We start from the raw sequence: 111,828 nt of genomic DNA on the forward strand, positions 1-111,828 counted from the left end.
GCCTGACCGACAACCGCAACCGTGCGGCCGCCGAAGTGCGTTCCACCCTGACCAAGGGCAACGGCTCCCTGGCCACCTCCGGCTCCGTGTCCTTCAACTTTGAGCGCAAGGGCCAGATCGTGGTTCCGTCCGAAGGCGTGGACTTCGACAAGCTGTTCGAGACCGCAGCCGAGGCTGGCGCCGAGGACGTCACCGATGACGATGAGGTCTACACCGTCATCACCGGCCCGTCCGATCTGTTCACCGTGCGCAAGGCTCTGCAGGACGCCGGTTTCGACTACGATTCCGCCGACCAGGTCATGCAGCCAAAGAACGAGGTCGAGCTGAGCCTCGAGGATGCACGCAAGGTGTCCAAGCTCATCGACAACCTCGACGACCTCGACGATGTGCAGAACATCTACTCCAACTGGACCGCCTCCGACGAGGTGATGGCCCAGCTCGACGAGGAGTAATCCTCGTGATTATCCTTGGCGTCGACCCCGGGCTTACACGCTGCGGGGTCGGCGTGATCGAAGCCGGCGAGCACCGCCGGCTTTCGTTTATTCACGTGGACGTGGTGCGGTCCTCGCCGGACATCACCCAGGATCTGCGTCTTTTGGCCATCTATAACGGCCTGTCCGAGAAGATGGATCGCTTTGCACCCGATGCCGTGTCCATCGAACGTGTGTTCGCCCAGTCGAATCGCAACACTGTGCTCGGCACCGCACAGGCCGCCGGTCTTGCCATGCTCGCAGCCGCGCAACGCAATATTCCCGTGGCGCTGCATACCCCGACCGAAGCAAAGCTGGCCATCACCGGCAATGGCCAAGCTCAGAAGATACAGGTCGAACGCATGGTGACGCGCATTCTCAATCTGACCAAGATGCCTACGCCCGCCGATGCCGCCGACGCCCTAGCCTTGGCTATCTGCCACGCACTGCGCCCAGCTGGAGCTCTGCAGGGCGGCGAGCGCGAGCAGCATCTGACCGCCGCGCAACGCCAATGGGCCGAGGCCGCGCAGAACTCCGCGCGCCGCCGCATGAACCACGACCGAGGCATGTAGTATACTTTCGAACAGTTGTTCGAATCCTTAAAGGAGCGTCTGTATGATCGGCATGCTGACCGGGCGGGTCGAATCGGTTGAAGCCGACACCGCATTGATCGATGTTGGGGGAGTGGGATACGAGGTACGTATGTCCGCCACCGACCTCAGCCGTCTGCACACCGGAACGGAGGCGCGCGTCTACACGTATATGAATCTTTCTCAGGATGCCGTCACGTTACATGGCTTCCTTGATCAGGCCTCCAAGAAAACGTTCCTGCAGCTCATCAAAGTATCCGGCATCGGACCAAAGGTCGCGCAGTCGCTGCTCTCCACACTGACGGCTGGCCAGCTTGCCCGGGCCATCGCCGACAACGATGCCGCCGCGCTGGCCAAGGCACCGGGATTGGGCAAAAAGGGTGCCCAGAAAATCATCCTCGAACTCAAGGGCTCCATTGACCTGAGCCAGATCGAGGGAGCTTCACCGTCAGGCGCCAAGGTTCAGGCGCAGGTGGACACCAGCATGGAGCAGGTCATTGAAGGTCTGATTTCGCTGGGCTGGCGTCAGCAGGACGCCCAGCAGGCCGTGGCTGAAGCCTGCGAGGACAACGACATACCGACACCGCTTGACACCGACGATGTGCCGCGCGTGCTGCGCCTAGCACTCGCACTGATGGATAGGGGCCGCTGATGAGCAAGGACATGAACTACGGCACATCCAACACTGGAGCCAATGAAGAATCATTGCGCATGGTGTCTTCACAACCGATAGGCAACGAGCCGGTCAGTGATGAAGAGCTCCGCCCGCATGTGCTTGAGGGGTTCATCGGGCAGCCCCGGCTCAAGGCCCAGCTCCAGCTGTTTCTCGACGCAGCCCGCAAACGTGACGTGCCGCCGGATCACATACTGCTTGCCGGCCCTCCAGGCCTCGGTAAGACCACATTGGCCATGATTGTGGCCAATGAACTTGAAGTCCCGATTCGCGTGACCTCCGGCCCTGCTGTGCAGCACGCCGGCGACCTGGCTTCGATCTTGAGTTCGCTGGATACCGGCGAAGTGCTGTTCATCGATGAGATCCACCGTCTGCCGCGCGCAGCCGAAGAGCTGCTGTATATCGCGATGGAGGATTTTCGCGTGGATGTGATGGTGGGCAAAGGACCGGGCGCCAGCTCGATTCCACTGACTCTGCCTCGCTTCACCGTCATTGGCGCCACCACCCGCGAAGGTATGTTGCCCAGCCCGTTGCGTGCGCGCTTCGGCTTCACCGCACATCTTGACTTCTATCCGCATGAGGAGTTGGAGAAGCTTATCGAACGCTCGGCAAGCGTGCTGGGGGTCAACCTTGATGAGGGTTCCGCCCATGAACTCGCATTGCGTTCCCGCGGCACGCCGCGTATCGCCAACCGTCTGCTGCGCCGCGTGAGGGATTGGGCCATTGTGCATGACCTTATCGTCGTGCACCCAGCTGATGTCAAAGAGGCCTTGGCGCTGTACCAGATTGATTCCGAAGGCCTTGACCGGCTGGATATCGCCGTGCTGAACGCCATTGTTCGCAATTTCAACGGTGGTCCCGTCGGCTTGAACAACCTCGCGGCCATGGTGGGCGAGGAATCGGAAACCGTGGAAACCGTCTGTGAGCCGTATCTGGTGCGCGAGGGATTCATGGTGCGCACGCCTAAAGGCCGCGTGGCCACCGAGAAGGCATGGCAGCATCTGGGCATTACGCCCAAGGATGATGTCAGCAAGCTCTTCTAGACTTTTCGTGTTTGCACACCTGACGGTTCATAGCCATAACCGTTCGTTTTGAAGGAGTTTGCCCATGGATGGTTCGTCATCTTCCTACATCATGCTTGTCGTCATGATCGTCGTCTTCGGCGGCATGATGTGGTGGCAGTCCAAGAAATCCAAGCAGGCCCAGCAGGAGAAGCAGGATTTTCGTCGTAACCTGCAGCCCGGTACTGAAGTCATCACCATCGGACAGGTGATTGGCAAGGTCGTCGAAGTCGATGAACAGTACGAGGAGATCGTCATCGACTCCGAAGGCTCCAGGCTTCGCTTCGGTTTCAATGCCATCGCCCGCGAGTATGTGCGTCCTGCCTACGTGTCTGACGACGAGGTTGACGAGAACGGCAACCCACTGACCGACGAGGACGCCGAGACCCCCGCGAATGACGATGCCAGCCAGGTTCCGATTGAGGCTTCCATCGAGTCCTCTGAGGCCACGGATGCTGAGACGGACGGCGGCAACGAGACCGAGACGAAGTAAACTGTTCGATTCGGTACCCCATAAGTACGAGAAATACGAGGCGAGCACGCATGGCACAGTCTGATATCACCATCGATGCATTGGACAAGGTAGGCAAGGAGGACGCCGAATATCTGGTGTCTCTAGTGCGTTCCGTGCCGGGCTTTCCCAAGGAAGGCATCATTTTCCGTGATTTCATGCCGGTGCTCGCCGACGCCAAAGGGCTGAGGATTCTGCTCAATGCGCTTGAGCAGGCCCTGCCGGTTCCACCCAGCGAGTTCGATTCCATCGCAGGCCTCGAATCCCGCGGATTCCTGTTTGGCCCGGCCATGGCCGCTCATCTGGGCAAAGGATTCATCGCCGTGCGTAAAGCAGGCAAGCTGCCGCCCGAAACCATTGGCGAATCCTACGACCTCGAATATGGCACGGCAAGCGTTGAAATCGAGACCATTGCCGTTTCCAAGGGCGAACGCGTATTGATTGTGGATGATCTCATCGCCACTGGTGGCACGGCCAAAGCGGCTACCGACCTTATCGAAAAGGCCGGCGGTACTGTTGTGGGCTTCAGTTTCGTGATGCGTTTGGAGGGTCTTGACGGCCTGAGCAAGCTTGGTTCGACACCAAGTAGCTCGTTGATCTCCATGCCGGCCTAAGAATTCGCATAGTTAGTTTTTCGGGATTCGGCATGGATGCATTCGCGCATCAGGCCGATTCATTATCTAGTCAGGGAAGGATCCATGGATCTTTACGAATACCAGGCACGTCAGCTGCTTGAGGAGCAGGACATCCCCACCCCGGGTGCCATCTTTGCTCAGAACTCCCATGAAGTCGCCGAGGCTGCGGATAAGATCGGCTACCCGTGTGTTATCAAGGCGCAGGTAAAAATCGGTCACCGAGGCCAGGCCGGCGGCGTCAAGATCGCGCATAACCGCGATGAGGCCATCCTGGAATCCGAATCCATCCTGCCGATGACCATCCACGGCCATAAAGTATCCGGCGTGCTGGTGGCCGAAGCCAAGAACATCCTGCACGAATACTATGTGTCCATCTCCGTGGATCGCACCTCCCGAGACTTCGACGTGCTGGCGACCGCCAACGGCGGCACCGAAGTCGAGGAAATCGCCAAAGAACATCCCGAGGCGGTCAAGCGTCTGCACATCGATGCGCTCGACGACTTCGATCTCGAGGCTGCGACCAAGATGGCAGCGAGCATTGGTTTCTACCATGCTGATGTCGATCAGGCGGCGCAGATCCTGCTCAAGATGTGGCAGTGCTTCAAAGACAACGACGCGACACTGGTAGAAATCAATCCGCTCGCAAAAATCGGTGACCCGGATGACGAATCCACCAAGCAGCTGAGCGCGCTCGATGCCAAGATTTCCTTGGATGACAACGCGGCATTCCGCCACGACGGTTGGGCCCGTTTCGTTGATCCGATCGTTCCCGACCCGTTCGAGCAGCGCGCCCGTGAGCATGGGCTGCATTACGTGCATCTGCACGGCGAAGTCGGCGTAATCGGCAACGGTGCTGGCCTGGTCATGAGCTCCCTGGATGCCGTATCCGGCGCGGGCGAAGAGCAGAGGAGCGGCATCAAGCCTGCCAACTTCCTGGACATCGGCGGCGGCGCATCCGCGACTGTGATGGCCGAAAGCTTGGAAATCGTGCTGTCCGACCCGCAGGTCGAGTCCGTGTTCATCAACGTGTACGGCGGCATCACCTCCTGCGTGGAAGTGGCCAACGGCATTCTCGAAGCGGTCGCCAAGCTCGGCGGCTCCAAGCCCATCGTCGTCCGATTCGACGGCAATGCCGCAGCCGAAGGCCTGCACATTCTGGCCGAAGCCAATAATCCGAATATTCACGTGTCCGAGACCATGGAGGGTGCGGCGCAGAAGGCCGCTGAACTCGCCGCTGAGTCGACCCAGTCCAAGGAGATTCGCTGATGCTGTTCGTTGAAGATAGTACCCCCGTTATCGTTCAGGGTATGACCGGTCATCAGGGCATGACCCACACCGCACGTATGCTCAAGGCCGGCACCAACATCGTCGGCGGTGTGAATCCGCGCAAGGCAGGCACGTCCGTCACGTTCCCGGCCGCCAAGAACGGCACCGACGTGGATGTGCCTGTGTTCGCCACCTGCGACGAGGCCCGTGAAGCCACTGGCGCCAAAGCCAGCGTGGTGTTCGTGCCGCCGAAGTTCGCCAAGTCCGCCGTCGTCGAAGCGATCGAGGCCGGCATCGAGCTTATCGTGATCATCACCGAAGGCATTCCGGTAGCGGATTCCGCCTACTTTGTTGAGCTCGCCCTGCGCAAGGGCGTGCGTATTATCGGCCCGAACTGCCCCGGTCTGATCACGCTCGGCAATCCGGGCGTCAATCTGGGCATTATTCCTGATGACATCGTTGGCCGCGGCCCGCTCGGACTGGTTTCCAAGTCCGGCACCCTGACCTACCAGCTGATGGGCGAACTGTCCGATATCGGCTTCACCGCATGCCTCGGAGCCGGTGGCGATCCCATCGTCGGCACTACACTGCTCGAAGCGCTGCAGGCTTTCGAAGCCGACCCTGACACCAAGGCCGTAATGATGATCGGCGAAATCGGCGGTTTTGCCGAACAGGATGCCGCTGCTTGGGCCAAGGAACATATGACCAAGCCGGTTGTGGCCTACATCGCCGGTTTCACCGCCCCCGAAGGCAAGCAGATGGGCCATGCCGGCGCCATCGTCTCCGGCGGCAAGGGCACCGCTCAGGACAAGAAGAACGCGCTCGAAGCGGCCGGCATTCCCGTGGGTAAGACCCCGGGCCAGGCTGCCCAGATTATGCGTGACGTACTTGCCAAGGCTTCCATCAACTGATCGGCCACAACCCATCGTGATGAAAGACAGGATTCGCCAATGGGTACGAGGTGCGGCAGCCGCCCTCGTATCCATGACCATCTATGCCATCGCCTTGGGCTGTTACATCGCACTGATGTTGCTCGTCATCTCCATGGAGGAGGGGGGCGACAATCTTACCGCTGGCACCACTAACCTGACGCAGGCCATCGTGCTGCTCAGCGAGGGATCGGGGTTCAGCGCCGACTCCTTCACGCTCACCATCACACCGTTGCTGCTCACCGTGCTGCTCATATGGCTTATTGCCACTTGCATAGCACGATTCAAAGCATTCGCTGTGCATTCCTATGTTGTGGGATTGGTGGTATGGCTGGCCATCAATGCGGTATTCGCTTCATCGGTGCAGGTAAGTCTGAGTCTGGTCGACGAGCAATGGATGATATTGCTCAAGAGCGCCGCGACATTCACTGTGGCGTATCTTGGAGCCGCTCTGCCACAGTCCAGTAGGGTCAAAGCGGCAATCGCATGGATGCGCGAGCAGGTTTCCGAGCAAGTGGTCAGATGCCTGAAATCAGGCGTTATTCTGGCATTCGCCATACTCGCTATCAACCTGCTCATCGGTCTGATTACCGTCATCACATGGACCGTACGCAATCATGCCGCAGTGGTATCCGTATTCGAATTGTCCGGCATGGAAAACGGATCGCGCATCCTCACCACGCTTGCCATGCTGATTTGGCTGCCGAATCTCATGCTATGGGCGATCTCTTGGTTGTTCGGAGCAGGATTCTCCATTGGCGAACTCGCCAACTTCACACTCTGGATGGGGCAGTCCAACGGTCTGCCCGCAGTACCGGCCTTCGGCATACTCCCTGAGCCCATTGCCGATAATCTATGGCGCACAGTAATGCTGGAAATTCCGCTGGGCATCGCCTGTATTGCCGGCCTATTGATGATTATCCTGCCGCAGGGATTCGCCTGCCGTCCACTGAATATACGAGATGCTTCCAAGCGCGGCTCCGTATTGGCATCCCTCATTTATGCCGCTGGCTCGTTCTGCTTGAGCGCCATGCTTACCTCACTGATCGCAACGCTGCTGTTCGCCATTTCCAACGGATCATTGGGCCAGCATAGGCTCGCCCATGTCGGTGTGGATGTCATGGCCTCCACGCGTGCCGTAGGCCATCCTATGGCATGGGGACTTGCCGTGGCCTGGCTCATCGCAGTAGTTGGCACAACGCTTGTTTTTTCGATAGGCTGGATAATCGAGAGAGTCAAGGCTTCTCGCACCACGTCCCATCGAACCGTCGATCCCCGTCAGACACAGTCTGATGTCAACGTGCAACAATCACAAGAATCCAAGGAGGAACAGGATGACAAACACGAACCGGCCGATACGTCGAGCACTGGTTTCCGTCTTTCATAAGGAAGGCATCGAAGTTCTCGCCGACGCGTTCGTGAAGGCAGGCACCGAGGTTGTGTCCACCGGTTCGACCGCCAAGAAGCTGGCCGAACTGGGAGTTCATGTCACTGAAGTGTCTGATGTCACTGGATTCCCCGAATGCCTCGATGGCCGCGTCAAGACGCTGCACCCATACATTCACGCCGGCATTCTGGCCGATATGACCAACCCTGAGCATGCCAAGCAGCTCGAGGAGTTCGGCATCAAGCCGTTCGATCTGGTGGTTGTCAACCTGTATCCGTTCGCCGATACCGTGCGCTCCGGAGCCAATGAGGCCGACACCATCGAGAAGATCGACATTGGTGGCCCGTCCATGGTGCGAGGCGCCGCCAAGAATCACGCCACCGTGGCCATCGTCACCGATCCGGCCGACTATGCGCTGGTCGCTGCCCGTGTGGCCGATGGCACCGGTTTCTCCCTGGATGAGCGCAAGTGGCTTGCAGCCAAGGCCTTCGCCCACACCGCCGCCTATGACGCCACCATCAATGAGTGGACCGCCAAGCACTGGCCGAAGCCGGCTTCCCTGGACGCCGTCGAAGTGGACAAGGACGATCAGGGCACCGAGGTCGATTCAGCCAAGTTCCCGACCCAGTTCACCCGCACGTGGGATCGTGCGCACACCCTGCGCTACGGCGAGAACTCCCACCAGCAGGCCGCTCTGTACGTGGACCCGCTCAACCAGACCGGTTTCGCCCACGCCGAGCAGCTTGGCGGCAAGCCGATGAGCTACAACAATTATGTGGATGCCGACGCCGCATGGCGTACCGTGTGGGATATGGCTCCCTCCATCGCCGTGGCTGTGGTCAAGCACAACAACCCGTGTGGTCTGGCCATCGGTGCCACTGCTGCCGAAGCCCACAAGAAGGCCCACGCCTGCGACCCGATGAGCGCCTACGGCGGCGTGATCGCCTGCAACTCCACGGTCACCCTTGAAATGGCCGAGAGCGTGCGCCCGATCTTCACCGAAGTCATCGTCGCCCCCGACTATGAGCCGGCTGCTCTTGAACTACTGCAGACCAAGAAGAAGAACCTGCGCATCCTCAAGGTGGCCGAGCCGCCGAAGGGCCACGAGGCCATCCGTCAGATTGACGGCGGTCTGCTCGTGCAGGACACCGATTTAATCAACGCCGTTGGCGATGATCCGGATGCGTGGAAGCTTGTGGCCGGTGAAGCCGCCGATGATGCCACGCTCAAGGATCTTGTGTTCGCATGGCGTGCGATTCGCTGCGTGAAGTCCAACGCCATTCTGCTGGCCCACGATCAGGCCACGGTCGGCATCGGCATGGGCCAGGTCAACCGTGTGGATTCCTGCCATCTGGCCGTCGACCGCGCCAACACACTGGCTGATGGCGCCGATCGCGCCACCGGTGCGGTTGCCGCTTCCGACGCGTTCTTCCCGTTCGCCGATGGCGCTCAGGTGCTTATCGATGCGGGTGTCAAGGCCATCGTGCAGCCCGGCGGTTCCATCCGCGATGAGGAGGTCATCGAAGCGGCCGAGCAGGCCGGCGTGACCATGTACCTCACCGGTACCCGCCATTTCTTCCACTGATCGGTACTTCTGGCTCCCGCTGGCGGGAGCTGTCTCGTGAAACGAGACTGGGGGTAGTCCACCGTGAACCATCCCCAGTCAGCTCCCGCTGGCAGCTCCCGTTAGCGGGAGCCATAGTATTAAGAGAACCAACACATATAAGAAAGCCACCGCAATGCGCAATCATCCATATGTTTCCGAAGATCACGAGGGTAAGCCCTGGTTTGAGTGGATTGTGCTTGGCGTCGTCGTTGTCGCCACGGTGGTTGCCGCTTTCGGATACACAATGGCCGCCACAGTAATCGTTGCTGTGACGGCCATCATTACCGGGCTCATTCGCTTGACATTGCGAGAGAAGAGCCCCTGGAAAGTACGCTCAGTCGCGTTCGATTCCTTCATCGGCATTGCTCTCGGCATCGGCCTGCTGATCACGTACTTCAGCTTCTACGGCCTGCTCGGCAACGCCATCTTCGGCTGAGTCCTCTGCAGCCTGCTCATCGGCAGCTTCGAGATCAGCCATGTCGCCCTCGTCAGTCGGCTCAGCCTTGGGCTTGGCGGTGGTGGCCATCTGCACGATGATCATCACCAAAGCCACAACCGCAGCAGCCAGCACCGGAGCGATCCAGAACACCCACAGCTGCTGCAGCGGGTTCTGCGTCAGACCCTCATTCACGGCGGCCACGGCGATACCGGTGGAACGGGCCGGATTCAGACCGGCGCCGGTCACCGGGTAGCTGATGGCCACGGCAATGGCGTAGGCAATGCCCATCGTGGCTGTATAACGATCGGAGCCTTCACCGTTCTTGCCCATGGTGGACATGGCGGCAGCCACCACAATCAGCGAGGCAACGACTTCGACGACAATCGCCAAGGTGATGGAGAACGTGATGCCATACTGGGTGAGCAGCGAGTAAGACACGGAGCCCTTCTCGAATCCGTTGACAGCGGGGGAGAGCCAGACGGTCGAAGTCACCTGCTCGGAAGTCGGCAGCAGCTTGACCACGGCAAAGCCTGCGGCGATGGCGCCGATGACCTGGGCAATCACATACAGGATGCCGTCAACCAGCTTGGTCTTGGAAGCCAGTACGGCGGCCACAGTCACGGCCGGGTTGAACTGTCCGCCGGAAATGCGGGAGAAGATGGCGGTGACTACCGCGTAGGCCAGGCCAGTGGCCACAGCCATGAATACCACGTTGACGCCGTACACGGCGGAGCCCCAGGTGGAGAACGCATAAATAGCAAAGCACAGCAGGAAACTTCCGGCCAGTTCAGCGCACACGCGCAGGCCCAGCGGCTGTTGCTTGGTTTCTTCCATGATTCAATATCCTTTTCATCGATATACGAAAGGCGGCGAACCGCACAAACGTTTGCAAGTCTAGCAGTAGTCCGCCGCTGCGGTATGATATATAGGTTGGAATTGGCTGAGAAAATCGGCCAGCCAATCAAATATCACCATCAGAATTGACAGTAACGTTCAAACTGTCCGGCCACGTTGGGAGAACGATGCCAAACGCATATTCCCGCGCCAGAAGCGCGTATGATGATTCCAATGCCATTCGACTGCAGAAGCTGCTTGCTCAAGCGGGCTTCGGTTCCCGCCGCAAGTGCGAGGATATGATCACCGAAGGTCGTGTTGAGGTCGATGGCGAACTTGTTACCGAACTCGGCACCCGCGTCGACCCGCATAAGCAGCAGGTTCGCGTGGATGGTTCCCGAGTCCGGGTCAACCCAAATCACGTTACCTTGGCTCTGAACAAGCCCCGTAAGGTGCTTTCCGCCATGGATGACCCGAAAGGTCGCTACACGCTGCGTGACATTGTGGGCGACAAGTATGAACGCATTTTCCACATGGGCCGTCTGGATTACGATTCCGAAGGCCTTATTCTCATGACAAATGACGGCGAATTGTCGCAGCACGTCATGCACCCCAAGTACGAGGTGGAAAAGACTTATATCGCCACGCTGGAAGGCCGCATCTCCGGCACGGTGTGCCGCAGGCTCGTGACCACCGGTGTACAGCTCGATGATGGATGGATTAAGCTCGACCACTGCGCGATCATTGATTCCTCCCGTGACTTCACCATGGTCAAAGTGGTGCTGCATTCCGGCAAGAACCGTATCGTGCGTCGTATCTTCGGTTCCATCGGCTTCCCGGTCAAGCGTCTGGTACGCACCCAAATCGGCCCGATCAAGCTTGGTGAGTTAAAGCCCGGCTCATACCGCGTGTTGTCTCAGGCCGAGGTTCGTTCGCTGTCCAAGGAGGTCGGACTGTGATTCGCGTTGCCATCGACGGCCCCGCCGGCGTGGGCAAATCATCCACGTCCAAGGCGCTGGCCAAGTACTTCAACTATGCATACCTGGATACGGGCGCAATGTACCGCGCCTGCGCGTGGTGGTGCCTGAAAAGCGGCATCGACCTCGATGCCGAGACCGTGGATGAGCGTGTCATCACCGAAACGGTGGGGGAGTTCTTCACCGGAGACCATTTCGATATTTCCGTGGATCCTGACGATCCCCGCGTGTACGCCGATGGCGAGGACATCTCCGAGGCGATTCGTTCCACTGAGGTGTCCACGCACGTGTCCAAAGTGTCGAACGTCATTCCGGTCAGGAACGTGCTCATTGCGGCGCAGCGCGCGTACATCGCACGCGAGGCGTCGCTCGATTCCTTCTCTGGTGGACTGGGTGTTGTGGCCGAGGGCCGTGACATCACCACCGTGGTGGCTCCTGATGCCGAAGTGCGTATTCTACTGACCGCCCGTGAGGAGGTCCGTCAGGCTCGCCGCACCGGTCAGGCCGTCAAGGGCGTGGGAGCCGAGGATGTTGCCGCACGAGATAAAGCCGATGCCAAGGTCACCAGCTTCCTGAGCGCCGCCGACGGTGTGACCACCATCGACAACTCGGACATGGACTTCGAACACACACTGGATGTGATGATCAAGCTGATCGAAGATGCCATCGAGAATCAGGAATATGAGCGCTATGCCGCCAATCTTGAAGGCTACGATCTCGATGAAGGCGACGAGGAGCTGATTTCCGGCCGTGGCTTTGAAGACGGAGCCCGCAAGTCCGGCCCCAAGCCGGTCGGCGTGCTGGCTATTGTCGGCCGCCCGAACGTGGGCAAGTCCTCTCTGGTCAATCGCATTCTTGGCCGCCGTGCAGCCGTGGTGGAGGACACCCCCGGCGTGACTCGTGACCGTGTGAGCTATGACGCGGAATGGGCCGGAACCGATTTCAAGCTCGTGGATACTGGCGGCTGGGAAGCCGATGTCGAAGGCATCGAATCGGCCATCGCCTCACAGGCTCAGGTCGCCGTGACTTTGGCCGATGCCGTGGTGTTCGTGGTCGATGGCCAGGTCGGTATGACCACCACCGACGAGCGTATCGTCAAGATGCTGCGCGCCTCGGGCAAGCCGGTCGTGCTGGCCGTCAACAAAATCGACGACAACGCCAGCGAATACCTTGCCGCTGAGTTCTGGAAGCTCGGTCTCGGCGAACCGTACTCCATTTCTGCCATGCACGGCAGGGGAGTGGGCGACCTGTTGGACGTGGCCCTTGGCAAGCTGAAGGAAGCGGAGAAGGCTTCCGGTTATCTCACGCCGTCCGGTCTGCGCCGCGTGGCTCTAGTGGGCCGCCCAAATGTGGGCAAGTCCTCCCTGCTGAACCAACTGGCTCATTCGGAACGTGCCGTGGTCAACGATTTGGCCGGCACCACGCGTGACCCGGTCGATGAGATCGTCGACATCGACGGTGAAGACTGGCTGTTTATCGACACCGCTGGTATCAAGCGTCGCCAGCACAAGCTCACCGGCGCGGAATACTATTCGTCCCTGCGCACGCAGGCCGCCATCGAGCGTTCCGAACTGGCATTGATTCTGTTCGACGCCTCGCAACCCATCTCCGATCAGGATTTGAAGGTCATGTCCACCGCCGTGGACGCTGGCCGTGCCATCGTGCTCGTGTTCAACAAGTGGGATGCGATGGATGAGTTCGACAAACAGCGTCTGGAACGTTTGTGGAACACCGAATTCGACCGCGTGATGTGGGCCGAGCGTGTGAACTTGTCCGCCAAGACCGGTTGGCACACCAACCGTCTGGCTCGCGCGATGAACACTGCTTTGGAATCCTGGGATCAGCGTATTCCCACCGGCAAGCTCAACGCGTTCCTCGGCAGGATTCAAGCCGCCCACCCGCACCCGCTGCGTGGCGGCAAGCAGCCGCGCATCCTGTTCGCCACGCAGGCGTCCACGCGCCCGCCGCGCTTCGTGATCTTTGCCACCGGCTTCCTTGAGCACGGTTACCGCCGTTACATCGAGCGTCAGCTGCGCGAGGAGTTCGGCTTTGAAGGCACTCCGATTCAGATCTCGGTGAATATTCGAGAGAAGAAGCGCAAGTAGTGGTTATCCCTTGCGGTGTTGTCTCCGTTAACCCATGGGCGCAGCACCGCAGGACACGCAAGACGTACGATGATTTGCCAAATCGTATCCATGTGGTAAATTATCTACTCGGTGCTTTTGCACCATCGGGCCGTAGCGCAGTTTGGTAGCGCACTTGACTGGGGGTCAAGGGGTCGCGGGTTCAAATCCCGCCGGCCCGACTTTCTAAGTCCGGAATCTTAATGATTCCGGACTTTTCCTTTTCTCTGACAAGGAGTACGCGATGTTGGCAAATTTCACCGAGGACAAGGATCTGGGCCAAATCAGGGTCATTGCCAGTGATATGGACTGCACGTTGTTGGCTGACGACGGCTCCATGCCACCCCACATGGATGCTCTCATCCGCAAGCTCGATGCGGCAGGCATTACGTTCTGTGCGGCAAGCGGCCGTCCGAACTACACATTGGCCGAGATGTTCCCGGAAATCCAGAACCAGATGGCGCTGATGTCGGACAATGGCGCGGCCATCTACTGCCGCGGCAAGCTCATCTATGAGAGCCTCATTCCCGTTGAACAGTACCAGGACATGATTCGTTACACGCTGGCCGACGGACGCGGATGCCCAACCGTCTGCGGCATCGAAGCCTGCTATATCCGCTCATGCGACGAGCGATACGACAACTATTTCCGCACGTTCTACAAAAAAATCGTCTACATGGACGACCTCACCGAACTTGACCGCGATGTAAACAAATACACGGTATTCTTCCCTGATAACAATTCCGAAGAGGTCTACCGCGAGACCTATCGCGATGCGTGGTCAGACCGTTACACGGTAACGAACGCCGGCAAAATGTGGATCGACATGATGAATCCCGGTGTGGATAAGGGCTCGGCGCTTGCTCGCCTGTGCGAATACCTAGGCGTGGATATCGCGGATTCCTGCGCGCTCGGCGATACCTACAACGATATTCAGATGCTTGAGGCGGCCGGTCACGGCTGCGTAGTGGCCAATGCCGAAGAGCACATGCACGCGCATGCCGACTGGCTGGCACCGAGCAACAACGATAGGGGCGTCGTCACCGTGATTGATACCATTCTGCAAGCCCAGAAAGCCGCCTAATTCATGGATTATTCACTGGTGAACACGCACCTTGTGTACTGTCCTGAGCCATACGGGGTTACACTTGTTCCTTGGAATATGACGAAAGGGACCTGAATTGACCGAACTGAACAATGAAGCCCAGCTCAGCGTAAACGATGATGCCACCGCCGAGAACACCGCGGAAGCCCACATCGAAGAGGTTTTCTCACATTCCGCCGCCAAGATGCGCGAGAAAGGCATGAGCGAAACCGCCATCAATCAATTCCATCATCTCTATAGCGTATGGCAGCACGAAGAGGCATCAAACTGGATCCGAGAGGACGATGTGGAGCCGCTTGAGCAGGTTCCCAGCTTCCGCGATGTTTACGAGACCATCAATCACGACAAGGCCGTGGACGCGTTTGCAAAAACCGCGTTCCTCAAGCTTAACGGCGGTCTCGGCACCTCCATGGGTCTGGAATGCGCCAAGTCCCTGCTGCCTGTGCGCCGCCACAAGGCCAGGCAAATGCGCTTCATCGACATCATCATCGGTCAGGTGCTGACCGCCCGTACCCGTCTGAACGTCGAGCTGCCGCTGACCTTCATGAACTCCTTCCGCACTTCGGCTGACACCGTGAAGGTGCTCAAGCACAACCGCAAGTTCACGCAGCACGAAATCCCGATGGAAATCATCCAGCATCAGGAGCCAAAGCTGGTCGCCGCCACCGGCGAGCCCGTCAGCTTCCCGGAAAACCCGGATTTGGAATGGTGCCCGCCGGGTCACGGTGACCTATTCTCCACCATCTGGGAATCCGGTCTGCTCGATGTGCTCGAAGAGCATGGCTTTAAGTACCTGTTCATCTCCAATTCCGATAATCTCGGTGCTCGCCCCTCCCGCACACTGGCCCAGCATTTCGAGAACACCGGCGCACCGTTCATGGCGGAGGTCGCCACCCGCACCAAGGCCGACCGCAAGGGCGGCCACATCGTGCGGGACAAGTCCACCGGTCGACTGATGCTGCGCGAGATGAGCCAGGTGCATCCTGACGATAAGGCAGCGGCTCAGGACATCAAGAAGCACCCGTACTTCAATACGAACTCCATCTGGATTCGCATTGACGCACTCAAGGCCAAGCTCGCTGAATACAATGGAGTGCTGCCGTTGCCGGTGATTCGCAACAAGAAGACCGTTAATCCCACCAACCCGGATACCGAGCAGGTCATTCAGCTCGAAACCGCGATGGGCGCGGCCATCGCCCTGTTCAATGGTGCCATCTGCGTGCAGGTGGATCGTATGCGCTTTCTTCCGGTGAAGACCACCAACGATCTGTTCATCATGCGTTCCGATCGCTTCCATCTGACGGACAACTACGAAATGGAAGACGGCAACTACGTCTTCCCGAATGTGGAACTTGATCCGCGCTATTACAAGAACATCCATGACTTCGACGAACGCTTCCCATACGCCGTGCCATCATTGGCCGCAGCCAACTCGGTAACCATCCAAGGCGACTGGACGTTCGGCCGTGATGTGACCATGTTCGCTGATGCCAAACTCGACGATCAGGGCGAGCCGCGCTACGTGCCGAATGGCGCATACGTAGGCCCGCAAGGCATTGAACCGGACGATTGGGTCTGATTTCAGCAAGCATCTTGGAAGAAAAACGACGTTATTTTCGTGAAATGGTGTGCAGTCGCGGAAAAAGCCTCTAAGATGGAGGGAGTATGAGACAAACTCATGCACACTTATAACGAAACAGTAACTACACGTGAGGACTAATGGCAGAGGGCACAAGCGGACGTCGTCGTTTTTCCGACAAATGGGGCAAGCACGAGCTGGATGTACTGGCCGTACTCTCATCCGCATTCCCGCAATGGCTTACTTCCCGCCAAATCGCACAGCGAGTCAAGGCTTACGCCGATTCCTATGGGGAGCTGGCCGATCAGGCAGCTAAGGCGGCATTCGCCAAGCAATTCCAACGCGATCGCGCCAAGCTCGCCGCCATGGGCATTGCCATCGAATCGCGCCAGCCTGAATATTCCTCCAAGTCCGAAGGTCAGGATTTCGCCTCGTACCGCCTGCAATTGGGCGATGAACCTCGCATCCGTCTGATGTTCGAAGCCGAAGATATGCCGGTATTGGCCGCCGCCAACTATCTGGCCCGTTCCATGTCTATCTCCTCCGAGCCCGATCAGGCTCAGGTTGCGGCACGTACTTCACGCACCACACCTCGCGTGCCTCAGACCCCGATTCCGGGTCTTGGTCTCGATTCCATCGCCCCAGGCCTCGGCACCCAGCATATTCCGGACACCTTGGTCAAGGTCATTGATTCGCGTCGATTCGCTGCGACCATCGATGTGGACGGCGAACACCTGAACGTGGCATACACCGATTCCGATGATCTGGCCATGTTCGTACTCGAACACCCAGGTGCCACCATCGTCAGCCCGCAGGAAGCCGTGGATGCCTATCATCGTCGTCTGCACGCAGCCAGTCAGTTCACGCTTGCCGACGAGTCCGCAAGCCCGGTCAGCGCTTCGGTGGTCTCTCCCGCAATCAGCCGTGACATCAGCGAACCGGGTGACCCCGAATCCATCAAGGCCCAGAACAAGAAAAACGGTTCCGCATTCCAGACCGGCAGCGAGGTCGACCGTCGACTGCGTCTGATGCTGTTCCTGTCCGCCCATCTTGGCGAAGAGTTCTCCATGGGGGAGCTGGCCGAACGCTTTATCGGCAAGCCGAAGAACGACGATGAACTCAAGAAGTTCGTCAACATCATTCATAAGGACATCAACACACTGACCACGGTGTCCGATGATGGGGAGATGGCCGGCAGCCAGTTCTTCGACATCGACTGGCCACTGTTGGATGCCGAAGGCATCGTGTCCGCCACCAACTCGCTGGGTCTTGAGCGTCTTGCCGGTATCTCACCGCAGTACCTGAGCATGCTCACCGCATCGGTGAGCTATCTGGCACATTCCCCGCTGCTGCCTGACAAGCAGCGCGCCCAGGCCGAAGACCTTTACGAGCGTCTGCGTCAGCATGTGAGCCCCGGCCAGACCCCGTGGCTGAGCCTTACCGGTTATGAGCTTGAACCGCGCAGTTTCTCCGTGGTCAAGCGCGCTATCAACACCGACTCGCTGCTGGATATGGAATACACCGACGGCACCGGACGCACCCGCCGCAAGCTGGTGGCTCCCTCCAAGATTTTCATCGACGAGGGTGTCTATTACGCGGCTGTCTACACCGATGTCGGTTCCGCGGCGCCCAAGGACAAGAAGGCCTACGTCTCCAAAGACAAGACCATCGACAAGGCCAACGGCAAACCCCGCACCTGGCAGGTGCTGCGTCTAGCACGCATCGAAAAGGCCGAACTGGTCAAGCCGACCAAGAAAATTGACGTACCGAACATGCCGGTCAGCGAGCTGCGCAAGTGGAGCTTTGACAACGGCACCGAAGCGGTGTTCATCACCGATCAGCGTGAGTTGCCGTTCATCAAGACCCTTTCCGGTGCCACTGTGGAGCAGTGCGGTGCGGGGGAGAAGGTGCATCTGACTGTGTCCTCCGATTCCTGGTTCGTGGCATTCTGTATCGCCCATGCGCGCCACATCACCGCAGTCGCCCCCGAAACGCTGCGCACGATGATTATCGCCCGTGCCGAGCGAGAGCTCAGCATCAGCGAAAACAAGTAAGGAGCAGACGTCATGCCTTGGTGGATATGGCCGATTCTGGTTCTGTTCATGTTGGCCATGATTGCGGCCGGACTAGTATATGCGGGACTACATGGATTCCATGCCGTGCAGGATATCGCGGAGATTGGCGGTAGACTTGGCGAGCGCGTCTCCAAAATGGGGGAGCCCGGCGATTCCACAGAGGAGAGCGAACCGCCGCTGTTCACGCAGCCGCTGAATGTGGCGCAGGAACGCTATGTCGACGCCCATGCAGAAGTGATACAGCGCAAGAACGTCACTCGCGAACGCCATATCGCGGCTTGGAACAGGTGGAAGCAGTTCAACAAGTAGACGACTAGTCGGAAAGCATCATGGCACGTCACCCTCACCATCAGGAAGGCGATTCTTCCCGAACGCTTAGTCCTGCCCAGCGATACGCATCATTCCAGAAAGCCAATAAACACAGAGCATCGGTCGCGGCTCGTTTTGCCGCTACACTGCCGTTCGATCTTGACGATTTCCAGACCGAAGCCAACGACGCATTGGAGGCCGGCAGCAATGTGCTGGTCGCCGCACCGACCGGCGCAGGCAAAACCGTGGTAGCCGATTTTGCCATCTATCTGGCTCAGGAACGCAACGTCAAAGCGTTTTATACCACTCCTATCAAGGCTCTCAGCAATCAGAAATACCATGATCTGGTAGACGTATACGGCCCGGATAAGGTAGGCCTGCTCACCGGTGACACCTCGATCAATTCCGAGGCGGACATCGTGGTGATGACCACCGAAGTACTGCGCAATATGCTCTACGAGCATTCCACCACGCTCACCGCACTGCGGTATGTGATTCTGGACGAGGTGCATTACCTTGCCGACCGCTTCCGCGGTCCGGTTTGGGAAGAGGTCATCATTCACCTGCCCAAGACGGTGAAAATCGTGGGATTGTCTGCCACGGTGTCCAATGTGGAGGATTTCTCCAACTGGATCGCATCCGTGCGCGGCGAGACCAAGCTGGTCATCAGCGAGCATCGCCCGGTGCCGCTTGAACAGCACGTCATTGTGCAGGCGGATGAACAAACCGAGCCGGAGGTGCTGGATCTGTATCGCAGGGACGGCAACGGCAACAAGACCACGAAGCTCAACGCCGAGTTGATCAACCGACTCGACCAACTGGACCGCAAGGCGGCACGCCGCCGTGGTGAGGAACGGCCCGACAAGCGCAGGGGATTCAAAGGCAAGGGCGGAAAGGGGCACAAGGATCGCGTACCACGCCCGGAGCGACACACGCCTCGCCGTTGGGCCGTGGTCGACGAGCTGAACTTTCTGGGCATGCTACCCGGCATCTACTTCATCTTCTCGCGCAACGGCTGTGATCAGGCGGTCGAGCAGTGCATCAATGCCGGACTGGAACTGACCACCGATGAGGAAGTGACCAGGATTCGCCGCATCGTGGACGAGATGATGGAAGGTCAGCTCACCCAAGAGGATCTGAAGGCGTTGCAGTTCTCCAAGTTCCGATTCGCTTTGGAAGAAGGATTCGCCTCACATCATGCCGGCATGATCGCCCTGTTCCGCCAAATTGTCGAGCGCCTGTTTGAAGAGGGCCTCGTCAAAATGGTGTTCGCCACGGAAACGCTGGCGCTGGGCATCAATATGCCGGCACGCTGCGTGGTGGTTGAGAAGCTGGAGAAGTTCGACGGCACCGGTCACGTGGGTTTGACTCCCGGCGAGTTCACACAGCTGACCGGACGTGCCGGCCGACGCGGCATCGACACCATCGGCCATGCCATCGTGGTCGACCATCATGGATTCGTGCCCGCCACGGCCGCGGCATTGTCTTCCAAGCGTGTGTATCCGTTGCATTCCAGCTTCCGTCCGACGTTCAATATGGCGGTGAATCTGCTTAATTCCAGCGACTATGGGACCGCACGAATCACCTTGGATCAGTCTTTTGCCCAATGGGAAGCCAATGAATCCGCCTGGCAGCTGGAATCGCAGATCAACACGCTCACCAATGCATTGACCGGATACGAACAGGCGTTCGCCTGCAATCATGGCGATTTCAAGCAGTTCATGACGTTGCGTATGGAGCTCAGCGACATCGAGAAGGATGGCCGCCGCAAACTCAAGCACGAGGTGTTCCTGACCGATCAGGACAGATCTCGCGCTTTCCAGGACCTCGACAAGCGCATCCAGAAGCTGCGCAAGGCCGAGCACGCGCATCCATGCCGCAATTGCCCCGACCTCCAGCAGCACCTCAAATGGGGGCACCGCTGGGCCCGTGAGACCCGGGAACTCAATCGGGTGAAGTATCGTTATGACTCGCGTACCGGCTCTGTGGCACGTCAGTTCGACCGTATCTGCGACATCCTTACCCAGCTCGGCTATCTGGAGCGGCATGATGACGGCAACGGCCGTATCGACGTGACCCTGACCGAAAAAGGCCTGCTGTTGCGCCGTATTTACAGCGAGCATGATCTGGAACTCTGCGAGGCGCTGCTTGCCGGCACTTTCGACAAGCTCGATGCCAACGGGCTGGCCGCGGTACTTTCCTCGCTGGTGTACGAGGCCAGGCGTGGCTCGGACGGCGAACCACGGCATTATCCGGGCGGCATTTCCGGCCCTATCGCCATCGCATCGTCCAAACTGCAAGGCATCTGCGCGGATATCAACATCCTGTGCGAGGATCACAGCCTGGAAGAAATGCACCAGCCGGACTTCGGCATCGTCGACATCATGTACGAATGGGCCGACGGCGGTTCGCTGGGTGCATGCCTGTACGGCACGGACATGACCGGCGGCGACTTTGTGCGCACCGCCAAACGACTGGCCGACGTACTGCAGCAAATCGCCGTGGCGCAGCCATTGCCGTTCGATGGGGGAGAACGGTTGGCGGATATCGCCCATGAAGCGGCTGATCGTGTGAACCGCGGAGTCGTGGCCTATTCCGGCGTCGATTAACCTTTGCTTGGCCGGCTACACCGGTCAGTCACTAGCGAACAGCGGAATAGAAGCCAAGTCCGAACTGTTGCGTAAATTAGTACGGTCGAAGATTTTTCAAGGAGGATGCCAATATGGCAGAACGTAGCCTCAGGGGCATGAGCATCGGCGCGAAATCGCTGGAGTCCGATGACAACGTGGATTTCGCCGCGCGAAACGATGTGGCGTATGTGTGCCCTAAGGGTCACCGCACTATTCTGCCGTTTGCGGAAGGTGCCGAGATTCCTGACGAGTGGGAATGCCGCTGCGGTTCCGTGGCCCATCGCGAAGGCGATGACGACCGTGAGGCCGATGAGATCACCAAGCCGACCCGTACGCACTGGGACATGCTGCTGGAGCGTCGTAGCGAGGAGGAGCTCGCCACGCTGCTCGAGAAGCGTCTGCAGATGCACCGCGACGGTTGGATTCCCGATTACGAGTGAGCCAACAACACGTGAACTTGATGCCCAGTCAAACCGACTGGGCATAATCATTGCTGAAGCAATCTTGCGAACATGAACACCATAGTGAAACAGGGGAGTGGACCTCATATGGCACAGCATCCGAGGAACGTGGTCCTGCTGGACCTCGACGGCACGCTTACCAAGTCCGACGGCGGCATCATCGCATCCGTCATCAAGACGTTCGAGGAATTGGGTCGCCCGGTTCCCGACGATGCCGAGCTGCATCGTTTCATTGGTCCGGCCATCATCGAATCGCTGCGACGCAACCATGTGCCGGAGGAGGAGCTTGACCGGGCGGTCATCATCTACCGCAGCTACTATGCGGATCGCGCCGTGTTCGATGATCCGAACGAGCCCGGCAACAAAGTTCCCGGCCGCTTGGTGAACGTCGTGTTTCCCGGTATCCGCGAACAGCTGCTCAAGCTGCGTGCCGACGGCTATTATCTGGCGTTGGCCAGCTGCAAGCCCGAGTACCAATGCGTTCCGATCTGTGAGCATTTCCATCTGACCGAATTGCTGGATGGCATTTATGGCGCTTCCAAGGACAACTCTCGCTTGGATAAGGATCAGGTCATCCGTTATTGCTTTGACAAAATCGGTTTTGATGCTTCGGCAGGGGATAAGGCCGTGATGATCGGCGATCGCTACACCGACATCGATGGCGCACACGCCTGCGGGCTGGACACCATCGGCTGCCGTTGGGGTTACGCCCCGGCCGGCGAGATGGAAGAACACGGCGTTTACGAGATCATCGAGAAGCCCGAGCAGATCGAAGAAGCCGTAAACCGTTATTTTCAAACGCACTGAAACACAACGGCGAGGACTTCTTCATGATGGGATGCGATGAAGCCTGCGCCGCGGCCTTCGACATGGTTTTCATCGGTTTGCCGTTGCTGTCGCTGTATGAGATTCCCATGCTGATATGGTTCATTTGGCGAGCATTCCACTGGAAACGAAATGACAAGGATTGGCTGAAAGGCACGGCGATTCTTGCAATTGCGGTGGTCGCTCCGGTGCTCCTTTGGCTGTCGGCCTGGTATGCGTGGACTAGTTGATACAGGCGACTGAATCCTCGTCAAGGATAACTAATCTGACATAACGTACATTATCGGATTCCAGTGTCATCGTCGTTCTTACGTACAGAGGCACCAATACGCCGATCCATTGCAGTCTCCGAAGCGTTGCGCGCCTGGAAATACATGGCGACGTTCTCCAGCAACACCAGAACGAATACGATGACAGCTGCGGGCAACTGCGCTGCGTCGCAGAAATCTCTCAGACGCACATCCATGGAATCCGCGAGAAAAACGAAGATAGGAAACGGTATCAGCGCCATTACAAACGACAGAAAATGCATTTTGACCATGGACCAGTCAACCGGCTCAGTCGCCGGACGCTTTGCCCGCGGCGTGAATATGTGGCCTCGACCTATCGTGAACGTGATAATGACGACGGCCATAATGACGGCGACGAGCCAGAGCACGATTGGCAGGAACCCAATGACTATACCCATTGCATCAATCCTTCAGCACTGTGTTCTGCAAGATTACTCGATCATTGCACGCCCATAATGAAAAAACGACCTGCCGGAAACCCGGCAAGTCGCCATCATACAAACCTGCTGCGAAATCAAGCGGCCTCACGCTGTAGACGCTGCGCCTCAAGCTTCTTGCGCATACGCATGGCGGTCAATTCGTCAATCGGACGATTCATGGAAACCGTCATCGGCTTGTCATCAAGATCGACGTAATCCTCATCCTCCAGAGCGGTTTCAATCTGATGCCACAGTGAGCCGACCGACACGGCGAACACGGCCTTGCCGCTTTGCAGCAGCTCAAGCATCTGCTCGCTGGTCGTGCATTCGTGCACGTTCTGGCCGTCGCACATGATGGTCACGTTGGCCAGCTGATCGGTGGTGTGCTGGGTAAGGAAGCCGATGGCTGCAGTCACGTTCTGCAGATTCACGCCGGCATCCAGCAGCTTCTTGGAGACGGCCAGAATCACCACGTCCTTGAACGAATACAAACGACGGGAACCGGATCCGTGCGATGGCGTGATGGACGGTTCGACAATCTGCTTGCGTGCCCAGTAATCGAGCTGACGATACGTGATGCCCGCAACCTTGGATGCCACGGTACCGCGATATCCACGCTTGATTTCCTCGGAATCGGCGTTGGCGAACAACTCCCCCTGGATAGCGCCATCATTGAGATCTTCACGCTCATCAAGCGGAATATGAAGATGCAGCTCGGTCCGGCTCATCTCGGCTCCCCTAACTCACACTGGTGTAATCACACGATTGCAATTCTTCACCAAGTGTAACCCCACATAATGTGTCGGTTATTGGGAGACAAAGGCAGATTTCGTGAAGAACACCAGACGGAACTTGCCAATCATGATTTCATCGCCGTTTTTAAGCACCGCCTGATCAACGCGCTGACGGTTCACATAAGTGCCATTGAGGCTTCCGGCATCGATAACGGAATACTGGCCATTGACCCGGCGGAACACGGCGTGCTGCCGGGATACGGTGGAATCGTCCAGCAGAATATCCGCTCGGGGATCGCGACCAACAGTGATTTCATCCTCATCAAGCAGATACCGCGAACCAGACACCGCTCCCCTGGTCGAGATAAGCAACGCCGTCCCCTCGGACAGGCGTGTAATGGTGTCCAAATCCTCCTGAGTCAGAGGACGGTCGCCGGTTGCGGTAACGGGCAATACGTTAATAGCAGGCAATCCAATGATGGTGGTTTCGCCTGCGCTAGGAATCGGATCAGTCATAGCTTCCTATTCTACCGTCTTTGCATACTTATTTTGCGTAGCTTCACGCACTTCATCAATAATGACGTTATCGGAGGCTTCGACATTAACATTAGCTCCATACTTGACCTGCAGCTGGGCGCCCACTCCCCCGGCGATGTCAACTGCGTTGGAAAGCTCCTGCGGATTGCCGATGGCCTTGACCACATACGGAGGTTTGATGGCCGTGCCATCGGAAATCAGCCCTTCGTCAGCATCTTGAATATAGGTCGATGTGACAACGCGAACCTCGTTGATGGCAATGACTTCGGCGCCGGCATTGCGCAGCTCCTCGATGAGGTTGAACATGATCGAAGCGTCGATTCTGGATGTCGAACCGCGGCTGACCGTAACCGTAATACCCTTGCCCTTGGCTGGGAGCCGGCCGGAAATCAGACCACTGGTTTCCTCGTTCTGCTTGGCGATCTTACGCGCCTGTTCCTGCTCGTTGGCAGCCGACTTCAACGAGTTCAGCTGGCTGGTCAGCTGGGTTTTGCGCTGCTCGAGGTTGGATATCTGCGTGTTCGACTCGTTGAGCAGACGAACCAGCTCGTTCTCATCCATCGTTTCATAGGTGGATTTGGTGTTGTTGATCTGACTCATGTAGGCAAAGCCCAGCAATGCGCACATCAGCATGATGAAGATCGACGATATCAGTCGGGAACGATCGGAATTCCGGTTCAGGTTCTTACGCGGCTTTTTGCGTATAGTGGGGAACGAACCAGTTTCCATGCGGTCGTTCGCCTTATCTTGGGCATGCTGGTCATGCATTTTGTCCAGCATGTTGTTTGATTTAGCCCTTCGTACCATATCAGCCTCGGAAGATGAACCGGCGAATGGCGGACACGTTGGAGAAGATACGGATGCCGAGCACTACAATGACGGCGGTCTGCAGCTGCGAGCCGACGCCAAGCTGATTGCCGAGGAACACCAGCAAAGTTGCCGTCAGCACGTTGGCCAGGAACGATATGACGAATACACGGTCAGAGAAGCTTCGTTCAAAGTACGCGCGTGCAGCGCCCAGCAGTGCGTCGATGGCGGCCACCACCATAATCGGCAGATAGGGTTGCAAGACGACCGGAATGTCCGGCTTGACAAACACACCGATTACCACGCCGATAATCAGACCTAGGACGGCTGCCATTATTCGTTCCTCTCTGCGTATTGGGTTTCGCCAGCCACTGCTGCCTCAAGTGTAATCGAATTGGACTTGTTTACCTGCGGATAAATACCTGCTTGTTTGAAGGAATCGTACAGGCTTGCCAGATTCTTTGATCCCATAGCTTCGGCCAACGTGTTCTTGTCTCCGATGGCTTCAATGGTGTACGGGCTTTCGATGGCATTCACGCCAATGAGAATATGTCCACCCGCCTTACGGATGGAGGTCTGTGCACCGAGCCTATTGCCGTTGATGGAGATGGCTTCGGCTCCATTTTGGAACATCAGCGATACCAGCTGCTGCAAATCAAGATCCGTGACGACGCGAATCTTGCTGGTGGTACCCACTCTGGTGGAGGTGGATTGGTCGGACTGGCTCGCCGCAATAGGATCGGCCAATGTCATGGTGATGCCTTCACCGGTGACGGCCACGGCACCGGTGACCAATTCATCCTGAATCAGCGTGTCGCTTTTGACCTTTCCGGAGACCTTCTTCGACTGCTCGTCAACTTGGGCCTTGACTGCATTCACATCTTTGGTGAGCTGTTCGATTTGCGCATTGCGGTTTTCGAGTTGGTCGGCCAACGTCTGACGCACCTGTTTGCGCGGATCGGACTGCAGCTGCTGGACGAACAGGCACCCCGCAAACCCGACACCGACGCAAATCAGGAAAACGATAATGCGATTGAACCAGATGGAAAATACAGATCGCTGCTCATGGACCAGTCTCGAATCGGAGAACATGGGATCCATCGGACGGTTCACGAGATCGTCGATGAGTTGCAGGGAATCATCGTTGGTTTTACGGCGACGGCGTCCGCGAACGGCCGTGGCATCATTGGGAGACAACGCATGGTGGGATTTCACAGACCGAAATGCACGGGAAAAAATGGCACGACGGCGTACTGGCTCATTCTCTTCTGGTACGGGGAATGAGACCGGCGCTGTGGAATCAGGCTCCATGCCGCTCCCCCAATTCCTTGCGCAACAAGCTCACACCTTGCTTGGTGTAGATATATCCGGCCAACCAGTACATGGCAATGCCCCAAATCCCTGCGGCAAGCGCGGCAAGATAGAGCAGGTGGAAGAAGGCGTTGGTGCCAAGATCAGCGAAAATCAGGCTGACGATGGAAATCATCAATAATGCGGTGCCCGCTTTGCCCACGAAATGCACCGGCAACGGACCATATCCATATTGGGCAAGCCACAGCACCTGAATTGCCATCCACAAGTCGCGCAAACCCACAATGATCAGCATCCACCAGGGGATGACGCCGGCGATGCCGAGAGCCAGAATCGAGCAAAAAATCAACAGGCGATCGGCTACCGGGTCAAGAATCTGCCCGATTTTGCTGACTTGGTTGAATCTGCGCGCGATGATGCCATCGAGTCCGTCAGAAGCGGAGGAGATGGCGATAAGCGCCAACGCCGCAATCATCTCATGCCGAGAGATCAGCGCGGAGATGAATGGAATCGAGATGATTCTCAACGCGCTGATCAGATTCGGCACAGTGAAATACAGGTCACGCGCCTCTGGACTGTATCTGCTGCTGAGTTTGTGGTCTGTCATATCGACAAATAGTCTACATGGTTTACATGCGAGAGGCTTGCAATGCGGTGACGATGATGCCTCGAGCACCGACTTCGTACAAATCGTCCATCAGCTGGTTGACCTTGGCCTTGGGCACCATGACGCGCACGGCGTTCCACTGCTTGTCGTGCAGCGGGGAGATAGTGGGGCTCTCAAAACCGGGGGTCACGGCCACGGCTGCAGACACCTTGCTTACGGGGATGTCGTAATCCATAAGCACGTACTGGTGTGCGGTCAGCACGCCTTGCAGACGGCGGGTGAGTACGGCGAGACGGGAGTCCTTCTCGTCCAGACGCGGAGAGCGAATCAGGCACGCTTCGGAGTGCATCAGCGGGTCGGAAAAAACGCGCAGACCGGCGTTGCGCAGCGTGGTACCGGTGGAGACCACGTCGGCGATGAGGTCGGCCACGCCCAGCTGCACGGAGGATTCCACGGCACCATCCAGGTGGATGGTTTCAGCTTCGATACCGTGTTCGACGAGGTATTCATGCACCAGCTTGTCGAAGGTGGTGGCCACGCGCTTGCCCTGAATGTCTTCCAGAGTGGTGATTGGGGATTCGTTCGGAGCAGCGAAGCGGAATGTGGAGGAGCCAAAGCCGAGCGGCATGTGCTCGAGTGCGGCGGTACCGGAATTCTTCAGCAGATCTTGTCCGGTGATGCCCACATCAATGGCACCGCGGCCCACGTACACCGCGATATCCAACGGACGCAGGTAGAACAGCTCGATGCCGTTGTCTTCATCCTGGACGACGAGCTGACGAGGATTAGTGCGCAGACGGTAGCCGGCCTCGGCCAGCATGTTCCACGCGGGTTCTGACAACATGCCCTTATTGGGCACTGCGATTCTCAGCATGAATGCTCCTCTCCCCTGTTGGGAGTTCGATGCGCTGCGGTTACTGCATTGTGCGGGGATTGCCAGCAGAATTGCCCGTGAATCCCTTGTGCTTGGTTCAGTGTTCTGCGGCCGCGGAACGGCGATCACAGGTGCTTGTAGACGTCCTCGAGGGTCAGGCCGTGCTTGATCATCATGACCTGAACATGGTAGAGCAGCTGGCTCATCTCTTCGGCGGTGCGATCCGCGCCCTCGTACTCGGCGGCCATCCAGGTTTCGCCGGCCTCTTCGATGATCTTCTTGCCGATGAAGTGGGTGCCCTTGTCGAGCTCATCGACAGTCAGGGAGCCTTCGGGACGGATCTTGGCCTTTTCGGACAGTTCGGCGAACAGGGATTCAAACGTCTTCATGATTATCTTTTCTTTGTTGCTTCTGCTGAGGTAATGGGCGCGCTGCGGCTCAGGCCTTAAACGCGGCCTCGGCCTTGGCACGGATGTCATCGACGGCCTGGGCGGGGTTCTCAGCGCCATATACGGCGGAACCGGCCACGAGCACGTCGGCGCCGGCTGCGGCCACGATGTGCGCGGTCTTGGGGCTCACGCCACCGTCGACCTGAATGCGGGTCTTCAGTCCGCGACGGGTGATTTCGTCGCGTAGACGGCGAACCTTGGCCATCTGGTTGTCGAGGAACTTCTGGCCGCCGAAGCCGGGCTCCACGGTCATGATGAGCACCATGTCGAACTCATCGAGGATGTCGAAAATCGGCTCGACCGGTTCGGCCGGACGCACGGCGAAGCTCGCCTTGCAGCCCATTTCGCGCAGCTGGCGTGCCAGACGTACCGGGGCATGGGTGGCACCCATGTGGAAGGAGACCGAAGCGGCACCGAGCTTGGCGTATTCGGGGGCCCAACGATCCGGATCCTCGATCATCAGGTGCACGTCGACGGGAAGGTCGGTGACCTCGCAGATGCGGCCAACGATGGGCTCGCCAAGGGTCAGGTTCGGCACGAAATGATGATCCATCACGTCGACGTGAACCAAATCGGCATTGGAGATGGCCTTGAGGTCACGTTCGAGGTTGCAGAAATCAGCGGACAGGATGCTGGGTGCGATTGCGATATTGCTCATGGTTTCCTACCTTATCTGTGCAATGGGACTTGGAGCCCCGTGTTTCGTGCTGTTTGGACGCTGTTCTTTCCAGTGTTACTTATTTTGCATATTGCCGCGCTGGGCTTTCTTCTGGCGCAGTCGTTCTTCTTCGATGCTCTGGCGTTCGAGTTCGTCGGCGGTGACCGCCGCAAGTTGCCGGGCCTGTACCTTGGAGTCAGGGCCATGCTGGTAGAGCACGACGAACAGGATGCAGCCGATCACGAAGACGATGATGGCGGTCCAGACGTTGGTGCGCAACCCCAGAATCACTGTGGAGTAGTTGATGCGCACGTTTTCGACCCAGGTGCGGCCCAGTCCGTACCACATCAGGTACATGGCGAACTGCTGGCCAGCCCTAAGGCGGTCGGCGAGCTTATGGCCAAGGTAGATGATGATCGCGGCGCCGATGAGGTTCCAGATCATCTCATACAGGAATGTGGGGTGGAACAGGGTGGTTTTGTAGTCGGGGCACTCAGCGCCGGAATAGCAGATTTCGGATTTGCCGATGGCGTCCGCGTCGTTGAGTTTCAGACCCCAAGGCAGGGTGGTGGGCCACCCGTAGAGTTCCTGGTTGAACCAGTTGCCGAGTCGGCCGATGGCCTGGGCCACGGGCAGCGCGGGGGCGATGGCGTCGGCGAAGATCGCGAACGGGTAATGCTTGTGGCGGCACCATAGGAACGCCACCAGCGTGCCCACGGAGATACCGCCGAAGATGGCCATGCCGCCTTCCCACACCTTGAGGATGTTGATCAGGTTGCCGGTGGGCGGGAAGTAGTCGGCCGGCGTGGTGATGCAGTGGTAGAGGCGTGCGCCCACCAGAGCGCAGGGCACGGTGACGAGCGTGGTGTCGAGAATCTGGTCGAAGGTGCCGCCGTAGCGCTTCCAGCGCGTGGTGAGGATCCACACAGCCACGCAGATGCCAATCAGGATGCAGATTGCATACATGTGGATGGTAAACGGGCCGACCTGGAATTTAGAGAAGGTCGGCGAGGGGATATAGGCCAGATTCATCGTGCCTCACTTACTCGTATTCGCTAATGCCGCCTGCCATACTACCGCATGGAAACCGGGACTCGAGGAACGCCTCACGCTTTGGCAGCGTACTCGTTTCATATGTGTCGAGCCTCAGGGTCCAAGCTTTTCCTCGATGGCTTCGATGGCGGATAATCCCTTTACCAGGGCGCAGGCGGCAATCCATGACGGAAGCAGGTGCCGAATACGCCCTGATTCTAGGGGCGGCAGGTCTTAGCGTGCGTTGTGGATGCCTTCGGCCAGTTCCTCGCTCTTGGCGGCGAGCAGCTTCAAGCCTTCCTTCGGGTCGCGTGCGGTCTTGTTGTCGTCCGCGAGCAGGGTGTGCACGAGCGCGGAGCCGACGATGACGCCGTCCGCGTAGGAGCCGACCTTGGCGCCCTGTTCGGCGGTGGACACGCCGATGCCCACGCACACGTTCTCGGCACCGGCCTGACGGGTACGTTCCACGAGGAGTTCGGGCGAGGCGTCGATGGTGGCGCGTTCGCCGGTGACGCCCATGCGGGCGGCCGCGTACACGAAGCCGCGCGCGTTACGGGCCACGGTTTCGAGGCGCTCGGTGGACGAGTCCGGGGAGACCAGGAAGATGCGGTCGAGTCCGTGGCGGTCGGAGGCTTCGATCCACTCCCCCGCCTCGTCCGGGATAAGGTCCGGGGTGATGAGACCGGCGCCGCCGGCGTTCTCGAAGTCGCGGGCGAAGCGCTCGACGCCGTAGTGGTACACGAGGTTCCAGTAGCTCATGATGAGCGGCACGCCGCCGGCGTTGGCCACGGTTTCGACGGCCTCGAACACGCGCTTGATGGTCTCGCCGTTGTTCAGGGCGATGGAGGCGGCAGCCTGGATGACCGGGCCGTCCATGACCGGGTCGGAGTACGGCAGGCCGATTTCCACGGCGTCGACGCCGTGCTCGACCATCGTTTTGAAGGCGTCAAGCGAGACGTCTGGGTTGGGGAAGCCATAGGGCAGGTAGCCGATGAAGGCGGGCTTGTTCTCGGCCTTGAACTTGGTGAACATAGCGCCCGACTTGCTGGGCTTGTGGCTGATGCCCAGCGGCTGGCCGGACGGCGTGGTTGCTTCGTTGGTCATAATCAACAATCTCCTCTTCTTGTCAGGCGACGGTGTCGCCGTGGGCGCCGGCCACATCGAGCGCGGCGGCCTGATCGTCGGTCAGGTAGCCAAACCACTTGCCGGCGGTGGCCATGTCCTTGTCGCCCCGGCCGGAGATGTTCACGATCATCACGGCCTTGTTATAGCCCTTGGCCTTCAGATCCGCGGCGGCCTTGTACGCGCCGGCCACGGCGTGCGAGCTTTCGATGGCGGGGATGATGCCCTCGCTCTGGCTTAGGTCGCGGAAGGCGTTCATGGCCTCCTCATCGGTGGCCCAGCTGTAGTTCACGCGGCCGATGTCCTTGAGCCATGCATGCTCTGGCCCCACGGAAGCGTAGTCAAGGCCTGCAGAGATCGAGTAGGTATCGAGCGTCTGGCCTTCGTCGGTTTCCAGCAGGTAGCTCTTGGCACCCTGGAACATGCCGAGCTGGCCGGTGCCGGGGGCGAAGCGGATGGCGTGCTGGCCGGATTCGGGGCCGTTGCCGCCGGCTTCGTAGCCGTAGAGGTTCACGCGGTCATCGTCCAGGAAGGCGTTCATCACGCCGATGGCGTTGGAGCCGCCGCCCACGCAAGCGCAAATCGCGTCCGGATGGTCGATGCCGTACCAGTCCTGAAGCTGCTGCTTGGCTTCCTCGCCGATGATCTTCTGGAAGTCGCGCACCATGGCCGGGAACGGGTGCGGGCCTGCGACGGTGCCGAGCAGGTAGTGCGTGTCCTTGACGTTGGTGACCCAGTCACGCAGGGCCTCGTTGATGGCATCCTTCAGAATCTTGTCGCCGAGGGTCACCTCGACCACTTCGGCGCCGAGCATACGCATGCGGGCCACGTTCAGGGCCTGGCGGCGGGCGTCGATCTGGCCCATGTAGATGCGGCACTTGAGGCCAAGCATGGCGCACACGGTAGCGGTGGCCACGCCGTGCTGGCCGGCACCGGTTTCGGCAATCACGCGTGTCTTGCCCATGCGCTTGACGAGCAAGGCCTGTCCGAGCGCGTTGTTGATCTTGTGCGCACCGGTGTGGTTCAAATCCTCGCGCTTGAGGAAGATACGGGCGTCGAGGCCGGTCTTCTCCTTGACGAGTGCGGCGAAGCGCGGGGCTTCGGTCAGCGGGCTCGGGCGGCCCACGTAACGCTGCTGGAGCGTCATGAATTCCTTGTGGAATTCGGGGTCGGCTTTGGCTTGCGTGTAGACGCGCTCAAGCTCGTCGAGGGCGGTGATGAGGGCCTCGGGCACATAGCGGCCGCCGAACTGACCCCAATACGGTCCCTGATGTTCGCTGAGCGGGGTTGTTTCGGATGCTTTCACTTGTGCTCCTGCCTTTACTAGTCGTTCCACTGCAAGTTCATGATCGTCGGCGGTGGCCACGCCCTCGCCGACCAGTACCGCGTCCGCTCCCGCGCGGGCGTAGTCTTCGACCTCGACCGCGCCGAATACGCCGGATTCCGCCACCTTGATGACGTCATCGGGCAGATCGGCCGCGAGTTCGTTGTATTTGTTCACGTCCACCTTGAGGTTCTTCAGGTTGCGCGCGTTGATGCCGATCACCTTGGCGCCGGCCTGACATGCGCGTTCGATCTCCTCGCGGGTGTGCGTTTCGACCAGCACGGTCATGCTCAACTCGTGCGCCAAATCCAGCAGATGTTTGAGCTGGGCGTCGTCCAATGCGGCGACGATGAGCAGCACCAAATCGGCACCGTGGGCGCGGGCTTCGTAGATCTGGTAGTCGGTGACGATGAAGTCCTTGCGCAGCACCGGAATATGCACGGCGGCGCGAACCTTGTCGAAATCATCGAGGCTACCGAGGAATCTGCGGCCTTCGGTGAGCACGGAAATGGCGCTTGCGCCGCCCTTCTCGTACTCGCGGGCCAACGCGGCCGGGTCCGGGATGTCGGAGAGGTGGCCCTTGGACGGGGACGCGCGCTTGATTTCGGCGATCACCGGGATGCCATCGGCGCGCTTGAGCCATCGTGTCGCATCGATTGGAGCCGGGGCCGCCAGCGCGGCCTTCTTCACATCCTCAAGAGACACGGTGAGCTCGCGGGTTTGCTGGTCCTCCAGTGCGCCCGCCACCAATTCGTCCAAAACCGACATGGTCCTCCCTTTGTTGGTATGCGATCATGCGTCACTCTAGGTCACGCCCTGCCCTTATTGCCTTGTGCGTCCTACATTCTGGGCTATTCCTCGTTGGTTCGTATCGCTACGGAACCAGAGCGGCCAACAAAAAGGAAAATCGCCATGAATATCGGTCATACGGCCTGGGATTGATTCCATTGATGGCATAGACTGGGCGCATGTGCAGGAGATTCGCGCTTGATTTGGATTGGGATGCCGTGGCCTCACAGTTCGCGGTAGACGAGGATGACGTGCGCGTTGACACTCTGCCACAGCCTTCCTACAACATCGCACCCACGCAGAACATTGGCGTGGTGGCACAGGGCAAGGATGGCCGCCGTCATCTGACCGGTGCCTATTGGTCGCTGGTGCCGCGATGGAGCGCCAGCAAAGTGCTGAGCTACCCCACATATAATGCGCGTGTGGAGTCTGCGCATGTCAAGCCGGCGTTCGCCGAATCCACAAAATCCATGCGAGCCATCATCCCCGCTTCCGGCTACTACGAATGGAAAGGTCGCAGGCCGTTCTATTTTCACGCGCCACATGATGAACTATTGTCTTTGGCCGGCCTGTACTCATGGTGGAGGTCGTCTCCCGCATCGCCATGGCAGCTGACCGCAACCATCATCACCTGTCCTGCCGCGGACGAGTTCGTCAAGGTGCATGATCGCATGCCCCTGCTGGTTCCTCGGAATATGGTTGCCTCATGGCTGGACCGCTCCGTTGACGGAGCCGCACTGTTAGATTCCATGCGGGAAGCGGGTACCATGCTTTCCCGGCGTCTGCAATTTCACGAAGTCGCGCCACTGAACAGCGATGGCAAACGTCTTATTCAGCCATTGGATTCCACCGAACCCATGCGTCTGTTTTGAGCTCTTGCAGCTGGAACCGGCTATGCAGCTGTATATGAAGACGGATCAATCAACGCCCCGCTGATAGCTAACCTCGTATGGCCCTCAGTCAAAAACAGGTCTCTTCTGCTCGACATTGGTCGACTACGACTACTTTTGCACCAATCCGCGCAACAACTCGATCTCGTCGCGATGCGTGGCGGGCGTCTGCTCCTTGGTTTCGAGGATCATCGGGAGCTTGGCCATGATCGGGTCGTTGACCAGTCGCGTGAAAAACGGGATGCCGAGCTGGCCCTCGCCGATATTGGCGTGACGATCCTTATGCGAGTCGAGGCCGAACTGCGAATCGTTCACGTGAATCGCCTTGACCTTGGCCAAGCCGATCACCTCATCCAACTGGCGCATCACACCGTCGTAGTCGTTCACCAAGTCGTATCCGGCATCCAGCACATGGCAGGTGTCGAATGTGACGCCGACGTTCGCCTTGTTCTCCACGCCGTTCATGATCGTGGCGAGCTCCTCGAAGTTGCGCCCGCATTCCGTGCCTTTGCCGGCCATGGTCTCCAGCAGCACCATGACGCCGGTCGTACGTTCGAACACCTGATTCAGTCCCTCGCTAATCAGCCGGCAGCCGGTCTCGGCGCCTTGGCCCACATGCGCGCCGGGATGAATGTTGATATACACCTCCTGGCCGGTCTCGCGGATGGCGGTCAGCAGCTTGATATCCTCGGCCAGCGCCTCGATGGCAAATGCGCGCTTGGCCTCATCCTTGCCGGCCAGATTGTAGACGTACGGCGCATGGACGACCAACGGCCCATAGCCTTCGGCCCTGAGCTGTGCGCCGAACACCGCCGCGCCGGCCAGGTCGAGCGCCTTGGAACGTTTGCCATACGGAGATCGCGGAAAGAACGCGAACGCGGTGCCGCCCTCCTCATGGGAGCGTTTCAGCAGCTCGTTCCAGCCGCCAGCCGTCGACAAATGCGATCCGATAAGCAAACCCGTCATTTCACTTCCGCCTTTCGTGAGCCGTTTCATCTACCGCTATCATATGGTAGGCAGCATCGAGTGCAGCCCGCACAACCGACATGAGGCACAACCCTCTGACCATCCGACCATCTGACCGAAGGAGACTTAAGCATGGCGTCAGCCGGCAATCCCAAGGACGACACCGGCCTCGAACGGAAAATGGAGTCGCGCCACCTGACGATGATCTCCCTGGGCGGCGTAATCGGTACCGGCCTGTTCGTCAGCTCCGGTTACACGATTCATCAGGCCGGACCTTTGGGCGCGATCCTCGCCTACGCGGTCGGTTCCTTGCTCGTCTACTGTGTAATGGTCTCGCTGGGCGAGCTGTCCGTGGCCATGCCGTATGCCGGCAGCTTCCACATGTATGCGAAGCGATTCATCGGACCCGGCACCGCATTCACCATCGCCATCCTGTATTGGCTGAACTGGGCGGTGGCACTCGCCTCGGAGTTCACGGCGGCAGGGCTGTTGATGCAACGGTGGTTTCCTCATTCGCCGTCCTGGGTGTGGTCGGCCGTGTTCATTGCGGTGGTGTTCGCGCTCAACATCATGTCCGTGCGGCTATATGGTGAGGCGGAGTTCTGGTTCGCGTCAATCAAAGTGTTCGCCATCATCGCGTTCATTGTGATCGGCCTGCTGGCAATCTTCGGCTCTATACCGATTGCCGGCCATGCTTCCGCGCCGTTGCTGGGCAACTTCGTGGCCGATGGCTGGTTCCCGAGCGGCATCGCACCTATTTTCTCGACTTTGCTGACCGTGGTGTTCGCGTTCTCCGGCACCGAAGTGGTGGGCGTGGCGGCCGGCGAAACCAAAAATCCATCGCGCGCGATTCCCAAAGCCGTGCACACCACGGTGCTGCGTCTGGCAATTTTCTTCATCGGCTCGATTCTGGTGATGGCGGCCTTGATCCCCTGGCATCAGGCCGGCGTGGACACGAGCCCGTTCGTGCTGGTGTTCCAGTCGATCGGTATGCCGTTCGCCGGCGACATCATGAACTTCGTGGTGCTGACGGCTGTGCTTTCCGCCGCGAACTCCGGCCTGTACGTGTGCTCGCGCATGGTGTGGTCGCTGGCCAAGGAGCGGCTGATCCCGGCGCGCTTCGCCAAGACGAATTTCCGCGGCGTGCCGGTGTGGGCCGTACTGTTCAGCATGGCGGGTTCGCTGCTGGCGCTGCTGTCTTCCGTGATCGCCGCTTCGACTGTGTATCTGGTGTTGGTCGCCGTATCCGGCTTGGCGACGCTGGTGGTGTGGTTCTCCGTGTGCGTGTGCCATATCCGGTTTAGGCGTGAATGGACGCGGGACGGGCACAGCGCCGACGAACTCGGCTATCGCGCTCCCGGTTTCCCGGTGCTGCCGTGGCTGGCCATCGTGATGTGCATCGGCGCGCTGGTGCTCGTGGTGCTCGATGAGACGCAGCGTTCGACCCTGTATTGCATGATTCCGTTCGTTGCCTGCTGCTACGCGGCCTATTACGCCCTCGAACGGCAGCGTAAACGCGAAAATAACGCCTAGCTCGGTTTCGAGGGGCTGATTTGGCGCTTACCGGAGATCTATCTCCGTTTCAAGGGGCTGATGCCCAAGTAGACAAGGCTCCACAATGGCGTCATGTCGTTGCCACAAAGCCGTTTATACTCGCGGTTTGGCGTTTGAACAGCCCCTCGAAAGCCAAGTAGATGTCCCCACCGGACGAAATCAGCCCCTCGAAGCCGAGAAACCATTGATAGCCGATTATGTTGCGCCCAGTGACGTGCCTGGTTCCGTGCTCGAACTGGTACAATAATCGGAGTTTGTTTTTTGCAAAGGTGCATTGTTATGTACAAGGTGTTGGTGTCGTTCGCAGACAGCTAATGCGCGTTGACTCGTCGTGCTAAGCCGTGGTCACCGTTTGGGCCCACGGCGCTTCTGTTGTGCCATTTCCCTAACCTGTACATTTCGTCATATTCGAGTTTCACTTGTCTTCACGTGTCGCGTTGCCGCCGCCGTGCTTGCGCTCCCGACCGTGATCGGCTGGCTGCTGCAACAGCCGGGTCTTGGCTTCACGGCGGTGATGGGCATGGCTGTGGTCTGTGCCATGGCTGAACTGGTCGTTGCATTGATTGGTCCGCTGCGTCGGATCTCGACCCCCGACCGGTGGAGCGAATCCGAGCTGTGAATGCAGCGAACGCATACTCCGCGCCCGGATGTCGGTGCGGAACGTACTCAACCGTCAGCCAGACGGACACACTCCTGCTGACTGACGGTCATATTATTGGCATACGGTGGTTGAGTCATCCACTAGCATGATTCATACCACTGCTGGATGGTATGGAATTCACAGTACGAATTATCAGCCATGTCAAATCAGGTCGTACGGCATCTGATGCTTGACCAGCCAGAAGATGCCGAGGCCGATGAACACCAGCAGATTGAATCCGCCGCTATGCCATGGCAGCACGATGATTAGCGTCGCCATACGCGCCACATAGGACGCCGCACGCCGCCAGCCTTCTCGCGGCCGGGTTTCCACTGTCATATGCGTGAAACTGCCGCCGAAAGTGCAGCCGCCGCGCAACCATGGCACCACGCCCTCGAAGAGGATGAGCGCCGCCAGGAAGAGGATCGAACCGGTCCAGTCGAACGGTTCCATCGACTGCCATGAGCCATTGGAGCCCGAGGGCAGGTTCGAGCGGACGATCATGACGAACAGATGCGTCGGCATCACGGCGAACGCAATCAGCGTCATGTCGATGATGAACGTGATCAGCCGCCTCATGAAGCCTGGTGTGGTGGTCGGCGTCATATCGGCGACCCGCGCCGGAATCAGGCGCAGCGAAAGCATGGCCAGCGCGAATCCGATCAGCGCGCCGGTCGTGTTCCACAGGAGATCGTCCACGTCGAACAGACGGTAGGCGCACGGGAACACGCCCATGAGGCCGGTCAGCTGCATCGTCTCCAGAAACAGCGACGTGGCGAATGACAGTACTGCGGTAACCGGCAGCGGCCAACGCCAGATACGGCCCATGATGAAGCCCAACGGCAGGAAGAACACGATATTAAACGCGATTTGCAGTACGGCGGTGAGACCATCGGTACGGATGTCACCGATGAACTGCAATGGATTGAGCTGTGGCGTCAGATGGTGCGCGGCGCAATAGGCCGCCGCATCGGCCGGCATCGGATACAGTGTGAAGCACAGCAGGCCGAGCAGGTACAGCACCGTGCCATACGCCACTATGGCCGACGACAGTCGGATGCGATTGTCGCGATGATATAGCAACGCCAGCACCGGCACCGTCAGCAGCATGGACACAAACGGCCACAATGCCAGCGCGAACGCAAACGGTTCGGAAAAGTTCTTGAGAAATCCCATCTTCAATGCTCCCTGCTTCGGTCCGCTCCATTCGGTTTCGGACCATATCTCTCGACTTCTGATTCCAAGGTACGGAACATGACGGCACGCGGGTATCGGCCACGAGAGCGAAATCATTGGGATGAAAGGCGATTCGTATCATTCGCATGGATGAGGAAGATGCACCAGTTACCATTGACGCCGACGAGGATGGCGTGGTCGACGCCGTGACCGCGCAGATGAGCGAGCATACGTCGTTCATCGTGTTGGACCAGATTATTTCCGCCACCGCTATGCTGTTTACGGCCCAGCGCATCGCCGCCGAAGCCCATCGCCGCGGCATCCGCTTTTTGGTTGATGGCGCGCACGCTCCCGCCCAACTGGCCGATCCGGTCGGCGGACTGCAGCCCGATTGGTGGGTCGGCAATTTTCATAAGTTCCCGTGTGCGCCGCGTGGCACGGCATTGCTGGTGATTCCGCCCGAAGGCGGTCAGGATGGTCAGGATTTGTGGCCGCTGATCGACTCGTGGGGTTTCGCCGACCCGTTCCCGGAGCGATTCGACGAGCAAGGCACCCAGGATTTATGCGGTCCGATCGCCGCGCCCGAGTCCTTGCGCGATATCGAGCGCCTGTGGGGCTGGGATGTCGTGCGCCGGTACATGTCCGATCTTGCCGATTACGCGGAGCGTCGGGTATCCGAGGCGGCCAGCGAGGTCGGCGGCGAGGACTGCTCGTCGCCGGTGCGCATTCCCTCCCCCGCCATGCGCCTGGTGAAGCTGCCCCACGGAAACCGCACGCCGCAGGAACTGGACGCCCTATGCCCGGTATTCCGTGACCGAATCCTCAACGAACTGCACGCCGAAGTCGCGGTCACCCAGTTTGACGGCGAACTGTACCTGCGCCTCACCGCCCACGCCTACGTCACCGCCGACGCCATAGACCGCTTCGCCGAACAATCTATCCCAACCATCGTCGGATGGCTGCGTGGGTAAGCGAATCGTATGTTGCATTGGTGCCTTAACTATGGATGATTAAGGCGCCAATGCAACATTATTAGAGTTTTGCGGGTTGTAGAGCTGCTTACAGGAAATTTGCGGTCGAACGGCAGCCCCAATCTTCCGTCACAGTGGCTTGACGAAATCTTCGCCATTGAAGTCGCCGGCGATGGTATCCGTGGATTATCCGCGCCTATCTGCTGAGCAAAACCGCGGCGCAGGGCGTGGAACTGACGCCGTTCACGGCGCTACGCGGAAATCCGCACGATTATTGGTTCCTCGACGGCGACTTTATCGACCGAGGCGAAATCGATTAAAACCGATTGATAATCGGCCATTTACACGCAAGAGGCGCCGTCAATCGCCTCGCGCATAGAGGCCATCGCTCTCCGTGCAGGTGGCGATGCGTGTGTAGTATTCCGTCTTGTCCTCATGGTCGATACGTGCGCCGCAATGCTGCTGCACCGCAAGACTTGCCGGATTGGTTTTGTGGACACTCAGGTAAGCCTCCTTGATGCCGAGCTCGCGGGCCTTGGCAAGCGTGAGCTTGAGCCCGGCGGTTGCGTAGCCGTGACCGCGGTATTCGCGGGCGACACCGTAGCCGATGTGGCCCGGACCGTTGCGCAGGAAGTCGGTGAGCCGGTGACGCAGGTTGAAGATGCCCACATAGTCGCCCTCATCGTTGACGAGAATGTATTTGGTGGCTGGCACCCAGCCGTCCGGCAAGCCGACGCCAAGCGACTCATCACGCAACCCTCGCACATATGCGGCGAACCGTTCACGATTCATGCCGGCCGCTGGGTTCTCGAATCCCGTCTCCTCCGCCGGGAATTTCGCGAACAAGTCAAACGCGCGTTCCTGGTCCGCCAGCCATGTCTCAATCAGCCGCATTGGTCACACTCCTCCTGTTGACACAGCAGACCACACTACTACTGTGCTCGGCCAACGGCCGCAAGCCTTATCTAGGGTGTGTTTACAGATAGGCAGCAAGTGTCTGCCAATGCGTTTATCGCAGGATATACCAGGTTACTTTCCCCGATACACGGCAGCGACGCCGAAGACAAATTGTATGATGAACAATCCCAGCAGGAAGATCAGAGCTCCTGGCCGGTACATGCGGTAGAAGTCGACCATATCCGGCTGCGCCAAAGGCGCTGCCATGATATACACCAGCGCAGCGAACACGGCGCCGAGCGCGGAAACAACCAAGAACGCGCCTACGGCAAAACGCAGCAGGCCACGATCCGAGGTCCTCCGGCGCAGGCCACGGCATCCCACGAAGACGAATACCGAGATCAGCAGGTAGAACAGCAGCCCGTACGTGGGCAGCATGTCGATAATCAGCAGATCGTTCATGGCATATCCTTTCGTGGCGCAATCCCATTCAACCTGCGCATGGCCGCAAGCGCAACATCGTGTCAAGTAATCGCATGATAGCAGGTTTTGTCCGGCTGCGACCGTGGCCACGATGAGCGGCATGGGACATGATGACATGACCGGGGCTGCGGCGCGGTCGATCCGTATCGCCCGTATTGGACAATGATCCGTTCGCCCTGGATGCGATGTGCGCGATGATCTCGGCCGTATCCAAGGACTTCCATGTCATGCGGGGGCACGGGTTCGCCCGCAGTGGCGATCGAGCACTGCCATAACCCGCATACCAGGCCGGACGTGCCGGTGTCGGATCCTAAGGAATCTGTTGGTGTCGCTGCAGCTCATTGCCATTCCCACTGAAGAGATGATTGGCGAAAACGATACTCACTACCTATTCATTAGGCTTCAGCTCGTGTTCGAGCACAAGTTTCATCTTGCTGTTATCCATCAACCATGCGTGTAGGTCTCGGTCCAGGATCATCGCCAGAGCGAAGCACGCCTGCGTCGCATTCTCCAATGCAATCCGTCGATTCTCACCCGGCAGAGGTATGCCGTTGACAAGCGGCTCATGGTGAGCGACCCGATTACGCAGGGCATGCACTGTTTTTACGATATCCAGCGCGTACTTTCTCGTCCAGCGTTCTTCCACTGCACGGGCATACTGGCGCCCATTGGAGAATGTCTTATCGAGTCCTTTGCGCCATAAATCGTTCTCATAATCTGCACGGCGCTGGTCTGGCCACTTCGTGTGGATTGTTCCGCCGTCTTCCAAGAGATTGCGCCAAAATCCGAATGTCAATGACGCTATGAGATGGCCATGCGTATGATTTTTTCGCTGGTGCGGGGTGAGATGGTTCCACGCTTCACGAATCTGGTACTGGGTTCGGTCATCGAATTGTAGCCCTGCCATATACCAGTCTTCAGTGCCATTCTGCTCCAGAGCGAGGAGGGAGAGTTGCCGGTCCATGCGGTTGCGCAGAGCGACCTCGAGGATGGCGATGTCGCCCATACAGGCGCTGGCCATGTCGTGATCCCACAGGTACAGCTCTAGCGCTGGGCATGAACGTCTTTGAGCCTCATAATTGTAGGTGGCAAGCCGTTCATCGGTAATGCACGCGCGCAGCGCCTTCTCCCGCGGACTTCCTTTCCTTGGAGTCCGTGAGAGGAAATCAGTTGTTGAATTTGACTGTCGGCTCATGGCTCATTATGATATATCAAGAATTCCCCCAAAGGGCCTCTCCGGACGGTCTTCGACTCAGCCGTGATGCACTGGGGGTTTCTTTTTATCTGGATAATCGGGGCTTGGTTGGTCTGGGCTCTTCTTCAGGACAATCGCATATGTTTCGGGAGTGCTCAGCTTTCAGACGAGGCATTCGAAGAAATGCCATTCCGAGGAATCGGCATCATGGATGATGATCAGCGTGCCGCCCTCGTTGGTTATCTCCTTATGAGGCCGGTCGTAGAGCGCATCGAGCTGTGTTCCCAGGTTCAATCGCAGGGTCGCATCCGCTTCCTTGATTATGCGGATGTTCTCCTGGGGCAGTTGGCCACTGGAGTAATCCCTGCCGTCCAGAATGGTGCCGTCGACTTGTTCTGGGTCAGCGGCGACCTTCACGTACCGGTATCCGTCCCCATGAAAGCTTTCCTCGTCCTTGCTGACGATTGCCCGCGCATCCTCGGAAAATGAGATCGAGAACGTCTGCGACAGATTCGAAACCGGACTATAGCCCTAGTATCGAGTCCATCCGAACCATACTCCCGCCACTACCAACGCCGCGATGCCCAAAGCGATGATCGTTCCGGCCCGGCCACCGGCGGAAGATTCACCTTTCCATACGCGGTTTCCCATCGTCGGCCTCCTAGCCTTAGCCGTAGGGTCTGCTAGATCAAAGTGTGTATTACTGATTAGCGTGAGGTCGCCGCCACTACGTGAGCGGTCGAAAACCTCATGCCACCCGGCAAATCCGAGAAGCGGTCGGAGAACTATTCGAAGCCGTCAGCTAATCCAGTGTTGAACGTACGCGACGACACCCAGAAACGCTCCTATACCCGCTCCGAGGAAGACGAATCCCCATCCCAACCAGTCAGCAAATCGATTGACCGGGGATTTCGCAAAGCCCTCCATCACCGAATTCGTTCCAGTCGAGCCCTCCCCTGATTCATGGTTGTCCTCCTCGGCATCCCTACATAAAACCCGTTAGTCCAATTCAATCCGTTCGCGCCCGCAAGCGCAACATCGTGTCAAGTAATCGCATGATAGCAGGTTTTGTCCGGCTGCGACCGTGGCCACGATGAGCGGCATGGGACATGATGACATGACCGGGGCTGCGGCGCGGTCGATCCGTATCGCCCGTATTGGACAATGATCCGTTCGCCCTGGATGCGATGTGCGCGATGATCTCGGCCGTATCCAAGGACTTCCATGTCATGCGGGGGCACGGGTTCGCCCGCAGTGGCGATCGAGCATTGCCATAACCCGCATACCAGGCCGGATGCACTGGTGTTGGATATGGCGTTGTGGGGGGAAAAAAAAACACGGGCGCTGACGTGTGCCGGCGCATCCGTCGCAGGAGCGGCGGGACGGGCAGCGTGTTCACGTACGTGCACCGCGTGGCCGACAAGCTGGGAGTCGCCAGCCGCAAGGAGGTGCTGGACGCATGCGCCAGATACGATCTGCTCTGCCCCGGCTTTCCGACCGGCTTGGCCTGCGGCATGCCGGGCATCCGGTGATCGCGGCGTCCTGCGCCGTATTGTCCGTGGCGGTGCTCGCGGAGTACGTGTTCTCGATGGCGGCACGGGTCCCCGGCACCGCGACCGTGCGCGATATCATGTTGGCTCTGGCTGTGCTTGCCGGCCTGGTCGGCGGCATGTTCCGCCCGGACCGGTTCCTGTGGCCGGCGCTTGTCACGGGCGTAATCCTCATGCTGGATGTCCCGATGGTCACGCCGGGACCGACGGCATGCCCGCCGACGAACACGAATACCAGCAACAGCTCGACGAATTGCGCGACGCCGCCAGCCGGGCCATGGGCCACACGCACGAGGTCATCGACTCGCTCGAAGAACACACACCAGCGCAAGCCAGCCGGACACCGAACAAGCCCACTGGCAGCTGGAGGCCGTCATTCCCTTTACCGGCGTGTTACAGACAATGGAATGGTGATGTTCGCGTTCCAGTTGTCGGAATCATCGGTGATGTCGAACGTCCCGGACATGGATTCGATAACGGTTCGGTATCTCTTGAGGCCGCTGCCGAGTCCGAGCCGTACCGCTTCGTCCTTTAGTACGTCGCTTGCCGAAATGATGACGTGCCGCCGGTCGAAGGAGATCGTGACGGCGTACCATTCGTGCGGGGCGGCGTGCTTGGCGATGTTCGCGTACAGTTCGTTGAGCAGTCCTTCGAGAAGGTCGAGGATGTCGTCCGCCAGTGGATGGTCGAACGTCCCGAGGATGTCGTCACCTTGGAATCCGAGGCCGCCAAGGCGACGTCGTTGCGATTGAATGATGCCGTCAAGCCGTTCACGCTGCTGTTCGATTTTCCTGTCGGTTTTGTCGTCGTTATTTGTTTTGACGATGCGGCTGCGATCGTCTGGTTTGTCGGTGCGTTCAAGTTGTCGTATCACCTGGTGGGTGTGGTCGAGCGCCATTTCGGCGATGGCGCGCAGATCGGTGAGTTGGCGCTGATATTGCTCCCGATCGGCGGGGCAATCACTGCGGCTTGCCTGGTCGATGCGCAGGATCATGTAGGCGAGGTCGTTGCTGATGGTGTCGTGCAGGTGACGCGCCGTGTGTTCGCGGTCGAGTCGTTGCCTGAGTGTCGCGGTCGCCTGCCGTTGGGCGAACAGCAGGTTGAGACTGAACCCCAGCGACAATGGGCATAGGCACATGATGATCATGCCTACGATGTTCGACGAGGTGAGGTTGTTCTGCATGTTGTTCGCGGCGAGGGCGGCGAGGGCCGCCAGTGCGGAAGCGGCTCCAAGGCGGGGTTTGACGAACGAGAGGACCGCTATGGAGGTCAGTGCGGCGATCATGATGGTCGTCAACGGCGAGAACAGCCACAGCAACGCGTATCCTGAGACCGCGAACAGCAGACAGGCGGCCCATACCGGTGCCGCTCCGAGCATGGCGCACAGGACGGCGACGAGCAGCGATATGCGTATGGTCGACCATGACAGCAGGTTCTGGGATGAGTACACGCCCATCTCTACGGGGATCGCCACTGCGAGGACCAGCCCCGCGGCCAGTATGGCTGGGTGGTGTATACGGTTCAGAGCAGATCGTATCGGGCGCATATGGCGAGGGCCTCCTTGCGGTCGGCGGCATGGAGCTTGCGGCATGCCCTGTTGACGTAGGTGAAGACGCTGCCCTTGCTGACATTCAGGAGCGCGGCTATCTCGTCGGTGGATGATCCATGCGCGTAGAGGCGCAGTACGTCCCGTTCCCTGGAGGACAGCGATGGCTTGTCGTTTTCCGGCAGCCGGCCCTCGGTCGCGTGTCCTTCGTTGAGTTTGCGATTGGCTTCCCGTGCGGTGGGGAATCCGGTGCCGGGGACGGGCTCGCCCTGTGCCGCGCATCGTATGGCCTGCGGGAGCTCTTTGACGATGTCATCTTTGGCTATCAGGCATTGTGCGCCCGCCTCGACCGCGTCTTGCCGATATGGATCAAGGTCATAGGAGGTGACGCACACCAAGCCGATCGTCGGAGTGCGCCGACGGATTCTGGCGCATATGTCCGCGCCGGTGATGCCTCCCAAGGCCATGTCGACGACCAGCACGTCGGGTCGCGCGCCGTGGGTCATGCAGCGCTGCAATGCCATCGCCGGGGACGTGGTGCTCCAGATGATGTGGAACCGCGGGGAGAGACGGCTCGTCATCACGGCTATGGCGTTGAGGGCGAGCGAATCGTTGTCCAGCACCCCGATGGAGATGGTATGCGAGTCCGATAGGTCTGTCATGCCGCCCATCGTATGCGCATCCCATGCTCCTCGACGTATCGTTGTCATGCGCGCGCATGACAGTCTTTTGCTCCCGGATCGCCGTCTGTGGGCTAATGGTTGGCGACAGTTGTGCAATCGTCCGAAGGAGCATGATGATGAAATCGGGAACACGACGCAGGGCCGCCATTCTGACCGCAGTGATGCTGCTGTCCGGTTGCGGGACGACTCCGAACGGCGGCACCTCGGGAAGTGGCGGCATGCTGACCTGGCAGCAGGCGAACGAGGAATACAAGGCGACCGTCGAGGATTTCCCCTTTGAACTGATGAACGGCGATGCGTTTCCAGCGAATATACCCAAGGCGCAGGCCGCGTCCTCGCTGTATGCCAAGGGAAGTGGGGAAGGACAGGCGTATGTCTACTGGCAGTGCTCGGTGGAACGCGACATTCTCGACAACAGCCAGACCAACGCGGAAGCAGCCCGAGGCGCCCTCCAGCAGCTGCGCAAGCTGCTGGATACCGACTGGTTCAAGAACTACTACGAGGACAAGGATGGCATATACGAGAACGATGTGATCGGCAAATCCGAACTCGGCGACTATTCGACCATGCGGGACTTCTACACCACGGACTGCACATGGTACCGGCATGAGAACGGACTGACGAAATGAATGCGATCGCACCGTTCAAATGCCTGTTGGCGTGCGTGACGGCCACGACGATGTGCGCGATGATGACGGCTTGCTCGCCGTCGCGGACGCCATCGTCCGACGCCTCCTCCACGGCGAAGCGGCCAGCATCCACGGTCGAGGTGCGTAGGGGCGGCATCACGCCGTTGCCCTCTTCCTCCACCGGCGTGCAGGTGGCTCCTGTGTTCTCGCTTACGACTCCGGCGAAAGGCTGGTTCCACTCCACGACTGATCAAGGAGCATACGTGCATGCGGGCGACGTGTTGGGTACCGTCGGCGATCAGCAGGTCACGGCTCCGGTCGACGGCGTGATCGAAACGGTCGCGCAGGACAACGACATGGCCGCGGACTATCCGCTGTTCTCGATACGGTATGGCGGCATGAGCGCCAGCGTGGACGCGACCGCGCTGCTGGCGACCATAGACCCGGACCAGCCGTTGACGGGCCGATTCCAGATCACCGACGCGCAGGGGCCCACGGACTGTGCCGCGGTAGTGAATGACGGCGTCGCCACTCCGCCCTCATCAGCGGAAGATACGGCCGGATCGGCGACGACTGCGCATGGGACGGAATCGACTCGCACACTGCAATGCCTGTTCCCAAAGGACGTGCAGGCGCGTCCCGGGCAGAACGCCACCGTGGTACTGACCGCGACGGCGGTCGAGGACGCCTTGATCCTGCCTGTCACCGCAGTCGCCGGCAGGCTCGCCTCCGGCCAGGTCAGCAGGCGTGACGGAGATTCGTTCGCCACCGTGAACGTGAAGTTGGGGGCATCGGACGGCACGTCGATCATCATCCTCGACGGTCTCGAGGAAGGTGACATGGTGTCCGCGACAGCTCCGAATCTCACACCGGGAGCGCAATCATGAGCACACTCATCCGGTTGGAACATCTGAGCGCCGAAGTCCGGCTGCCCGACGGCGAACGCCTGACGACGGTGGACGATGTCAGCGCATCGTTCGAGAGGGGAACGTCCACCGCCATCATCGGGAAATCAGGATCCGGCAAAACCAGTCTCGCCTCCATCGTCGGGCTGCTCAACAACGACTATGACGGGACGCTCTCCTATGACGGGCGGGACTGCGCCGCGTGGAACGACGCCGACCGGGCGCGCTTCCGCTGCCGGCATGTCGGCTTCGTGTTCCAGAACTACTCCCTCATACCGCATCTGAGCGCATGGGAGAACGTGGCACTCCCATTGCAATACCGGGGAGGCATCCCCCTGCGGGTCATCAGAAGACGAGCCTCGCGCATGCTGCACACCGTCGGGCTCGGGAGCCGGACGGTGTGCAGCATGCCGTCGCGCCTGTCGGGAGGCGAACAGCAGCGCGTGGCCATCGCCCGAGCGCTGGTGGGCGATCCCGATCTGCTGATCTGCGACGAGCCAACCGGCGCGCTCGATACCGAAACCGGCGACATGGTCGCCGACATACTGTTCCGACATGTTCGTGAACTCGGGGTCACACTCATCCTCGTCACGCACGACCCGCAGCTCGCCGCCCGATGCGAACGCCGACTGACGATCGACAGGGGGCGACTGTCGTGATCCGCATGATCGCCAAGGATCTGCGCATCAACCCGTTGCGTACCAGCCTCACCGCCCTGTCGATGTTCATCGGCATCATCGCCCTCATCGCCGGCGTTCTCGTCGGCACGCTCGGACGCGACTATCTGGAAGCAGTCAACGCGCGACTGGGAGGCAAGTCACCCACCTATAGCGCCATCGTCGACGTGCCATCATCGGTGAACATACAAGTCGTCACGGCTTTGCAGGAACGCCTCGCGCATTTCCGTCCGGGAATCGCATCGGCGCAATATCACCTCAACGACCTCGCCATATGGGCGTCGTCCGGTGACGGCAACACGGAGATACGCCGCGTCACCATCATCATCATCGACGCCGAACGGACAAGAATCATGCCCGCCCCCATCATCGAGGGTACATGGCTGACCGGAGCGGACGAACCCGCCACGCTGGAAACCGCAGTCAACGAAAGCGCCCGCCAATACGTGCATGATGGCACCGTGGCACTCGCCCGGACAGGAAATCCGCAACAGGTGCCGGCACGGGTGAACGGTGTCATCGCCGACGGGACGGACACACCCACCATCTACGTCAACGCGACCACACTGCAACGCTACTGGCCGCAAGCCTGGGAACCGGATGGGCTGACCATCCTCGTCCATCCCAATGAAGGCGTGGACGATCAACACGCCAAAACCGTGTTGGACGATCTGTTGTTCGACGTCGGGACCGGCAGCATATCGTCATGGAACCGTTCCGACAACGCCGATGATTACGAGCAGGTCATCGGTTTTCTCCAACTCGGCGTCACCGTCACCGCGATATTACTGTTGTCGGTATCCGCCATCGGCATGATCAACATCGGATTGGCCGGCATCGAGCAACGCTCGCACGAGCTGCTCATCCGCCGCGCACTGGGCGCGACCAGAGTCAGCATAGCCATACAGGTCATCGGCTCGTCCGTGCTGCTCGGCCTCATCATCGCCTTCGCCGCGGTGCTCATCTCCGCGGTGCTGGTCTGGGCAATTCCGTGGATGATGCCCGCCGACTCGCCGCTGGAACCGCCCGCATACCCATATACGGCGGCGATGATTGCGGCCTGTGCGTCCATCGTCACCTCACTTGTCGGCTCTCTTGCCCCGGCCATCAAAGCCATACGGCTGCAACCCGCGCTGGCGTTGCGATGAACCAGAAGCCATTCTGGACAAGCCCGCCGACAGCTGGATGGTCGGCATTCCGATCATCGATTGCATCCGGTAAACAATCCGCCTGCGGGATGTGTACCATGGTCGAGATGCCGCAACCGCAGAATGTTGACTATTAGCATACAAATACATACTATTGTCTTACGTAATGATGTTGGAGGTTAATGTGAGCATGGCATCCGTCACAGTCCGCGTGGATGCGGACACCAAGCAGAAAGCCGCAAACATAGCCGAGGATCTCGGTCTGGACTTGTCTTCGGTCACCCGCGCCTTCTACAAGCAGATTGTCCGGGAGAGGCGCATTCCTCTAAACCTTTCCTATACGACCGTGCCGCCTGAAACCATGGAGGCCCTTGACGAGGCGAAAAACAGGCTCGCCGACGGCAAACCTCGTTTCAACAGTGCCGATGAGATGTTCGATTCGTTGGGAATCTGATCAATGCTCAAACCGGATTACACAGCGGCATTCCAGCGAGATATCAAGAAACTCAAACGCAAGCACGCTGATTTACGCCCGCTGAAAGAAGTCATTCGTCTGGTGCTTGAGGACACGGCGGACTCCAAGGAAGCATTGAGGCGTAGGCATCGCGCCCACACACTTACCGGTGATCTAAACGGCGTACTGGAATGCCACATCGGCAATGCCGGCGACTGGCTGCTTCTATGGATTCGCGATGATGGTACCGCCATGTTCATGCGAACCGGCAGCCATGACGAACTGTTGGGCAGATAGCGGGTTTACAGCCTGCTTTGAACCAGCCGATGGCGATTTGAGTGCGGCAGCCGGCCGTGCCCGCAGAAGTCGGCATCGCCGCGCAGCGTGCCGGTCTGCAATCGCTGATCGATGAGGAGGAGTCCAGACTCGAAGCCCCGGGATTCACCGGCGACAACCTGCTCGCCGAACCACACCGGCCGCTCACGCCGGAGACCATGCGACTGCTGTCGGGCCTGCTGGCGGAACTGTACGCGAACATCGCCAAACACACAGATCCGGGCGAATTGGTGCGCCATCTGCGTCACCTTCGACACGGACGCCATTCATATCTCCGCCAGCGACACCACCACACCCGCCGACATGGGACTCGGCCTGGGCAGCGGCCTCGACCGCTACCGGACCATCATCGAAACACGCGGCGGCACCTTCCAAACCCGCGCCGGACAAGCCCACTGGCAGCTGGATGTCAGCATTCCTGCCAAGAACTAGCCAGGCTTGGGACTCGGTAATGCACGCGCGCAACGATTTCTTCTGTGAGTTTCTGTTCTTCTACACAACTTAATCCGATATGCCTTCCGGGCGTGTCGTTGCTCGTGTCGTGAACCGTCGGTTTGTTTCTAGCTACATACATCAATGAACGTTTGTTTACGATGTGCCGTGGAAGGAGCCGCATACGCAGGATGACATGACCTCGCCCGGTGGGGCGGCGATGTGCGACGAGGATCTGCTCGTGCGGGTCGCCTCCGGGGACGAACGCGCCTTCGAGACCCTGTATGGGCGTCACGCTGCGGCGGTGCGGGCGTTCGTGCGCGTGCGCGTGCCGGATGCCGGCACGGCCGAGGAGGTGTGCGCCGACGTGTGGCTGGGCTGCTGGCGGTCGGCGAGGGCGTTCCGTGGTGATGCGAAGGTGCTGTCCTGGCTGCTGGGCATCGCGAAACGGCAGATCTACATGCGCGTGCGGCGCGTACGCCCGAATGTGACCGCGTTGGACGATGCGCCCGAACCGCGTGACGATGGACCGAGTCCGGAGACGGCCGTGCTGTCCGAAGTGGGCGTGGATGATCTGATGGCGTTGTTGCGCCGGCTGCCCGTAGAACTGGTGGAGACGGCCACGTTGGCGTGGCTGCACGGCCTGTCGTACCGGCAGATCGCCGATTTGTCGGACGTGCCGGAAGGCACGGTCAAATCCCGTATCTCGCGTGCGCGCCGTCTGCTGCGCGCGCAACTCGACCGCTAAAACGATGCGGATGGAAAGGAACGGTGAATCCTGATGACCGATCATCTTGACGAAACGATCGACCGTTTGACGGACGAGACGCCCGACGGGCATCTGCTTGCGGCATTGGACGCCGTGGAACGATCCCATTCGGGAGACGCGCCTCCCGCTGCGGCGGTGATGGCGCGCATCCGCGCGTCGCGGTCCCCGTTGGACGGACCGGCATGGTCGTGGGCGCGCAGTCTGCGGTTGTTCATGCTGCTGCTGGGCCGGCAGTCGCGGGTGGTGCCGTGGCGGGTGGTGCCGGCCACGCTGGCGTTGATGGCGTTCGCCGGATTGGGGGCGCGGTTCTTCGCGGTCGGCTGGGGTGCGACGGTCGTGTCCCATGCGTTCTGCTCGATGGTGCTGGCCGGCGTGCTGCTGAGCGTGACGATGGCGCTCGGGGATTCCCGCGCGGACATGATCTCGTCGGCCACCCCATTGGGCACGGGGGCGGTCACGCTGGTCCGGCTGGTGTTCATACTCGCCTGCGACGTCATGTTCGGCCTGATGGTGACCACCGTGATGGGCGCGCAGGGGTATGGGACGTTCGGCGTACTGCTGGTCGGATGGCTGTCGCCCCTGCTGCTGGTCGCCGGCGTGGGCGCGATGCTCGCGATCCGTTTCTCCTCGGGCGTCGGTTTCGGCGTCGGCCTGCTGCTGGTCGCCGTGATCCGTACGGACCTGCTCGGGCTGACGGGCCTGCCGGCCGCGGGCTGGATCGATATGACCCGGCCATTCGGGCAGCCGCTGCTGGCCGTCACGGGTCTGATGGCGTGCGCGGCGGCGGTGGCGTTCTCCGGACGATTGTCCGAGGCGCGCATGGCGGCCGCGGCCGTCTGACCGGATTGAAGCCGACGGGCCTCCGGCGGCCGTTCGGCGTGTCGCGTGAACCATGCGGCTGCCGTCCGCTACCTATCAGGTGACGGACGATAAGGAACGGCCGTCGAGCTTCGCATTTCAAGGAGGGACGGCATGGCGGGAATGATTCGCGCGCAGGCCAGACGCATCGGCATGGGATTGCTGACAATGCCCGTGGCCTGCGGGATCGCGGTGGCGGCCGCCGGCATCATGGTATCCGGCGTGTGGTCGCGCACGCAGACGCTGACGGTGGTGAACTGGCTCGCCCAGCTGATGGTGATCGGCGCGGGCGTGTGCGTGGCGGTCGCGTTGACCGGCGACCCGCTGGTCGAGGCGAGCGAGTCCACGCCCGTGGGTTGGAGGCGCGTGCAGGCCACGCGGTTCGCACTCGCGGCCGTGTCCGGTCTTGCCGGCGCCGTGCTCATGTTCGCGCCGTTGCACGTACTGGGCCTGTGGCCGCAGGACACGGGGTGGATAAGCCTGATCGCGCCGACCGGCGCGGTGCTGGTCGTGGGGGCGGCCGGGTTCGCGGCCGCCGCGTGGTCCGCGTCCACGCGGGCCACGGTCATGGCGGTGGTCGCGGTATGGATGTTCCTCGCCCTCCTGTGGGATCCGTACGTGCTCGACCCGGTCGCGCAACGCGGCATCCCGCTCACCGTCGCCGTGATCGCCGTCGGGATCGCGTGGCATCTGCTGGGCGACGAGGAACGCAACGTGACGCTTGCGAGGAGGAGCATATGAACATGCACATCGGCTTCCCGCGATTGATCCGCGTCCACATGATCATCGTGTGGCGGCAACGCTCCCTATGGGCCGCGGCCGTCCCATTGGCCCTGTTCGCGCTTCTGCTGGGCGTGATCTCCCCTGCCGGCCCGCACGACCACGGCGCGGGCGATCTGGCGTTCATGGCAAAGACGATGGCCATGTTCATGCCGATCGCCTACATGGCCGCGTTCACCGACTTCCACACGCGGCACTCCCGACTTGGCATTGGTCAATTGGAGGATTCCACGCCCATCCCCGCGCCCATGCTGGCCGCGGCTCGCACGTTCGGCGCGTTCCTGATCCTCATCGCCCCGTCGCTCCTGCTGCTGGAGTGCGCCGGCACCGTCCAGACCCTGCACGGCTCGTGGCGGGCCATACCACAGGCATTGGCCGCCGGACTCGCGATCACCGGGCCGGCCGTGCTGACCGCGATGAGCCTGTCCTCGCTGCTCGGCGCGATCCTGCCCATGATCGTCGCGCGCATCACCGGCGTGCTCGCATGGTTCGCGCTCGTGTTCTCCTCGCCGATGCTGCCCGTGCCGACCGTCAACGGCACCATCCTCAACGTGATCGGCGACGCCGTCGGCGCCGGATGGTTCGGGCTCGGCCCCGTCTACCCGGCCACGGGAGGCATCCTCGCGGTCACCGGCACGCCCGCCAACGCGGCCATATCCCTGATCGCGCAGCTCGCCGTCGCCATGCTGCTCATGGCGTTGGGTGGATGGTGCTCGGCACACCCGCGCACAACGCGCTGAACGGCACCGGCGGAACCCCCACCGAAAAAACATCACACGGAAAGAAGACGTCATGTTCATCTCCATCAACCACCTGACCAAGGACTTCCTGAGGAAGCCCCGCGCGCTGGACGACGTGACCTGCGACCTGCCGCACGGCATGGTCGGTCTGATCGGGCCGAACGGCGCAGGCAAGACCACGCTCATGCGCATCCTCGCCGGCATCATCCGCCCCACATCGGGCCAGGTACTCATGGACGGCCACGATCTGAAGGACGAGAGGACCCGCCGTGCGCTCAAACGCACGCTCGGCTACCTGCCGCAGGACATCGAACCCTACCCGCAGCTCACCCCGCTCGAATTCCTCGACTACGTGGGCGTCCTCAAAGGCATCGACGACACGCGAAAGCGCATGCGCCAGGCGCACGAGCTCATCGAACGGGTCGGGCTCACGGACGTGGCCGACCGGCGCATCGGCGGCTTCTCCGGAGGCATGCGCCGCCGCGTCGGCATCGCCCAGGCCCTCATGGCGGATCCCCGGCTCATCATCGTGGACGAACCCACCGCCGGACTCGACCCCGAGGAACGCATGCGTTTCCGCACGCTGCTCGCCGGCCTCGGCGGCGACCGCACCGTGATCCTGTCCACCCACATCCTCGACGACATCGCCCAGACCTGCCCATACGTGTTCGTCCTGCGCCAAGGCCGCATCCGCTACGACGGGCCGACCGAACACCTCACCGAACACGCCACGGGCCGTGTCTGGCTCACCCAGCCATCCAACACCCCGCCACCGGCCGGCATGATCGTCGCCAACGCCGTCACCACCGCACGCGGCGTACGCTACCGCGTCATCACCGACACCCCGCCCGCCGACGCGCATCCCATGGACCCCACATTGGAGGACGGCTACATGGTCCTCATCGAGGAACACCCCGACCAGCATTGACAGCAGACGAACAAGCACCCCGACCACCACCGAACACGACAAAGGAAACCAGCATGACCAACACGACACACGCCATCCAAACCATCACCGCCACCGGCCTCGCCGCCATCATGGCCCTGGGACTGACCGCCTGCATGGACGGCATCGAACACCCCGAAAACTACCCTACCAACGGCAGCAAGAAAATCACCGCGACCAGCAACCCACAGGACATCAGCGCCGACCAACTCGGCCACACATGGCCCCTCACCGTCGACCACGGCACCGTCAGCTGCACGCACAACAGCAAAGGCGATCCCGTCATGCGCTTCACCGCGCCCGACGGCACCCAATACGCCCTCAACCAGACCAGCGACAACAAGGACCTGCCCGACATCAATCAGCTCCTCGCCGACGGCAAATCCACCGGCACCCTCACCAGCTTCGCCTTCACCGTCTGCGACGTGAAATAATCATGCGCCCGCTGCCGGCGGCCGTGTCGATGTCGACCACCGTGCGCATACCGCGAGAATCCTGTGACGCTGACGGTTCATCATCGTCTTGCAGTCAGGACCGGCGCGGTTCCGCCGCCGTTTTCTCCGTAACAATCGCGTATAGCACCAGTGCGACCAGCACGACGAGCCGGGTCCAATCGAAATTACGGATGAGCAGCCCGACGAGAATCAGGACGTCGTAGAACAGCGTGCGCGCCCACCGCCACGGGTATTCCTTACGGACGCGCATCGTCTCCGCCAATCCCCAGATCAGGGCGCAGACGGCGATGATACCGTTGAACCACAGCACTATGGGCCTGCCCTGCGGATCGGTGTCCGGCATAGCGAGATTGCTGAAGAACATCACCAGAGCACCCGTATATACGGCCTCGGGCGCGACCGACAATCTTCCGCCTTCAACGCGAGGATCTGACATGATTACCTCCTTATTGGGGGATCCGTCAACGCTAACGAATCATGCGAAAAACCATTATATTTGAATGGTATGAGCGGGGCTCAAGCATTCACAACATGCTGTCAAGCAATCGTATGACAAGAATCATCCGTTTACGGCATCGCCGCCGGATGACCACACCAGCAGGGCACCCGCGAGGGAGACGACGATGACGCCGATCACGGCCACCGCGGTGATGGTCTGTCGCAATATCAGCGCGGCGATAATCACGCTCATGGCGGGGTCGATGGAGAACAGCGTGCCGACCACGCGCGCCGACGTGATACGCCCGGACAACGTGTCCATCGTGTAGGGAATCGCAACTCCCAGCACCGCCGAGGCTGCGATGACGCCCCACTGGGCGGCCGACACATGCGGCGCGCGAGTGATGGATACCGGCGAAGTGGCCAGCGCCGCAACCGTGACCGACAGGGCGAGCCCGTCGAGCCCGGTGCCTGCCTTGCCGACCCGGTCGGCGAAGAGCGTGTACAGGCCGAAGCACACGGCCGAGCCCAGCGCGAACAGGTAGCCGGCCGGATTGAAGTAGCCGCCCGGCGTAAACGAGATCAAGCCCACACCCACCAGCGCGACCACCGCGCACAGGCCCTCGCGCCAGTGATGCGAACCGGCCAGGGCGACCACGCAGGGTCCGAGGAATTCCAGGGTGACGGCCACGCCCATCGGAATGCGGTCGATGGCCGAGTACAGGCAGACGTTCATCGCCGCCATCGCAAGCCCGTAGATTACGATGCCCAGCCATTCGCCTTTCGACCGGCCAGCCAGTTTCGGGCGGGTGAGTGCGAGAATGACGATCGCGGCGACCAGCATGCGCATCGAACTGACCGGAATTGGTCCCAACGCGCCGAACAACGACGCCGACAGGGACGACGACGTCTGGATACCCAACGACCCCACCATCACCATGCCGGCCGCCGCCATCACACGGCCACGCGCCGAACGCGGCGCCCGAAGCTTGCCCAATACCCCTCCCCTGTCACGGCCATTCCCACACGACCTCTGCGCCACCAATGATAGTGTTCGGCGAAGACTCGCGACGTGCGGAGTCGACTTTGTATGGCGGGATCAGCGGAAAGCGGCAGGCTCACTCCCGCAACGGAATACGGTGAGAAAGCTGGCTGCCGGACGATTACGATCCGAAACAGTGCACCCGTATACGGCTTCGGTCAGACACGTTTCACCGCCTTGAACAGCAGACATGCGCTTATCGCGGCGATGGCGACGCCGACCGGAATCACGTAACCGGCGAATTTCACCCCGTTCAACACCCATGTGGTTGGTATGACGGCGTACAGCATCGGCGCGTCCTCGAACATGCCGGAACTCACCGTAAGTCCGGCGACGATGAAGAAGGCGACGACGTTCCAGGCGACGAGAGGACTGACCCAGAGCCGCAGAACGAAGCATGCCAGGGAAAGGACGACGGCGGTGAACGCAAGCATCAGAATGGTACGCGACGAAAGCGGCTCGTTGACGACGAGCCCGACGGCAAGCCCGTACAGCAAAGTCAGGCAGACGTTGATCACGACGCCGAGCGACAGCGACTTCACGCTGAAGCGAAGCAGGAGCCGGTCGTGGATGCTGAAGGAACGGTACGAGGAGGGCACCCTCGCATGGGAGAAGACGAGACCGGCCGCGGTTACGGGAAGCGCCATCACCATCGCCGACTGCACCACCGCACCCGTGTTCCCGTAACGCAAAAAGAACAACGGAAACAGCAGCACGGCCACGAAGGCGAGCGTCGACCAGCGGATCACCGCCACACGCTCAATACGCAATAGGGACTTCATTTCCTCTCCACTCCTTCGCGACGGAACCGGCTCAACAGCACATAGGCAACCAAAAGCACCACGATCGGGACGACGACCATCACGGGGCCGACGGACGCTCGACTCGCCGCTTCCGCCGGCGACATCACGGTGCCGTTCAGGTTCAGCCCGACGGTCCGTAGGGCGTTCGCGACGTAGGGCGTCGCATAGTCGGGAAGGTCGCCCGGCAGGAGAATCCATGCATAGCAAAGGATGGCCGAGACGATTCCGGCGGTTCTGGGATCGGCGGCGATCTCGACGATCGAGTAGATCAGGGAGGTCGCAAGGCTCTGCAGCACGACGAAGCACAGGACAGCTGCCAGATGCGGGTGCATTCCGGTACCCGTCAGGACCATGATGGCGTCGAAGCACAGTACGCCAATCAGGTTCACGGAGGTCAGGATCAGGGCCCGGAACACGGCCCTGAGCGAGCATGGCGTCCACGCGGAATACACGTGGCGCGGCAGGCCACCGTAGTGCGCCTTCGCGACCCTGGCATCGCATGCGAAGAGCAGCGAAAGACAGATCAACGGCTGGGTGGCGGTGAAATAGACGCAATACCCTCCGGTTATCGGGGTTCCGTTCGCCGCGCTTGAGATCCACGCACCCAGCAGAAGGGACGAGACGGCCCCAAACACCGCGGCGAGGAAATACCACGTGTTCCAGTAGTAGGCGACCAACGCGCGAACAGGGGAAACGGCGTTCAAGACCCTACCTCCCCTGATACAGATCCGCGAGGTTCACCCCGGTCAGATCCGTGACCTGCACGGCCCGGCCGTGACGAATCATGATGCACTCGTCCGGGACGCCCTGGATCTCATGAAGCAGATGCGTGGAGATGACGACGCAGTTCCCCTTGTCCCGGTAGGCGCGAAGCGTTTCGGACAAGGAGGCTATGCCATCGGGGTCCAGACCGTTCTGCGGCTCGTCGAGGAACAGGAACCTCGGATGCGGCACAAGGGCGAGGCACAGCTCCAGACGCTCTTTCATGCCCGTCGAGTAGTCCTTCGCCTTCCGCCCATACACCGCGCGATTGATGCCCACACCGTCCAACGCCGCCTCCGGGTCCACATCCAGACCCCAGAACGCGGAGACCACCTCGACGTTCTCTCTACCACTCAGGTAAGGAAAGAAACTGGGATGGTCTATCGCCGCGGACATCTCATTGATATTCGTCCCTGTGTACGTGACCTCTCCGCTCACGGGCTTTATCCGTCCGAGTAGCGTCTTCATCAACGTGGTTTTGCCCGCGCCGTTTGCCCCAAGCAGACAGATGATCCTACCCGTGCTCAACCGCAGGTTAATGTTGCTGACGATTGGGGAACCCTTGTACCCGATCGAGAGATTCGTAGCCGATATAACTGGCATAATCACCCTTCACGAAAGGCGGGCCTGAAGGCAAAGGCAGGATGCCTTGCCCAGAGCCAGCGCGTTGCAATGTCGCCGCCATTTTACCCTTCAGCGGCCGCAAACGTAACATCATGTCAGGCAATCGCATGACGGTTGCTCCATGCTACCTCGATTCGCCGAAACTATCCATCGGGCAAAGGAATGAACCTGCGCATCATCCGCAAGGACGATGCATCCGACTCCCATCGCACACTTGCCGCCACCGGTCTCTCTCCCCCCCCCCAAAAAAAATGGCGAAGGGCGGGTTCCAGTGATCGTCGCAACGCCTGGCTGACTGATGGGAGGGCCAGGTGGACAGGTGGGTGTTCGAGGGCGTGGAGTACGCGACGCGTGGCGAGATGTGCGCGGCGCGGCGGCGCCGCTACGCCGAGCTGCTGGAGGCGGGCATGAACTTCACGCAGGCCGCGCGGGCGGTGGGCGTGTCCAAACGCACCGGCAAGGTGTGGCGCAACGGAAGGACACGATCGAACGGCAGGAACGAGAAGCCATCGGTGGACTGGTATCGTTCCACCGTGGACATTCCCCAAAAGATCAGTTCGAGGTATCTGAGCCAGGACGAGCGCATCAGCATCGCCGACTGGCGGAAGGCCGGCATGAGCGTGCGCGGGATCGCGCGCACGCTCAATCGTCTCGTGTCGACCGCCAGCCGCGAGCTGGTGCGCAACACGAATCCCGCGACCGGCATGTACGAGCCGTACCGGCCCCAGCAGATGAGCGCGGACGGCCCAGACGACCCAAGCCCGCGAAGATCCATACGGTGCCCGGCCTGCTCGCATACATTCGTGCAGGATTGCGGGCGCATTGGAGTCCCGAGCAGATCGCGGGGCGCCTGCGCGCCGATTTCCCGGATAATGATGCTATGCATGTGTGCGCGGAGACGATCTACCAGGCCATCTACGTCCAGGCCAAAGGCGAACTGAAAAAGGACGTCATCAAGGCCCTGAGGAGCGGGCGCGCCCAACGCCGGCCGCACGGGCAGGCGGGTTCGCGCAGGCCCGTTTCCGCGAGCCCATGATCATGATCAGCGAGCGGCCCGCCGAAGTCGAGGACCGGGCGATACCCGGTCATTGGGAAGGCGACCTGATCTGCAGCGCGGCCAACAAAAGCGCGATCGGCACGCTCGTGGAACGCTCGACACGGTTCACGATCCTCCTGCACCTGCCCGACGGGCACGACGCCAAACACGTCCGGCAGGCCGTCATCCGGAAAATGCAATACCTGCCCAAGCTCCTGAGGAACTCGCTGACCTGGGACCAGGGAAGCGAGCTCACCCTGCACAAACGCATCTCGACCACGCTGGACATGCAGGTGTATTTCCGCGACCCGCATTCACCCTGGCAGCGCGGCACCAACGAGAACACCAACGGGCTCCTGCGCCAATACTTCCCCAAGGGCACCGACCTGAGCGCATACCCCGAGGACTACCTCGACGCGGTCGCCGAGGAACTCAACGACCGGCCCCGCAAAACACTCGGCTACAGGAAACCATCCGAGAAAATACTCGAACTCATCAACACAGCATGATACGATTGCACCAATCCAAGACCGCCATCAAGAGCGGCAAAACACACAGGTGTTGCAACCACCACTAAAATCCGCCAAGCCCACCTTGCCGAATGGGGTGTCGAACATGGAATCCGTCTTGGGGGGGGGCGTGCGGTAGTCGCATTCGTAACAACAATCCGCTTGAATGAGCTGCTGAGCAAATAGCAGGTCTACATGCCTGCTTTGAACCAGCCGATGGCGATTTGAGTGCGATTGCGCAGGCCCAAAGTTGCGAGGATACGGGTCACGGCACGTTTGACGGAGGCAGGTTCGACGGTGAGTTGATTGGCGATTTCCTCGTTGATGAGCCCTTCGGAGATGAGTGCGCAGATTTCACGCTGGCGAGGGGTGAGTGCGTCGAAAGCTTTGCGTATTTCTTGCTGGCGCTGGCTGCTGGTGGGATGCGGAACGCCTCGTTCAAGCACTTGTCTGGTGATTCGTGGGGTGAGTATTGCGTCACCGTTGGCGATGGCGTGAACCGCGTCGATGAGGTTGTGCTTGGTGACGTCCTTGAGCAGGAAGCCGCTGGCTCCGGCGTCGAGACCACCAAAGGCGTAATCGTCCTCGTCGTACGTGGTAAGGATGAGAATGCTGATGGTGGGCCAGCGTCTGGTGATGCGGCGAGTGGCTTCGATGCCGTCCATACCGGGCATCCGCACATCCATGAGGATTACATTCGGCAATGGACGATGCTGAACGGCGAGCTGTTCGAGCGTCTCGATGGCGGATCGGCCGTCAGCGGACTGGGCAGTGACGACGATGTCGGAAGCATCGTCAAGCATGAGTTGGAAGCCAAGTCGCGCGAAACGCTGGTCGTCTACGAGCATTATACGAATCATGCGGTGTGGTCCTTTTCGTTCACTCCGTTGGACGGGATGGTCGCCTCGACGACCCATTCGCCGTCTTCGTTTGGACCGTATTCGAAGATGCCGCTTGCCGATTCGACGCGGTGGAATAGACGGACGAGCCCAGTACCGTCATCCTTGCGCGCGTCCTTGCGCGCGGGACTGCCGTCATTGCGGATAATCACGGCGACGGTGCCGTTCTCGCTGTGGTTCCAGGCGATGCTGATATGCACCACGTTCTGTCCGTGACGTATGGCGTTGGTGATGGCTTCGCGAGTCACATCGAAACACAAATCAGCCTGAGCTTCGTCATCGGCGCGCGTACCAGTCTCGGTGAACACCGTGACGATGCCCAGCCGGCGTGCGTGCGCGAGAATCGGCCGAATGTCATCCCATGAATGCTGGTCTGATTCTTGGGTGTGCGTATCGTCACCGTTCGCCGCTCCATCGAACTCGGTCAGTGCGCGGACGGCTTTGCGCGTGTCGCCCAGACTCTCTCGTGCGATTTCGTTGATGCCGTGCAGCGCATCCTCCACGCGTGGGTCATCGGTTTTGCCGGCCAGACCCTCAGACAGTGCGATGATTACGGTCAGATCCTGGCCCACACTGTCGTGCAGTTGACCGGCTATGCGCGAACGGCGTATTGCGGCATCGCGTTGGAAGGCCAGCTCGGCTGCCCGCCGGCATTCCTCGGCAGCTTTGTGTTCGGCTTCCTTGGCCTGTTGCCTGCCACGTACTGCAAGCGCGCCGCCTCCCACGGCTGCCAACGTTACCACTCGACTCACCCATTCGGTCGCGAGAACGTCCGGATGCACCATGATGGCCGACGCGGTCATCGACAGCATCATGCCGATGCCTCCAACGCACAGCCCGCGCCCCCTCGCTGTCCGGGCGAACGCATAGCAGGCGACGAGCGTCTGAATCATCACGATTGAGTCCAACCGCCAGTACGAGGCAACTATTAACAATACCGCTTCAAGCGCCAAGGCAACGGCTGGCAGCCAGTAACGGACAAGCAGTATCGCACTGCTGGCTATGGTCATCGCCAGCAGCAGAGCCAATCCCAGCGGATCTTTGGCAAACGTATACATGGTGTCGGCCGGCGCTCCGATCGCATGCTCCCACAGCATCGCTGCACATTCGACCACGGCGATGACCAGTGGCACGGCCAGGACCGTGACCTTATTGGCCTGCGCGGATTGCGGTTTCATGGCTCCCATTGTGGCTCTTTTTGTATGATGTTGCGTGCATGTCAGCATGTGCGTATCGTGTCGGCCACGCTGCGGTGTAGCGCGGGGCGAATCTGCGTGAACTGGATGAGGAACAATGCCAGCCAGCAGGCCGTGCCCATGCCGATTACGCCCGGCCATGGGATTTCGGCCACGGGGATGCCGACGAGCGCCGCGGATCTTGCGGCGAAAACGCTTGCGCTGACGGCGACCGGGATGAGCGAGAGAATGACCGCGCCGGCGGCCAGCTGCAGGCTCTGCCAGAGATACATGCGGATCACACGACGTGGGGACAGGCCGATGCTGCGCAGCAATGCCTGGTCGGCGACCATGCTGCGGTTCGACAGGGCGATGACCGCCATGCTGGTGGCCAGGGACACGATGCACAGCATCGTTATGAGCAGCAGCGAGTCCGCGTAGTTCAGGCTCTTCGGATGGCCGCCCAAGGCGAGTATCCGGCCATAGGATCGCGCGCAGGTCAGCAGGGTGACCGACAGTCCCATGGCAAGGGCGAGCGGGGCAATCGTGTTCGTGTTGCTGGCGGCCTTCGCCTCGGCGGAACGGGCGGCGAGCACGCCGGTCGCGGACCCGCACAGGCGACACACGACACGTCCGATGCCCAACAGAATCGGAATCAGCATGCTGACAAGGATGTACATGCCGAACGAGGCGATGATGCCGGCCCACAGCGCGCTGTTGAATGTCTGCCCCGCCTCCTGGCCGAACGCGAGCGCCCGTGGCGTGCCCATGCCGGAGAACGCCAATGCCAGCGCCGCCGCCATGACAATCAAACCAAGTGCCCAGTGCGCCCAAGACCGCCAACCGTGCCGTATCCCGATGGCTCCCGTGCCGCGAATCACCTCGATGGGACGGATCTTCGCTGCGCGCAGCGAGGGGATGGACGCGCCCAACATGCACGTGGCCACACCCAACAGCAGGGATCCGAGCCACGCGGCCATCGACGGCGTGAACGCAGGAGGTGCGAACGAGCCGAATCCATCGGCGAAGCTTTCCGCAGCCATGGCGTTGAACTCGGGAACCGCCAGCAGGCTGGCCGGCACTGCAGCCAGAGAGCCGATCAGGGAACCGAACAGGCTCGCCACACCCACGAGCATCCACATGCTGGCAAGCACCTGACTCGGGCTGGCGCCCATAAGCCGCCATTGCGCGAACGTGCTGTGAATACGGTTGACCGTGGCCGAGCCGACCACCGTCAACGAGAAGAACGCGAGTAATGACACCACCACATAGATCGTGACCGACACCATGCCGAACTCGGCCGGATCAAGACCCGCCTGCCGCGCGGCCAATGTGAACGACGGAGACGAGGTCCACACGAATTGGTTCATGCATATGCCCACCAGCGTGGTCACCACTGCGACCACCAGAATCGTGGGTACCCATCCCGTGACATTGTCGCGGAACACACGCAGCACATACCTAGCCACGATGAGCCTCCTTCCGCTGCTGCGGATACGCCACGCGCTGGACCGGTCGGCCCGGTTGGACGGATTGGATAGGCTGGGCGTTCACCATCATCGGGCCGACAGACCGCGCCGCCGCAACCAACGGCGGCGACCCGGCCGGTACGAAAGTGCGGCGTATGCCATCGGCAATCTGCTCGGCGGTGAGTCTGCCAGCGATGTGGGTGACCTGACCGTCGCGCAGGAAGATCACGTGGTCGGCCAAAGCGGCGGCATCCGTGTCATGCGTGACCATGACCACGCTGGAGCCCGCATCCGCCAGCTCGCGCAGCACCTGCAGCACAAGCTCGCTGTTCGCGGTGTCGAGCGCGCCGGTCGGCTCGTCGGCGAACACCACCGCCGGACGCATGAGCAGCGCACGGCACAGGGCGACGCGCTGCTGTTCGCCACCGGACAGGGCGCTTACCGTCGTCTTCGCCCTCTGGCGAAGACCGAACCGGGACAGCAGCTGCGTGACCTGCACGTAGTCGGCCTTGCGATGGGCGAGCGAGAGCGGCAACATCACGTTCTCCTCGACCGTCAGATACGGCACGAGATTGTATTGCTGGAACACGAAACCGATATGCCCGCGAATGAACCGCGAACGCCGTTCCTCATTCAGTGCGTAGACGTCGGTACCGCCGATGGTCACCCGCCCGGAATCGGGCCTGTCCAATCCGGACAGCACATACAGCAGCGAGGTCTTGCCTGCGCCGGACGGACCGACGATCGCCGTCAAGCCCGCTCCATCGATATCCAACGAAACATTATTGAGAACAGTCTGCGTGTTTGCGGGTCGGGAGGCGGTTCGAGCATCGAACCCTGTCCGTTTCACCAGTCCGAGCGCCTGAATCGGTGTGCCGGCATTTTGCCAAGTCATGAGGTAGCCCCCTGTCGTGAAAGTTGACGCCGTTTTTCTCAACCTTCGCGCCAGGGGCATGGCAGGTCGAGGTAAACACGGAAAGTGACACCCTAGGGTGACAGATTCCAGTAGCGTTCCATGACCGGCACCCAATATGCCCTCAACCAGACCAGCGACAACGAGGACCTGCCCGGCATCGTCCAACTGCCCGCCTATGCCAAGTATGATGGACGGCTGCTCGTCATACTTGGTTCCTCCGGGAAGCGAATATCCTTCTGTCGTTTGCGGAAACAAGCCCTGCCGATGCCCAAGACCGCCAGATAAAGCAGGAACATCACGGGCACGACCCATGTCACGTACCGCCACGGGTCAATCTGGAACGTATCGAAGACGATGAACATGACGCCCCACACGTTGATGGCGACGATCGCCAGAATCTGGGCGGCCGCCGAATCGAACCTGGATTCGGCCGGGCTGGTATCGTTCGCGTCGGCCGGAACGTCAGGCGTCCGCCCGGCGCGACGCATGAAGCCGAGCGCCGCCCACACGATGGCCGCCACCAACGCCACGGCCGCCGGCACCACCAGCTTCCAGAACTCCCCGTCATTCCAGCCGTACCGGATGACGGCGCACGTGATGGCCGTGACGGCGGCCACGCCCAATGTGGCGGAAGCGCCGAAAAACCACAGCAGACCTTGATTCCGACGCCCACCATGGGAGGCCCGCACCTCATCGTCCGCAACCATATCGTCCCCGCATTCCATAAAGTCCGACGCGTACGCATGCCATCTCAATTATGGCACTCAAAGAGTCAATCAGACAACATGCTGTCAAGCGATCGCATGACAGGAATCGGCTATCCGTCAATGCCTTAGGGTGCTGTCGATGCATATCCGATTGACCGATGCTTCTACATGCGTGCCGACATGTGCCGGTCCTTCGCGTCCGCGTACGCATTCTTACATCACGACCTCAAACTAATCTACGAAAAACTTTAAACAGATATCTATTTGATTTTAATATTATTTATGGTATACTTAATTTTATTAAACCCGCCGTGAATTGAAGGAGGCAGGTATGGATACGACGATGATCCCGCCGTGGATGTCGAACCTCGATGACGAGGATATGACGTTCATCAAACGGTTTCTGCTCGCATCAGGCTCCATGAAGGAGGTCGCCGCGCAGTACGACGTCTCCTACCCCACCGTTCGGCTTCGGCTCGACCGGCTCATCCAGAAAATCAAGTTGGGCGAGCAGATCGAGAACGAGCCGTATATCGCGCTCATCAAACGGCTCGCGGTCGACGACAAGCTCGACTTCGACACCGCCAAAATCCTCATCAGCGAATATCGCAAGCAGCTCAAGCAAGGAGAGTAATCATGATTGGCGCCACAAGATTTGCCGTAGTGTTTTTCGTGTTTCTCATCGCCATCTGCATCGGCTTCATCATATTGCAGATCAGGCTTTCGAAGATGGACAGCAAGTGGCCCGGTCTGGTATTGCCCGCCATCACATTGCTGCTGTCGCTTGTGGCGGCGATTACCGTCTTCGCCAGGGCGGACATCGGTGCGTATGGCAACATGTGGAACGTCGTGCTTTCCGCATTCATCGCGTTCCTGTCCAACAACGTATCCACCATCGTGCTGGCCGGCATCTACTTGTATCAGCGTGACAAGATCAATCGTCGCGCCGAGCTGGCCCGTATGAACGTTCAGGACCTGTAACTCACTGTGCAAAACACGCAGACTGAACCCTACGCCGCTTATGCCGACTCATCATCTTTTGCGCCGCTTCGCGCAGCTTGGATGATTAAGCCGGTGACGTGGTCGCAGGGTTCGTCGCGCAATCGGAGCCGGACGCCCTGTCATTTCGGCTGATTCCGTACATCCTGTTCCGCCGCGAACCGTTCGGCGATTTGCCGTGCGTGGATGTTCTTGGCTTCGTTGACGAAGTCGGCGCATGCCTTGCTGCCGTAGAGCGCCTCACCACACGGGTCGGCGAAACGCGGATCGCCGACCAGCGCGGAGCGAATGGCCCCGAACGAGCCGGACAGCGGCATGGCGTTCATCACGGTCGCGGTTTGATTCTGTGCCGCCCGGGTGCGGGCGGTCTTGACCAGACCGGTCTCGTCGCAGTAGCGCAACGTGCGCGTCGTCACGCCGCTGATCAATGCCGCCTGATCAATGGGCCACAACCGGCCCGTATCCAGCGGATTGCCCTCCACATCGAACGCGCCGGAACCGTTGACGGCGTTCGCCGTGTTGTCGTTCTCGTTCATGATCGATCATCCCCCTTGAAGCCGATTATCCTCTACCCGCCGTGCGTGTTTCGCGGCGTTGCCGTCAGGATAGACGTTTACGCAACGTCAACCGCAAGCGATAATGGGATGTATCGTTCAAGCCAGGCAATATGCCGTCAAGCAATCGCATGACAGCACCATGTTCGGCACATACCAGATGGAAGAATTGGCAAACCTTAAAAAATACCGCGGTTATTGCTGTGCCGAGAACGCCAATATGACCATAGACGTGCTTTCCCGCTACACGTTATTCACCTGTCATGCGCCGATATCAATCAAAAGACACTTGCATAACCACCGCTACGCATCGCCAATAACATACCGATGAGCCAGAATGAGGCCCAGGCCACGATGCTAATCCGTAAATAATACTGGTCAGAGTGGCAGGTACATTGGTCCTATGGCTAAGCGCAAACATATCGGCACTGTTGTTATTGCAATACTGGTCGCTATTCTGCTGGCGGTGGGCGTTTCCGGCTGGCTATTCTGGCAGTCGGTACAACGGGTGATCGGCGAGGCGCAGCAGGCGGGCGAATATGCGGCTGAAGCACAGCAATCCGTCGGGCAGGGCGACTTCAAGCAGGCGCTTGAGCAGATGGACAGCGCTGGCAGTCACATCGTCACGGCGCACGACGAAACCCAGGGCGCGCTATGGCAGGCCGCCGAATACGTGCCATATTACGGTTCGGACGTGAAAGCGGTGCGCGGCATGCTGGGCGCGGCCGCCGACGCCGCGACCAACGCCCTGCCCAAAATCGACAGTGCCGCGCAGGGCACGTTGGTGGACTTCAATATCGAAGAGCTGCTGTCCGGCATGAACTTCTCCGACGGCACGCTTTCCATTCCCAAAATCGCTTCCATCAAGCAGGACCTGTCCGACGCCGGTGCGGTCTTGAAGCGCGTCAAGACGTCGATTTATGCGCTGCCGCAACCCCGCACGGAACAGATCACCGAAATGGTCAACCAGGGCAAGCAGGTAGTGGACCAAATCGATGAGACTTTCGACACCTTGAACACCATCGTCGAAAAGATTCCGGGCTGACGTTGGTTCGTTCTTGTCGTATATTGGCGTAACCTCCGCATAAGGCTAGTCCATACAAATTTATGTTTAAATTTGGGATAGGAGGTGCCAATATGCCGACACGCACACCAATCCCGGTCAGTCGGGCGATGCGTCATATATCCGCCAACCTCGATTTGGCGCGCAGACAACAGCGCATTCCCGTAGCCTTGCTGGCCGAGCGGGCTGGATTATCCATGCCAACGGTCACCAAAATGCTGCGTACGGGTAATGGCAGCTTTGAGAACTTCCTCCGCATTGCTCGTCTGCTTGGACTGCTGGACGGCGTACAGCAAGCGACGGACCCTCTTAACACAGATATCGGCAAATTACGCGCCGACGAAGACACTCCGAAACGTATTCGATAGTACAGCAGGAGGCGCAACACATCATGGAAGCAATCGTCACCCTGCAGTTCAACGGCACAGACGTCACCGTCGGGAAATTATTCACCAGTATCAGGCGCGGCATCGAATCGGCAAATTTCACATACGATACGGCCTATATGCGCTCTTCAAACGCAGTATCCCTCTGTCCAGAGATGCCCCCTCCCCCGGAACGTTCCCGGCCGAGCATAATGCGATGCATCGCATCTTTCAAGACTGCATGCCGGATCGTTGGGGCAGGAACCTCATGCTTCGTGCAGAACATCAAGATGCTCGTTCGGAGCATCGCACAGCACGCACACTATTTGAGGGAGATCTCTTGCTATCCGTCAACGATGAGACCCGACAAGGCGCATTGCGCTTCTGGAACAACGACGGTGACGCGCTAGCTCCCAGTGAGACCGGCGGTCCAAGAGAAGTGACCATTCAGTCCCGCATCCATAGCAATGATGAGCAGCTGCTTTGAATCCGGCATTGCGCGGCTTCGCGAAGCAAGCGCACAATGACTTCACATTCCCGCCTTGCACCAGCTGGCTGCAATCTGCGTATGGTCATGTATCTGTAGGCCGGCACGAATGCGGCTGATGGGTGCGGCGAATCGTGAGGCACCGTCTCCTCTTTCTATGGCGGCGGCATGGTCGCCGGCCAGCCCATCGGCACCATGATAGGCTCTCGCATGATCAACAATGCGCAAGCCGGCTTCATCATCGGCGCCGTGATCATGCTGGCTTTCGGATTCGTGGCGCTTGCCATCTGGCCTCGCGAGGAATCCTCAAAGGACATGGAACGCACCAAGATGACGCTCAAGGATCTCGCTGTCTCCTTCCACTTCCCGAAGTTCTCCACCTCGCGTGACTTCTACAAGGCGTTCGGCTGCCGAGTGTGCATGTTGCTCAGCTACCAGATGATCTCCGTGTACCAACTCTACATCGTCGAGGATTACGTGCACCAGACCAAGACCGAGGCTGCCGGCACCATCGCCACCATGTCCATCATCACCATGGTCGTTTCCCTGAGCGCTTCGCTGATCTCCGGCCCGATCTCCGACAAGATGCACACGCGCGCAAGGTACTAGTCATCATCGCCTCGCTGCTGTTCGCGATTGGCACCGCGATGCCGTGGATCATGCCGAGCGTCACGGGCATGTACCTGTATGCGGGCATCGCCGGCTTCGGCTACGGCGTGTACTCAGCCATCGACCAAGCGCTCAACGTCGACGTGCTGCCGAACAAGGAAGAGGCCGGTAAGGACCTCGGCATCCTCAACCTGGCCACCACGCTCGGCCAGGCGGTGGGCCCCACCATCACCTCGACGGTAAAGACCGCGACCGGAGCTTTACGCCTGCATTCGCCATCTCCATCATCATGGCCGTGTGCGCCGCCGTGTTCGTGCTGCGCATTCAGAAGGTGAAGTAGACGCTGCAAAGTGCCCATCTCCGTTTCGAGGGGCTGATTTTGACTTTGCGGAACATCTATCTCCATTTCGAGGGGCTGATGCCAAAGTAGCTACTGGTCAAAAACAACGGAATGACGTTGGAGTAATGCCATTTCTATCCGCGATCTGGCAGTTGACCAGCCCCTTGAAACGGGAGTAGACCTCCGACAAGCACGAAATCAGCCCCTCGAAACTGAATTTGGCTCAATGCATCGCCCGGCGCAACTATATCCTCGGTGCGGGTATACTATTTCGGGCCGTCACGATGACGTCCACGGAACGCACGCATGGCAAAGAGAGAAGCATGAGTCAGCCCGATACCGACATGGCAAAGCAGTCGCCGTCCTCGCAACAGGAAACGCGGATTAGGATGGATGCCCCGCAGCATAAGCCAAATCAGGCAGACGAATCGAGCGCATTAGGCGAGCAGTCAACTGAGCCGACTGGCCAGCACAATAAACACGCTCTGCACACGAACCTGAAGCGCGGCATGGAATCCCGCCACCTACAAATGATCTCGTTGGGCGGCGTGATCGGCACCGGTCTGTTCCTGAGCTCCGGATATACCATTCAGCAGGCAGGCCCGATCGGTACGATTCTGGCGTACAGCATTGGTGCGCTCATCGTCTATCTGGTCATGCTCACGCTCGGCGAGCTCTCCGTGGCCATGCCGGTGACCGGTTCCTTCCATGTGTATGCCGAAAAGTTCATCGGCCCCGGCACCGGTTTCGTGATCGCGATCCAATATTGGCTCACTTGGACGGTGGCTCTCGGCTCCGAATTCACCGCCGCCGGTCTGCTCATGCAACGATGGTTTCCGGACAGCCCCACATGGGTATGGAGCGCGGCGTGCATCATCCTCATCTTTACCTTGAATGCCCTGTCCGTCCGATTCTTCGCCGAGGCGGAATTCTGGTTCGCTTCAATTAAGGTGTTCGCCATCTGCGCGTTCATCATCATCGGTCTACTCGCCATCTTCGGCATTATTCCTATCGCCGGATATCAGCATGCGCCGATGTTCGGCAATCTCGTCAAAGATGGCATCTTTCCCAACGGCTTCGTGCCGGTGTTCGCGACGATTCTGACCGTCAACTTCGCGTTCTCCGGCACCGAGCTCATTGGTGTGACCGCCGGCGAGACGCGCGACCCGGAAACCGCCGTGCCGAAAGCCATCCACACCACGCTGTGGCGTCTGGTGCTGTTCTTCATCGGCTCGATCACCGTGATGTGCGCGCTGATTCCGTGGCGCCAGGCCGGCGTGGGCGAAAGCCCGTTCGTGCTCGTGTTCAACAGCATCGGCATCCCCTATGCGGGCGACATCATGAATTTCGTGGTGCTCACGGCCGTGCTTTCCGCCTCGAATTCCGGCCTGTACGCTTCCACGCGCATGGTGTGGTCGATGGGTAACGAGGGCATGATTCCACGCTGGTTTGCCAAGACGAACCGTTGCGGTGTGCCGATGCTCGCCTTGTGCGCCGCAATGGCCGGCGGCCTGTTGGCTCTCCTGTCTTCCGTGATCGCCGCTTCGACCGTGTATCTGGTGCTGGTGGCGCTGTCCGGCCTGTCCGCCGTGGTAGTGTGGATTGCCATCGCTTACTGTCAGATTGTGTTCCGCCGCCGTTGGCTGGCATCTGGCCATTCCGCTGATGAACTCAAATACCGCACGCCTGGCTACCCTTATGTTTCCTGGGCGGCGTTCATCCTGTGCACCGCATCGTTCATATTGGTGATTTTCGATGTGGAGCAACGGTTCGCGCTTGTGGCTGAGCTCGTGTTCATCGTGGTCTGTTACGGCATTTACTTCCTGCAACAATGGTGGCGGAAACGCAGAAAAGCGTCTGACAGCGAAGACGATCTATCCATGCCGTGGGCCAATCAACGCTGATTGAACGATTGCATTTTGTTCCGGGTTCCAGCTCCGGTTCTTTGCATTGCGGATTGCGTATATCCGAACAATAGATACAACACAATAAAAAAGCCATATTTGATTGGAATGCCGTCCATCCCCATTCATAGGTCAATAGAAGGCCGGCAAACAGATAATAAACCGCGAGGGGCGGTGACGTTCGGATGATGATAACCGAACGTCACCGCCCCTCGCACTCATTGCGGGATCAAAGCCACGAATCAGTTCTCCGCATTCTCGCGGAGAGCCTCCTTGGCGTCGTTCTTGACCTCGGTGGCCTTCTTGGCAGCCTCGGCTTTGGCGACATCCGCCTTGGCTTTGGCCTCGTCGAGCGCATCCCCGGCCTTGTCCACCAGGTCAGAGGCCTTGTCGGTAGCCTTGTCTTTGATATCGCGGGCCGTATCGGCAACTTTGCTGCCGGCCTGTTTGGCAAAATCCTTCGCATCATCGATCAAACTCATGGTTGCTCCTTAGTACATGTATGCATGGAACTACTGAAATTGCTGACAATACTGTTCGATTATTCTTGAGTTGTGGTGAGCCTTACTTGCGACGTTCCCGCGCAAATATCCAGCTCACGCATAATTATACATAGCGTGAGTGAATGGAATCCGTCAACTCGGCAACCGTCAAATGAATTTCAACGGCTCATGCAGACTGCAATCTCAATGGTTCTCCACATTCCCGCAGCAACGGATTGCTCCTTGCCGTGCGCCGCCTCTTGACTTTTTATGAGCACGCGCCAATCATGGAATATATGGGGATTGCAATCAAGCGCATATATGAGGAGCCGGCAGCATCGGACGGGTTCCGCGTGCTGGTGGACCGCCTGTGGCCGCGCGGCATGACAAAGGAGCGCGCGGCCCTGGACCTGTGGCTGAAGGCCGTCTCCCCTTCTCCCTCGCTACGCAAATGGTTCGGCCATGACCCCGCGAAATTCGCGGAATTCCAAGCCCGGTACGTTGCCGAACTTGACGCCAATACCGCCGTCGAAGACCTGCGCTGTATCTGCGCGGAGCATCCCGACGTGACGTTGCTGTATGCGGCCAAAGACCCGCAAGTCAATCATGCCTTGGTACTGCGCGACTATCTCAATGAGTCACTTCAATAATCGGCAGCACAAGCAAATGTTCAAAAACGACATTCGCTTCTCGCGGCGATTTCGAATTCCAAAGTTCACACCAACGGCTTGCGTACATCCAGTTCGCAAGTGATGCCAGTCTCCTTGCGAGCCCATTCCGCCGCCTGCAATGCGGCGATGTTCCAGAGCGCGTGCGGCACACCGCCGAGATCCGGATGGGAACCCCAGAACGTGATGTCATCGGAGTATGCGGTGATGAGCGAATCCTCCGTAACCGGCATAATCGTGTGGTAAAGCCGATCGGCCAGCGTGGACACGAATTCATTGGCCGCGGCAAACGTGTCGATGAGATGCTGCTCGGCAGTCACCGGCGGGCCAACTAGCTCCCAGGATTCGACATCCGTAGCGCTCCATTGCGCGGCCTCGCCGTCCACCTCGCGCTGCAGTGAAACGAACAGCCTAGCGAACTCGTCCGAGGTCAGACCTGTAACTCGACGACGGGTCGAGAGTTCAATCGGAGTCATCAACTTCTCCTTTCCATGTATTTATGCATCATATGCTCTTAAGGGTCAAATTCGATTCATGCGGACGAACGAATCCATCTAGTAAACGAAAAGCATGGCTGCAATGCATTACAGAATTGACTCAAGATCCCCAGATGAATGCTTTTTCTTGTAAATCGGATAGACTGGCGCGAGAACAGTGCGAGAAAGAGGCGAGGATGACCGAGAAACAATCGCGGAAGCAAACGACAACATACGCCAACCTGCAGAACGACCAGTCCGGTCAGCCACAGCAAGGCAAGCCGCGCAAGCCGTCGCTGCATGCACGCTGGAAAACCATGAGCCAAGCTATGGGCATGGAAATCCGCGAGCACAAGAGCTCGTTCGCGGTCTATGTGGTGCTGCGCATGCTGGTGCTCGCCATGGCCATACTCCAATTCTTCAACGGCAATTATGAGAACGTATTTCTGTGCATCCTTACGTTACTGCTGCTGTTGGCACCGGCATTTATCCAGGTGCAGTTCCGCATCGAGCTGCCTTCGGTGCTCGAAGTCATCGTGCTAGTGTTTGCGTTCTCGGCCGAGATTCTTGGTGAGATCAGCTCGTTTTATGAGATCTTCCCGTTCTGGGACACAGTGCTGCACACGATGAACGGCTTCCTCGCCGCGGCGATCGGCTTCTCATTGGTCGACCTGCTCAACCGATCCGACCGGGTGAAGTTTGAGCTTTCGCCTCTGTATCTGGCGATTGTCTCCTTCTGCTTCTCCATGACCATCGGCGTAATCTGGGAGTTCTTCGAATTCGGCATGGACCAGCTATTCGGGTTTGACATGCAGAAAGACGCCATTGTGCATTCCATCAGCTCGGTGATGCTCGACCCCACGCACACCAATCACGCGATTCATATCAGCGACATCACACAGGTTACAGTCAACGGCCAGAATCTGGACCTCGGCGGCTATCTCGATATCGGCCTGATCGACACGATGGAAGATCTCATCGTCAACTTCATCGGCGCGGTCGTGTTCTCCGTGTTCGGCTTCTTGTATGTGAAAAACCGCGGCAAAAAGGACTCCATCATCAGCCGGTTCGTGCCGCATCGCAAGTCCGCCGACCGCGATTATCTGCGACTGGTGATCGATGGCGGGAAAGCAACTGACGTCGATTCGGCTGATGGGGCCGCAGCCAGTGCCGGTAGTGCCAGTACCATCTCAGCTGTCACTGCCAAGCCTTGAGCACGCTCTGCGGTACTTTCGACGCGTCAAAACGGTAGTGCCCGGTGACCGTCATGTGCTTCTTGAATGAGAAGTAGTCATTCTCGCGCTGCTTCTGGGCCATATTGTGAATCACGTACGGGGTGCCATTCTTGTCGCGTTTGTCCGAGATGACGCCGATATGCTTGACGTGCTGGAAGACCACGATGTCACCGCCCTGCCATTGCGCAACGTCGGCGGTGTCCGTGGTGAGCGTCTGCCCGTATTTCGCGAAGAACACGTCAAGCACGCCGGTGCGGCGGAAATCGATGTTCGAATCCGGCTTCGGTGCTACGGCAACGTAGCTAGCCGGGTCGGCGGCGATATCTGTATCGACCATGGCCTTCAGATCGTAACCGGCTTCACGAAACGCACGCCACACCGAGTCGGTGCAGGCACCACGATCGGCCGGCGGGTAGCCGCCCTGATAATAGTCGGAGTCATAGGCCGGGTGATTTTCGGCATCCTTACGGGCACCGGTAACAATATCTGCATAGTCGTCCACACCGTTGCCGTTGAAATCAACCGTGCTGGCGGCTTTCGAATACTTGCGATTCGCCTCATCAGTCGACATGATATCTGATTCCGATGCAGCCGAATCCGCTGAGGTTGGGTCCGGTGTTCCCGCCAGCAAACCCGCCACCTGTGTTACGCCAGCCGTTAATGACATGGGCAGTACTCGGGCCAGGTGACGTGCAGCCAACACACCACCTAAAACAAGCATCACAATCACTGCAACAGCAAGTATCCGTTCGAAGCGTCGGCGTGTGCTTCGACTGTTTTCATGCCCTGCTTCAGTCAGATGATGTGCCATACCGGTCTCCCAGCGTGAGACTTCCCAATCGCTTGTTTCGGTGGCTTACACCGTAGTCGCATGACTTATGAAATGCTTGGCCCATACAGTTTTTCTGTATGGGCTTCCCATGTCCGTCTATCTCACAGCTCGCGCAGCTGGGCGGCAATCTGGATGGATTCGACGCTGGCTTCGGCCTTGTTGCGGGTCTCCTGCCATTCGGTGGCAGGCACAGAGTCGAGCACGATGCCGGCACCAGCCTGCACGCTCGCCTCATGATCGCACAGGAACGCGGTACGAATGGCGATGGCCATATCCATATTGCCGGAGAAATCGAAGTAGCCGACGGTACCGCCGTAGATACCACGATCGGCCGGTTCCAGTTCGTCGATGATTTCCACCGCGCGCGGCTTGGGAGCTCCGGAGAGCGTGCCTGCAGGGAACGCGGACTTGAACACGTCAAAGGCGGTTAGCGACGGGTCGACCTTACCGGTGACCGTCGAGCAAATATGCATGATGTGGCTGAAACGCTTGATATCCATGAGCTGTACGACTTCCACGGACTGTGGCACGCACACCTTGCTCAGATCGTTGCGGGACAGATCCACGAGCATGATGTGCTCGCTGCGTTCCTTCGGATCGGCAAGCAACTCCTTGGCGAACTTCTCGTCCTCCTCCGGGGTGGCACCACGCGGGCGAGAACCGGCAATCGGAAAGGTCATCGCGTGGCCATTGTCTACCTTGATAAGGGTTTCCGGGCTGGAGCCGATGACATTGAAATCACGGCCCTGCGCGTCGGTCAACGCCATGAAATACATGTAGGGGCTCGGGTTCAGCGTACGCAGCACACGGTAGACGTCGAACGGGTCGGCGGGCGAATCGATGTCGAGACGCTGGGAGATGACCACCTGAAACACATCGCCGTCCACGATATGTTGCTTGGCACGTTCGACGGCCTGCTCGTAGTGGCTTTTCTCAGTACGGAAACGCAACTCAGGCTGAGCAACCGTTTCGTCCAGAATATTGACACGAAACTCGTCAGGAGCCGGCGTGACAGCGTCACGCTGCATCTGGTCGAGTCGAGCGACGGCTTCGTTGTAGGCGGCGTCGGCTCGGGTCGACTTGTTGTCCACGTTGACCGCGTTGGCAATGAGCCATACCGAACCGGATATGTGGTCGACCACGGCGATATCGGTGGCCAGGGCAAGCACGGTTTCCGGCTGGCCGGTCTCATCCGGGGCCTCGGCGCGCAAGGTCGGTTCCCAATGACGAATCGCATCCCAACCGACTGTGCCGACCAGACCGCTGGTCAGGTTCGGCAGACCCGCCACATGCGGGGCTTTGAGGGCCTTCAGAGCGGCGTGAGCGACCTCGATCACGTCACCTTCGGTGGGCACGCCGACAGGGACTTTGCCCAGCCAGTCGGCCTGACCATTGTTGGAACGCAGTTGAGCCATCGAGTTGACGCCAATGAAGCTGTATCGGCTCCACGTGCCGCCATATTCCGCGGATTCGAGGATGAATGTGCCGGAACGGCCGCCAGCAAGACGCTCGTAGAAGCCGACCGGGGTGAGCGAATCGGCAAGCAAACGACGCACGATGGGAACCACACGATAGCCGGCATCGGCAAGCTCGTGAAACTGTTCGCGACTGGGCCAGGTGGCACCCCACTTCAGGTGTTCGACGCTGCATTCGCTCATGTTCGCTCCTTTACTTGCGTTGATGACGTTTATTCTACTGCCGATGAAGCTCCCCCCAGTCAGCTGTGCTGACAGCTCGTCGCAAGAGAGGACAGCCTCCGGCTGATTATATTTTGCTCACTGTCGTTCGCCTTCGCCTAAAAACGCCTCCGCGTTTTCTTGACGGTTCAGCCTCAGAGAGGGGAGCCAGAGAAAGGAACCAACTCTACTGCTCGACCGGACGATGACCTTCGACCACGGGCAGAGGGCCTCCTTCGAGGAAGCAACTGCGCTTGCCGGTGTGGCAGGCGGCACCGACCTGATCGACCTCAACCAGCAGTGCATCGCCGTCGCAGTCCAAGGACACACCCTTGACGTACTGCACATGGCCGGAGGTGTCGCCCTTGCGCCAGTATTCCTGACGGGAACGGGACCAGAAGGTCACGCGCCCGGTGGTGAGCGTGCGGCGCAGAGCCTCATCGTTCATGTAGCCGACCATCAGCACCTCGTGGGTGTCGTACTGCTGCACGACTGCGGCGACCAAACCTTTGGCATCGCGCTTGAGGCGTGCGGCGATGCGGGGGTCGAGTTCAGTGGAATTGTCGTATATAGTGTCTGTCATATTTGTCTTCTTTATGTGGACCATCCTCAGTCACGCTACGCGTGACAGCTCCCGCCAGCAGGAGCAATAAGGTGTATGCGTTTTATCGAACGGTGTAACCGTGCTTCTTGAGTTCGGCCTTAACATCGGCGATGGTCAGAATTCCGTAATGGAACACGGAAGCCGCCAGCACAGCATCCGCACCGGCCTCGATGGCAGGAGGGAAATCCTCGACCTTGCCGGCACCACCGGAGGCGATAATCGGAATCTTGACTTCCTTGCGCACTGCGCGAATCATTTCAAGATCGAAGCCTTCTTTGGTGCCGTCGGCATCCATCGAGTTCAGCAGAATCTCGCCAGCGCCCAACTCTTCAGCTCGTTTGACCCACCAGATTGCGTCGATACCGGTGGATCTGCGGCCACCCATCGTGGTGACCTCGAAGCCGGACTGGGTATGCTGTTCGCCCTGTTCACGGCGGGCATCAACGGACAGTACCAGCACCTGGTTACCGAAGCGGTCGGCCACGCGGCTGATCAACGACGGATCGTTGATGGCGGCGGTGTTCACTCCGACCTTGTCCGCGCCGCAGCGCAGCAGCGAATCGACATCTTCGGGCGTGCGCACGCCGCCGCCCACGGTCATCGGAATAAACACCTGCTCGGCAGTACGGGAGACCACGTCGATCATCGTATTGCGGTGGGAACTGGAGGCGGTCACATCCAGGAAGGTGATTTCATCGGCACCCTGACGGTAGTATTCGGCGGCCAATTCCACCGGATCGCCGGCATCCTTGAGGTTTTCGAAATGCACACCTTTTACCACACGACCGGCGTCAACATCCAGGCATGGGATGACTCGTACCGCCAACGACATGCTTCACTCCCTGTTTGGCTTTGCTTTACAACTTTTCAGACTACCTACCGCCCGTTACATGGGAAGCAGTCATTTCTGGAATATGAGAATTACCACTATATGCGGTCGGCAAAGCAGGCGCATAGCAGCCCGAACCGTGAGAGAATAGCCAGTGGAACAATCCCAATCGCGTGAAGGAGACCACTATGGCTGTGGAGAACAGCAAGGTTCTGATTATCGTCAACAAACTGGGGCATTGAGGAAACTGAGCTGACGCGCCCGCTGCGTGACCTCAAGGCTGCCGGAGCTCAGGTGACGCTTGCCGCCATCACGCTGGACCCGTGCGAGACCGTGCAGCACGACCGTTACGAAGGCGAGACGCTGACGCCGGATGCGCTGCTGAGCGATGTGCAGGCCTCTGATTATGACCTGCTGGTGGTGCCCGGCGGCACTTGCAATGTGGATCGCATTCGTGTCAATGAGGATGCCATTACGCTGGCGCAGGAGTTCGCGCATGAGGGCAAGCCGATTGCCGCAATCTGCCATGGCGCTTGGCTACTGGTCAATGCTGGACTGGTTGCCGGCAAGACCGCCTCCCCTTGCCGTTACACCGCCGCCGATATCAAAAACGCCGGCGGTCATTACGTCGACGAGCAGTTGCACGTGGATGATGCCAACGGCTTCAAGCTCATCACGTCCCGCAAGCCCGCTGATTTGGACTACTTCGTGGACGCAATCAAGGATGCGCTGAACTAACTACCGCTCCTTGGCAGCGAGCTGACCGCAGGCACCGTCGATGTCCTGGCCGCGGGTGTCACGCAGAGTTGCGGTGATGCCCGCGCGGTGCAGAATTTCCAGGAATTGCTTCTCGTCTTCCGGCTTGGAAGCCGTCCACTTTGAGCCTTCAATCGGGTTCAGCGGAATCGGATTGACGTGAGCCCAATTATCACCGTAATGGTTGAGCCGCTTGGCCAGCAGCTGCGCATGCTCGGCCTGATCGTTGATGCCACGCATGAGTGCGTATTCGATGCTGACACGGCGCTTGGAGGCAAGCCAGTAATCATGTGCCGCGTCCAGCACCTGAGTGGTGTTGAAACGCTTGTTCATCGGCACCAGCTCATCGCGCAGCTCGTCGCTAGGCGCATGCAGGGAGACCGCCAAACGCACCGGAATGCCTTCGGCAGTAAGCTTCTTGATACCAGGCACCACACCCACCGTGGATACGGTGATATTGCGTGCGGAAATGCCAAAGCCCTCCGGCGGCATCGCAGAAATCTGGCGCACGGCGGAAAGCACGGAATTGTAGTTGCCCATCGGCTCGCCCATGCCCATGAACACGATATTGCTTAAGCGGCCTTCTCCCCCGGCCACTTCACCATCGCGCATCATTTTGGCGGCCACACGTACCTGTTCGACGATCTCGCCGGTGGACATGTTGCGGGTCAAACCCAGCTTGCCAGTGGCGCAGAACGGGCATCCCATGCCGCAACCGACCTGCGAGGAAATGCACAGCGTGGTACGGGTCGGGTACCGCATAAGTACCGATTCGATCAAGGAGCCGTCAAACAGCTTCCATAACGTCTTGATAGTGGTGCCCTCATCGGCCACCTGACGGGTCACTTCGGTGATGAGCTGCGGGAAGAATGCAGCAGCGGCCTCATCACGCTTCGCAGCGGGAAAATCAGTGAATTCCGCGGCATTCACATCGAAATGCCCGAAATAATGATTGGCCAACTGCTTGACGCGGAATTTAGGCAGTCCCAATTCGGCCGCCTTTTCAATACGCTGCGCGGGAGTCATATCCACGAAATGCAGCGGCGGCTTGCCTCGCCGGGCGTGATCTTTGGAAAGCACGTCGCGGAAAGCTCCAGACGTACCACCAGGAGTGATGCCGGTCTCCGGGGTATCGATTTCAGGTATGGTCATAACCAGTCGTTCCACTCTCAATCGGTCACAGTCCGGTGACCCACAGCAACGCACAGGTGAACGGCGCGCTCATCAGAATCGAATCCACGCGATCCATCACTCCGCCGTGCCCCTTCAACAGATGGCCCATGTCCTTGATGCCGATATCACGCTTGAGCATGGAGGCGCACAAATCACCAAACGTGCCAACTGCACCAATCAGAATGCCCGCTACAATCGGCACCCACCAACGGCTGGTCTGCAACGACGGGTCATAGGTGAAGATGAATACGGCAAACGAGCCAATCATGGCGAACAGCATCGAGCCAATCAGACCTTCGACGGACTTCTTCGGCGAAATGCGCGGGCTGAGCTTGTGCTTGCCGAGCCATGCGCCGGCAAACAGACCACCCGTATCAGACAGTGCAGGCATGAACACCAGCATGATGGCATGGGCAATAGGATGATCGTTGAACGTCAGCGGAATGATGATGCAGCTGGCCAGCAACGGAATGTAGAGCACGGTCAGCACGGAAACTGCCACATGGCTCAACCGGGAGTGATGCTGTTCACCGCCGTCGTGATTGTATGAGGATTCCAGACGAGCGCTGGCGTCCGTGTTGGACAGTTTGCCGGCGACCGCCAGAGAAAGCCGGTTGCCAAGCGTAAGCTTTGCGCTTGCGGCGATGGCAACAAGAATGATGGAGACGATGACGCTCAGCGACATCGTGATGAGATGGTAGGGAGAATAATACGTGGCAATCAGGGTGAAGGAGGAGCAAATCCAGAGCATAACTACAGGAATGTGCAGTCCTACCGTGGCGAAGTCCACGCGGAGTTCCCAGAGTGCCAGAATCATGAACGCAACGACCAACAGCACGAACACATCAATGCTGAGCAACAGGCAAGCGACGATCAGTATGACCAGTGCCGCACCCGTGGCAATTGCCTGAGGCATATTGCGACCAGTCTTCTTGTTGATCTGATCGAGAGCCTCTTCGGCCTCTTCATGGAGTTGTTCGTTGCGTTCCATAGCCATTCTCCAGGTCTGATCGAATCAGACCTCCATGATCTCCTTCTGCTTGGTGTCCAGCAGAGCATCAATCTCATCGGTAACGGACTTGGTGACCTTGTCGAGATCCTTGAGCAGACGATCGCCCTCGTCCTCGCCCATGTCGCCGTCCTTGACAGACTTATCGATGGTTTCCTTGGTCTTGCGGCGAATGTTGCGCACGGCCACCTTGCCATCCTCGGCCTTGGACTTGGCGAGCTTGACGTATTCCTTGCGGCGATCCTCGGTGAGTTCCGGCATGGTCAGACGGATGACATTGCCGTCGCGGTTCGGGCTGACACCCAGATCGGAGTTGCGAATGGCCTTCTCCACCGCGGCAGCCTGAGAGGCGTCAAACGGGGTGACGGACAGGGTGCGGGGCTCAGGCACACCGATGGAGGCCACGGCCTTGATCGGCGTCGGAGCACCGTAGTAATCGACCACAATGCCGTTCAGCAGAGCCGGATTGGCGCGACCGGTACGAATACCAGCGAAGTTCTCTTTGGTGTTTTCCACGGTCTTGGCCATCTGTTCCTTGGCCTGATCGATGAGGGACATGTTCACTCCTTGTGTTTGGGGTTCTTCTATGAACGCTTGTATTCGATTGTAGGCGCTCGGGACTACTCGGCCACGCGCGACTCGGCGGTGGAGACCAATGTGCCGATCTCTTCGCCAATCAGGGCGCGGGTCACGTTGCCGGTTCCTTCAAGACCGAACACACGGATGCGCTTCTTGTTGTCGCGGGCCATGGAAAGCGCGGATGCGTCCATAACGGCCAGATTGTCGACCAGCGCACGGTTGTAGCTCAGGGTCTCGAAGCGCTTGGCTTCAGGATCCTTGCGCGGATCGGCGGTGTATACGCCGTCGACGCCGTTCTTGCCCATCAGCACCTCATCGCAGTGGATTTCCAGAGAGCGCTGGATGGAGACGGTATCAGTGGAGAAGTACGGCATACCTGCGCCGGCACCGAAAATCACCACACGCCCCTTTTCAAGATGGCGAATGGCCTTCAGTGGAATGTACGGCTCAGCGACCTGACCCATGGTAATGGCGGTCTGCACGCGGGTGGCCTGGCCCTCCTGCTCGAGGAAGTCCTGCAACGCCAGGCAGTTCATGACCGTGCCGAGCATGCCCATGTAATCGCCACGGGAACGGTCGATACCGGCCTGTTGCAGCTCAGCGCCACGGAAGAAGTTGCCGCCGCCGACCACGATGGCCACCTGCACGCCCTGCTGCACAGCGGGAACGATTTCCTCGGCGATACGACGAATCACGTGGGTGTCGATGCCGACCTTGCCTCCGCCGAATGCCTCGCCGGACAGCTTGAGCAGAACTCTGCGCGGCTTATCGCTATCAGTCATATTGATGCCTTCCTTCAACCGAAAATGCCTGAAAATATCCGTAGACAAGCGTATCGGCTTACAACGACACCCCTTGCAGCGACACCCTCGGTATACAGACAAAAACGCCACCCGGCTGCAATCAGCCAGATGGCGTTTTGAAAATTACGCTAGTCGCGTGAAATGAGCGCTAGGCTCACTCCTCTTCGCCCTTGCCGACTTCGACGCGAGCGAAAGCAGTGGCATTGCCACCGACTTCCTTGAACAGGGCGCCGACGGTCTTGGACGGATCCTTGACGAACGGCTGCTCGAGGAGCACGACTTCCTTGAAGAAAGCGTTGAGACGGCCTTCGACGATCTTCGGAATGATCTTCTCCGGCTTGCCTTCGGCCTGGGACTTCTCGGTGGCCACGCGACGCTCGGACTCGACCACATCGGCCGGCACGTCCTCGCGGGTCAGCCACTTGGCACCCATAGCGGAAATCTGCAGGGCGGCTTCGTGAGCCACGGCGGCACCGGCCTTGTCGGTGGCGATCATGGCGACGATGCTCGGCGGCATCTCGGCGGACTTCTTGTGAGCGTAAATCTCGACGTGCTCGCCGGAAATCTTGGCGAACTGGCCGACCTTGACATGCTCACCGAACAGAGCGGCGGCCTCTTCGACAGCCAGCTTGACGGTGGTGTCGCCAGCCTTGGCGCCTTCCAGCTCCTCAGCGGAGTTGACGTCGGCGTCCACGGCGTAGCCGAGCACTTCGTCAGCGAACTCGACGAACTTCGGGGTCTTGGCCACGAAGTCGGTCTCGGAGTTCAGCTCGACGGCGTAACCGGTCTCGCCATTGGCGGTCTCGACGACCTTGGAGGCGATGGTGCCTTCCTGAGCCTTGCGACCCTCACGCTTGCCAGCTGCGGCGATGCCCTTGGCGCGGATGATCTCCTTGGCACGAGCGACGTCGCCTTCAGCCTCGGTGAGAGCCTTCTTGACGTCGAGCATGCCGGCGCCGGTGTCTTCACGAACCTGCTTGATCAGTGCGGCGGTAATTGCTGCCATTGATTATTCTCCTTTAAGAAGATGTTGCTTACCGTGTGAGCGATGGGAGGCGCTGTTACCAGTGCTTCCCATCGCGTAGTATCACTCGGCCTTGGGGGCCTCAGCGGTCTCCTCAGCAGCGGCCGGAGCAGCGGCTTCGGCTTCGGCAGGAGCCTCGTTGGTCAGGAGTTCCTTCTCCCAAGCGGCCATCGGCTGCTCGGCGGTCTCGCCCTCAGCCTTGGCGGCCTGGCCGGAACGCTCCAGCAGACCCTCGGCGACGGCGTCGGCCATCAGGCTGGTGAGCAGCTCGATGCCGCGAATGGCGTCGTCGTTGGCCGGGATCGGATACTCGACGGTGTCCGGATCGGCGTTGGTGTCGACCAGGGCGACAACCGGGATGCCCAGCTTGTGAGCTTCCTCAACAGCCAGGGATTCCTTGGTGATGTCGACCACGAACATCGCGGACGGGGTGCGGTTCATGTTGCGGATACCGCCCAGCTGCTTGTTGAGCTTGTCCTTCTCGCGCTCGAGCAGGAGGAGCTCCTTCTTGGTCAGACCGGAGCCGTGCACGTCGGAGAAGTCCATCTCCTCAAGTTCCTTGAGGCGGTTGACGCGCTTGGAAACGGTCTGGAAGTTGGTCAGCATGCCGCCGAGCCAGCGCTCGGAGACGTAGGGCATGTTCACGCGGGTGGCCTGGTTGGCAATAGCTTCCTGAGCCTGCTTCTTGGTGCCGACAAAGAGCACAGTGCCGTTGTGGGCCACGGTGGTCTTGATGAAGTCGTACGCCTTGTCGATCATATCGAGCGACTTGAACAGGTTGATGATGTGGATGCCGTTGCGCTGGGTGAGGATGAACTGCTTCATCTTCGGGTTCCAACGACGGGTCTGGTGGCCGAAGTGCAGGCCAGCCTTCAGCATCTCGCTCATAGTGATCTGAGCCATGGTATTACTACCTTTCATTGTCGGTTCTTGCCTGGCCATGCGCACCTGCGTGCAGCTACTCCCCCGTTGTTTCACGGGCTTGCAGCCGACCGACACAGGCCGTCGCGAGCATGACGCGAATTTGTTGTGTGCCGGTTGACAATAATGGGTGGCTCCGAACGCCAGCGACTGCGCTCGTTGCCGGGTGGCACACAAAATTCGAGAATAGCATGACCCGAGAATAATATGCTCCCGTTGGCGGGAGCTGTCGAACGGAGCGAGACCGAGGGTGGTTGAAGTGGACCACCCTCAGTCAGCTTCGCTGACAGCTCCCTCCAGCGGGAGCCAAGAACGGACTACTTCTGATGTTCGCGCATGTACTTCATGGCAGCGCGACGCTCTTCCTTTTCGAGGCGATCCAGGTAAACGTGTCCGTCAAGGTGATCGCATTCATGTTGAAGCATACGACCCATAATGCCAGTGCCCTCGAGCACGACTTCCTTGCCGTCCAGATCAATGCCACGCACACGGGCATACTCGGCCCTGCGGGTCTTGTACCACAGTCCTGGCACGGACAAGCATCCCTCGTCACCGTACTGTTCGCCGGATTTCTCCTCGAGTATCGGGTTCAGCACGTAGCCAACCTTCCCATCGATGTTGTATGAGAAAGCCCTCAAACTGACGCCAATCTGGTTGGCGGACAGGCCAGCACGTCCCGGATCGTCCACCGTTTCTAGCAGATCATCAACCAGTCGGCGCACGGCAGGCGTGATTTCCTTAATCTCGTCGCAGGGGGTGCGCAGGACGGGGTCAGGCACGACCCTGATCTCACGAATGGCCACTTCTCGTTACTCCTCGTTGTTCTCGCCGGCTGACTGATCAGGCAGCTCATCGGCAGTTGCCTCTGCGGACTCGCCTTCCTCAGCCTCATCGGCTTCGTTCTTCGTCTTCTTGATTTTCTCCGACACGCTAGCAATCGAATCAGACACGCTGGCCTTCATCTGCTCGGAAGCCTGCTTGACCTGTTCCGAGGCCTGCTTGACCTGCTCGGAAGATTTCTTGACGGTTGCCACCGTGCTGTCGATAATCTTTGCCGTGGCCGGCAATGGTTTGTTGGAAGGCTTGGGCGCGTACAGGTCTTCTTCGATGATGGCTGTGTAACGCTGCAGCACCTTAGGACGCACCACCTTCATGCTCGGGGTGAGCGTGCCATGTTCCTGATTGAATTCCTCGTCGAGAATCGCGAACTTGCGCACGGATTCGGCGCGGGACACATTGGCATTGGCCTGATCGATGTACTGCTGCACGAAAGCGCGCACCGCATCGTTGCCGCTGGCCTCGGCTAGCGACATATCAGGGTCAAGGCCCTGTCCTTCCAGCCACGAATGCAGCATCTCAGGGTCAAGCTCAATCAGTGCGGAAACGAAGGGCTTACCATCGCCGACCACCACCGCGTGAGCGACGATTGGACAGGTGTCGATGACATCTTCCATAGGTGCCGGGCTGATGTTCTTGCCGCCGGCGGTAATGATGATGTCTTTCTTACGGCCGGTGATGTATGTGAAACCACGGTCTTCGATACGTCCAAGATCACCGGTTTTGATCCAACCGTCGGCGGTCATTGCCTGGGCGGTGAGTTCCGGCTGCTTGTAATAGCCGAGGAACACGTTCGGACCGGTGAGCTCGATTTCGTCATCCTCGCCAAGACGCACGCCCATACCGGGACCGGGCTTGCCGACCGATCCGACCTCGTTGTCATCCTCCCAGTTGACCAGCATCGGAGCGGCGGTTTCGGTCATGCCGTATCCCTGAATGAATGTGATGTCGTCCATGCCATTGAAGAAATGAGCCAGATCCACGTTCAGCGGAGCACCACCGCAGGCCAGCCATTTGAGATTCGGGCCAAGGGCGGAACGAATCGACTTGCCGACTGTGGCCATAAAGAAGGAATGCGCCATACGGTCGATGAACGAATGGCCATGCCCCGACTGCTCGTCCTTGCTCCACTTGACGAAGTGCTTGACGGACAGGGCAAAAATATGGCCTTGAACGCCCGCGCCGGCTTTCTGCGAGGCGGCGTTGTATACCTTCTCGAACACACGGGGCACACCAAGCAGGTAGGTGGGTTTGAAGCTGCGAATGTCGGCGAGCAGATGCTTGGCATCGGGAATGTATCCGACCACACCGCAGCCGCCGATGCATACATATTGGATGTACCGCGCGAAGCAGTGCGCAAGCGGCAGGAAGAGCAGCAGGCGATTGTCGTCATAGAGCATGCCACGCAGAATCTCATAGCCGTTAAGCACAATATGCGTGTAGTTGCGATTCGAGAGCATGGCCCCCTTGGGCTTGCCGGTGGAACCGGAGGTGTAGACCACAGTCAGCAAATCGTCGGCCTTGATGCGCGCAATGGCAGCGTCCAAGATCTCGTCGGATACGTTTTGTCCGAAATCGGCAACCGCATCGAGCCCATCGGCCTTGAAGTTGAACACATATTTCAGGCCCGGATGTGCAGCGCGAATCTGCTCCAACGTTTGCGCATGCTGGAAACCACCGGCAAAGGCTATGACCGGATCGACCTCTTCCACAATGCCGGCAGTCTGCTTGGCGGAATCAGTCTCATACACCGGAACCACAACCGCTCCGATAGCCGCACAGGCAAAATCAGCCACGCCCCACTCGTAACAGGTGGGCGAGTAGATAAGCACCATGCTCCCGGCCTTCACGCCGAGGCCGAGCAGTCCCTTGGCCACCTCGCGGACACGGCTGAGCATTTCCGTTGCAGTGGCGCCACGCCATTGATGGGTATCGTCATCCTGCCATTCGGCAATGGTGTCATCCGGCGTGCGGGCTGCACGCTTGACCAGCAGAGAGAACACCGTGTCCTCGTCGGTGGTGACATACCTAGGTTCTTCAACATGTTCACGCATACGCTCTACTATAGGCGCGACCTGTCCTATGACTACGCCGTCCGCATGAAGTCATGTCAGCTTTGAGCCGAAACGCTACCCCAAATCGGCAAAGACACACATCCATCTGGAACCGATATACCGGAACTTGAGATTCACCCGCAAATCTTCCTGGCCAATGGTCATGAATACCACCATCTCCATCGTGTCCGCGCCGGTGATCACGCCATCAATCAAAGTCGGCACTGTGGGCAGATAGCAGAATTTGGTTTTGATTTCCGGATGAGTCACCATATGGGAATCCAGCAAGTACTGCATGGTTCTCAGACGTTCTAGACAAGGGTTGGTCAGCGCTCGGCGCAAATGATCCACGCTGAGCTTGCCTCGGATGGCATCGGCGCAATTGCAGGCGATTCGACATGCAGCCATCGCCATCGTATGGCATTCCCGCGCACTCATGCTGCTGGCGAAGGTAGGTTGTATGTGGTACTTGACCGGACGATCCGATAACTCTACGACGATGAATCCGTCATACCCCGGCAAAGGCCCGCATCGACGCATATCAAAAAAGCCCGTATATTCCATGGAATCCCCCTCGATCCCCCTCGAGGCCCACCACCATCGGCAGGCGCAGGATTACACAACATCATGAAAAGGCGTGTCAAGTCAAGTAACTTGACACGCCTTTCTCACATGATGGATTAGTTCATGGAACGCGAACGTCTTGCGATCAGCGGCTGGAATACGGGTTAACCACCATGCCGCAACGCTGGAAGTTCTTCACATCGACATAGCCGGTGGAAGCCATTGCACGCTTCAACGCACCAATGAAGTTCGTCTTGCCATCCGCTTCATGGCTCGGTCCGAACAGGACCTGCTCCAGAGACCCAACCGTGCCGACCGTGGTACGATAGCCACGCGGTAACGTCTGATGACGAGCCTCCGCACCCCAGTGAGTGCCCTTACCAGGAGCCTCAGTGGCGCGCGCTAACGGAGCGCCAAGCATAACCGCGTCAGCACCAAGAGCCAGCGCCTTGACGAAGCTGCCGGAGTCGCCCATGCCACCGTCTGCGATGACCTGTACGTAGCGGCCGCCAGATTCGTCCATGTAGTCACGACGGGCTTCGGCCACGTCTGCAATGGCGGTGGCCATCGGAGCCTGTACGCCGATGGTCTGGCGAGTGGCGGAAACTGCGCCGCCGCCGAAGCCAACAAGTACGCCGGCCGCGCCGGTGCGCATCAGGTGCAAGGCTGCAGTGTAGTTGGATGCTCCGCCGACGATGACGGGCACATCAAGGTCATAGATGAACTTCTTCAGGTTCAACGGTTCCTGACCGGAAGACACATGCTCAGCAGACACCACAGTGCCGCGAATCACAAACAAATCTACGCCTGCATCAACCACGGTGGAGTAGAACTGCTGGGTGCGCTGCGGAGAAAGCGCGCCGGCAACGGTAACGCCAGCGTTACGAATCTCGTGCAGACGTTGGGTGATGAGTTCCGGCTTAACCGGCTCGGCGTAAATCTGCTGAATGCGAGTGGTGGCTTCTTCGGCCGGCAGACCGGCGATTTCATCCAACAGCGAGGTCGGGTCCTCGTAACGGGTCCACAGCCCTTCCAAGTCGAGCACGCCAAGCGCGCCCATCTTGCCCATGGCGATGGCGGTGGCCGGGCTGGTCACCGAATCCATGGGAGCGCCAATTACCGGCACGTCGAACTCGTAGGCATCGATCTGCCAAGAAGTAGAGACATCTTCGGGGTCGCGGGTGCGGCGAGAGGGGACGATGGCCACATCATCGAGTGCATAGCCGAGACGGCCCTTTTTGCCCAAACCGATTTCAATTTCCTGAGACATGGCTTCCACACTATTGCTCGGGCGGGACGCTCATGTCTCACTTTCCCACAGACCGGACGATTGTTTCGCGCCGTTACAAACATGCGCTAAGACTAAAACCATCTTCACATCATCTATCAGGAGGAAGCATGGCCAAAATCAAGGTCGAAGGCACCGTTGTCGAACTCGACGGCGACGAGATGACCCGCGTGATCTGGAAGGACATCAAGGATCGTCTGATTCTGCCGTACCTCGACGTGAACCTCGACTACTACGATCTGGGTATCGAGCACCGTGACGAAACCGATGATCAGGTGACCATCGATGCCGCCCACGCCATTCAGAAGCATCATGTCGGCGTCAAGTGCGCGACCATCACCCCCGATGAGGCACGAGTCAAGGAATTCGGCCTCAAAAAGATGTGGAAGTCCCCCAACGGCACCATCCGCAACATTCTGGGCGGCACCATCTTCCGCGAGCCGATTGTGATGAGCAACGTGCCGCGTCTGGTGCCCGGCTGGACCAAGCCGATCGTCGTGGCCCGTCACGCCTTCGGCGACCAGTACAAGGCCACCGATTTCAAGGTACCGGGCGCCGGCCAGCTTACCGTGACCTTCACCCCGGACGATGGCAGCGAACCGATTCAGCACGTGGTGCACAACTACGGCGAAGACGGCGGCGTGGCCCAGGTACAGTACAACGTTAACGATTCCATTCGCGGCTTTGCCCGCGCCTGCTTCAACTACGGTCTGATGCGCCACTACCCCGTGTACCTGTCCACCAAAAACACGATTTTGAAGGCCTACGACGGCCAGTTCAAGGACACCTTCGCCGAAGTGTTCGAGACCGAGTACAAGGACAAGTACGAGGCCGCCGGTTTGACCTATGAGCACCGTCTGATTGACGATATGGTGGCCAGCTCCCTGAAGTGGCATGGCGGCTACATCTGGGCCTGCAAGAACTACGATGGCGATGTGCAGTCCGATTCCGTGGCACAGGGCTTCGGATCGCTGGGCCTCATGACTTCCGTGCTGATGACCCCGGACGGCCAGACCGTCGAGGCCGAGGCCGCCCACGGTACCGTGACTCGCCATTACCGCCGTTGGCTCAAGGGCGAGAAGACCTCCACCAACCCGATTGCCTCCATCTTCGCTTGGACCGGCGGTCTCAAGCACCGTGCCGACCTGGACAACACTCCCGAGGTCCGTCATTTCGCCGAAACGCTGGAAAAGGTCATCGTCGACACCGTTGAAGGCGGTCAGATGACCAAGGATCTGGCCATGCTCATCGGCCCGGACGAGCCGTGGCTCGATACCGAAGGCTTCATGAACGCGCTGGACGAGAACCTGCAGAAGGCTCTGGCCAAGTAAGTCGAGCGGTTTTTCGACACATCAACCCTGATTGTTCCCGGATATGTGGTGATTCCTCCACATATCCGGGACTTTTTTCTACTCCGCCCTACTAGAATCGTGAACCAGTGCTACTCGCCCCAAGGAGGTTTTGCCCGCTTATGGTGTTCACACGCCGCCCAGCCGCCGTTCTTACCGCCATCGTTGCCGCTTGCGCGATGGCAATATCGCTGACCGCGTGCACCACCGACGCGAATTCGCAGGACACGGCGGACGATCAGACCACGGTCACTTCGTCCGCCCCGGGAGTCGTGGCCATGTTCACTCCTTCCGACGGCATCACGCTGAACCAGCAGACCCCGTTGAACAAGTGGGCAAAGCTGACGCCGAATCTCACCAAGGCACTGACCTCCGCCGGATTCAAGAAGGGCGATATTTCCCACACGACTTCCGATTCCCTGGACAAGCAGAGCCGCGCCATCCAGGACTATGTAGTCAATCATCTTTCCGGCAGCAACACCACCGATGATGCCGGCATCGTCATCTCCCCCGACAACATCACCCTGCTGGTGGCACCGGTAGTCGAGGCCGATGCCTCCACCCGCCAGTACGGGGACTATGTCAGCCAGGAGCTCAGCACCGCCGACACCGCTGAAGGCAGCGATTCCACGGATTTGTCTGACTCGTCCAATTCGTCAGACTCGTCGGATTCATCTACGGGTTCTGATTCCACCGATGATTCGTCATCCGACGCATCCAAAACGGCCGGTGATTCCAAGAACGCGGCCCAAGCTGAAGCGGTGGATCGACTGGTGTCGTCGCTGAAACTGGCTAAAGAGTCCGGCATGCATGTGGTGCTCATGGGCAACAGCATCAAAGGCTACAAACCAGACGCCTTCGTCAGGTTCTCGGATGCGCAAGCCATCGGCAAGCTGCAGGCCGAAAAAATCGTATCCAAGCTTGAACTCAGCAAGGCCAGTAAAGACAATCCCAAGTACATCGAAGTGCTGATGCCGTATACCGCTGTGGATGAGTCAGGCGAGGCCAGCGACTCCACCTTTGTCCAAGAAGCGTTCCGCGGCATCTGGCAGGTGCTGGGCGCCTACTACCAAAAAGGCGTTGTGGAAAGTCCTTCAGGTACATTGAACGGCAACTCCACCGAGGATGATTGGCAATCCGTGGCCTACGACGCGTCCAAGGAAGGATCCACCGCAAAGGTACTCGACGCGCGCTTGGCCAAAGCCGACGAACATGCCTCTCCCACCCGCATTGACGGCATCATCGCCATGAATGACTACATCGCCTCGGAAGTCGTCACGGAACTGGACGATCTTGGATATACCGGATCCGCTGCTGATATCAATCCTCAAATCACTATTTCCGGCATAGTCGGCAACATCACCGGCAAGAAGGATCTGAGCCGCAGCGATGTTCCTGACCCCATCAAGTCTCCCGAGAAAGACGATTCGGCCGATTCCACCGATTCCGCAGATACCCAGGACGACTCCACCGCCACGGATAAAACCGATAAGACCAAGGACTCGCAATGGCCTCTGGTTACCGGATATGGTGCCTACGTCTCGAATATCCCGTCTATCGTGAACGGCAAACAATGGATGACCGGCATAGAGGATCGCCAGACCTTGGCCGAGAACATTGCTGAGGCATGCGCACTGCTCAACAAGGGCCAAACATTGACTTCCATGTCTTCCGTGCGGAATACCGAAGTGGGCGGCAAGAAAAAGGTTCCCACCATCAGCGGGCCGCTTTTGGCCGTCAGCGCCAGCAATCTCAAGGTCACATTGATCGATCCGGGATATATCTCTTTGGCCGATGCCGGCTTGTAAACCGAGCCTGAATCATAACGGTTTCAACACGATCTTCTGATTCCCCGCATACCGCTGTGGATCCAGATAATCATCTTCCCCGCGCTTGAGGCCCCAGTGCAGGCACTGCCCTGTGCAATGGTCCGACGCACCACCAACCGTACCGATGAACTGCCCCTGCGTAACCGCTGCGCCAACCGTCAGCGTCGTGGTCGCCGGCTCGAACGTCGAGATCACACCATTGCTATGGCGCATGCTGACCACGTCCTTCTCCGCCACTTTCCCAGCAAAACGTATTATTCCCGCCTGGGGTGCCACAATCACGGTTCCGGCCTGTGCCGTGAGATCTATCCCGCGATGTCCGGACAACCACCGCTTGGCCGGTTTCTCGAACTCCCGTTCAATCCGCGGGTCAAGCACCGGCCATCCGCAAAGGGCCTCGCATTGCCGATCCGACTGCGGTTGTGTCGCATAGGCATGCTTCGCATCCCCATTCGGCATCGCAATTCCAAGACCTAGCGGCAGTAACAGCCCAAGAATGAGAGCTACTGCACACATGGCACGTTTCTGTTCCTGTGCCTTTCGATGCTCTCTGCGACGCCATATAGACGCTTTTCTGGCCGCCTCACGGCGTTTGTTTGCATGATATGCACGCATGAGTTCCCCATTCCCCTGTTCAGGCCGGTTTCCGCTCCGGTTCTTCCACAGTGAAGCGGTGACAGAGGAATGTCCAGCTGAATCGGGATATGTGGTTCCAGCTTGCCAGTTATCCACAACGGCGTGTTGCTTACAATTCGGCAAGATGATTCAAATATTGACTACCGAGCCGCAAATCACTTGATTGAACATAGTCCAAATACAACGAAACCCCTTGATTTCCAAGGGGTTTCAGGTAGCTCCTGCGACTGGGCTTGAACCAGTGACCGTCCGATTAACAGTCGGATGCTCTGCCAACTGAGCTACGCAGGAATATTTAGTTTTCCCGGCCAGTCTCCTGACCAGGTGAGCTCCTGTGACTGAGCTTGAACCAGTGACCGTCCGATATACGGTTCTGGCTTGCAGCCGTAGGGCTTCTTGCAACAGGAGTAGAGAGTACACCTGCTTTGCTTGTCCTTCAAATCGGCGTGTCTCGACAATTCTTCTCGGTGCACCCGGTTTTCCGAAGAGCTTCAGCCGTCGGCGAGAACATTGGCTAGGCTCCATGCAATCGCAAATAGCATTTTCTGGGGAGTGACGAAGACGTCACTTCCTTTTTCTATGCGAAGGAGCTGCCATGAAGTACTGGAACTCGAACAGGAAAAGCTGCGAGCATGTCGAGCCACGCGAGGATTGGAAGGAATCCATCGAACTGTGGATCGACTGGATGGAAGCCATAGGCCGTACGGAAGAGACCTTGAGAACCCGATGGTACCAGATCGTCCATTTCTCCAAAATCGTGAACAAGAGCATCACGGACGTGACCGAAGACGACCTCATATTTTATCTTGCCGGCATGGGCAGCTCGGCGGACACCCAAGGCCAGAAGGTCGTGGTCAAAACGTCGTACATGGGAGAAAGCCTGATGCCATCAGGAGAGAACATCAGGGAATAGTTCTTCGCATGCGCGTCAGCGTTCCCGACGGACACGTTCAAAGCGAGCTGGGCTATCCATGAATAGCAGAGCCCGTCGGCCGGATCGCATACGCCGGCAGAAAAATCGTCCTTTTCCTGTGCCGCCGGTGATGGTTCGGGCATTGCGGCGAGCTTGTCGAAGGTGTTGAGGAATACGCCGATCTCCCGGTCGCTGCTGATGGGATCCATGCCCTGGCCTTCGTCAGGGCGCACATGAAGTCGAGGTGATTGTCCACGAACGCGCCGAAACGTTCGAAATCACCGCCCTTGATGCCGGTCTCGCCCTTCTCGTACAGGCTCGTATATTCGTCGCCCATGCGGTCGGCGAAGTCCCTTACCCTCATATCGATATCCCATTCGATGGGAGGGCATCCGAACGCCAGTTCAACGTATCGGGATTCCACCGACATGCCCTGATCGGTTTTCAGATCCTTCCAGAAGCGGTCCACGGATTCCTTGCCGCCATCGTAGCGTCGGCCTGCGGTGTCGAACGGTTCGCCCACCTATGCCTGCAAGTCGGCGAGCACGTCGGCGGCGTTCTCCCGTTCGCACACGTCACCTCAGTAAGCCGGAGCCTCCATCGAGGCCGTCGAGGGGAACACCGGGCACGATGCCCATCCCGTTCACGGCATCATTCGTCTTTTCCACGATCCCAGACGATTGGGCCAGAGTCAGCCCGCCGGGCACATGGCCGACGGCGTTCTGTGAGAGCCAATCGGAGAGCCGGGAGTAGTCGCCCGTCTCGTAGTAGCGCAGGAGCATGGAGACGAACTGCGCCTTGTCTTCGGGAGGGATCGAGAAGACGCCGATGCCGTCGTGTATGAGCTGGTGGTTGGCAACCATCAACGCGGTGCGCTTGTTGCCGTCCGAAAACCATTGTCCCCGCGTGACCGCGCCGAACAGCAGCATCGCAGTGTCCTCCCCTTCCGACTCCTCCAGGATGCCGCGAACCCTTTCCCGTGAGGATTCGACGGCGGGAATCTCCGGCACCCATCCCGTGCCGCCGATCCTCACGCCGTATTCACGCAAGCGGCCGGCGTCGCGCACGAGGCCTTCGCCGATGATGCGGTTGTATTCGCGGATGTACTGCCAATCGACCGGATAGTCGATGTTCTCGAGCAGGAATCTCCACGCGCGCTTGATGTTGTTCACCGTGACTATATCGTCCACGCTCATACCCTCGGGCGCGCGCCCGTCGAAGATTTCCTGCGTGTCGGGGAAGGTGACGCCATCAACCTCGATCTTGGCGGTGCGCCAGATCGAATCGACCAGCAGCCGCTTCGCCAGTTCCACGGCCGTGCGCCTATCCGTCGTCGTATCGTTCCTCACCGGTTCCATCAAAGCTCCTTATCCGTTTCCGATAATTCTATCGAAGTGGCCGTGCCGGCAAAGGACGCATATCTCTCATAGACGCCATGCGCCGCCGTGCCGGGCGCGCGGGCGGAGAATCATCGTATGATACCGAATATCGTCAGGGGTTCGGACCCGGCCGGCCTGGTGCGCTACCTGTTCGGCAAGGGACGGCGCAATGAACACACCGACCAGCATCTCGTGTGCGCGAGCGGCGACATGTTTCCCTCGTTTGACATGGATGGCAGGCCGGCGGCGTCGTATGCGGAGATAGGCCGCAGGTTCGACCGACGCTACCGCGTCAGGGAACGCAAGGACGATCCGTTCCCGCCCGACATGCGAGGCAAGAACAACCCCGAACGAGAGCATGGCAGGAAGCGCGTGTGGCACTGCTCGCTCGCCATCAAGGCCGGCCAGGGCATACTGACCGATCAGGAATGGGAGGCCGTCATCCGCGATTATCTGACGCGCATGAACATCATCGACGGCGACGACGATCAGGGCGTCACATGGCTCGCGGTCCGCCACGGACTGTCCGCCAACGGCAACGACCACGTGCACATCATGGTGCAGCTCGCCGCCGACGACGGATGGATCAACCCGTACCACGACCGGATCAACGCGCAGAGATCATGCAGGCGGATGGAGAAGACGCGCCCCGAACTGGTCGGGCTCGCACGCTCCGATACCGGCACGCGCGTCAGCTGGCAGTACGGGCAATGGCGGCAATGGGCCGAATGGAAGGCGCGGAACGAGTACGGCGACGAGCGGGATGGGAGGCGTTGGACGGCAAAGCGAGGAGCCGGCTCGTCACGGCGGTCGCCGCCTCCACGATGCCGCGCCAGTATGTCGGCCGGATCGTGGAGGCGTGCGCCAAGGCGTCGCGCAGCGAGGACGAGTTCATACGCCGCGTGCGCAGGGAAGGCTTCTCCATCGACCCCAGGCTGCGCAAGGGAACCGCCAAAGACTCGTTCACCGACCCCGGCCAGGTGGTCGGCTACCGGATCACGTGGCATAGCACGGATGGGTGGATGGAACGGTTCAACGCCTTCGAGCTCGGCGACGACATGCGATTGAAACGACTGCGCGACGACTGGGCGGACGATGCCAGAAGCCGCAGCCTCGCCGTCCAGGAATGGCGCGCCGCGATGGAGAACCGCCCGCCCTTCCTCGATGACGGACGAGAAAGACACCCCGAGAATCTATCCACGCACGACATGGAACGCCTCGTATCCGAAGCGTTCGCCATCGCCGCCAACCTCAACAGCGCGGCGGACGACGACGAATACCGGGCAGCGATGCGCGAGGGCCTGCACACGTTCGACATGCTGCGCGAACGCTACGGGCTTACGCAGGACGGCCTGTGGATAACGGCCACGGAGATGAACGAAAGCCCTATGCCAGCGCACGTAGGAAAAATTTGACAGCAGCCTCGAATCCCTACCTCCGTCGCATGTCGGTGCAAACTCAGAAGGAATGTCCTCCCGAGAGTACACATCCGCTCTCATTCATTGAGGTATCGCGCGTAACGAGTTTTCATTGTAAATGCCACGGTATGGTGACGGATTTTGGAGGACGATAATGACAATACAATATACAGCGCAGCCGGCTGATCCGGCGTCGAGTGCGGTGCTGACGCGCGGGCTGGTGAAGCGGTATGGGGATTTTCTCGCGGTGAACGGGTTGAATCTGAACGTGCCGGCGCATGGCGTGTATGGTTTGCTGGGGCCGAATGGTGCGGGCAAGTCCACGACGATGAAGCTGTTGCTTGGGTTGGCCTCGGCCACGAGCGGCGATATGTGGATGTTGGGGGAGAAGGTGGGTGGCCGGCACAGGTTGCAGGCGGGCCGGGTCGGTTCGATGATCGAGGGGCCGAGCTTCTACCCGGGGTTGAGCGGTCTGGATAATTGCCGTATGGTGGCCGATTACCTGAATCTGCCGGGTTCGGCCGCGCCCGCGATTTTGCGGCAGGTCGGTCTGGCCGGCCATGAGGGCAAGAAGGCGAGGGACTACTCGCTGGGGATGAAGCAGCGGCTGGGCATCGCGATGGCGTTGATCTCGCAGCCGGAGCTCCTGTTGCTGGACGAGCCGACGAACGGGCTGGACGCGGAGGCCGTGGTCGAGGTGCGCGAGATGATCATGGGTCTGAGCCGCGAACGGGGCATCACGGTGATCATCAGCTCGCATATCCTTTCCGAGATCGAGAAGATGGCGCCGGTCGTGGGCGTCATCGCGGCCGGCCGCCTGTTGTATCAGGGTTCGCTCGACAGTCTGCGCGAGGAGGGGCACATCGATTTGCGTGTCTCCGACCCGAAGCTCGCGGCGGCGATGCTGGGCTCGGACCGGATCGACTACCGGTGGCTGCCGGGCAGGGATGGCGGCGTGCTGCGCCTGCCGGAACTGCCGGACCAGCGGATCGGCACCCTGATCACGCAGCTCGTCGGCCAGGGCGTCGCGGTCTATCGCGTCGCCTCCGAGCGCAAGACGCTGGAGCAGGCGTTCCTCGAACTGATCGAAAGCCCGCAGAGCCGCGAGCCCACGCCTCATCAGGCGCAAAATGCCATGGATTCCGACGCCGCACGCGCATCCGCGCACGCATCCCCGCGTCGTCCGTTGCCGATCCGGCAGGCTGCGGGTCGGGCGGCGTTCGCGGCGGCGGACGGAGGCGCACGATGAGCGGCGCGGCAGTGTTCGCGGCGACGGGCCGCCGTCCGCCGCGCCCCCGCGCGAAGACCGGCAGCCCGTTCACGCTGGCGCGTCTGGAGTTGTTGAAGGTGCGGGGCTCGTCGTTCTGGTGGATGCTGCTGGGCATGATGCTGCTGGTTTCGGCGTGGGCGGGCATGGCGTTCATGAAACGCGCCGGCAGTCCCGTCCCGGCGTTGAGGTCGGCCGCGTTGGCCGATGGCGAGGTCTATCAGGTCGTGAGCCTGCTGGCCCCGATTCTGGCGGCCCTGTTGACCAGCCGCATCGCCGTGCTGGAGACCTCGGAGCGCATGAACCTCACATGGCTGTCGTTCGGCCAGTCGGACGCGGCCCGGTTCGTGGGCAAGCTCATCGTCGCCGGCACCGGCGTGGGGCTTTGCTTCCTGATCCCGTTGCTGTGGGTGCCGATCGCGGCGAAGGCCCTTGGCTTCACGGTGGCCGGCTCGTTCGCCGCGCTGGTGTGGGTGCCGGCCCTGACCGGCTTCCTGTCCGCGACGGCCACGAGCGCGGTCCAGCTGATGTTCTCGATGATGATCGACAAGCAGGCCATCGGCCTGGGTCTGGGCGTCATCGCCGGCGTGCTGGGCTCCGGCCTGGGTGCGATGAACAGACCCGCGCTTGGCTGGCTGTTCCCGGCCGGCCTGAGTTCGGCCGCGAGCCCGTTCGTCAGATCCGTGGATGCGGGCGGCAACGCCACGATGCTGCTCGCCGCGCGCCCGTGGATGGCCGTGGCCTCCGCGGCCATGGCGTTCCTCGGCTGGACGCTGGTCAGCATGGTCGTGGTCAAGGTGAAGGAGTCAAGACGATGACACACGCAAACGCAGTGAACCCGGCAACCAATCCGGCAATCAACCCGGCCGCCAATCCAGCTGCCGGCCCGAGCCATGCCGCGATGCCCCGCGCGCATGCGGCGGGACGCCGCAGGCCGTCCGTGTGGGCGGCGTTCCGCTGGGAGACGCGCAAGGCCGGCAACCTGTGGTACTGGATCGTGACCGTCTTGTTCGACGCGATCGGCATGTTCAACGGGTGGAGCCAGTACACCGGCTACCAGGCGGAGTTCGCCAGGCAGGGCGTGACCTGGGCCGCGATCTGGGGTCAGGCGATCCTCCTGCCGAGCATGGTGTTCATGCCGGTGCTTGTGGCCGCGTTCGCCGCGCAGGTCGAAGCCAACGAGCATCGAGGCCGCAACTGGCAGCGGCTGAACGCCGCCGGCACCGTGAACGCGGCGATCGCCGGCAAGATGCTGCACGGGCTCGCGGCTTCGGCGCTGACCGTTCTCGTGTTCGAGGCAGAGTTCATCCTCGTCGGACGCTTCGCCGCCGGATTCGACCTCGCGCAGCTCGGCCCGTTCCTGCTGCGCGGTATCCCGCTGACCCTGTCGGTATGGGCGATCATGACGCTCACGCAGGCCGTGAGCGCGAAGGCCGAATCGTTCGCGGGCACGATGAGCGTGATGATGGTCCTGACCATCGGCGGATGCGCGCTGAGCCTGGCCGCCCCGGCCATCGCCGGGCCGTATCCGCTCGCCCTGATCACCAGCGCCTCCGCCGCCCGCGACCTCGCGAACATCGCCAGCCCGGCATCCATGCTCGCCTCCACGACCGCCGCCGCCATCTGGACCGCCATCAGCGCCCTGATCTTCCACCGGCTCGCCAAACAAGCCGTCTGAGCAACCGTCCACGGGCTCCCCTCACCTGCGGGAGCCCGCCACCCAACACCATGGAAAGGCTTCATCATGCACACCACCAGCCAACACAACGAACGACACGACGAACAACACAACGCGCCACACAACAGCGAACAGTCCATACGCCTGCCGCGCCGCGTCATCGCCGTGCTGATCGCCGCCCTCGCCGCGATCATCCTCACCGGCTGCTCGACCGGCATCGGCGTGGCCGGAGACAGGAACCTCCAAGGCATACGCACCCAAGACGGCGACTCCTACACGGGCGGCTACAAGGCCGACTACAGCAAGTTCACCGGCGAGGAGGCCGTATTCGGCGGCACCGGCAAGAAGGCCAGCATCCACCTGAACGGCACCATCACAGGCACATCCGGCACCGGCAGAATCCTCGTGACCAACGGCAGCGACACGAAACGACCCGTGCCCGCCACGAACGGCAAAATCGACCAGACCTACAACGTCACAGGCACCAGCTTCTACATCTACGTCACCGGCGACCAATTCACCGGCACCGTGAACCTCACATCCAAGGAGCAATGACCATGGCAAACACATCCCAATACCCAAACCAGCAACCGGCATATACGCCGGCACCGCCGGACGGCGGGCGGACATGGGGCGGCTGCGCCAGCCTCGCATTGGCCGTCCTTCCCCTTCTGTGCACGCTCGTGCCCCAGCTGCTCGGCATCCACCTCTACACGACGGGCTGGGTCAGGAACATCCTCGTCATCATCGACTTCGTATGCCTCATCGCTTCGCTCGTCATCGCGATCGTCACCTATCCCGAACAGGCGGGAGGACACAGAATCGTCAGTACAATCGCGATACTCTTATCCGCAGGCCTGACTGCCGCCGGCGGCATGCTCATCTTCCTCATGTTCATCAACCAGTAGGAATCCGACTGACAACGGAAAACTTCTTTGGAAGTTCATCTAACCGCATACACGCCATACAGCACAGGCCACATGCAATACGTTTCAACACGGATGGGGCAGCACCCAGGGAAGGAGAATCGCATGACCGCAAAAACCGGAAACGACAAGCGCCACGCGGTTACCGGCCTGATCGGCCACGTGGCCGCGTTCTGGCGGTCCAGCCCGGTCGCGCGCATGGTCGCGCCGATACTGTGCCTATGCTACGACGTGATGATGCTCACCAGAATCGTATTCACCCATGGCGGGGGCGATTCGGCAGCCATGAAACTGTTGGAGCATCAATGGGGAATCCCCGTACTCGCCATCCTATGTGCCTTATCTGTTGTGGCGCTGTTGTTCCGTATCAGAATGCCGTTCGCTATTTTGTGTGCCATATGCGGATTGTATCTATGCGCTTGCTTGATTCAAGCGGAGCCATATCTGATGTTGCCTCTCTTGTTTGCCGTCTACACGTCTACAGCCTTGGCCGCGACCGCTGAACGTGCCATTGCGGGAATGGTTTTGTCGGGATTGTCAATCGTTTGCGGCCTCTGGATTGCGACCTTCCCCGCCTTGCAGACTGATATACTTCTGCCCGAGTCCCTCCTTGCGTCGATGACCGCTATTTTAGCTCTTTGGTCGCGCAACATCAGTCAGCGGCGGAAGGGAGCGGCCTTGGTGGAAGCTCAACAGCAACGAAGCCTGGAATTGGAACAGGAACGCGATGAAGAACGTCGGCGGGCGGACGTCGCAGCCGAACTGCATGACAGCGTGGGCCATAATCTCACCGCTATCATTGCACTTACTGAAGGCTTGGAGGGATTGACACAGGAGCCGGTGGAAGGCGCTATAAAGAGTATCAATAACTTAGCTCGGCAAAGTCTAGGTGATACACGCGAGGCGGTACGGAAACTTTCATCTCCGGTGACGTTACGGAAAACAAAAACAGGAACGGTGGAACTGTGCAGCTGGAATGATATAAACCCGATTCTTCAACATGCTCGTGATATTGGAATCGCCGCCATTCTGACCGAGACAGGAAGGCGTCCAGACGATCTAGCCCAAGCTGATTTATGCTTCCGAGTGAGTCGTGAGGCTGTCACAAACACAATGCGCCATGGGAAAAATATAACGCGAATTGTGGTTTCATGGGATCATCTGGATAATGGGGAACTCCATATAACAGTGCGTGATGATGGTAAGCCAACGCTGAACAAAGATAACCGCGCTAAGGGGACCGGTTTCGGGCTTGCTGGCCTAGTGACTGAAGTTACGCGGGTCGGCGGGCACCTTCACTATGGCTCATCATCAGGGCAGGGGTGGACTGTTTCAGCCATTATTCCACAGCAAAAACGTCCATATATTCCTGTGCAGGAGGGAAACGATGATTAACGTAATGATCGTGGACGATCAGCAGCCGACCAGAATGGGTTTTTCGCTCATGGTCATGAAAGATCCTGCGCTTCGCATGACGTTGCAGGCGGGGAATGGACAGGATGCCCTTGATATTCTTGCGGCACTGCAATTACATGGGCAGAGCCTCCCTGACGTCATTCTTATGGATGTTCGCATGCCTGTTATGGATGGGCTCGATGCCACGGCAAGAATCAAACAGTTATATCCTTCAATACGTATCCTGATTTTAACCACATACGATCAGGATAGCTATGCGTTTGGGGGATTGAGCGTCGGAGCTTCGGGATTCTTGCTTAAGGACGTTAAGACTAAGGACCTGTGTCGGGCCATTCACTCGGTGTACGATGGAGACGCCATACTCACACCACGGATTACAAAGGAAGTGATTCGCCGAGGGGTTCCCAACGTCAGCATCAATGCTGACACTCTGGCCATCAGAAGTAAATTCGATTCATTGGGCCCTCGCGAATTCGAAGTCTCAGCACTGGTCAGCGAAGGAATGACTAACGCTGAAATTGCTCAGCGTCTCGGAATGCAACTGGAGGCAGTCAAAAAGGCGGTTAGTAGGTCTCTTGCCAAGCTCGATGTCAAAGAACGTGTTGGTATCGCGGTGCTCTGGTATAAGGCCGGAATGCCGAATCTGCAGAAGTGACAGATTCCGTAGAATAATGTAGGGTTTCTGAATCGTGAAGGGCTCGTAGCGGGCGAACCCGTGACGGTCCATAACTGTCCTCGTTTGAATGGCGATCGGCGCGCATCGTGGTACCGCCGACCGGTATTTTCTCACGTGAATATAGTGCCGCTTGTCTCACCTGACAGATGCGGCCTAGCATTCAATGTCTCTGATTAGCGCGGTCAATGTTGCCCAGAGCCTCGATACAAGTATTGAAAAACTACTTGATGACAGTGCCATGAAGATGGAGATCGAACGCCAAGCGGTCGCACTGCGCGTTCAACTGGATCAAATAAATCAGATGACGGGAAACAAGAATGCCACCGGCGACACGCCGGTGGCTTCAGGTGAGCTCCTGCGGCTGGGCTTGAACCAGCGACCGTCCGATTAACAGTCGGATGCTCTGCCAACTGAGCTACGCAGGAATAAGTTGTTTTGTGCTTAAGATTTCTCTCGCGCACAAGTCACATAGTCTACACGTACCTGAGGAAAATACAACTTACATGCGTGTCATGCATGTCGCGCATGATTCGTTATCACATCGAGACCTTGGTCAGGGTCATGGCGGAGTCGATTGGGAAGTCGGGGGCGCTGGGTGCCACGCCGGCTTCGACCAGGTTCACGCCGAGCATGGCGACCATGGCACCGTTGTCGGTGCAGAGCTTGATCTGAGGGATGCGGACGTCGACACCGTAATTCTCGCCGAATTCGAGTAGTTTGGCGCGCAGCTGCGAGTTGGCGGAGAAGCCGCCGCCCACGATCAGCGTGTTGGAATCATACTGCCGGCAGCCGCGCATGGCCTTGCGAGCCAGCACAGTGGCCACGGAATCGGCTAGGGAGGCGCACACGTCATCCACTGGAATCTCATGGCCGGCGGCCTGTTCGCTTTCCACCCAGCGGGCGACAGCGGTTTTGACGCCGGAAAAGCTGAAATCGTATGGGTGTGCAGCACCGGCCTTGCCCTGGGTCAAGCCCATCGGGACCTTAATGGCATGCGGGTCGCCGTTCTGGCCGTGACGGTCGATGTGCGGGCCGCCCGGATAGGGGAAGCCGAGCAGACGGGCAACTTTGTCGAAGCACTCCCCTGCCGCGTCGTCCAGCGTGGTGCCCACCACGTCGATCTTGCGCGGCAGGTCCTCCACGTGCAGCAACGAGGTGTGGCCGCCGGAAACGATCAGAGCCAGCGTGTCTTTGGGGAACGGGCCGAACTGCAGCTGGGTGACGGCAATGTGGCCGATCACGTGGTTAATGCCGTAGATCGGCTTGTTCGCCGCCCACGCTAGCGCCTTGGCGCCGGAGACGCCCACGGCTAGGCAGCCGGCCAGTCCGGGGCCGGCGGACACGGCGATAGCGTCCACGTCAGCCAACGTCATATTCGCGTCGGCGAGCGCCTTGGACACGCACGGAACGAAGGCCTCGGCGTGCGCGCGGGAGGCGATTTCGGGAATCACGCCGCCGTACCGCGCGTGTTCCTCCATGGAGGAGGCCACCACATTGGAGAGCAGTTCGCGGCCGCGTACGATGGCGGCTGCGGTTTCGTCGCAGGTGGATTCAATGCCCAGTACAACCGGTTCGCTCATCGTGCTTCTCCGTTCGTAGTAGTGTTCTCGTTCAATGTGTTCGTATCGTTCGACGCATGTTCCGTGCCCGCGCCACTCGCACCCGATGTCGTTCGTGTTGATACCGTCTGCGCCGGTGCAAAGCCCACGATCCTCGGCTTCAGGTCCAGGCTCATGGTGTACGCGTCAATGCCTTCGGGCTGATAGTACCGTTTGCGCAATCCCATACGTTCGAAACCGAAGCGTTGGTACAAAGCCAGCGCGGGCTCGTTGTCCACGCGCACTTCGAGCAGCATGCGCGCGGCGCCCTGCCGTTTCGCCTTGTCAATCAGCGTCTTGAGCAACGCGGCGGCGATGCCTTGCCGTTGGTGCGCCTTGCCCACACCAATGGTCATGAGTTCCGCGTCCTCGCCGTCGTACCAGAAGCCGGCGTAGCCGCGAACAACAGTCTGTTCCGTCTCGCCAAACACGTCGAGCAGATATGTGCGGGTGGGTGCATCCAGTTCCTCGCGCACCATGTTCTCGTTCCACGCGCCACGGCCGAATAGTTCGCCTTCCAACTGTGCGATGGAGTGAACCGCAAGATCACGACTTACGGCAGTGATGTCAACAATCATCGAATCAACCTGTCTCACGCCTTATCGGCGCCGGCATGGCCGAGCACGTGCTTCAGCGGGTTCGGCACTTCGGCGTCCGGCCGGCGCAGGTACAACGGTTCGACCGGCACGTCCCTGTCGCCACGCAGTTCGCGGCTCAGTGCGGTGGCCGCAAAGGCGGCAAGCCCGGCTTTCCCGGCATCCAATATAGATCCGTCCGCCACTGAGCCCAGCGCGCGCAATCCCTGCCAGACGGACGCGTATTTAGCCGCGCCGTGGCCGGCCACATCTACCACGTAGCTGACGCCGTCACGTTCGCCGTATTCCGCGAGCGCCGCGTTCACCCGTTCGACGATATGCTCCGGATAGTCGATGTCCATCTCGATCCAGCGTCGTTCCGCGGCCTCCTCGTCCGGCCGGCTGATGCTGCCGTGGTTGAGCGAGAAGTACAGCTGCTTGCGGCGCGCATCGTTGACGCACAGCGTAACATGGCGGTCGAGCTCGTGCTCCTTGGCCTCGGCGTCCGAGTCGTCACCATCCGACTGATGCGAGCCCAAGCGCGGCACGTCCGCCAGAAAATCGATGCCGTCGAACAATTCATCGCCATCCAATACGAAGCTCATCATCTCGCCTTGCGGGTCGAGCACGTTCTGTCCGACGAGCTTGGCCCCGGTGGCGAAGGCCAGTGCCTTGGCGGCCACGATGCCAGCGCGCAGGCCGGTGAACGGCGCCGGGCCGATGCCCACGACGATCTCCTCGATATCGGTGGGGGTCAGGCCGGCTTCTTCGACCGCACGCGCGATATTGACCTGCAGCTTCTCCACATGGGTGCGCGAATCGGTCTCCACAATGGGCTCTCGACCTACAATGCCGACCGTCGAACCGAATGAGGTGTCAATCACCAGCGTGCAACCCATGAATCCTCCTAGTCATAAACCTCTAGAGAGTGTACATCGAGGAGTCTATGGGCGGATTATCGTAAGTCGAACGACTCCCATCGCGCGCCCACCGGTACGAACGTGACCGTACGAACACCATCGCTGGTCAGTTCGCCATTCATGTCATCCGACACGACGGCAGCTTGGTCGAGCGGACGGTCGATATGAACTTCCAATCGTTCCGGAGCCAGTGCGGTGGCCATCTGCTCGCCCCACTCCATGAGCACCACCGTGTTCTCGCCAGGGTCTTCAAGCTCCTCATCAAGACCCAGAGACTCAAGCTCGTCAAGCAACCGAGCGACGACATCCTGACCGGGGGCATAAGCCGAACCACCCAAACGATAGGCATCCACATGCACCAGATGTGCGGGAGTTCCGTCCGCGAATCGTCCATCAAGCTCGCGGGCGATGGTAAACGTCGGCGAGACAATAGGCTCGGTAATGCCGAGTCCAGCGCCGAATCCTTGCGCAAATGTGGTTTTGCCTGCGCCAAGAGGTCCGGAAAGCAACAACACGTCGCCGCCGTGCACCAATCCGGCGATACGCCTGCCAAGATCTTGCATGGCTTCGCTAGTGGAAGCCTCAATCACGTGTTCGATCATCAACTGCCCTACCGCCCTTTATGACTGATGTCTTCGATGCAACGCTCCAGCGCATACATCGGGTCGCCACCGTTTGTCTTACTCTGCTCATCGGCCCAGGCGAGCATGCGGATGCAGTGCGCAAGACCGGGAGAAGTCCACCCGCCGAGTTGGCGCATCGCATTTTTGAGCACCCAGGGATTGGTTTTCGCCTCGGCCTGCGAAATCGTGCCGGCACGTACGGCCGATGCCTTGGCGATGGTTCTGAGCTTCATAGCCAATGCACCAATCAATGCAATGGGGTCGGTTCCTTGTTCCACTGCCGCACGCATCATAACGATGGCTTCAGCGGTACGACCTTCAACGGCTTTGTCCGCCACGGCAAAGCCAGTGACCTGCGGGTTGGCGGTGAGATACTGATTGGCACGGTCGAGTCCAATGGGATTGTCCTCAAAATCAAAACACAATTGCTCGCACATGGCCGCAAGCTCGCCGGTTTTGCCGCCAAGCACGGACACAAGCTGTTGGGCCGCCATCGGCTCCACCCTGCGCCCGCGTTTCTCGAATTCGCCGAGCACGAAATTCAACTGCGCATCCGGCTTCTTCAAGTCGGGCACGTCCACCTTGCGAGCGCCGGCCTTGGTCAGCTGATCGATGATCTTGCGCCCCTTGACGCCGCCTTCATGCTGACAAATGACGATGCTGGAGCCGTTCGGGTCTTTGGCCGCCTGTTTGGTGTAGGAGACCAGGGTTTCGGCGAACTTTTCATCGGCGTTTTGCAGATTGATGATTTTCACTACGGCGGTGTCGGAAAGCAGTGAAGGACTGACAGCCTCATCGAAGGCGTATTGGTCGGCCGAGGTGGCGTCGAGTTCGATGAGTTCGGCATCAGGGCGGGCCTGCAATGCCTGTGAGCACAGTTCCTTGGTTCGCATGCCGTTAAGGTACGAGTCGCCTCCGGGCACCACGGTCACCGGTGCATTCGCTACTGTTTTCGCCATGCCCCCATCTCGCCACACAGGTTGGACAATGTATGCCAATACGGTCTATTCCTCGACCTCATACGCGGGCATCTTCTTTCACGAAGAATCACCGGACAAGAGCCGCCGAGATTCCTCGATCCACAAAGTCAGGCGCACCCGCCATACCGAACCGAAGCGCATACCGGGAAGACCGGCTTCCGGCTGCCGTACACGCTTCACTTGACGAGTAACCAGCACCAACAAGGCTCCTATGCCCAGCTCCGCCAGCAGTATCAGCGCAGCGCCGACCACGCCATCTTTCCACGGCAGTGTGGCTATCTCGTTGCTTCCCAGCCACATCGCCACACGTTCCATCACCAATGTGCCCCATGACGACACCCATGCGAACACGCCCGCCAACCACGGCATGCACCATGCGAGAGCCAACGACATCAAGCCGGTGATGGTGGACAGCCCCACGAATGGCGCTACCAGTAGGTTCGCCGGTACGGACAATAACGGCAATTCCGGTTCCATCAGCACCTGAATTGGCAGAGTGAACAGCTGTGCAGCGATGGTCATCGCCATCATCTCCGCAAGACTATGCGGCAATACATGCCCCAGTACGCGACTCAACCGCCCGGCAAACAGCACTATGCCCAGCACTGCCGCCGAAGACAGTGCAAAGCCGTAACTGGTCGACATACCCGGACTCACCACCAACACCCCAACCACCGTCCAGCACAGGGCGCTCAACGCTTGGGATCGCCGACCCATCGCATGCGATGCGGCACCCATCATGCCCATGATGAGTGCACGGGTGACCGAATCACCGGGGAACATCGCCGCAGCCAACAGCACGTACATGCTTGCGATCATCACTGCGGTCAGCCGCCGGTCCATCAGCAGCCACCTGCCAAGCCGACGGACCAGTCCCGCCAGCAGTACAAAATGGCCGCCGGATACGGCCATCAGGTGCATGATTCCCGATTTGCGGAACCGGTCTTCAAGTATGTTCGCATACGTGGCGTGAATCGGCATGGATTGCGAATCCGTGCCGACATAATCCTGCCCAAGTACACCCATCGTCAATCCCGGCACCAGCACACGACCCTGATCGGGCAATTGCTCGGTAACCATGAAAAACTCCTGCTGCATGCGGGATATCAACGCATAATGTAGCGGCGGATCTCTCACCTGCGCCAACGGCTGGCTGCCATCAACCAGCAGCCATAATGGCATGCGGCCATACCTCGCCTGCTGCAAAGTGCCCGCCAGACGGTACGCCGCGCCCCTATGCATGCGCGCGCAATACGGGTCATCGGCATACACGCGCGCTTTGGCGACCGAGCCCCTATCCGTTCCCTCAATCACGATGACGCTGAATCGCACATCCACCTGACAGTCATAGCCGCGCTGGTCCGAAGCGACTACAGGTGCCGTCACTGTAGCCGTAATCGCACTCTGCACGCTGGATTGCCGAGCTTGGGTCATTGCCGGATCGTGCCAGGCGATGGTGTCTGCCGCAATCGTCGTCATGCTGCCGACGCACGCCGCCGCAATACAGACAGCCAGTACACCGGGCCAGCGCATGCGTAGGTGATGGGCCAGCAATACTACCAATATCAACACCAGACACGCCATGCCGCCCGGGAGCAAACGCTCCCAACCGATGCCATCCGAGGGCAACGCATCAGCCTCGCGCTCCGACCACCAGGCAAACGCGCTATGCGAGCCCAGACTCGCCGCCCACATGGTCAAGGCGACCGGTAGCATGCGCCAATCGTGGCTCCCCTGCTCCCGCAACGCCCAATCCTTGCTCATCTGACTGTCACCTGCCCTCGTATCTTCTCCAAGGTTTTCGAGCCAATGCCCTTGACGCCGAGCAGTTGATCAACCGAGGCGTATCGGCCGATTGTCTTGCGATAATCGATGATGCGCTGAGCGGTCACCGGGCCAACACCCGTAATGGTTTGCAATTCCGCCAGACCGGCGGTGTTGATGTCAACAAGCCCATCATCAACGGTTACGGCACTGTTCTCATCCGTCTGTGTTTCCGGGAGTTGCTCAGGATCCGGCTCGACATCGGTCATCTCGTCCGAATCGGAGGAAGACTGCGGCCTCTGCTGCGTTGCATTGGCATTGTTAGGGGTTTCGACGGCAACATTCGATAGCGCGGCCAAATGCATTGATTGTTGAATCAACAGGGTCAGACTGATGCCCAGCGCGGCAACCAATAACAGCACGACGGCCAGGGCCTGATGGACATTGAACGTCAGCCGCGGCTTGTCCCGTAAACGATGGACTGCACCATCGGCAGCATCCGTAGAACGTACGCCTATCAAATCGGATAGTGATTGTCGGCCGTTTTTGGATCGAGCGGACGAGCGGCTCGAGACAGCCGCTGCCGGAGGAATATCAATAGATTTTGCGCGACTCGACTGAGGTGGTGGCTTGGGAGGCTCAGCCGCCGCTCGGCCGCTGGCCCCAAAGCTTGACCGAGGAACAGGCATGGCTTCTTCCGCCCTGCACAGGTCTCGCAGTCGGCGGTTGGCATCGATGGTCTTGCGGTTACGAAAAACGCCCATGAATCCACGCTGATGGATTCATGGGCGTTTGTCTAGCTGAAATGGGGTATGTGGTTCTAGCTTATGAAGTTATCCACAATGAGCGTCACTCAGCGGGAACGATGGAGACGATCTTGGGGGCCTTGACAATCACCTTACGCGGCTCCTTGCCGCCAAGACGGTCGGCGACGGCGGCACGCGCCTGCTTCTCGAGATCGGCCGGGTCGATGTCGACCGGCACTTCGAGCTTGGCGCGTACCTTGCCCTTGATCTGCACCACGGCGGTCACGGTGTCGTGACCCACGTAGCGCTCATCAGCCACCGGCCACGGCTCGGCGGACAGGGAATCGGCGTGGCCGAGCTTGTTCCACATTTCCTCGCAGATGTGCGGGGCGATCGGAGCAAGCATCAGGATCAGCGGCTCGACGGCGGCACGCGGCACGGCCTTCAAGCCGGTCAGGTGGTTGTTGAGCACAATCAGCTTGGCGATGGCGGTGTTCGGGCGCATGCCCTCCATTTCCGCGGTCACTTCGGCGATTGTGTTGTTGAGTAGCTTCAGGGTCTTCTCGTCCGGGGTTTCCTCGGACACGTGCACCTCACCGGTGGTCTCGTTCACCACGTTGCGCCACAGACGCTGCAGGAAGCGCATGCCGCCGACCACGTTGCGCGTGTTCCACGGGCGGGACTCGTCCAGCGGGCCCATGCTCATCTCGTACAGGCGGAAGGTGTCGGCGCCATAGTTCTCGTACATGTAGTCCGGGGTCACGATGTTCTTCAGGGATTTGCCCATCTTACCGAACTCGCGGTTGGCGTGTTCGCCGTTCCATGTGAACGTCGGTTCTCCGGAAGCGTCCGGCTCGCCTTCCACGACCTCGTCGGCCGGCACATACTGGCCACGGTCATCGGTGTAGGCGTAGGCCTGAATCATGCCCTGGTTGAACAGCTTGTGGAACGGTTCGGCCGAATCCACGTAACCGAGGTCGAAGAGCACCTTGTGCCAGAAGCGGGAGTAGAGCAAGTGGAGCACAGCGTGCTCGACGCCGCCGATGTACAGATCCACGCCGCCTTCGTCACCCGAATACTTGTTGTGGTTCGGACCCATCCAGTAGTCGAACTCGTCCTTCTCCACCATGTGCTTGGTGTCGGTCGGGTCGATGTAGCGCATGTAGTACCAGCAGGAGCCGGCCCAGTTCGGCATGGTGTTGGTGTCGCGGTAGTAGGTCTTGACGCCATCGCCCAAGTCAAGTTCGACCTTGACCCAGTCCTCGTTGCGGCTCAGCGGAGCCTCCGGGTCGGATTCGGCGTCCATCGGATCGAAGGTGCGCGGCTCATAGTCAGGCACGTCGGGCAGGTTGATCGGCAGCGCGGAATCCGGCAGCAGATGCGGGGTGCCGTCCTCGCCGTAGACGATCGGGAAAGGCTCACCCCAGTAGCGCTGGCGGGAGAACAGCCAGTCACGCAGACGATAGCTCACCGTGCCCTTGCCGATGCCGGCAGACTCGAGCCAGG

At 59.5% G+C, this 111,828-nt stretch carries 122 protein-coding genes, 3 tRNA genes and 3 pseudogenes (2 of these 128 cut by a window edge); 63 read left to right on the forward strand and 65 right to left on the reverse strand.

Annotated elements, in window-relative coordinates; translation table 11 throughout:
* The 11 genes from BBBR_RS04870 to BBBR_RS11105 form a co-directional block, all read left to right on the forward strand.
* Nucleotides 1-452, forward strand: partial view of a YebC/PmpR family DNA-binding transcriptional regulator gene (locus BBBR_RS04870; protein WP_003829358.1) — the 3' portion only. The gene continues 304 nt to the left of window position 1, outside the view; the window shows 452 of its 756 coding nt (coding positions 305-756); its start codon lies beyond the left edge, outside the window; it ends in the stop codon at nt 450-452.
* A 5-nt stretch (nt 453-457) separates the two neighbouring features.
* A complete protein-coding gene (gene ruvC / locus BBBR_RS04875; protein ID WP_003829359.1) occupies nt 458-1,042 on the forward strand; it encodes a crossover junction endodeoxyribonuclease RuvC in 585 nt (194 codons plus the stop codon).
* A gap of 43 nt (nt 1,043-1,085) precedes the next feature.
* A complete protein-coding gene (ruvA, locus tag BBBR_RS04880; RefSeq protein ID WP_003829360.1) occupies nt 1,086-1,712 on the forward strand; it encodes a Holliday junction branch migration protein RuvA in 627 nt (208 codons plus the stop codon).
* Entirely contained in the window at nt 1,712-2,776 is a 1,065-nt protein-coding gene (gene ruvB, locus BBBR_RS04885) for a Holliday junction branch migration DNA helicase RuvB (RefSeq protein ID WP_003829361.1), read from the forward strand. The genes ruvA and ruvB overlap by 1 nt, the downstream gene beginning before the upstream one ends.
* A gap of 64 nt (nt 2,777-2,840) precedes the next feature.
* Complete coding sequence (locus tag BBBR_RS04890; RefSeq protein ID WP_019728116.1) at nt 2,841-3,287, forward strand: preprotein translocase subunit YajC; 447 nt, start codon at nt 2,841-2,843, stop codon at nt 3,285-3,287.
* A gap of 50 nt (nt 3,288-3,337) precedes the next feature.
* Nucleotides 3,338-3,919, forward strand: coding sequence for an adenine phosphoribosyltransferase (locus BBBR_RS04895; RefSeq protein ID WP_003829363.1), 582 nt, complete (start codon nt 3,338-3,340; stop codon nt 3,917-3,919).
* Between the two features lie 84 nt (nt 3,920-4,003).
* Nucleotides 4,004-5,206, forward strand: coding sequence for an ADP-forming succinate--CoA ligase subunit beta (sucC, locus tag BBBR_RS04900; protein WP_003829364.1), 1,203 nt, complete (start codon nt 4,004-4,006; stop codon nt 5,204-5,206).
* Nucleotides 5,206-6,117 (forward strand): succinate--CoA ligase subunit alpha, encoded by a 912-nt coding sequence (gene sucD / locus BBBR_RS04905; RefSeq protein WP_003829365.1) that lies wholly within the window; start codon nt 5,206-5,208, stop codon nt 6,115-6,117. The genes sucC and sucD overlap by 1 nt, the downstream gene beginning before the upstream one ends.
* A 19-nt stretch (nt 6,118-6,136) precedes the next feature.
* Nucleotides 6,137-7,522: a cell division protein PerM gene (locus BBBR_RS04910; RefSeq protein WP_003829366.1), complete on the forward strand. Its 1,386-nt coding sequence runs from the start codon at nt 6,137-6,139 to the stop codon at nt 7,520-7,522.
* Nucleotides 7,470-9,107, forward strand: coding sequence for a bifunctional phosphoribosylaminoimidazolecarboxamide formyltransferase/IMP cyclohydrolase (purH, locus tag BBBR_RS04915; protein ID WP_003829367.1), 1,638 nt, complete (start codon nt 7,470-7,472; stop codon nt 9,105-9,107). The genes BBBR_RS04910 and purH overlap by 53 nt, the downstream gene beginning before the upstream one ends.
* A 154-nt stretch (nt 9,108-9,261) precedes the next feature.
* Nucleotides 9,262-9,564: a hypothetical protein gene (locus BBBR_RS11105; protein ID WP_033519558.1), complete on the forward strand. Its 303-nt coding sequence runs from the start codon at nt 9,262-9,264 to the stop codon at nt 9,562-9,564.
* Here BBBR_RS11105 and BBBR_RS04920 read toward each other — a convergent pair.
* On the reverse strand, nt 9,463-10,401 hold the full coding sequence (locus BBBR_RS04920; RefSeq protein WP_003829368.1) for an MIP/aquaporin family protein: 939 nt from the start codon (nt 10,399-10,401) through the stop codon (nt 9,463-9,465). The two genes, BBBR_RS11105 and BBBR_RS04920, sit on opposite strands and share 102 nt — an antisense overlap.
* Nucleotides 10,402-10,589: 188 nt before the next feature.
* On the opposite strand from BBBR_RS04920, the gene BBBR_RS04925 reads away from it, so the two are divergent.
* The 11 genes from BBBR_RS04925 to BBBR_RS04975 all read left to right on the forward strand — a co-directional run bounded on the left by BBBR_RS04925 (nt 10,590) and on the right by BBBR_RS04975 (nt 22,715).
* Nucleotides 10,590-11,360 (forward strand): pseudouridine synthase, encoded by a 771-nt coding sequence (locus tag BBBR_RS04925; RefSeq protein ID WP_014483735.1) that lies wholly within the window; start codon nt 10,590-10,592, stop codon nt 11,358-11,360.
* Complete coding sequence (gene der / locus BBBR_RS04930; protein WP_003829371.1) at nt 11,357-13,483, forward strand: bifunctional cytidylate kinase/GTPase Der; 2,127 nt, start codon at nt 11,357-11,359, stop codon at nt 13,481-13,483. Before BBBR_RS04925 ends, der begins: the two co-directional genes overlap by 4 nt.
* A 126-nt stretch (nt 13,484-13,609) precedes the next feature.
* Nucleotides 13,610-13,683 (forward strand) — tRNA-Pro (locus tag BBBR_RS04935).
* Between the two features lie 62 nt (nt 13,684-13,745).
* Nucleotides 13,746-14,585, forward strand: coding sequence for a Cof-type HAD-IIB family hydrolase (locus BBBR_RS04940; protein ID WP_003829372.1), 840 nt, complete (start codon nt 13,746-13,748; stop codon nt 14,583-14,585).
* Between the two features lie 97 nt (nt 14,586-14,682).
* The gene (locus BBBR_RS04945; RefSeq protein ID WP_003829373.1) at nt 14,683-16,185 is read left to right on the forward strand and encodes a UTP--glucose-1-phosphate uridylyltransferase; all 1,503 of its coding nucleotides are present in this window, start codon (nt 14,683-14,685) and stop codon (nt 16,183-16,185) included.
* A gap of 140 nt (nt 16,186-16,325) precedes the next feature.
* Nucleotides 16,326-18,239 carry a helix-turn-helix transcriptional regulator gene (locus BBBR_RS04950; protein WP_003829374.1) on the forward strand — a complete coding sequence of 638 codons (1,914 nt, stop codon included), beginning with the start codon at nt 16,326-16,328 and terminating at the stop codon, nt 18,237-18,239.
* 12 nt (nt 18,240-18,251) lie between these two features.
* Nucleotides 18,252-18,569 carry a hypothetical protein gene (locus tag BBBR_RS04955; RefSeq protein WP_003829375.1) on the forward strand — a complete coding sequence of 106 codons (318 nt, stop codon included), beginning with the start codon at nt 18,252-18,254 and terminating at the stop codon, nt 18,567-18,569.
* Between the two features lie 20 nt (nt 18,570-18,589).
* Nucleotides 18,590-21,178, forward strand: a complete 2,589-nt coding sequence (locus BBBR_RS04960) for a DEAD/DEAH box helicase (RefSeq protein ID WP_003829376.1) — start codon at nt 18,590-18,592, stop codon at nt 21,176-21,178.
* 113 nt (nt 21,179-21,291) lie between these two features.
* Nucleotides 21,292-21,639 carry an RNA polymerase-binding protein RbpA gene (locus BBBR_RS04965; RefSeq protein WP_003829377.1) on the forward strand — a complete coding sequence of 116 codons (348 nt, stop codon included), beginning with the start codon at nt 21,292-21,294 and terminating at the stop codon, nt 21,637-21,639.
* A 108-nt stretch (nt 21,640-21,747) separates the two neighbouring features.
* Entirely contained in the window at nt 21,748-22,467 is a 720-nt protein-coding gene (locus BBBR_RS04970) for an HAD family hydrolase (RefSeq protein WP_015438812.1), read from the forward strand.
* Between the two features lie 23 nt (nt 22,468-22,490).
* On the forward strand, nt 22,491-22,715 hold the full coding sequence (locus BBBR_RS04975) for a hypothetical protein (protein WP_003829379.1): 225 nt from the start codon (nt 22,491-22,493) through the stop codon (nt 22,713-22,715).
* Nucleotides 22,716-22,765: 50 nt separating this feature from the next.
* Here BBBR_RS04975 and BBBR_RS04980 read toward each other — a convergent pair whose 3' ends face one another.
* From BBBR_RS04980 to BBBR_RS05040, 13 genes are all read right to left on the reverse strand, one after another.
* A complete protein-coding gene (locus BBBR_RS04980) occupies nt 22,766-23,173 on the reverse strand; it encodes a hypothetical protein (protein ID WP_003829380.1) in 408 nt (135 codons plus the stop codon).
* A gap of 116 nt (nt 23,174-23,289) precedes the next feature.
* On the reverse strand, nt 23,290-23,922 hold the full coding sequence (locus tag BBBR_RS04985; RefSeq protein WP_003829381.1) for a MerR family transcriptional regulator: 633 nt from the start codon (nt 23,920-23,922) through the stop codon (nt 23,290-23,292).
* 78 nt (nt 23,923-24,000) lie between these two features.
* Nucleotides 24,001-24,444, reverse strand: coding sequence for an FHA domain-containing protein (locus BBBR_RS04990; protein ID WP_003829382.1), 444 nt, complete (start codon nt 24,442-24,444; stop codon nt 24,001-24,003).
* A gap of 6 nt (nt 24,445-24,450) precedes the next feature.
* Entirely contained in the window at nt 24,451-25,272 is an 822-nt protein-coding gene (locus BBBR_RS04995; RefSeq protein ID WP_015438816.1) for a DUF881 domain-containing protein, read from the reverse strand.
* A 1-nt stretch (nt 25,273) separates the two neighbouring features.
* Nucleotides 25,274-25,606 (reverse strand): small basic family protein, encoded by a 333-nt coding sequence (locus tag BBBR_RS05000; protein ID WP_003829384.1) that lies wholly within the window; start codon nt 25,604-25,606, stop codon nt 25,274-25,276.
* Nucleotides 25,606-26,583: a DUF881 domain-containing protein gene (locus tag BBBR_RS05005; protein ID WP_025299835.1), complete on the reverse strand. Its 978-nt coding sequence runs from the start codon at nt 26,581-26,583 to the stop codon at nt 25,606-25,608. Before BBBR_RS05005 ends, BBBR_RS05000 begins: the two co-directional genes overlap by 1 nt.
* Nucleotides 26,573-27,190: a CDP-alcohol phosphatidyltransferase family protein gene (locus tag BBBR_RS05010; protein ID WP_003829387.1), complete on the reverse strand. Its 618-nt coding sequence runs from the start codon at nt 27,188-27,190 to the stop codon at nt 26,573-26,575. The genes BBBR_RS05005 and BBBR_RS05010 overlap by 11 nt, the downstream gene beginning before the upstream one ends.
* A gap of 22 nt (nt 27,191-27,212) precedes the next feature.
* The gene (hisG, locus tag BBBR_RS05015) at nt 27,213-28,064 is read right to left on the reverse strand and encodes an ATP phosphoribosyltransferase (RefSeq protein ID WP_003829388.1); all 852 of its coding nucleotides are present in this window, start codon (nt 28,062-28,064) and stop codon (nt 27,213-27,215) included.
* A 125-nt stretch (nt 28,065-28,189) separates the two neighbouring features.
* Nucleotides 28,190-28,453 carry a phosphoribosyl-ATP diphosphatase gene (locus BBBR_RS05020; RefSeq protein WP_003829389.1) on the reverse strand — a complete coding sequence of 88 codons (264 nt, stop codon included), beginning with the start codon at nt 28,451-28,453 and terminating at the stop codon, nt 28,190-28,192.
* Nucleotides 28,454-28,502: 49 nt separating this feature from the next.
* A complete protein-coding gene (gene rpe / locus BBBR_RS05025) occupies nt 28,503-29,171 on the reverse strand; it encodes a ribulose-phosphate 3-epimerase (RefSeq protein WP_003829390.1) in 669 nt (222 codons plus the stop codon).
* A gap of 75 nt (nt 29,172-29,246) precedes the next feature.
* Nucleotides 29,247-30,203, reverse strand: coding sequence for a prolipoprotein diacylglyceryl transferase (gene lgt, locus BBBR_RS05030; RefSeq protein WP_003829391.1), 957 nt, complete (start codon nt 30,201-30,203; stop codon nt 29,247-29,249).
* A gap of 234 nt (nt 30,204-30,437) precedes the next feature.
* Entirely contained in the window at nt 30,438-31,307 is an 870-nt protein-coding gene (gene trpA, locus BBBR_RS05035) for a tryptophan synthase subunit alpha (protein WP_007054259.1), read from the reverse strand.
* Nucleotides 31,308-31,329: 22 nt separating this feature from the next.
* Nucleotides 31,330-33,417: a bifunctional indole-3-glycerol phosphate synthase/tryptophan synthase subunit beta gene (locus BBBR_RS05040; RefSeq protein WP_003829394.1), complete on the reverse strand. Its 2,088-nt coding sequence runs from the start codon at nt 33,415-33,417 to the stop codon at nt 31,330-31,332.
* Nucleotides 33,418-33,617: 200 nt separating this feature from the next.
* On the opposite strand from BBBR_RS05040, the gene BBBR_RS05045 reads away from it, so the two are divergent.
* Nucleotides 33,618-34,310 carry an SOS response-associated peptidase gene (locus tag BBBR_RS05045; protein WP_003829395.1) on the forward strand — a complete coding sequence of 231 codons (693 nt, stop codon included), beginning with the start codon at nt 33,618-33,620 and terminating at the stop codon, nt 34,308-34,310.
* 129 nt (nt 34,311-34,439) lie between these two features.
* Here BBBR_RS05045 and BBBR_RS05050 read toward each other — a convergent pair whose 3' ends face one another.
* The gene (locus BBBR_RS05050; protein ID WP_025262986.1) at nt 34,440-35,294 is read right to left on the reverse strand and encodes a deoxyribonuclease IV; all 855 of its coding nucleotides are present in this window, start codon (nt 35,292-35,294) and stop codon (nt 34,440-34,442) included.
* Between the two features lie 132 nt (nt 35,295-35,426).
* Here BBBR_RS05050 and BBBR_RS05055 point away from each other — a divergent pair, with 132 nt between their 5' ends.
* Together BBBR_RS05055 and BBBR_RS10320 are read left to right on the forward strand one after the other, a co-directional pair.
* Nucleotides 35,427-36,827: an amino acid permease gene (locus BBBR_RS05055; protein WP_003829397.1), complete on the forward strand. Its 1,401-nt coding sequence runs from the start codon at nt 35,427-35,429 to the stop codon at nt 36,825-36,827.
* 487 nt (nt 36,828-37,314) lie between these two features.
* Nucleotides 37,315-37,467 carry a hypothetical protein gene (locus tag BBBR_RS10320; RefSeq protein WP_404801533.1) on the forward strand — a complete coding sequence of 51 codons (153 nt, stop codon included), beginning with the start codon at nt 37,315-37,317 and terminating at the stop codon, nt 37,465-37,467.
* Nucleotides 37,468-37,650: 183 nt separating this feature from the next.
* Here BBBR_RS10320 and BBBR_RS05060 read toward each other — a convergent pair whose 3' ends face one another.
* Nucleotides 37,651-38,664 (reverse strand): VanZ family protein, encoded by a 1,014-nt coding sequence (locus tag BBBR_RS05060; protein ID WP_003829400.1) that lies wholly within the window; start codon nt 38,662-38,664, stop codon nt 37,651-37,653.
* A gap of 146 nt (nt 38,665-38,810) precedes the next feature.
* Between BBBR_RS05060 and BBBR_RS05065 the strand changes: the two genes are divergently transcribed.
* Both BBBR_RS05065 and BBBR_RS11255 read left to right on the forward strand, forming a co-directional pair.
* Nucleotides 38,811-39,635 carry an aminotransferase class V-fold PLP-dependent enzyme gene (locus tag BBBR_RS05065; protein WP_003829401.1) on the forward strand — a complete coding sequence of 275 codons (825 nt, stop codon included), beginning with the start codon at nt 38,811-38,813 and terminating at the stop codon, nt 39,633-39,635.
* A 176-nt stretch (nt 39,636-39,811) separates the two neighbouring features.
* Nucleotides 39,812-39,955: pseudogene (locus BBBR_RS11255) on the forward strand (DUF2316 family protein); the annotation flags it as partial.
* Between the two features lie 40 nt (nt 39,956-39,995).
* Here the strand turns inward: BBBR_RS11255 and BBBR_RS05070 are convergent.
* From BBBR_RS05070 to BBBR_RS05095, 6 genes are all read right to left on the reverse strand, one after another.
* Nucleotides 39,996-40,529: a GNAT family N-acetyltransferase gene (locus BBBR_RS05070; RefSeq protein ID WP_003829402.1), complete on the reverse strand. Its 534-nt coding sequence runs from the start codon at nt 40,527-40,529 to the stop codon at nt 39,996-39,998.
* Between the two features lie 135 nt (nt 40,530-40,664).
* Nucleotides 40,665-40,994, reverse strand: a complete 330-nt coding sequence (locus BBBR_RS05075) for a hypothetical protein (RefSeq protein ID WP_003829403.1) — start codon at nt 40,992-40,994, stop codon at nt 40,665-40,667.
* Nucleotides 40,995-41,403: 409 nt separating this feature from the next.
* On the reverse strand, nt 41,404-42,210 hold the full coding sequence (locus BBBR_RS05080) for an Abi family protein (RefSeq protein WP_011068121.1): 807 nt from the start codon (nt 42,208-42,210) through the stop codon (nt 41,404-41,406).
* Nucleotides 42,211-42,372: 162 nt separating this feature from the next.
* On the reverse strand, nt 42,373-42,627 hold the full coding sequence (locus BBBR_RS10860; protein WP_003829406.1) for a hypothetical protein: 255 nt from the start codon (nt 42,625-42,627) through the stop codon (nt 42,373-42,375).
* A gap of 1,515 nt (nt 42,628-44,142) precedes the next feature.
* On the reverse strand, nt 44,143-45,216 hold the full coding sequence (locus BBBR_RS05090) for a histidine kinase (protein WP_032738189.1): 1,074 nt from the start codon (nt 45,214-45,216) through the stop codon (nt 44,143-44,145).
* 65 nt (nt 45,217-45,281) lie between these two features.
* Nucleotides 45,282-45,977, reverse strand: coding sequence for a LuxR C-terminal-related transcriptional regulator (locus BBBR_RS05095; protein ID WP_003829410.1), 696 nt, complete (start codon nt 45,975-45,977; stop codon nt 45,282-45,284).
* Between the two features lie 125 nt (nt 45,978-46,102).
* On the opposite strand from BBBR_RS05095, the gene BBBR_RS05100 reads away from it, so the two are divergent.
* The 6 genes from BBBR_RS05100 to BBBR_RS05125 all read left to right on the forward strand — a co-directional run bounded on the left by BBBR_RS05100 (nt 46,103) and on the right by BBBR_RS05125 (nt 50,099).
* Nucleotides 46,103-46,618 (forward strand): hypothetical protein, encoded by a 516-nt coding sequence (locus tag BBBR_RS05100; RefSeq protein WP_013140733.1) that lies wholly within the window; start codon nt 46,103-46,105, stop codon nt 46,616-46,618.
* Complete coding sequence (locus BBBR_RS05105) at nt 46,615-47,505, forward strand: efflux RND transporter periplasmic adaptor subunit (RefSeq protein WP_003829412.1); 891 nt, start codon at nt 46,615-46,617, stop codon at nt 47,503-47,505. The genes BBBR_RS05100 and BBBR_RS05105 overlap by 4 nt, the downstream gene beginning before the upstream one ends.
* Complete coding sequence (locus tag BBBR_RS05110; protein ID WP_003829413.1) at nt 47,502-48,182, forward strand: ABC transporter ATP-binding protein; 681 nt, start codon at nt 47,502-47,504, stop codon at nt 48,180-48,182. The genes BBBR_RS05105 and BBBR_RS05110 overlap by 4 nt, the downstream gene beginning before the upstream one ends.
* A complete protein-coding gene (locus BBBR_RS05115; RefSeq protein ID WP_050755802.1) occupies nt 48,179-49,348 on the forward strand; it encodes an ABC transporter permease in 1,170 nt (389 codons plus the stop codon). The genes BBBR_RS05110 and BBBR_RS05115 overlap by 4 nt, the downstream gene beginning before the upstream one ends.
* A 184-nt stretch (nt 49,349-49,532) precedes the next feature.
* Nucleotides 49,533-49,802 (forward strand): type II toxin-antitoxin system RelB/DinJ family antitoxin, encoded by a 270-nt coding sequence (locus BBBR_RS05120; protein WP_014483711.1) that lies wholly within the window; start codon nt 49,533-49,535, stop codon nt 49,800-49,802.
* Between the two features lie 3 nt (nt 49,803-49,805).
* A complete protein-coding gene (locus BBBR_RS05125) occupies nt 49,806-50,099 on the forward strand; it encodes a type II toxin-antitoxin system RelE/ParE family toxin (RefSeq protein WP_003829417.1) in 294 nt (97 codons plus the stop codon).
* 5 nt (nt 50,100-50,104) lie between these two features.
* Here BBBR_RS05125 and BBBR_RS10670 read toward each other — a convergent pair whose 3' ends face one another.
* Nucleotides 50,105-50,404 (reverse strand): hypothetical protein, encoded by a 300-nt coding sequence (locus tag BBBR_RS10670; protein ID WP_003829418.1) that lies wholly within the window; start codon nt 50,402-50,404, stop codon nt 50,105-50,107.
* A gap of 37 nt (nt 50,405-50,441) precedes the next feature.
* On the opposite strand from BBBR_RS10670, the gene BBBR_RS11205 reads away from it, so the two are divergent.
* The 7 genes from BBBR_RS11205 (at nt 50,442) to BBBR_RS05160 (ending at nt 55,097) form a co-directional block, all read left to right on the forward strand.
* Nucleotides 50,442-50,570, forward strand: coding sequence for a hypothetical protein (locus tag BBBR_RS11205; protein ID WP_003829419.1), 129 nt, complete (start codon nt 50,442-50,444; stop codon nt 50,568-50,570).
* A gap of 196 nt (nt 50,571-50,766) precedes the next feature.
* On the forward strand, nt 50,767-51,318 hold the full coding sequence (locus BBBR_RS05135; RefSeq protein WP_050755804.1) for an RNA polymerase sigma factor: 552 nt from the start codon (nt 50,767-50,769) through the stop codon (nt 51,316-51,318).
* A 33-nt stretch (nt 51,319-51,351) separates the two neighbouring features.
* Nucleotides 51,352-52,179 (forward strand): hypothetical protein, encoded by an 828-nt coding sequence (locus tag BBBR_RS05140; RefSeq protein WP_003829422.1) that lies wholly within the window; start codon nt 51,352-51,354, stop codon nt 52,177-52,179.
* Between the two features lie 132 nt (nt 52,180-52,311).
* Nucleotides 52,312-52,938: a hypothetical protein gene (locus tag BBBR_RS05145; protein ID WP_003829423.1), complete on the forward strand. Its 627-nt coding sequence runs from the start codon at nt 52,312-52,314 to the stop codon at nt 52,936-52,938.
* Nucleotides 52,881-53,717, forward strand: a complete 837-nt coding sequence (locus tag BBBR_RS05150; RefSeq protein WP_225851433.1) for a murein hydrolase transporter LrgB — start codon at nt 52,881-52,883, stop codon at nt 53,715-53,717. The genes BBBR_RS05145 and BBBR_RS05150 overlap by 58 nt, the downstream gene beginning before the upstream one ends.
* Before the next feature lie 52 nt (nt 53,718-53,769).
* Nucleotides 53,770-54,645 carry an ABC transporter ATP-binding protein gene (locus BBBR_RS05155; protein ID WP_003829425.1) on the forward strand — a complete coding sequence of 292 codons (876 nt, stop codon included), beginning with the start codon at nt 53,770-53,772 and terminating at the stop codon, nt 54,643-54,645.
* A 53-nt stretch (nt 54,646-54,698) separates the two neighbouring features.
* Entirely contained in the window at nt 54,699-55,097 is a 399-nt protein-coding gene (locus BBBR_RS05160; protein ID WP_003829426.1) for a superoxide dismutase, read from the forward strand.
* Between the two features lie 94 nt (nt 55,098-55,191).
* Here the strand turns inward: BBBR_RS05160 and BBBR_RS05165 are convergent, their stop codons facing one another.
* The 6 genes from BBBR_RS05165 to BBBR_RS10865 all read right to left on the reverse strand — a co-directional run bounded on the left by BBBR_RS05165 (nt 55,192) and on the right by BBBR_RS10865 (nt 58,896).
* On the reverse strand, nt 55,192-55,554 hold the full coding sequence (locus BBBR_RS05165) for a hypothetical protein (protein WP_003829427.1): 363 nt from the start codon (nt 55,552-55,554) through the stop codon (nt 55,192-55,194).
* 123 nt (nt 55,555-55,677) lie between these two features.
* Nucleotides 55,678-56,553: an EamA family transporter gene (locus BBBR_RS05170; RefSeq protein WP_014484916.1), complete on the reverse strand. Its 876-nt coding sequence runs from the start codon at nt 56,551-56,553 to the stop codon at nt 55,678-55,680.
* A gap of 203 nt (nt 56,554-56,756) precedes the next feature.
* On the reverse strand, nt 56,757-57,380 hold the full coding sequence (locus BBBR_RS05175; RefSeq protein WP_003829429.1) for a hypothetical protein: 624 nt from the start codon (nt 57,378-57,380) through the stop codon (nt 56,757-56,759).
* Nucleotides 57,377-58,105, reverse strand: coding sequence for a hypothetical protein (locus BBBR_RS05180; protein ID WP_012577741.1), 729 nt, complete (start codon nt 58,103-58,105; stop codon nt 57,377-57,379). The genes BBBR_RS05175 and BBBR_RS05180 overlap by 4 nt, the downstream gene beginning before the upstream one ends.
* Before the next feature lie 4 nt (nt 58,106-58,109).
* Entirely contained in the window at nt 58,110-58,766 is a 657-nt protein-coding gene (locus BBBR_RS05185) for an ABC transporter ATP-binding protein (RefSeq protein WP_003829431.1), read from the reverse strand.
* A complete protein-coding gene (locus BBBR_RS10865; protein WP_162531455.1) occupies nt 58,699-58,896 on the reverse strand; it encodes a hypothetical protein in 198 nt (65 codons plus the stop codon). The genes BBBR_RS05185 and BBBR_RS10865 overlap by 68 nt, the downstream gene beginning before the upstream one ends.
* A gap of 250 nt (nt 58,897-59,146) precedes the next feature.
* Between BBBR_RS10865 and BBBR_RS05190 the strand changes: the two are divergent.
* Nucleotides 59,147-60,332, forward strand: a pseudogene (locus BBBR_RS05190) (IS30 family transposase).
* Between the two features lie 191 nt (nt 60,333-60,523).
* Here BBBR_RS05190 and BBBR_RS05195 read toward each other — a convergent pair.
* The 5 genes from BBBR_RS05195 to BBBR_RS05215 all read right to left on the reverse strand — a co-directional run bounded on the left by BBBR_RS05195 (nt 60,524) and on the right by BBBR_RS05215 (nt 65,498).
* A complete protein-coding gene (locus BBBR_RS05195) occupies nt 60,524-61,192 on the reverse strand; it encodes a response regulator transcription factor (protein ID WP_003829435.1) in 669 nt (222 codons plus the stop codon).
* Nucleotides 61,189-62,418, reverse strand: a complete 1,230-nt coding sequence (locus BBBR_RS05200) for a sensor histidine kinase (protein ID WP_003829436.1) — start codon at nt 62,416-62,418, stop codon at nt 61,189-61,191. The genes BBBR_RS05195 and BBBR_RS05200 overlap by 4 nt, the downstream gene beginning before the upstream one ends.
* Nucleotides 62,419-62,450: 32 nt before the next feature.
* Nucleotides 62,451-63,875, reverse strand: a complete 1,425-nt coding sequence (locus tag BBBR_RS05205) for an FtsX-like permease family protein (RefSeq protein WP_003829437.1) — start codon at nt 63,873-63,875, stop codon at nt 62,451-62,453.
* A complete protein-coding gene (locus BBBR_RS05210; RefSeq protein ID WP_012577745.1) occupies nt 63,868-64,770 on the reverse strand; it encodes an ABC transporter ATP-binding protein in 903 nt (300 codons plus the stop codon). Before BBBR_RS05210 ends, BBBR_RS05205 begins: the two co-directional genes overlap by 8 nt.
* 194 nt (nt 64,771-64,964) lie before the next feature.
* Nucleotides 64,965-65,498 (reverse strand): hypothetical protein, encoded by a 534-nt coding sequence (locus BBBR_RS05215; protein WP_012577746.1) that lies wholly within the window; start codon nt 65,496-65,498, stop codon nt 64,965-64,967.
* 331 nt (nt 65,499-65,829) lie between these two features.
* Between BBBR_RS05215 and BBBR_RS05220 the strand changes: the two genes are divergently transcribed.
* Both BBBR_RS05220 and BBBR_RS05225 read left to right on the forward strand, forming a co-directional pair.
* Entirely contained in the window at nt 65,830-66,132 is a 303-nt protein-coding gene (locus tag BBBR_RS05220) for a DUF2089 family protein (protein WP_003829440.1), read from the forward strand.
* A 2-nt stretch (nt 66,133-66,134) separates the two neighbouring features.
* The gene (locus tag BBBR_RS05225) at nt 66,135-66,479 is read left to right on the forward strand and encodes a hypothetical protein (RefSeq protein WP_003829441.1); all 345 of its coding nucleotides are present in this window, start codon (nt 66,135-66,137) and stop codon (nt 66,477-66,479) included.
* A gap of 140 nt (nt 66,480-66,619) precedes the next feature.
* Here the strand turns inward: BBBR_RS05225 and BBBR_RS05230 are convergent, their stop codons facing one another.
* On the reverse strand, nt 66,620-67,033 hold the full coding sequence (locus tag BBBR_RS05230) for a MerR family DNA-binding transcriptional regulator (RefSeq protein WP_003829442.1): 414 nt from the start codon (nt 67,031-67,033) through the stop codon (nt 66,620-66,622).
* A gap of 421 nt (nt 67,034-67,454) precedes the next feature.
* Here BBBR_RS05230 and BBBR_RS05235 point away from each other — a divergent pair, with 421 nt between their 5' ends.
* The 6 genes from BBBR_RS05235 (at nt 67,455) to BBBR_RS05260 (ending at nt 71,819) form a co-directional block, all read left to right on the forward strand.
* A complete protein-coding gene (locus BBBR_RS05235; RefSeq protein ID WP_003829444.1) occupies nt 67,455-68,096 on the forward strand; it encodes a YfgM family protein in 642 nt (213 codons plus the stop codon).
* 92 nt (nt 68,097-68,188) lie between these two features.
* Nucleotides 68,189-68,482 (forward strand): hypothetical protein, encoded by a 294-nt coding sequence (locus tag BBBR_RS10870; RefSeq protein WP_032738192.1) that lies wholly within the window; start codon nt 68,189-68,191, stop codon nt 68,480-68,482.
* A gap of 337 nt (nt 68,483-68,819) precedes the next feature.
* The gene (locus tag BBBR_RS10875) at nt 68,820-68,966 is read left to right on the forward strand and encodes a hypothetical protein (protein ID WP_007056267.1); all 147 of its coding nucleotides are present in this window, start codon (nt 68,820-68,822) and stop codon (nt 68,964-68,966) included.
* Between the two features lie 168 nt (nt 68,967-69,134).
* On the forward strand, nt 69,135-69,575 hold the full coding sequence (locus tag BBBR_RS10880; RefSeq protein WP_003829448.1) for a hypothetical protein: 441 nt from the start codon (nt 69,135-69,137) through the stop codon (nt 69,573-69,575).
* Between the two features lie 26 nt (nt 69,576-69,601).
* Entirely contained in the window at nt 69,602-69,910 is a 309-nt protein-coding gene (locus BBBR_RS10885) for a transporter (RefSeq protein ID WP_324291860.1), read from the forward strand.
* 328 nt (nt 69,911-70,238) lie between these two features.
* Entirely contained in the window at nt 70,239-71,819 is a 1,581-nt protein-coding gene (locus tag BBBR_RS05260; RefSeq protein ID WP_025262999.1) for an amino acid permease, read from the forward strand.
* A 242-nt stretch (nt 71,820-72,061) separates the two neighbouring features.
* Here the strand turns inward: BBBR_RS05260 and BBBR_RS05265 are convergent, their stop codons facing one another.
* Nucleotides 72,062-72,301: a hypothetical protein gene (locus BBBR_RS05265; protein WP_003829454.1), complete on the reverse strand. Its 240-nt coding sequence runs from the start codon at nt 72,299-72,301 to the stop codon at nt 72,062-72,064.
* A gap of 296 nt (nt 72,302-72,597) precedes the next feature.
* Between BBBR_RS05265 and BBBR_RS05270 the strand changes: the two genes are divergently transcribed.
* Nucleotides 72,598-72,951: a DUF488 domain-containing protein gene (locus tag BBBR_RS05270; protein WP_014483707.1), complete on the forward strand. Its 354-nt coding sequence runs from the start codon at nt 72,598-72,600 to the stop codon at nt 72,949-72,951.
* 65 nt (nt 72,952-73,016) lie between these two features.
* On the opposite strand, the gene BBBR_RS10890 is transcribed toward BBBR_RS05270, so the two are convergent.
* Nucleotides 73,017-73,445 carry a hypothetical protein gene (locus BBBR_RS10890; RefSeq protein ID WP_003831803.1) on the reverse strand — a complete coding sequence of 143 codons (429 nt, stop codon included), beginning with the start codon at nt 73,443-73,445 and terminating at the stop codon, nt 73,017-73,019.
* A gap of 317 nt (nt 73,446-73,762) precedes the next feature.
* Here BBBR_RS10890 and BBBR_RS05280 point away from each other — a divergent pair, with 317 nt between their 5' ends.
* Nucleotides 73,763-74,659: a hypothetical protein gene (locus tag BBBR_RS05280; protein WP_025332295.1), complete on the forward strand. Its 897-nt coding sequence runs from the start codon at nt 73,763-73,765 to the stop codon at nt 74,657-74,659.
* Here the strand turns inward: BBBR_RS05280 and BBBR_RS05285 are convergent.
* The 4 genes from BBBR_RS05285 to hisF form a co-directional block, all read right to left on the reverse strand.
* Nucleotides 74,643-75,251: a DUF1287 domain-containing protein gene (locus tag BBBR_RS05285; protein ID WP_225851434.1), complete on the reverse strand. Its 609-nt coding sequence runs from the start codon at nt 75,249-75,251 to the stop codon at nt 74,643-74,645. The two genes, BBBR_RS05280 and BBBR_RS05285, sit on opposite strands and share 17 nt — an antisense overlap.
* A gap of 362 nt (nt 75,252-75,613) precedes the next feature.
* Complete coding sequence (gene trpE, locus BBBR_RS05290) at nt 75,614-77,170, reverse strand: anthranilate synthase component I (protein ID WP_003829468.1); 1,557 nt, start codon at nt 77,168-77,170, stop codon at nt 75,614-75,616.
* Nucleotides 77,171-77,375: 205 nt separating this feature from the next.
* Nucleotides 77,376-77,771 (reverse strand): phosphoribosyl-AMP cyclohydrolase, encoded by a 396-nt coding sequence (gene hisI, locus BBBR_RS05295; protein ID WP_015438852.1) that lies wholly within the window; start codon nt 77,769-77,771, stop codon nt 77,376-77,378.
* Between the two features lie 82 nt (nt 77,772-77,853).
* Nucleotides 77,854-78,624, reverse strand: coding sequence for an imidazole glycerol phosphate synthase subunit HisF (hisF, locus tag BBBR_RS05300; RefSeq protein ID WP_003829472.1), 771 nt, complete (start codon nt 78,622-78,624; stop codon nt 77,854-77,856).
* 261 nt (nt 78,625-78,885) lie between these two features.
* Between hisF and BBBR_RS05305 the strand changes: the two genes are divergently transcribed.
* Nucleotides 78,886-79,359 (forward strand): DJ-1/PfpI family protein, encoded by a 474-nt coding sequence (locus BBBR_RS05305; protein WP_230578549.1) that lies wholly within the window; start codon nt 78,886-78,888, stop codon nt 79,357-79,359.
* Here BBBR_RS05305 and rlmN read toward each other — a convergent pair whose 3' ends face one another.
* The 10 genes from rlmN to BBBR_RS05355 all read right to left on the reverse strand — a co-directional run bounded on the left by rlmN (nt 79,360) and on the right by BBBR_RS05355 (nt 89,611).
* Complete coding sequence (gene rlmN, locus BBBR_RS05310) at nt 79,360-80,529, reverse strand: 23S rRNA (adenine(2503)-C(2))-methyltransferase RlmN (RefSeq protein WP_003829477.1); 1,170 nt, start codon at nt 80,527-80,529, stop codon at nt 79,360-79,362.
* 25 nt (nt 80,530-80,554) lie between these two features.
* Nucleotides 80,555-81,541, reverse strand: a complete 987-nt coding sequence (locus BBBR_RS05315) for a phosphatidate cytidylyltransferase (RefSeq protein ID WP_014483702.1) — start codon at nt 81,539-81,541, stop codon at nt 80,555-80,557.
* Between the two features lie 24 nt (nt 81,542-81,565).
* Nucleotides 81,566-82,117, reverse strand: a complete 552-nt coding sequence (gene frr / locus BBBR_RS05320; protein WP_003829479.1) for a ribosome recycling factor — start codon at nt 82,115-82,117, stop codon at nt 81,566-81,568.
* Nucleotides 82,118-82,179: 62 nt separating this feature from the next.
* Nucleotides 82,180-82,920 carry a UMP kinase gene (gene pyrH / locus BBBR_RS05325; protein ID WP_003829481.1) on the reverse strand — a complete coding sequence of 247 codons (741 nt, stop codon included), beginning with the start codon at nt 82,918-82,920 and terminating at the stop codon, nt 82,180-82,182.
* Between the two features lie 175 nt (nt 82,921-83,095).
* Nucleotides 83,096-83,947, reverse strand: coding sequence for a translation elongation factor Ts (tsf, locus tag BBBR_RS05330; protein WP_003829482.1), 852 nt, complete (start codon nt 83,945-83,947; stop codon nt 83,096-83,098).
* Nucleotides 83,948-84,028: 81 nt separating this feature from the next.
* Nucleotides 84,029-84,868 (reverse strand): 30S ribosomal protein S2, encoded by an 840-nt coding sequence (gene rpsB, locus BBBR_RS05335; protein ID WP_015438854.1) that lies wholly within the window; start codon nt 84,866-84,868, stop codon nt 84,029-84,031.
* A 335-nt stretch (nt 84,869-85,203) separates the two neighbouring features.
* Entirely contained in the window at nt 85,204-85,689 is a 486-nt protein-coding gene (gene def / locus BBBR_RS05340; protein ID WP_003829490.1) for a peptide deformylase, read from the reverse strand.
* A gap of 6 nt (nt 85,690-85,695) precedes the next feature.
* Nucleotides 85,696-87,777, reverse strand: a complete 2,082-nt coding sequence (locus BBBR_RS05345) for an AMP-dependent synthetase/ligase (protein ID WP_003829491.1) — start codon at nt 87,775-87,777, stop codon at nt 85,696-85,698.
* A gap of 75 nt (nt 87,778-87,852) precedes the next feature.
* A complete protein-coding gene (locus BBBR_RS05350) occupies nt 87,853-88,341 on the reverse strand; it encodes a hypothetical protein (RefSeq protein WP_003829492.1) in 489 nt (162 codons plus the stop codon).
* A 145-nt stretch (nt 88,342-88,486) separates the two neighbouring features.
* Nucleotides 88,487-89,611, reverse strand: coding sequence for a GuaB3 family IMP dehydrogenase-related protein (locus tag BBBR_RS05355; protein ID WP_003829495.1), 1,125 nt, complete (start codon nt 89,609-89,611; stop codon nt 88,487-88,489).
* 128 nt (nt 89,612-89,739) lie between these two features.
* Between BBBR_RS05355 and BBBR_RS05360 the strand changes: the two genes are divergently transcribed.
* Complete coding sequence (locus BBBR_RS05360) at nt 89,740-90,960, forward strand: NADP-dependent isocitrate dehydrogenase (RefSeq protein ID WP_003829497.1); 1,221 nt, start codon at nt 89,740-89,742, stop codon at nt 90,958-90,960.
* 140 nt (nt 90,961-91,100) lie between these two features.
* Nucleotides 91,101-92,786: a substrate-binding domain-containing protein gene (locus BBBR_RS05365; protein ID WP_003829499.1), complete on the forward strand. Its 1,686-nt coding sequence runs from the start codon at nt 91,101-91,103 to the stop codon at nt 92,784-92,786.
* A 12-nt stretch (nt 92,787-92,798) separates the two neighbouring features.
* Here the strand turns inward: BBBR_RS05365 and BBBR_RS05370 are convergent, their stop codons facing one another.
* Nucleotides 92,799-93,422, reverse strand: a complete 624-nt coding sequence (locus BBBR_RS05370) for a M23 family metallopeptidase (RefSeq protein ID WP_025332296.1) — start codon at nt 93,420-93,422, stop codon at nt 92,799-92,801.
* A 239-nt stretch (nt 93,423-93,661) separates the two neighbouring features.
* Nucleotides 93,662-93,734 (reverse strand) — tRNA-Asn (locus tag BBBR_RS05375).
* Between the two features lie 304 nt (nt 93,735-94,038).
* Between BBBR_RS05375 and BBBR_RS09895 the strand changes: the two genes are divergently transcribed.
* Nucleotides 94,039-94,356, forward strand: coding sequence for an integrase (locus tag BBBR_RS09895; RefSeq protein ID WP_025332297.1), 318 nt, complete (start codon nt 94,039-94,041; stop codon nt 94,354-94,356).
* Here BBBR_RS09895 and BBBR_RS10360 read toward each other — a convergent pair.
* Genes BBBR_RS10360 through BBBR_RS05390 form a run of 3 tightly spaced genes read right to left on the reverse strand, consistent with a single transcriptional unit; the run spans nt 94,245 to nt 95,714 of the window.
* Nucleotides 94,245-94,499, reverse strand: a complete 255-nt coding sequence (locus BBBR_RS10360) for a HipA domain-containing protein (protein ID WP_223261716.1) — start codon at nt 94,497-94,499, stop codon at nt 94,245-94,247. The genes BBBR_RS09895 and BBBR_RS10360 overlap by 112 nt on opposite strands.
* The gene (locus BBBR_RS11110; protein ID WP_225851436.1) at nt 94,409-94,879 is read right to left on the reverse strand and encodes a hypothetical protein; all 471 of its coding nucleotides are present in this window, start codon (nt 94,877-94,879) and stop codon (nt 94,409-94,411) included. Before BBBR_RS11110 ends, BBBR_RS10360 begins: the two co-directional genes overlap by 91 nt.
* A 52-nt stretch (nt 94,880-94,931) precedes the next feature.
* Nucleotides 94,932-95,714, reverse strand: a complete 783-nt coding sequence (locus tag BBBR_RS05390; RefSeq protein WP_003829505.1) for a Fic family protein — start codon at nt 95,712-95,714, stop codon at nt 94,932-94,934.
* Nucleotides 95,715-95,831: 117 nt separating this feature from the next.
* On the opposite strand from BBBR_RS05390, the pseudogene BBBR_RS10895 reads away from it, so the two are divergent.
* The 8 genes and pseudogenes from BBBR_RS10895 (at nt 95,832) to BBBR_RS05430 (ending at nt 103,095) form a co-directional block, all read left to right on the forward strand.
* Nucleotides 95,832-97,150 (forward strand): annotated as a pseudogene (locus tag BBBR_RS10895) (relaxase).
* 157 nt (nt 97,151-97,307) lie between these two features.
* Nucleotides 97,308-98,402: an ABC transporter ATP-binding protein gene (locus BBBR_RS05400; RefSeq protein WP_003829512.1), complete on the forward strand. Its 1,095-nt coding sequence runs from the start codon at nt 97,308-97,310 to the stop codon at nt 98,400-98,402.
* Complete coding sequence (locus BBBR_RS05405) at nt 98,399-99,238, forward strand: ABC transporter permease (protein ID WP_003829514.1); 840 nt, start codon at nt 98,399-98,401, stop codon at nt 99,236-99,238. Before BBBR_RS05400 ends, BBBR_RS05405 begins: the two co-directional genes overlap by 4 nt.
* Nucleotides 99,235-100,098 (forward strand): ABC-2 family transporter permease, encoded by an 864-nt coding sequence (locus BBBR_RS05410; protein WP_003829516.1) that lies wholly within the window; start codon nt 99,235-99,237, stop codon nt 100,096-100,098. The genes BBBR_RS05405 and BBBR_RS05410 overlap by 4 nt, the downstream gene beginning before the upstream one ends.
* Before the next feature lie 66 nt (nt 100,099-100,164).
* Nucleotides 100,165-100,653, forward strand: a complete 489-nt coding sequence (locus BBBR_RS05415; RefSeq protein WP_003829518.1) for a hypothetical protein — start codon at nt 100,165-100,167, stop codon at nt 100,651-100,653.
* Between the two features lie 2 nt (nt 100,654-100,655).
* Entirely contained in the window at nt 100,656-101,006 is a 351-nt protein-coding gene (locus tag BBBR_RS05420; RefSeq protein WP_012577399.1) for a hypothetical protein, read from the forward strand.
* Nucleotides 101,007-101,129: 123 nt separating this feature from the next.
* Complete coding sequence (locus BBBR_RS05425) at nt 101,130-102,419, forward strand: sensor histidine kinase (protein WP_014483693.1); 1,290 nt, start codon at nt 101,130-101,132, stop codon at nt 102,417-102,419.
* On the forward strand, nt 102,412-103,095 hold the full coding sequence (locus tag BBBR_RS05430) for a response regulator transcription factor (RefSeq protein WP_003829522.1): 684 nt from the start codon (nt 102,412-102,414) through the stop codon (nt 103,093-103,095). The genes BBBR_RS05425 and BBBR_RS05430 overlap by 8 nt, the downstream gene beginning before the upstream one ends.
* Before the next feature lie 373 nt (nt 103,096-103,468).
* On the opposite strand, the gene BBBR_RS05435 is transcribed toward BBBR_RS05430, so the two are convergent.
* From BBBR_RS05435 to leuS, 9 genes are all read right to left on the reverse strand, one after another.
* A tRNA-Asn gene (locus BBBR_RS05435) sits at nt 103,469-103,541 on the reverse strand.
* A 111-nt stretch (nt 103,542-103,652) separates the two neighbouring features.
* Nucleotides 103,653-104,696: a tRNA (adenosine(37)-N6)-threonylcarbamoyltransferase complex transferase subunit TsaD gene (gene tsaD / locus BBBR_RS05440; protein WP_003829524.1), complete on the reverse strand. Its 1,044-nt coding sequence runs from the start codon at nt 104,694-104,696 to the stop codon at nt 103,653-103,655.
* Nucleotides 104,693-105,292: a ribosomal protein S18-alanine N-acetyltransferase gene (gene rimI / locus BBBR_RS05445; RefSeq protein ID WP_003829525.1), complete on the reverse strand. Its 600-nt coding sequence runs from the start codon at nt 105,290-105,292 to the stop codon at nt 104,693-104,695. The genes tsaD and rimI overlap by 4 nt, the downstream gene beginning before the upstream one ends.
* A 14-nt stretch (nt 105,293-105,306) precedes the next feature.
* Entirely contained in the window at nt 105,307-106,188 is an 882-nt protein-coding gene (tsaB, locus tag BBBR_RS05450; protein WP_003829527.1) for a tRNA (adenosine(37)-N6)-threonylcarbamoyltransferase complex dimerization subunit type 1 TsaB, read from the reverse strand.
* 56 nt (nt 106,189-106,244) lie between these two features.
* Nucleotides 106,245-106,811: a tRNA (adenosine(37)-N6)-threonylcarbamoyltransferase complex ATPase subunit type 1 TsaE gene (gene tsaE, locus BBBR_RS05455; RefSeq protein WP_003829530.1), complete on the reverse strand. Its 567-nt coding sequence runs from the start codon at nt 106,809-106,811 to the stop codon at nt 106,245-106,247.
* Nucleotides 106,812-106,819: 8 nt separating this feature from the next.
* On the reverse strand, nt 106,820-107,791 hold the full coding sequence (holA, locus tag BBBR_RS05460) for a DNA polymerase III subunit delta (protein WP_003829531.1): 972 nt from the start codon (nt 107,789-107,791) through the stop codon (nt 106,820-106,822).
* A 78-nt stretch (nt 107,792-107,869) separates the two neighbouring features.
* A complete protein-coding gene (locus BBBR_RS05465) occupies nt 107,870-109,576 on the reverse strand; it encodes a ComEC/Rec2 family competence protein (RefSeq protein WP_003829533.1) in 1,707 nt (568 codons plus the stop codon).
* A complete protein-coding gene (locus tag BBBR_RS05470) occupies nt 109,573-110,340 on the reverse strand; it encodes a ComEA family DNA-binding protein (RefSeq protein ID WP_223261714.1) in 768 nt (255 codons plus the stop codon). The genes BBBR_RS05465 and BBBR_RS05470 overlap by 4 nt, the downstream gene beginning before the upstream one ends.
* Before the next feature lie 85 nt (nt 110,341-110,425).
* A protein-coding gene (gene leuS, locus BBBR_RS05475) for a leucine--tRNA ligase (protein ID WP_003829537.1) crosses the window boundary here: on the reverse strand, nt 110,426-111,828 show its end. 1,561 nt of this gene lie beyond the right edge of the window; the window shows 1,403 of its 2,964 coding nt (coding positions 1,562-2,964); the start codon falls outside the window, past its right edge; it ends in the stop codon at nt 110,426-110,428.

The organism is Bifidobacterium breve DSM 20213 = JCM 1192, assembly GCF_001025175.1.
Taxonomy (GTDB): Bacteria; Actinomycetota; Actinomycetes; order Actinomycetales; family Bifidobacteriaceae; genus Bifidobacterium; species Bifidobacterium breve.

Excerpts from the sequence above, each read along its gene's own strand:
- BBBR_RS05200 (WP_003829436.1), bottom strand. The coding sequence starts at position 62,418 with ATGGGAGCCATGAAACCGCAATCCGCGCAGGCCAATAAGGTCACGGTC.
- BBBR_RS10880 (WP_003829448.1), top strand. The coding sequence starts at position 69,135 with ATGGTCGCCGGCCAGCCCATCGGCACCATGATAGGCTCTCGCATGATC.
- BBBR_RS05465 (WP_003829533.1), bottom strand. The coding sequence starts at position 109,576 with ATGAGCAAGGATTGGGCGTTGCGGGAGCAGGGGAGCCACGATTGGCGC.
- BBBR_RS10670 (WP_003829418.1), bottom strand. The coding sequence starts at position 50,404 with ATGGCGTCCGTGTCGAAGGTGACGCAGATGGCGCACCAATTCGCCCGG.
- BBBR_RS05090 (WP_032738189.1), bottom strand. The coding sequence starts at position 45,216 with ATGGGCGTGTACTCATCCCAGAACCTGCTGTCATGGTCGACCATACGC.
- BBBR_RS05265 (WP_003829454.1), bottom strand. The coding sequence starts at position 72,301 with ATGAGTTTGATCGATGATGCGAAGGATTTTGCCAAACAGGCCGGCAGC.
- BBBR_RS05100 (WP_013140733.1), top strand. The coding sequence starts at position 46,103 with ATGATGAAATCGGGAACACGACGCAGGGCCGCCATTCTGACCGCAGTG.
- BBBR_RS05270 (WP_014483707.1), top strand. The coding sequence starts at position 72,598 with ATGGGGATTGCAATCAAGCGCATATATGAGGAGCCGGCAGCATCGGAC.
- BBBR_RS05110 (WP_003829413.1), top strand. The coding sequence starts at position 47,502 with ATGAGCACACTCATCCGGTTGGAACATCTGAGCGCCGAAGTCCGGCTG.
- tsf (WP_003829482.1), bottom strand. The coding sequence starts at position 83,947 with ATGGCAGCAATTACCGCCGCACTGATCAAGCAGGTTCGTGAAGACACC.
- BBBR_RS04995 (WP_015438816.1), bottom strand. The coding sequence starts at position 25,272 with ATGGTACGAAGGGCTAAATCAAACAACATGCTGGACAAAATGCATGAC.
- BBBR_RS05365 (WP_003829499.1), top strand. The coding sequence starts at position 91,101 with ATGGTGTTCACACGCCGCCCAGCCGCCGTTCTTACCGCCATCGTTGCC.
- BBBR_RS05175 (WP_003829429.1), bottom strand. The coding sequence starts at position 57,380 with ATGAAGTCCCTATTGCGTATTGAGCGTGTGGCGGTGATCCGCTGGTCG.
- BBBR_RS05405 (WP_003829514.1), top strand. The coding sequence starts at position 98,399 with ATGAGCGGCGCGGCAGTGTTCGCGGCGACGGGCCGCCGTCCGCCGCGC.
- purH (WP_003829367.1), top strand. The coding sequence starts at position 7,470 with ATGACAAACACGAACCGGCCGATACGTCGAGCACTGGTTTCCGTCTTT.
- BBBR_RS05315 (WP_014483702.1), bottom strand. The coding sequence starts at position 81,541 with ATGGAACGCAACGAACAACTCCATGAAGAGGCCGAAGAGGCTCTCGAT.
- hisF (WP_003829472.1), bottom strand. The coding sequence starts at position 78,624 with ATGTCGTTGGCGGTACGAGTCATCCCATGCCTGGATGTTGACGCCGGT.
- BBBR_RS04990 (WP_003829382.1), bottom strand. The coding sequence starts at position 24,444 with ATGACTGATCCGATTCCTAGCGCAGGCGAAACCACCATCATTGGATTG.
- BBBR_RS05280 (WP_025332295.1), top strand. The coding sequence starts at position 73,763 with ATGAGCCAAGCTATGGGCATGGAAATCCGCGAGCACAAGAGCTCGTTC.
- BBBR_RS05210 (WP_012577745.1), bottom strand. The coding sequence starts at position 64,770 with ATGACTTGGCAAAATGCCGGCACACCGATTCAGGCGCTCGGACTGGTG.
- BBBR_RS05155 (WP_003829425.1), top strand. The coding sequence starts at position 53,770 with ATGTTCATCTCCATCAACCACCTGACCAAGGACTTCCTGAGGAAGCCC.
- BBBR_RS11105 (WP_033519558.1), top strand. The coding sequence starts at position 9,262 with ATGCGCAATCATCCATATGTTTCCGAAGATCACGAGGGTAAGCCCTGG.
- BBBR_RS05345 (WP_003829491.1), bottom strand. The coding sequence starts at position 87,777 with ATGCGTGAACATGTTGAAGAACCTAGGTATGTCACCACCGACGAGGAC.
- BBBR_RS10870 (WP_032738192.1), top strand. The coding sequence starts at position 68,189 with ATGCCGACACGCACACCAATCCCGGTCAGTCGGGCGATGCGTCATATA.
- sucC (WP_003829364.1), top strand. The coding sequence starts at position 4,004 with ATGGATCTTTACGAATACCAGGCACGTCAGCTGCTTGAGGAGCAGGAC.
- BBBR_RS05355 (WP_003829495.1), bottom strand. The coding sequence starts at position 89,611 with ATGTCTCAGGAAATTGAAATCGGTTTGGGCAAAAAGGGCCGTCTCGGC.
- tsaE (WP_003829530.1), bottom strand. The coding sequence starts at position 106,811 with ATGATCGAACACGTGATTGAGGCTTCCACTAGCGAAGCCATGCAAGAT.
- BBBR_RS05430 (WP_003829522.1), top strand. The coding sequence starts at position 102,412 with ATGATTAACGTAATGATCGTGGACGATCAGCAGCCGACCAGAATGGGT.
- BBBR_RS05045 (WP_003829395.1), top strand. The coding sequence starts at position 33,618 with ATGTGCAGGAGATTCGCGCTTGATTTGGATTGGGATGCCGTGGCCTCA.
- BBBR_RS05055 (WP_003829397.1), top strand. The coding sequence starts at position 35,427 with ATGGCGTCAGCCGGCAATCCCAAGGACGACACCGGCCTCGAACGGAAA.
- BBBR_RS04955 (WP_003829375.1), top strand. The coding sequence starts at position 18,252 with ATGCCTTGGTGGATATGGCCGATTCTGGTTCTGTTCATGTTGGCCATG.
- BBBR_RS05165 (WP_003829427.1), bottom strand. The coding sequence starts at position 55,554 with ATGTCAGATCCTCGCGTTGAAGGCGGAAGATTGTCGGTCGCGCCCGAG.
- BBBR_RS05095 (WP_003829410.1), bottom strand. The coding sequence starts at position 45,977 with ATGGGCGGCATGACAGACCTATCGGACTCGCATACCATCTCCATCGGG.
- ruvB (WP_003829361.1), top strand. The coding sequence starts at position 1,712 with ATGAGCAAGGACATGAACTACGGCACATCCAACACTGGAGCCAATGAA.
- BBBR_RS04950 (WP_003829374.1), top strand. The coding sequence starts at position 16,326 with ATGGCAGAGGGCACAAGCGGACGTCGTCGTTTTTCCGACAAATGGGGC.
- hisG (WP_003829388.1), bottom strand. The coding sequence starts at position 28,064 with ATGCTGAGAATCGCAGTGCCCAATAAGGGCATGTTGTCAGAACCCGCG.
- BBBR_RS05040 (WP_003829394.1), bottom strand. The coding sequence starts at position 33,417 with ATGTCGGTTTTGGACGAATTGGTGGCGGGCGCACTGGAGGACCAGCAA.
- BBBR_RS05070 (WP_003829402.1), bottom strand. The coding sequence starts at position 40,529 with ATGCGGCTGATTGAGACATGGCTGGCGGACCAGGAACGCGCGTTTGAC.
- BBBR_RS04895 (WP_003829363.1), top strand. The coding sequence starts at position 3,338 with ATGGCACAGTCTGATATCACCATCGATGCATTGGACAAGGTAGGCAAG.
- BBBR_RS05075 (WP_003829403.1), bottom strand. The coding sequence starts at position 40,994 with ATGAACGATCTGCTGATTATCGACATGCTGCCCACGTACGGGCTGCTG.
- BBBR_RS05135 (WP_050755804.1), top strand. The coding sequence starts at position 50,767 with ATGACCTCGCCCGGTGGGGCGGCGATGTGCGACGAGGATCTGCTCGTG.
- BBBR_RS05230 (WP_003829442.1), bottom strand. The coding sequence starts at position 67,033 with ATGAACGAGAACGACAACACGGCGAACGCCGTCAACGGTTCCGGCGCG.
- BBBR_RS05060 (WP_003829400.1), bottom strand. The coding sequence starts at position 38,664 with ATGGGATTTCTCAAGAACTTTTCCGAACCGTTTGCGTTCGCGCTGGCA.
- BBBR_RS05105 (WP_003829412.1), top strand. The coding sequence starts at position 46,615 with ATGAATGCGATCGCACCGTTCAAATGCCTGTTGGCGTGCGTGACGGCC.
- rpe (WP_003829390.1), bottom strand. The coding sequence starts at position 29,171 with ATGAGCAATATCGCAATCGCACCCAGCATCCTGTCCGCTGATTTCTGC.
- BBBR_RS05260 (WP_025262999.1), top strand. The coding sequence starts at position 70,239 with ATGAGTCAGCCCGATACCGACATGGCAAAGCAGTCGCCGTCCTCGCAA.
- BBBR_RS05140 (WP_003829422.1), top strand. The coding sequence starts at position 51,352 with ATGACCGATCATCTTGACGAAACGATCGACCGTTTGACGGACGAGACG.
- BBBR_RS05020 (WP_003829389.1), bottom strand. The coding sequence starts at position 28,453 with ATGAAGACGTTTGAATCCCTGTTCGCCGAACTGTCCGAAAAGGCCAAG.
- BBBR_RS04910 (WP_003829366.1), top strand. The coding sequence starts at position 6,137 with ATGAAAGACAGGATTCGCCAATGGGTACGAGGTGCGGCAGCCGCCCTC.
- tsaD (WP_003829524.1), bottom strand. The coding sequence starts at position 104,696 with ATGAGCGAACCGGTTGTACTGGGCATTGAATCCACCTGCGACGAAACC.
- BBBR_RS11205 (WP_003829419.1), top strand. The coding sequence starts at position 50,442 with ATGGGACTCGGCCTGGGCAGCGGCCTCGACCGCTACCGGACCATCATC.
- BBBR_RS04920 (WP_003829368.1), bottom strand. The coding sequence starts at position 10,401 with ATGGAAGAAACCAAGCAACAGCCGCTGGGCCTGCGCGTGTGCGCTGAA.
- BBBR_RS05005 (WP_025299835.1), bottom strand. The coding sequence starts at position 26,583 with ATGGAGCCTGATTCCACAGCGCCGGTCTCATTCCCCGTACCAGAAGAG.
- BBBR_RS10360 (WP_223261716.1), bottom strand. The coding sequence starts at position 94,499 with ATGCCCGAACCATCACCGGCGGCACAGGAAAAGGACGATTTTTCTGCC.
- BBBR_RS04960 (WP_003829376.1), top strand. The coding sequence starts at position 18,590 with ATGGCACGTCACCCTCACCATCAGGAAGGCGATTCTTCCCGAACGCTT.
- BBBR_RS04985 (WP_003829381.1), bottom strand. The coding sequence starts at position 23,922 with ATGAGCCGGACCGAGCTGCATCTTCATATTCCGCTTGATGAGCGTGAA.
- BBBR_RS10890 (WP_003831803.1), bottom strand. The coding sequence starts at position 73,445 with ATGACTCCGATTGAACTCTCGACCCGTCGTCGAGTTACAGGTCTGACC.
- BBBR_RS09895 (WP_025332297.1), top strand. The coding sequence starts at position 94,039 with ATGAAGTACTGGAACTCGAACAGGAAAAGCTGCGAGCATGTCGAGCCA.
- rlmN (WP_003829477.1), bottom strand. The coding sequence starts at position 80,529 with ATGACCATACCTGAAATCGATACCCCGGAGACCGGCATCACTCCTGGT.
- BBBR_RS10865 (WP_162531455.1), bottom strand. The coding sequence starts at position 58,896 with ATGCGATTGCCTGACATGATGTTACGTTTGCGGCCGCTGAAGGGTAAA.
- BBBR_RS04970 (WP_015438812.1), top strand. The coding sequence starts at position 21,748 with ATGGCACAGCATCCGAGGAACGTGGTCCTGCTGGACCTCGACGGCACG.
- BBBR_RS05195 (WP_003829435.1), bottom strand. The coding sequence starts at position 61,192 with ATGATTCGTATAATGCTCGTAGACGACCAGCGTTTCGCGCGACTTGGC.
- BBBR_RS05470 (WP_223261714.1), bottom strand. The coding sequence starts at position 110,340 with ATGGGCGTTTTTCGTAACCGCAAGACCATCGATGCCAACCGCCGACTG.
- BBBR_RS05010 (WP_003829387.1), bottom strand. The coding sequence starts at position 27,190 with ATGACAGACCACAAACTCAGCAGCAGATACAGTCCAGAGGCGCGTGAC.
- BBBR_RS05390 (WP_003829505.1), bottom strand. The coding sequence starts at position 95,714 with ATGGAACCGGTGAGGAACGATACGACGACGGATAGGCGCACGGCCGTG.
- ruvA (WP_003829360.1), top strand. The coding sequence starts at position 1,086 with ATGATCGGCATGCTGACCGGGCGGGTCGAATCGGTTGAAGCCGACACC.
- frr (WP_003829479.1), bottom strand. The coding sequence starts at position 82,117 with ATGTCCCTCATCGATCAGGCCAAGGAACAGATGGCCAAGACCGTGGAA.
- sucD (WP_003829365.1), top strand. The coding sequence starts at position 5,206 with ATGCTGTTCGTTGAAGATAGTACCCCCGTTATCGTTCAGGGTATGACC.
- BBBR_RS05160 (WP_003829426.1), top strand. The coding sequence starts at position 54,699 with ATGACCAACACGACACACGCCATCCAAACCATCACCGCCACCGGCCTC.
- trpE (WP_003829468.1), bottom strand. The coding sequence starts at position 77,170 with ATGAGCGAATGCAGCGTCGAACACCTGAAGTGGGGTGCCACCTGGCCC.
- BBBR_RS05185 (WP_003829431.1), bottom strand. The coding sequence starts at position 58,766 with ATGCCAGTTATATCGGCTACGAATCTCTCGATCGGGTACAAGGGTTCC.
- BBBR_RS05285 (WP_225851434.1), bottom strand. The coding sequence starts at position 75,251 with ATGTCGACTGATGAGGCGAATCGCAAGTATTCGAAAGCCGCCAGCACG.
- BBBR_RS05410 (WP_003829516.1), top strand. The coding sequence starts at position 99,235 with ATGACACACGCAAACGCAGTGAACCCGGCAACCAATCCGGCAATCAAC.
- lgt (WP_003829391.1), bottom strand. The coding sequence starts at position 30,203 with ATGAATCTGGCCTATATCCCCTCGCCGACCTTCTCTAAATTCCAGGTC.
- BBBR_RS04890 (WP_019728116.1), top strand. The coding sequence starts at position 2,841 with ATGGATGGTTCGTCATCTTCCTACATCATGCTTGTCGTCATGATCGTC.
- BBBR_RS05000 (WP_003829384.1), bottom strand. The coding sequence starts at position 25,606 with ATGGCAGCCGTCCTAGGTCTGATTATCGGCGTGGTAATCGGTGTGTTT.
- BBBR_RS05420 (WP_012577399.1), top strand. The coding sequence starts at position 100,656 with ATGGCAAACACATCCCAATACCCAAACCAGCAACCGGCATATACGCCG.
- rpsB (WP_015438854.1), bottom strand. The coding sequence starts at position 84,868 with ATGGCTCAGATCACTATGAGCGAGATGCTGAAGGCTGGCCTGCACTTC.
- BBBR_RS04980 (WP_003829380.1), bottom strand. The coding sequence starts at position 23,173 with ATGGGTATAGTCATTGGGTTCCTGCCAATCGTGCTCTGGCTCGTCGCC.
- rimI (WP_003829525.1), bottom strand. The coding sequence starts at position 105,292 with ATGATTGTTGACATCACTGCCGTAAGTCGTGATCTTGCGGTTCACTCC.
- trpA (WP_007054259.1), bottom strand. The coding sequence starts at position 31,307 with ATGACCAACGAAGCAACCACGCCGTCCGGCCAGCCGCTGGGCATCAGC.
- BBBR_RS05400 (WP_003829512.1), top strand. The coding sequence starts at position 97,308 with ATGACAATACAATATACAGCGCAGCCGGCTGATCCGGCGTCGAGTGCG.
- BBBR_RS05235 (WP_003829444.1), top strand. The coding sequence starts at position 67,455 with ATGGCTAAGCGCAAACATATCGGCACTGTTGTTATTGCAATACTGGTC.
- BBBR_RS05080 (WP_011068121.1), bottom strand. The coding sequence starts at position 42,210 with ATGAGCCGACAGTCAAATTCAACAACTGATTTCCTCTCACGGACTCCA.
- BBBR_RS05125 (WP_003829417.1), top strand. The coding sequence starts at position 49,806 with ATGCTCAAACCGGATTACACAGCGGCATTCCAGCGAGATATCAAGAAA.
- BBBR_RS05415 (WP_003829518.1), top strand. The coding sequence starts at position 100,165 with ATGCACACCACCAGCCAACACAACGAACGACACGACGAACAACACAAC.
- tsaB (WP_003829527.1), bottom strand. The coding sequence starts at position 106,188 with ATGGGTTGCACGCTGGTGATTGACACCTCATTCGGTTCGACGGTCGGC.
- BBBR_RS04925 (WP_014483735.1), top strand. The coding sequence starts at position 10,590 with ATGCCAAACGCATATTCCCGCGCCAGAAGCGCGTATGATGATTCCAAT.
- holA (WP_003829531.1), bottom strand. The coding sequence starts at position 107,791 with ATGGCGAAAACAGTAGCGAATGCACCGGTGACCGTGGTGCCCGGAGGC.
- BBBR_RS05350 (WP_003829492.1), bottom strand. The coding sequence starts at position 88,341 with ATGGAATATACGGGCTTTTTTGATATGCGTCGATGCGGGCCTTTGCCG.
- BBBR_RS05050 (WP_025262986.1), bottom strand. The coding sequence starts at position 35,294 with ATGACGGGTTTGCTTATCGGATCGCATTTGTCGACGGCTGGCGGCTGG.
- BBBR_RS05145 (WP_003829423.1), top strand. The coding sequence starts at position 52,312 with ATGGCGGGAATGATTCGCGCGCAGGCCAGACGCATCGGCATGGGATTG.
- BBBR_RS05215 (WP_012577746.1), bottom strand. The coding sequence starts at position 65,498 with ATGGTTGCGGACGATGAGGTGCGGGCCTCCCATGGTGGGCGTCGGAAT.
- BBBR_RS05220 (WP_003829440.1), top strand. The coding sequence starts at position 65,830 with ATGGATACGACGATGATCCCGCCGTGGATGTCGAACCTCGATGACGAG.
- BBBR_RS04940 (WP_003829372.1), top strand. The coding sequence starts at position 13,746 with ATGTTGGCAAATTTCACCGAGGACAAGGATCTGGGCCAAATCAGGGTC.
- BBBR_RS05065 (WP_003829401.1), top strand. The coding sequence starts at position 38,811 with ATGGATGAGGAAGATGCACCAGTTACCATTGACGCCGACGAGGATGGC.
- pyrH (WP_003829481.1), bottom strand. The coding sequence starts at position 82,920 with ATGACTGATAGCGATAAGCCGCGCAGAGTTCTGCTCAAGCTGTCCGGC.
- BBBR_RS04965 (WP_003829377.1), top strand. The coding sequence starts at position 21,292 with ATGGCAGAACGTAGCCTCAGGGGCATGAGCATCGGCGCGAAATCGCTG.
- hisI (WP_015438852.1), bottom strand. The coding sequence starts at position 77,771 with ATGACAGACACTATATACGACAATTCCACTGAACTCGACCCCCGCATC.
- BBBR_RS05370 (WP_025332296.1), bottom strand. The coding sequence starts at position 93,422 with ATGCGTGCATATCATGCAAACAAACGCCGTGAGGCGGCCAGAAAAGCG.
- BBBR_RS05425 (WP_014483693.1), top strand. The coding sequence starts at position 101,130 with ATGACCGCAAAAACCGGAAACGACAAGCGCCACGCGGTTACCGGCCTG.
- BBBR_RS05225 (WP_003829441.1), top strand. The coding sequence starts at position 66,135 with ATGATTGGCGCCACAAGATTTGCCGTAGTGTTTTTCGTGTTTCTCATC.
- BBBR_RS04975 (WP_003829379.1), top strand. The coding sequence starts at position 22,491 with ATGATGGGATGCGATGAAGCCTGCGCCGCGGCCTTCGACATGGTTTTC.
- BBBR_RS05360 (WP_003829497.1), top strand. The coding sequence starts at position 89,740 with ATGGCCAAAATCAAGGTCGAAGGCACCGTTGTCGAACTCGACGGCGAC.